Source organism: Flammeovirga sp. SubArs3 (assembly GCF_947387565.1).
GTDB classification, from domain to species: domain Bacteria; phylum Bacteroidota; class Bacteroidia; order Cytophagales; family Flammeovirgaceae; genus Flammeovirga; species Flammeovirga agarivorans.
The window spans coordinates 230687-346029 of sequence record NZ_CANDOA010000005.1; the positions used below are offsets into that span (position 1 = coordinate 230687).

The following is a 115343-nucleotide window of genomic DNA, read 5'->3' on the forward strand; positions in this document are numbered from 1 at the left end:
GTAATCGCTTTGTAATGGTTCTACCCGAGCGGTGGTTATGCGTTCCGATTGTAGTAGGCATAGCACCTGTAAATATACCAGACCTTGCAGGAGAACATACAGGAGACATAGAAAAACAATTAGTGAAAGTAACACCATTTCGGGCTAAAAAATCTATGTTTGGTGTTTCAACGGTAGAATCTCCATAGACGGGCATCCAAGGATCGATATCTTCACCAAACAACCATAATATGTTGACTTTTTTACTGCGATGAGCAGTTTTCTGAGTGGAATAACAAGTACTAAACACTAACGGAACCGCTAACAAAAGTAGTACGGATCTTAATGGAAATAATATTCTATTACATTTCATCGACTTCACTTTAAATAGATTAAAAAATTATCAAATACAAAGTCGATATTCTTGAGATAATGCAGGTATTTATCCGTTATTTCAATGTGTTTCTTGGTAAACATCTCTGTTTCTATGGGTGTGGAAAATACAATCTGTTAGATAAACACTTTGTTATGATCCACAAAGCAAAATGTCCGTTTTTATACTAATAATGTAAGTATTTGGATCAGTTGGGTTTGCCAAAATTATGATCTAACGCTAAGGGACAGATGATTTACGGAGAGCAACACTGCCTATAGGATTAATCTTGATATTTGATGGATGGTTGACGAAAAAGATATTTTTTAAAACTGTATGAAATGAAGAAAATTAAGCAAAATACTATCCTCCTATTATTACTATTAGTGATGCAAACTTTAGCATTCGCTGGTGATAAAACATCCTTTAATAAGGGATGGAAATTTATTAAAGAAGGCGAAATATTAAATCACTCTTTAGTTAGTCAGACAAATTTTAATGATGCTGATTGGGAATCGGTAAATTTACCACATACCACTAATTTAGAACCTTTAGTTGTCAATAATCAGTGGCAGGGAATTTCTTGGTATAGAAAATCGTTTTCGATCAAAAAAGAAGAGGAGCAAAAACAAATCTTCTTGGAGTTTGAAGGGGCAATGAACATTGCTGAAATATGGGTAAATGGAAAATTTGTCAAGAAACATTTAGGAGGCTACCTACCTATAGTAGCTGATATTTCTTCTTTTGTAGAGGCAGGGAAACAAAATATTATTGTCATCAGATTAGACAATACGGATAGCGATGTAACAGGTCCTAAACCGTTAAGGATTCTAGATTTCAATACATACGGTGGTTTATATAGAAATGTATGGATGATCGTTAAAGATCCAGTACATATCACATTGCCCTTATTAGAGGAAGAGGTAGCTGGTGGTGGAGTGTTTATTCGTTATCCAGAAGTGAGTAAGTCTTCTGCTACTATTTCTATTCAGACAGATATTAAAAATACGTACAAGAAAGAAGTGTCAATTTCTTTAGTTCAAGAATTGAAATGGAAGGGGAAAACCATTAAAAAGTTAAAGTCAAAAAAGGAGATACTTTCTGCAGGTAAAAAGAGATTGATGCATCAATCGATGGTCATTAAAAACCCTAAATTGTGGAATACATACTCTCCCAACTTATATCAGCTAGAAACTAAAATACTAATCAATGGAAAAGTGACTGATCATGAAGTCACAACCATTGGTATCAAATCTGTTGAATTTAAAGGTAAAGAGTTATATATCAATGGAGAGAAAAGATATGTAAAAGGTGTGAATAGACATCAGGAATATCCTTTTGTAGGATATGCTCTTTCTGACCAAGCAGAAATCAGAGATGCTGTTTTGATCAAGAATGCGGGTTTTGATGTCATTCGTCTTTCTCATTATCCACATTCTCCAGCATTTATGAATGCTTGTGACTCTCTAGGTTTACTTACTATCGATGCTATTTTAGGATGGCAATATTATCAACCTACTGAAGCGTTTAGGAATCAAATCTTCCAGACGGCAAGAGATCTAATAAGAAGAGATAGAAACCACGCTAATGTATTACTTTGGGAAGTTTCATTGAATGAAACCAAAATGCCTTTGGAGTTTAGAGAGAAACTAAGCAAAATAGTAGAAGAAGAATATCCGAAGGTGAAGGCGTATTCTGCTGGATGGATGGACGAAGGTTATGATGTGTATTTTCAAGCAAGACAGCATAGGATTCTTCACCCTGAAACAGAAGGTAAATGGAAAGGTCCTTATTTTGTTTCAGAATATGGTGATTGGGAATATTATTCAAAAAATGCTGGACTAAATCAGCATAAACTAGATAAACAAACACGTTACGAGACTTCAAGTAGGCAATCAAGAGCCTATGGTGAAAAGCGACTATTACAACAAGCATATAATGTGCAAGAAGCATTGAATGATAACCTTAATACTTCAGCATTTGGAGATGGTTATTGGGTGATGTTTGACTACAATAGAGGATACCACTCAGATTTAGAGTTTTCAGGATTATCGGATATTTTCCGTATTCCAAAGTTTGCTTATTATTTCTATCAATCACAAAGGGAGTATAGAGAAGATAAAGATGCAGTTGTAAAGATCGCTTCTTACTGGAATGAAAACTCACCATTAGATGTAAAAGTATATTCTAATTGTGATCAAGTAGTTCTGTCCTTAAATGGTGAAGAAATTGCCATACAAACTGCAGATAAAAATAAAAATTCATCTAAGCTTTCTTACGCTCCATTTACCTTTAAGGTCAATAATTTTGTAGCAGGTGAGTTAAAAGCAGAAGGATATAAGGATGGAAAGCTGATTAAGATTGATCGAGTAAAAACAGCCAAAAAGGCATCACAATTAAGAATTAAGTTGGCAGAAAATACAGTAGCTGTTGGTAATAATGACCTTATCTTCGCTTATATAGAAGTAGTAGATGAAGAAGGAACAATAGTACATGATTTTGCAGATACGATAGATGTACGTCTTGCAGGTGATGTCGCTTTAATGAATGTCGGAGAGGTACAAGTGGAAGCAGGTATTGCGACTGCATTGTTGAAAGTAAACTCTTTAGATCAAGGTTTATCGATTCAGGCATTGTCTAAGAAGACACAATTAAAAGGATCTTTTCAGTATAAAGAAAACGAATAAAAGAAAGTACAATGAAACGAATATTGGTATTATTTATACTCATCTTTACGGTGATTATTACTAGTAAAGGAGAGGAAGTGATCAAGATCCAACCCGATGGAACAAATGATATGACAAGGGCGGTGAAACAAGCGATAGCCTCTGCCAAATCAAAAGAAATTAAGTTGATCTTTGAGCAAGCAGACTATTACTTTAAACCTGATTTTGCCACTGAGAAGTATTGTAGTGTAACAAACCATAAAAACGGTTCGAAACGTATCGCTTTTGCTTTTGATGGATTTAATAAAGTATCAATCGAAGGTAATGGAGCTAATTTAATATTCCATGGCAAGATGATGCCTTTTCAATTTGAAAGTTGTGAAAATGTAACTGTGAATCACTTGTCGATAGATTGGGATACTCCATTTACAATTCAAGGTACAGTCTTAAAGGTTAATGAGAAAGAGCATTGGATGGATATTAAAATGGATACGGATGGCTTTTCATTTTCAGTGAACAAAGGTGTGATTAAGTTCCCAAATATCCATCATCAGGAATATTCTAGCCTTGGTAATACACTTACGTTTGATTCTCTGACTAAGGCGGTAAGTCATGGTGCTTGGGATGCTAATTTTAGAGCAGAAAAAGTACAACGCTTAAAAGGAAATACTTATCGTTTCTATGGTAGAATGAAACATTATCCCAAAGTAGGAAACAAGATTAATTTTAAAGGCCCACATGGCGATAATCGTTATGCACCGGCATTTCATATGATCCGTTCAAAAAACTTAAAGTACGACCAAGTGGTTGTTCATCATGCCTTAGGTATGGGTTTCTTAGCGGAAAGAAGTGAAAATGTTTCAATCAGTAATGGTGGGGTGTATGTACGAAAAGGGTCTAATCGATTAATATCATCTACAGCAGATGCGACTCACTTCTGTAATGTAAAAGGAAAAGTGATCGTAGAAAACTGTAGATTCGAAAACATGCTTGACGATGGAACCAATGTTCATGGAACCTATGTGGAAATTAGTGAGATATTAGATCCTAAGACGGTGATTGTTCAACTAAAACATTTCCAGCAATTAGGTTTTGACTTTGCTCAAAAGGGTGATGAGTTATGGTGGGTACATCAACCAAGCCCTGATAGAAGAGTTGAGACTGTCTTTGTAACCGGATCAGAAGTGATTAATGAAGAATATATCCAATTGTCTTTCGCTAAAGAACTACCAAAAGACTTATCAGTAGGTGATCTGTTTGAGAATAAGACTTGGAATCCAGAATTTGTGATGAGAGGTTGCACTCTACAAAACCATCGAGCAAGAAACATTGTGCTGAAATCACCAAAGAAGACGGTGATTGAAAATAACTTCTTTTCTTCAAGTATGTCAGCTATCTTCTTTAGAGGGGAATCCTACTTTTGGTATGAATCGGGACAAGTAGAAGATGTACTTATTCAGAATAATACTTTCTACAACTGTGCATCGAGTGGCAATGAACATGCGGTACTATATATTACGCCAAGACTTGGTAAATCATACGATAAGTCAGCTACCTACGATAAAAATATTCGATTTATCAATAATAAAATCAATACGTTTGATGATCGTATCGTTTGGGCTTACAATGTAGATGGTTTAGAGATAGAGGGGAATGAAATTACCAAAAATGATTTATTAGCACCTGTACATCCTGATCGACCTATTTTTGATTTTAATTATTGTAAAAACATAGTAGTGAAAAACAATAATTACCATGGTCCGAAAGATCAAAATATCAAAACAGATAAGGCGTCATCAAAAGAAATATCAATAAAGAAAAATAAAAATATTCATCTTGGTAAACTTGATGTGGTGGAGTAAAATAGGCCTTTAGACTACTTATATAAGAGATATAACTAATAGAAACATTATTCTTACCTAAAGTAACAGACAAAATTTCATTTCAATTTACCTTACCAACATGAAATCATCAGAGGGCTGAGAGTTCAGTTCTCTGATGTTCTTTTTTGTATAGCTAGCTTACAATTAACAACACCTTTAATGGTGTAATTATTAAATGAAAAAAAGGGTAAACAACATCACATAAATAGAGCCCTTTCATTGAAATGAATTGAATATGAATTACAATTATCAAAACTTACAAAATACTTGTTATAAGCAGGTATTCTTGATAGGCATGGCACTACTATGCCTAAATTTCTCCGCTATTGCTCAAAAGACAATTGGTAAACATACAGCCACTGTCGGAACAAAAAATCTTACATTTTTCACAGACAATATCACTGTGAATGCTACTAAGGTTTTCAAAAACGGAATTGCTACAACAAATGATGTAAATAGTGAAATCCAAAGAATCTCAAACCTCGGAGGTGGAGTGGTAAAGTTTCTAACGGGAACGTATACGCTTGGACAAATCAACTTGAAATCAAACATCCGAATTGAGGTGGGAAATAATGTTACTTTTATTATCGATCGCAGTGGTAATAATAATACCTTATTTAACCTTGGTAGAGATGCCAATAACCTTCAGGGAGTAATTTCTAATGTAGAGATTATTGGTGCAGCAGAAAGCTCATCCACATGGTTTGAAATAGATCTGAGTAATTTTGATCCTTTAGAAACAGCTACTCCTTTTAAGGTCGCTTATGTAAAGAATTTTGCGATTTCGAGGTTTATTATTAAAGATAATTATACCCTTAATCCTTCTGTATTTTTAGTAGCAGACAGCAAGTTTTTAGGGAGAGATGAAACGGGAAGATTAAATTACGATTTAAGTACTTTCAATAGAATTCCGATTCAGGGTGTAGTTAAAAATGCGAAGGCAACAGGAATTGGTACTGGCTATGCATTAGTACAACCTTTTAGTGGTAAACGCTTGTATTTTGAGAACTTGGAAGGTGAACAAGGCATCACTGTAAGGTTAGAACCTGGTAGTGGTAAATCCAATGATGATCTGAATTTAACCTCAAGTCAAAAGATGGGATCTATTGATGATGTATACATCAAGAACGTATCGAATAAACTAGGTTTTGCAGCATTATTTATCAAACCTCATGCGAAGATCTGTAATAATATTTATGCTACAGATCTGTATGCAGAAAACAGTTTATCTACGTTATACATTGCATCTGCAAGTTTATTACCTCAGTCAAGAAGAGGGAAATTTACGAATACTAAGTTTGAGAATATCTCTTTCAAACAAACTATCGTTAATAGGGTGTCTAATGGAACGAATAATCTTGTCGCTTCAAATTATCCAGCAGACTCAGGATTAGAAGGGTTAAGATTTATGACGGAGTTGCATAGACAAAAACTAGTGACGGTACGAAACAGTAGATCACCAAAGCCTGGAGTATATTCATTGATAGTGAGAGATGCAGGTGGGGAGCGTTATAAAACTCATCCTATTGCCCCAATTATGTATACAGCTAGGTTCTCTAAAAATACCATTGGGAATATTACAGGAAGATACAATGTGAGTATCCCTAATGAAAATGATATTGAAGTTTTAGGAGGAGTTTTCTCCGGAGATAAGGTAGTGTATAGAAGTGAAGCAAGAGTGATTACCACTGCGGCTGAAGATACAGATTACATTTTCGAATAACCCTAAAAACTTATAATCATGAAAAAAACATTAATATTTATCGCTTTACAATTGCAGGTGATTTTCGCTTTTGCTCAGACACCATTAAACTTTGATACAGAGATATTGTCTTCTGGTAATTACATCGTTGGTGTTCCTTACGAAGTTTCTTCTGTAGGTGCTACAAATCAAATTAAAATTAACTGTAAGGCAACTGGAACGGAAGCAAAATTCGGAGTTTATGCTGATGACGAAGGAGCTCCGGGAGAGCTGATATTTCATTCTAATACGATCACACTCACAGAAGATGAAGTGATGGTATCTCTAGAAAATACAGTATTAGAGCCAGGAGAATATTGGATCATGGTAAATTTCAAGTCCAATGGTTACCATGTAAAAGCCAATGTATCTGATCCTTTGTCCAAGGTGTATTATACCCAACAAAGGTTTAGTGAAAGTTTCCCTGAATCAGCGGCAGAATTTGATCTTTATTATGGGCATCAGTTCCCGTTTTCAATAGAGGTAATAGAGAAGCCGAAATCATTTGAGATGGAAGTGTATCCTAACCCAACAGTAGACGATGTTCATATTCAAGCCAACCAGAAAGAATATATGGTACATGTTTACGACAGTCAGGCTAAGAAAGTACTTTCTCAGTTTTGTCAAAATTACAAAACGGAGTTAGAGTTAAAGGCCTTACAGAAAGGAACATATTATATAGTGATTGAAGGAGAGGAGACGTTTAGAATATTGAAAAATTAAGAAAACATCAATCCCTTTTTTCTCTAGATAAATTGTACATAGTATTTATTGATAGATAAAAAACATGAAACGACAAACAATTTACTTCTTATTTCTACTCATAATGAGTACTTCATCATTTGCTCAAAATCTGGTGAATGAAATACAACAGGAAAAGAGAACCTTACTTGCTTTGATAAAGAAGGCAGAGAAAAAAGGGATTGATGTAACTAAAGAAAAAAGCACGATCCGTACAGCTGAAATCTGTGAGCGATTTGCGAATTGGGATGAAAAGAACATTAAAAAAAATGAACAACTTTTTAAGCGTTTAAAGACGTACAAACAAAATCCCTTAAAGGTAGCAGAAGAACTACCCAACTTTGAAAGAGAAGAGATTGTTTTGATGTTACAAGACGCTCAGCAAACTCTAGAACTTGCTTTGAAGGGAAAAGTTGTAAAGCAACCTATCGAAAAAATTGATTGGTCGAAAGTGAAACTTGAGGGGAGTGATGCACTGTACAATGGTAAGCCGGTATTTCTAGCAGATTATACATGGAAACCAAAAGTAGACTTCCTTACAGAATACCATGGAAATCTAGATGGAATATTCGTAACAACAAAGTATCTCTTAGACGAACAAGGAACATTAAAACCAAATTTCAAAAAGGAAATTATAGAAAAGCCATCGGGTAGAGTGGGTACTGTATTTTTAAATCACTTGAATCCACCCAAATGGTTTACAGAAAAATATCCAGAAGCCTCTGTAGGAAGCAGAAGGTATTTTGATTATGATATTGACCATCCTGCAACAAGGGCATTACAACAATCTCTATTGAAAAGTATTGTACCTACTTTTAAAGATAAAAAGTATAGTTCTCTAGGTTATATGTTAGTGAATGAGCCTCATTGGCATACTAAAGAAAAATCTTGGGATACAGGTGAAGTTTCATCCTATACTTTTGCCAAGTTTAGAAAGTACTTGGAAGAAAAACATAAGAGCATCACACAACTAAATGTCATTTGGAATACCTCATTTGAAAGCTTTGACAGTGTGAAAATTCAAGTGCCAATGTCTGGAGATTTACGAGGATCTGCTGTTTGGTACGATTGGATGCGATTTAACCAACTCAGAGGAACAGAATGGTTTCAGTTTTTATCAGACGAAATTCATAAATATGACCCTAAGGCAAATACGCATATTAAAGTAATGCCTCATCTGTTTTCGGAGAACGCAAGAGATCATGGAATAGACTTAGAAGCTTTAACAGAAGTCACAACAGTGATTGGTAACGATGCAGGAGCTGTATATTCTGACATGTGGGGGAAAAAGGAGCCTGAGTGGTCATCAAAATATTACTTTGATTGGAAACAGCTTTGTATTGGCTATGATTTTATGAAGTCTGTTAGTCCAGACAAATTAGTATTTAACTCAGAAGGTCATTTTATTTCAACGATACGTTTCAGAGACTTGAAAATGAAACCAGAATATGCTAGAGCCACCTATTGGTTAGCCACTATGTTAGGACTGGATGTGATGCAAACATGGTTTTGGCCTAGAGATGTAGATGGTTCTTTACGAAAAGAGTCTAAAGGATATGCAGCATCTTTAACGCAAATGCCAAGAGTTATCAATGAAATCACATTAACTTATTTGGATATGAATGCCAATGCAGAAGCTTTGACAAAAATTCAGAAGTTAAGAAAACCGGTACGTATTTTTCATTCAGAGACTTCTGCAATCAATAAACCAACTCATATGGAAGATGTTTATCATACATATGAACAGTTTCTTTTTGAAGGTATAGCAGTAGGTTTTGCGACAAAAAATATTCTAAATAAACAGCCACATCATTTGTGGGATGTTGTAGTTATTGAAAATACACCTTTTGTCACTAAAGAGGAAAGAAACGCTCTTCAAGAGTATCTTGATCAAGGAGGGACAATTGTAATGGACAATAAGAGTATCCTTAAAAATGAATATGGCGAAAGTATAGATGTACTGACTCAAAGTAAGGGACAATTGATAAAGTTCAACACAGCAGAGAATATTCAGAAAAAAGTACTTAGCATAGTAAAGAAAGATGATCTACAGATTCATGAAACAAATATGTTGAGTCATAAAGGGTGCATCTGGAGATATTTCGAAAATGAAGAAAAACATAAGATTGTATCTATTGTCAATGTGGGTAAGTCGGAGGCTAAACTTGATGTTCTATTAAATGGGATAGACCAAAGTGTGGAGATTACAGATGTGATTACAGGGAACAAAATTGAGAATGGATTTACCTTGAAACCACTTGATGTGTATTTATTAAAAGTGGGAACTATTCAGAAGAAAGGTTTGTAAAAAAATATATTATTGGAACTATAATAGATGTGTGTTTCTACTTCAAGAGCGCCTTACACAATGTAAGGCGTTCTTTCTAAAAAGATCAATCACCTCAGTAATATTAAAATTTCACATAACACTTTAAACCATACTTTTCTGTTATTTCTCGCAAATACCTAACGGTTATAATAAGTATTTGTGTAGATACAAGAAATCGAAATAAATAACGGGTGTACATTGTTTTTGTTAATGTCCTTTTGAAATATTTCTTTGGATCCATAATACGTTACTTTGCGTAAGGAATCGCCCTTTTTAGTTGATTAAAAGCTGTTTTTAACCAATACTTGTAGTGTTCGAACATTTACTGATGAAAATTATTACACTAATTTTTTATTGAAATGAAACATCTAAAAATACTATCAACGATTATTCTATTCTTAAGCACTTATTTCAACATCATTGCTCAGACTACCATTCAAGAAACAGCAGATGTCTTCTTCCCTGAGAAAGTTGTAATAGCTTTAAATCATCCATACTTTAATTACGCAGTAAATGATGCGTACTTAAAAGGTATGAAATATGAGACTACTTTTGGTGAAGAATCATTTAATGGTAAATACAGAACATCAGTTCCTCATGTATCTTTAATGACCAACCCAATGGAGAATAAAGATGCTTATGAATTTGAAATGCGTTCAGCAAAATTAATGGGAATCGATGCATTCAAATTTGAATTTAGACCTCTTGGAAGTGATTTCTATATCAGACAGTTTAAAAAGATCTTTGCTGCCTATGTAAAAGTAGCAGAAGAGAGAGAAATAGATTTTAAGTTTACTATCGCGGTGGAGATGAACAGGAATAAAAGTATACCTGTGACCCACATGATGATGAAAGTAGAAAAGAACCTGAACGAACTATTTGAAACCACAAACTTTTCTAAAAAGTGGTTGAGAACTGGAAATGGTAAGGTCATCGTCTTTACTAAATTCACTCAGAAAGTCATCGATGAAGGATTAGTAAAACTATACTCGAAGCAATTTGTGAAGGACCCTTCTCTCATGGAAAAAGTAGCGGATGTCTATTCATCATTGAGAAATAAATTAAAAGACGATGTGGCCTTTGTTTATCAAGCAGATGTTGTTGGGAACAACTACTTTGTAAATCAAGTATTAGATCATTTTCCTGCAGTGTATACAGCGAGAGGTATTCAGACATACGAAAAGGGTATCGATAACTTAAAAAGAATTTGTAAGAACAGAAAACGGCCATTTGTACAGAGTGTATTCTCAGATGGTCAAGGTGTGCAATTGTATAGCAAGGTCAATAACAAGAAAGTAGATGAAGGTTCTAAATATGCACAAACTGTACAGAATAGGGACTTATATATAAAAGGGAACAATTACAAGATGACGGGCACATTAAGAAAACTCTTAGAAAAAGGAGTGAATCGTGATGCAGATGCTTTTTGTGTATCTTCTTGGAATTTCTATGATGCGGGTTCTCATTTTGCTCCCGAGATTCACCATGGATACGGACCTGGTTTATTGTTGAATTACTACAAAAACCAATGGAAAAATGGAGTGACTACTACACAAGATGAAATGGTGATGGTTTCTTTTAAAAACTATATGACCGGTGGTTTAAATAAGAATACAGGTATTACAGTAAAAGTGAATAGTAGATTTTATAAACTACCGGAAATGGATAGTGTAGAAATTGTTACGGTTCTAAATGAACAAGGTGAGGTTTATTGTAATAACGAATTTGTAGGCACTGCTCCCAAAGGAGTGTATGCATTCTATGTACCTAAAGAAAAAGGTGATATACACGTTAGAGTAAAAAGAGGAAAAGAATCGGTGATTAATTATTTGGTCCCTAAGAATATTCAAGCAGCTGAAGAAAATATAGACTTCTTAACCTATACTTTTTCTAATCTAGATAGAAAGTATGCGTCTTATTCTCAAGAGATCATCTTAAACAATGAGATAGAACAAATGAGAAAAAGGTTCTTGATTTCAAGACAAGATCAGATCGATTGGAAAATGGCTGCAACAGAAAGGTTTATTACAAACTTGGAGGCAATTCAGAAATATGGACATGACTCAGAGAAGTATTTGAGTATTCAAGATAAAAATTATAAAAAGTACAAGCTTCAAATCAAAAGTATCTTAGAGGATCTCCATTACGAGATTTGGTGTGAACTAGAGGAAAGTGCACAGAACAACAAAGGTATGCTTACGCTAGATGATGATGTTGATGATGTACTAAAAGGATATAACATTTTACCCGGAACACAGAATCTAAAATAAACGTAGAAATATAGCTTAAAAATAGAAAAGTAATTATTTAAAGAGTACGACCTTGTTGTGCTCTTTTTTTTATACATAGAGAAACATATAGTTTTTGGATAACAACTTGTTTTTTCTGTTCACCTAGGATATTTGAGACATAGATTATTAATGATGTGAACGAATAAATGAAATGAATGTATTATTAAAAACAATAGCAATTTTCACCTTATGCCTCACTTCATCTTTAGTGATGGCACAAAAGGTAAGCTTTAATAAGGACTGGTTGTTTACACTAAATGATTCTGTTGAATATACTCTGAGTACCTACTCAACTGAGCATTGGAGAAAAGTGAACTTACCACATGACTTTTCTATCGAACAAGATTTTGAGAAAGATAATGAAGGATGTACTGCCTTTTCATCGGGTGGTATTGGTTGGTATAGTAAGCGTTTTAAATCACCTGCCTTAATAAATCAGAAATGCTTTATTGTATTTGATGGAGTATACAACAATGCTGAGTTTTGGTTGAATGGGATAAAGTTGGGAAGCCATCCTTATGGTTATGCACCTATCTATTTTGATCTCTCCAATTATTTAAACCGAGATGATGCCGAGAATATACTTATGGTAAAAGTAGATCATAGCCGTTATGCAGATTCTAGATGGTATACAGGTGGCGGAATCTATAGAAATGTAGATATAGTTGTTACTGAAAATGTATATATACCAGTTTGGGGGACTTTTGTGACTACACCAAACATTAAGAACACTACTACAGAGGTCGCCATTCAAATCGATTTGATAAACGACAGTGGTTTGTCCCAGTCGAGAAAGATTCAGGTTGATATCTTAGATGCTAATAATAAAGTAGTTGGAAATTCAGTTCAGGAAGTACCTATTCAAAATTCGAAAAAGAAGGTCATCAAGACTAAAATAGTGATGGATAAGCCTCACTTTTGGGATCTTAATGATCCATATCTGTATTCTGCCAAAATCACTCTTATTGAGAATGGTAAAAAAGTACAAGAAAACGTAACTAGGTTTGGAGTGAGAGATATTCATTTTGATAAGGATAAAGGCTTTTTCTTAAATGGTAGAAATGTCAAAATCAAAGGTGTTTGTTTACATCATGATGCTGGAGCAGTAGGAGCAGCCGTTCCAAAAGATGTTTGGAGACGAAGGCTTACATTATTGAAAGAAGCAGGCTGTAATGCGATTAGAAGTGCACATAATCCAGCATCAGACGAGTTTTTAGACCTATGTGATGAGTTAGGCTTTCTTGTACAAAACGAGTTCTATGATGAATGGGATCTACCAAAAGACAAAAGGTATAATATGCATGATAAAGAAGTAGATTTCATTACTAGAGGACATGCAGAACATTTTCAGCATTGGGCGGAAATAGATCTAAAAAATACAATGCTTTCAAGTCGAAATCATCCAAGTATTTTTCAATGGAGTATAGGCAATGAAATCGAGTGGACCTATCCGGGTAATCGTGGAGCGACGGGAATCTTCAAAGAAACCAATAAGGATGATAAGATGGATTGGACACTATGGAGAACAGAAGTTCCACCTCATACACCTGAAGAAGTTCGTAAATTTTGGAAAAACTATCCGGAACAGACTTTTAATATTGGTGCCACTGCAAAGAAATTAGCCGAATGGACCAGAGAAATGGATAGTACTAGATATATCACAGCCAATTGTATTTTACCTACATCAAGTTTTGAAACAGGATATACAGACGTTTTAGATGTTGTCGGATTTAGTTATAAACCTCACAAATACGATTATTTTAAGGAAACGTACCCTAATCAAATCATGATGGGGACAGAAAATGTTCCGAGGTGGTACGAATGGAAAGCAGTGTTGGAAAGAGACTTTATTGCAGGAGTCTTTCTATGGACTGGTATAGATTATTTGGGTGAGCGCAGAGCCAAAGAATGGCCGTTGAAAGCAACACCTCATGGTTTATTAGACACTGCAGGATTTCCTAGAGGCTCATTTTATATGTTTAAATCTTTATGGAGAGATGATATCCCTGTGATGAGTATTTACACTCAATCTGCTAAGCACTCTATATACAAAGAAGGGAGTAATGGTAAGGTTGTAGAGAAGAAAAAAGGATATTGGGAATTGGCTCCAAGAGAATGGCAAGATGTAAATCCTTATTGGAATTATAAAAATGGAGAGGAGACCATAGTAGAAGTATATTCTAATTGTGAAGAAGTAGAGTTGTTTCAAAATGGGAAATCTTTAGGAAAACAATATCTTAAAGATCAAGAAGATTATATCTACAAGTGGGCTGTAACTTATAAGAAAGGTAAATTAGAAGCTAGAGGAACTAAAAATGGTGTACCTTCTAAAGTATCATTGGAAACTACAGGTGAGGTGACGGCAATAAGGATTTCAAAAGACCGATCTACAATGGTGGCAAACAACGCTGATGTTACTCATTTTATCGCTCAATTAGTGGATAAAAAGGGAAGAGCTGTAAAAAAATCAGAAGAAGAAATTACCTTTGAAATACAAGGTGATCATGCTTTCCTCGGAACGGACGGGGGAGATACAAGAAAAATAACGAATTATAAAAAACATACAGCAACGACAGTCAATGGGCAGTGTCTCATGATGATTCAATCAACAGATAAGCCTACAAAACTAATAGTAACGGCTTATGTCAACGGTAAGAAGTTAGAATCTAACGAGGTCATTGTTGATATCAATAAAAAGGGGACGATAACACAATAAAATAATGAAATTAACAGACATATTAAAAGGGATTATACTATCGGGTGTTTTACTTATATCTATTCAAGCACAGGCTCAGAATCATCCATTATCAGACCTTGAAAATAAGGACAATTGGATTTTTAATGAGACTTTAAGTGATGAATTTAATGGGAAAAAACTAGATAAAGACAAATGGTGGATTTTAGGAGAGAATGGTGATTACCGCTCAAAATGGAAAGGCAGGGCACCAGGACAATTTGTGGCAGAAAATGTGAAAATCCGTAAAGGAAACCTCGTGCTTCAATCTAAGTGGGACCCCAAATTCAAGTTTATTGAAGAAAAAAATAATGGGGTCTATTATGGGGGAACAAAAGAGGCATTTGATGGAAGCCACCCAATTACGCAAGCTTGTATTATGAGTGAATCTTTTTTCCAATACGGTTACATGGAAATAAGATGTAAAATCGCTGATGCTCCTGTTACATCTGCCTTTTGGACGACAGGATATAAATCAGAAATTGATATGATTGAGAACTTTGGAAAGTTGCCTATTGGAAATCCAAAGAAGAAAAATACAGATCTTGAAAAAAAATATAGGACCAACATCATTAACTGGGAGGCCAAGAGAGATCCAGATTTTGAAACGTATAAAGCAGAAGATGTTATGTCAGAACGTTTAGCTGAAGACTATCATGTTTATGGTTTCGAATGGGACAAAGATTATGTAAAGACATTCTTTGATGGTCAATTGATAAGACATGTGACAAGAGAAGAATTGGAAAAAGAAAACCAATGGAAACATCAATTTCCGCAGGAATTGTGGATCAACTCAGAAGTATTTTCATGGTATGGACTTCCTACAGTTAAAGACCTTGAGAAGCCTGCAGAGTTTTTGGTAGACTATGTACGTATATGGCAAAAAGAAATCACTGGTCCTGAGTTTGATGCACTTGGTTTTGAAGGTCCTTTCTATTTTCAAGGAAGAAGTGTAAATTGGTGGTGTAAAGCGAAAGAACCCTGGAGAATATCTGACGAAAAATCTTCTGATGGTACCTTTGCCTTAAGATTTAAAATGGATAAGAAGATAAAAAATAAGTCTTCTATATTTTCTCCTTTTGGATCATTAAATTTACCTAAGGGTGATAACGAATTAAATTTCAAAATTTGGATTGACAAAGAGACGGATGTGGACCAACTGACTTTTGTTCTACAGAGTCCGTACAAACCGATCAAAGTTAATCTAAGTGACGTAAAGAAAAATAAATGGGTCGAAGTTTCAGTTCCTTTTAAAAGAAAAGAGGGGTCGAACTTGGCATTAAAAAATGGTGATAGGATACAATTATTTATAACCGAATATGACTTAAAGAGTAACACAGCATTGTTCTATATCGATGAGATATCTTTCAAGAATATCACAAAAGAAACGAAATAAAGAGCATGTTAGTCGTTGAAAGTCAAGGAATATACTTGTACAATCATTCCTTTTACTTAAAACAACATCGACAAGGACAACCTTAAGTAAATTGAATCATCAATTTTTTTGTCTTAAGAAGCGTAGAGAAATGAAACAGATTATTAATCGCATATGGACTGTACTACTTGCCTTTGTGTGTGTGGCATCAAGTGTATCAGCAGTCGAAAAAGGGAAATCACCACGGCCTAATATTCTATTGATTGTAATGGATGACTTAGGGTATGCTGATGTTGGATTTATGCCCAATGCAGCTAAAGATATATATACACCTAACATTGATAAATTAGCTGAAGGAGGAACGATTTTTACTTCAGCATATGTAACGCATCCGTATTGTGGTCCTAGTAGAACGGGATTAATGACAGGTAGAATGCCTCATGTTTTTGGAGCTCAATTTAACTTGGCTGCATTTTCTGGTTATGGTGTCGCAAGTGGAGAGTTATTTATGTCGGATGTTTTACAATCGGCAGGGTACCATACTGGTATTGTAGGGAAATGGCATTTAGGAGAAGAAGGTGAATTCCATCCAAATGAAAGAGGCTTTGATTATTTCTATGGTTTCCTTGGTGGAGGTCATGAATATCATTCTAGAACTTGGTTACCTGCAAAAACATACAATCCAGAAGGATATCAACCGGGAGCATATGGGATGGATTACAATCGTCCTATGATGAAAAATAAGACGTATTTAGAAACTGGAAAGGATAAGTATGTAACAGATGTACTTACGGATGCCACTTTGGAATTTATCGACGAATCTTCTGAAAAGGAAGAACCTTTTTTCTTATACTTATCGTACAATGCACCGCATACACCGCTTCAAGCTAAGCAATCTGATATTGCTGAGATTCAGCAGAAGTTAGGAAAAGATGCTGCACAGAAAGGAAGTAAAAGACTTACTTATACTGCCATGATGTACAATGTGGATTATAATATCCAACGCATTGTAGAGAAACTGGAAGAAAAGGGTGAGCTTGAGAACACAATGATTGTTTTTATTAGTGATAATGGAGGAAAAACACCTGCAGGAGCTAATAATCAACCTTTAAAAGGAAGAAAAGGAGATGCATACGAAGGGGGCTTTAGAGTACCAATGTTTGTTTACTATCCAAATAGCAAAATGAAAAAAGGAGATGTAAATACGCATAATTTTTCAGCTTTAGACTTCTTCCCAACATTTGCAGCAGTAGCGGGAGCAGATATACCAAAGGATAAAATATTGGATGGTAAAAACGTTTGGAAGAGTATTGAAAACAATACTGATCCACGTAAAGATGAGAGTGTGTATGTGTTAAGACACTACTTTAGAATACCTCGTAATGGGAATGTCAACCCATCAAACATCCAAAAATTTAATGATTTGAATAAGGTTGGAGTGGTAAGAAATAATTTCAAGCTTTATTCAAATGGTGATGGAGAATGGAAGCTGTTTGATTTATCAACTGATATTGGTGAAACTAAAAATATTGCTGCTAAACACCCTGAATTAGTGAAGGACATGAAGGCAACAGTTAATGAGTGGACCTATACTTGGGAAGATAAAAGACCAGAATTTTTTGATGCACCTCACTACAATTTCGAAGCGAATTGGAATAAGTTCAATATGCCAAACTTCGAAAAAACATTTGGGGAAATGCACCTCGATAAAAAAAGCAAATAAGACTACTTTTTGAGCATGATGAGTAGAGGCAATAGTTTCAGTTGCCTCTACTTAGACTACTACTTTTATCACACCTACTATTACGTATTAAATACTAAGAAATGAAAAGGATTATATTACTAAGCTTACTATCAATCTCTCTTTTTCGCGTCTATGCACAAGTAAATCCCTTATCTGATCCCGATAATGATGGAGGTTGGATCCTCAATAAATGGGCAAGTGATGAGTTTAATGGAACATCACTCAACAAAGATAAATGGTGGATTCTAGGAGAAAATAATGATTATAGAGCCAAGTGGAAAGGCAGAGCACCAGGACAATTTGCAGGGCATAATGTAAGAGTTGAAAATGGAGAATTGATTCTTACTTCTCAATGGGAGCCAGATTTTGATTATGCAGTGGAAACGAATAACGGTTGTTATTATGGCGGTACCACTTCAGGCCCCGATGGAAGTAAACCTATTACACAAGCAAGTGTGATGAGCGAAACGTTCTTTCGTTATGGTTATATGGAAATTAGATGTAAAGCAGCAGATGGTCCTGTTACCTCAGCTTTCTGGACGACAGGTTACCATGGAGAAATAGATATGACTGAAAATTACGGTCGTCGTCCGATTGGAAACCCTGAGAATCAACCCGATGAATTAGAACGTAAATTCCGCACCAATTTAATCAGTTGGGACCCCGATAGAGCAGAAGACCATGCTAATTGGAAAGTGGAAGACGATATGGAAGTACGTATGGCCGAAGACTATTACGTATTTGGTTTTGAGTGGGATAAAGAATATATGAAAACTTATTTCAATGGTAAACTAATTCGATCTGTAACAAAGGAAGAGTTAGTAAAAAATGACCAATGGAGATACGATTATCCTCATGAAATCTGGTTGTCATCCGAGGTGTTTTATTGGTATGGTTTACCAAGTGAAGCAGATTTTGCAGAGCCAGTTGAGTATAAAGTGGATTATATCAGAGTTTGGCAAAAAGAGGAAACACAATCTTTTTTTAACGCAAAAGGATTTGAAGGTCCGTTTTACTTTCAAGGAAGAAGTGTTCAATGGTGGAATTCGGCCAATCATCCTTGGAGAATTAGAAATGAAAAAGCTGCAGAAGGTGAATTTAGTTTAAAGTTTGAGAAAGAAGGAAATTTCTCTGGGAACTATTCTATCTTCTCACCATTTGGATCAATCAACTTACCTGCGGGTGATAATGAAGTGAGTCTAAAGGTTTGGTTAGATAAAGATACAGAGGTAGATAACCTACAGATAACACTGTTCAATCCTAGGGTAACTATACGTCTAAATACTAAAGATATTGCCAAAGAAGAATGGGTGACTGTCACTCAAAGTTTTTCTAGAGAGGAAGCTTCGAATCAAAGTCTAACAGACGGAGACAGAATACAATTAATGCTAAGAGAAAGAGATATTCAAAGTGAAAAAGTACTTTTATATGTCGATGATATTCAGTTTAAAAATGATTTAGATTCAGGACCACCAGAGTATACAACTCCTGATGATGAATATCCTGATGAAAACCCTGGCGATGGAGATAAAGATGAAACGCCAAAGGAGGAAGAAGAGGAGGATGAAACGACAGATCCAGATGATTCGGATAAAGATGCCGAAGTAACAGATCCAACATCAATTGATTTTGACCAAATAGAGTTTACTGTTTACCCTAACCCGACCATGGATATATTAAATATTCAGGGTGATGGCATGGGAATAATAGAAATATGGTCTCCACAGGGTACTTTATTAAGGCGATGGAATAAAACGGAATTCTTGAGCAAAGTATCATTAAATGGTTTTATCAATGGAATGTATTTCGTTGTAGTAAAAGCTCAAGGAAAAGTATTCCGATATAAAATCATGAAACAATAAGAAACCGAAAGTTTCAACTTATGTATAATAGAGGCTGTTTTTTACCATAAAAGCAGCCTCTAATCATAATAAACAATTAGTGCGAAATGAAAATCATTAGAAAATTTATCCTCTTACAACTTATTATGGTTGTGCCTTTAGTGCTGTTTGCGCAAATAGAAAAAAGGTCAGATGTTGGTTACCAGGGACCCAGTACGAATGAAATACAATCGTTGCCAATCGTTGCCACTTTACATCCTTCTGGTCACGCAAATACTGATATAAAGAACTTTCAAGATGCAATTAATACTGCGGCTCGAAAAAAAGGGGGAAGAATTATTGTCGAGAAAGGAAATTACCAATTAAAGGATATTCAACTAAAATCAAACGTACATTTTGAGTGTAAAAAAGGTGTTGTTTTTATGCCGAGACTGGATTTGGAGAACAATACGAAAGTACAATTGATCTTTGCTATCGGCCGTTTTGCCAATGAAAATATTGAAAATGTCACTTTTATTGGAGAAGGGGATGTTTCACAAAGGCCTCGATTTTATTACGACCGTACTATTGCAAAAAAATGCAGAGCTTTTACTGTCGGAAAAGTCACCAACTTATATATTCAGAACTTCTCTGTAACTGATGATCAAACTGTTTTTTCTGCTATTTCCTTGAATATGAGAAAAAAAGGAACATCCAAAAATGATCGTCCCAAAAATGTAACCATCAAAGACTTATCTATTTATGATGCTTCTTACGGTTATGGTTTGGTACAAGGAAATACGGGTGAAAATATTTGGTTGAAAAACCTACAATCTATTGGTGGAGTAACGGCGCGTATAGAAACACATACAGGAAGAGAACACAATGTGGGAGTGGATAATGTAGTCATTGAAGATGTTGTTTGTACTCAAGGAAAAGCGGCAGTATCCATGCAGCCACATGTTGTAGAAAATGGGGTTGTTACTGTAAATCGAGCAAAGGCGATCCGTTGTGAATGGGGAGTGATGATCAAAGATGGTTTTATTTCTAAGAAATTAGATAAGAGTAAACATTGGGAGTTAGGTTCCTTTGCTAAAGGATCATCCATCAAAAATGTAGAAATGATTCATGGAGAAGCTACGACTATATCGAGACAATCAAAAGTGTATATCCCTGATGCTTTAATGAAATTTTACCAAGAAGATAGTTCACCGGATAAGGAGACAGGTATTGGTTGTAAGTTAGGACCATCTATAGCGGCCATTCTAAATTTAGCATCTGATGAGGTAGACATCGATAAAAAATCAATATCCCATACGGGTAAACAAGCGGAAGATAGATTGTTAATTGTAACAGAGGAAGTTAAAAGAGTTCGTTCAAATGAATGATTTTCCGTTTTTTAGGAGAAAAAGAAAGGCTGTGTATTTGTCTAAAATATAGAGGAATACACAGCCTTTTATTTATGCTTTTTCTTCTAAGCTTTTACTATACTTACTTGGTGATACACCATAGTATTCTTTAAACATTCTACTAAAGTGAGTTCTGTTTTTAAATCCTGTTCTTACGCAAACTTCTGCGACCGGTAAGTTTTCTTGAACTAAGAATTCTGCCGCCTTTTTAAGTCGGTAGACTTTTAATAACTCATAAGGAGTATAGTTTGTAATTGCTTTTACCTTTTGGAAGAAGGTCGTACGGTTTAAGTATAAACCTTTAGCAAATACGTTCATATCAATGTCTTCATTTTCAAGATTTTCCTCAATAAGTTCGTAGAACTTCTCAATAAATACAGCGTCGTCTTTATTTGTATTTTTCTTTTCAACTTCTACAGGAAAATCTATTTGGAAGCGTTCTCTTAATTGCTTTCTATTTTTCAATAGCATCTGAGATGAAGCAATCAAGTGTTTCATATCAAAAGGTTTTGAAATATAGAAGTCGGCTCCCACTTCTAGTCCTTTTACCTGATCATCGATGGACGATCTAGAGGTAAGAAGAATGATCGGAATATGACTTGTTCTAATATCTGTCTTTAATTTCTGACATAATTCTAGGCCATTTACTTCAGGCATAAGAATATCACTAATGATCAAATCAGGCCATTCGTTTTCTAAAGTATTTAGACATTCCTTACCATTTTCAAAGCAAGTAACGTTGAAATATTCTGATAGTACATCACTTACAAAAGTCCTGAGTTCTTCATTGTCTTCAACATAAAAAACATTAAGTTCTTTAAGACTTTCATCCATCAAATAACTTGGAAGTTCTAAAGTGGTAGGCAGGATCTTTTGCTTTTCATCGTCTGTCTCGTTGCTTAAGATATCCTGCATTCTATTTTCATTCAGTATTTCTTTCGCATTCACTTTTACTGGAAGCGTTACAGAGAAGGTTGTGCCTTCGCCAACTTCACTTTCAATCGATATTTTACCGAAGTGCATCTCTACTAATCGCTTAGAGAAGGCAAGTCCAATACCTGAACCAATAGAATAGGTATTTGAATTTTCAGATTGATAAAAACGATCAAAAACGTAAGGCAAGTTTTCCTTTTCAATCCCAATGCCTGTATCGATTACTTTAAAGAAAAGTGATTGCTCATCGTAACCATATTGAATCTTAACAGTATCTCCTTTCTTGGTAAATTTGAAGGCATTATTGAGAAGGTTATTTAAAACAATCTCAATTTTATAACGGTCAGCAGTGATAAATAACTGATTGGCATCTCCTTCAATTTCAAGATGTTTCTCTTGCTTCTGTGCTAAAGAATCAAAGTCTTTTTTCATGTCCATGACCAAACCTGTAAAATCGAAGTTTTCTGATTTCAGTTTTAGTATGGACTGTTCAGCTTTATGGAAATCTTGTACTTGATTGACCAATTGAAGCATCTTATTCGATTGTCTATGAATAAGATCCAGATGTACAAATGCATCTTTGTTAGAAGAGAACATATTTAATAGCATCTGAATTGGACCAGTAATTAGAGTGATTGGTGTTCTAAACTCATGAGAGATATTCATAAAGATTCTCTCTTTGGTTTTGTTTAATTCATCTACCCTCATACGTTCAACATGCTCTAACTCCAATTCATGTTTTAAGTGCGTATGATTCAGCATAAATCGAATGACGATAAATACAATGGCACACAGTAAAACAACGTATAGGAAGTAAGCAAATGGCGTTTTCCAGAATGGTGGTCTCACCACAATATTCAATGATATTGGTGCAGTCCAATTATTTTTTGAGTTAGAAGCTTTGGCCTCTAATGTATATTTTCCAGGAGCAATACCATTGAACGAGATATTCTTGAATTCAGAGGTTGTTTCAATCCATTCATCATCTTGAGGCAGTAATCTATATTTAATCTTATAACTGCTCGGATAGTTAGAGTAGTGCAGTAGTAATAATTCTATAGAGAAAATGTTCTCATCATAACGAAGCGTAATTTTCTTTTTCTGATCTAAAGGTTTGTCTAAAATTACCCTGTTATTGATGGTGTCGTTTACATTGATGGTAGTATTTAGTAAAACTAAGTCACCAAAGCTAAATGGAGGTAAAGGCTTTTCGATATCAGTCTTCGCTGGATCAAAGAAACAAATACCATTACCTGCTGCAAAAACAATTTTATGGTCGTTTTGCTTAAAACCTACGTTTTCAAAAGCATAAGCATGAATTCCATCTTCTACTGTAAACTGTTTAAATGTTTTAGTTTCAAGATCAAAAAGATTTAATCCCTTATCAGTAGTGATCCATAATTTATTCTTCTCATCATAGACGATTTTCTTAACGATATTATTATCAAGTCCATCTTTTTCAGAGTAACAAGAATACTTTAATTTATCTTTCGAATCATCTTCGATAATACAAAGTCCCTTTCCTTCGAGTCCAACACATACAGAACCATTAGGAAGTAATACAATATTAGATACATGGTTTGAAGGTAAGGATGAAGATTTATCGTTTTCATTTTTGTACTGATCGACCTGCATATCATTAATACATACACCGTCAGCATTATGAAATTTCAGCAAACCACTTAAAGTTGTACCCACCCAAACCGAATTGTTTAAAGAATCAATCATGATGGTTCTAAACTGGCTTGCATTGGCAATTTGTGTATTAGGATTTTCAGAAAGTTTCTCTCCAGTGGTAACGTTACCTTTCTCATCTAATTTTAATCGAAATAGACCATTGTTGGTAGCTACCCAATAATAACCGAATTTATCTACTTCAATTTGGTAGAATTTCGAGTAAGTCATTTCAGAAATCTCATTTGACTTAACTGTTATCCAATTCTTCTTATCGTTTGGTTTTTGATAATACCATTGTCCTCGTTCTCTCGTAAATCTCATCCATTTTCCTCCTTTATTGTCTTTAATAACAGAAGTCCATTTAACAGGGAGGGGACTATTTTTAAATTCTTCTGGTAGGGGAGCAAGTTTTTCGGTTTTAGTATTGTAATAAACTAAACCTCTTAAGTAAGAACTTAAAAGGATATGTTCATCGTCCCAAACACAACCCTCTAGAATTTTATTATTAAAGTGTCTTCCTCGAAGTTCTACTGTATTTAAATCAGCATATTTAAAAGGAGATGCATTTTTATCAAAGGTGAAAAGGCCATCACTTAGAGAGGCAATCCAAATTTCATTATTTTCTTTTTCAGAAATAATATCACTTACCCTACCTATTTCTAGGTAACGGTAACATTTGTTTCTTCTGTATTTTTCTTTTTCAGTGAAACTATTTGGGTTTTTAAATAAAGCGATGCCTTTAGAAAGCATTCCTGCCCAAAGTTGGTCTTTATCATCAATTGCCAATGCTCTAAAACGAGCATTAGGGAAGAACTTTTTCACATAGTGGAATTGATAGGAGCCGTTATGTTGTTTTGCTTTGATAAAGCTTATGCCATTATACTCTGCTATATAAATATTATTGGAAGCATCTTTCGCAATACCTTTACAAGAGGAAATGTTTTCTTCTAGAATATATTCATGATGATCACTTTCGCTATTGTAGGCAATCAGTCCCTTGGCAGTGGAAATTAGGATAGTATTATCACCCATTGGAAGGGCATCATAAACATATTGAAACACTTTATCCTTAATCTCAATACTGTGTACTCTTTCCAATTGGTAAGTATCCTTATTATAGAAAAGCAAACCTTCATATTCGGTAACGCAAACAATATGATTTTTAAATGGGATAATCTTAGCAATGATACAAGGCTGATCGGATTTGCTTACAATATTTTCAGTAGGAATAATCTGAATTTTCTGTTCATCATAGATAAAAACATTCAATCCATTTTCAGTACCCACCCAGATATTGTTCTTCTCATCTTGGTATAAAGACCTGATTTTATTGTCACTTAATATTTTTTCGTAGTCACTATTTCTAAAATTCTTAAAATCGTAACCATTATAGCGATCGAGACCATTGTATGTTCCAAGCCAAATCAAACCTTTGTGGTCTTCAATTAAAGCAGTAACACCATAATGTGAAACTCCATCATTGATACCATAATTTGTTAGGCCTTCGTTAGAAATATTTTTTGGTTGTGCAGATACATCAACAAAGAAAAATATTAGAACAATAAAGGACAGTAAATAGTAAAATTTTCTCATCTGTAATATTGTAGTCTTGGTTGGACTAAAAAATTGAGTTGGTAGATAGTAATTTGTATTCTGAAAAAATCCCCCTCAATAAAAAAGATTTGAATTACCATAAATGTAAAAAATACATTAAATTTACACAAAAGTTTAGAGGTTTATTTCAGCACTTCTATTCATTATTTTTTAATCTACCTTTTATTCAATTTTCAAACCGTCAACAATTAATATATGAATACATAATTACACCTTCATTATTTTCTATACTTAACGATATCTTTCATCTGATTTAGTTCAAAAAATATTCCTTTTCAAAATCTTAATAATTGTAAATAAATGGATGTTTTTCCTATATTTGAAATCTCTTTCTTTAGATAGAAAACAGAAATTTCAATTTTTTGAACTAAAATATACTAACGATTATATCCCATGTGTATGGAAAATTGCTGTCAGTTAACTAATTCAATTTGTGTCACTTACGTGTTAGTTTTACGCGAAAAAACATTTTATTGATTTAAAGTAACCTTCAAAAATTTATCTCTATCTACATTTAGATTATCAATTGAAACAAACTCTTGCCTCTTGTTAAGGAATAACTAAGCAGATTTAAGGAGTTTGGAGTAGATAACAGATTAGAAATAAACAAATATGATCGGCATGGTGAAATGGCCAACTCGTTATTTTATTAAAAACAACAAGATTCACCAACTAAGATCGATGCATTTATTACACTAATCAAGATGAAATGAAATAGAATAGAATCGAGGGGTTCTTTTATAATGAGAACATTAATTTTTTAGTCCCTTTGATTAGAACGATTTTTATTAATTGAGATGTAACATGAAAGCTTACTTATCTAACTTATTCTCCTTCAGGTATATCATCTGGATGGCAATACTCTCAATACTTATTTTTTCTAATGATGCTACCGCTCAAGAAAGAATCATTGAAGGTAAAGTGTTAGGAGCAGAAGATAACCTTCCATTACCTGGAGTTAACATTTTAGTACAAGGAACAAAACAGGGAACAGTATCGGATTTTGACGGTAAATTCTCAATGTTAGTGACTAATGGGGATGTTTTAGTATTCTCTTTTATCGGAATGCAAACTAAAACATTCACTGTAAACTCAGAATCATCATTGACAATTACATTAGATAGTGATGTAGAATTACTAGATGAAGTAGTAAAAATTGGTTATGGTGAACAAAAGAAAAAAGAGATCTCTGGTGCTGTAGCACATGTAAAATCAGAATCTTTAGAAAATTTCGTTACCTCTGATATAGGAGATGCGTTGCAAGGTCAAGTTGCCGGTGTGAGTGTCACATCAGCATCAGGTTCACCAGGTGAAGCATCTGTTATTCAGATTAGAGGTGTCAGTACAGTGTCTAATGTAGAAGGGGCGAACCAGCCGTTATACGTTGTTGACGGAATTCCTCAAAATGAAGATCCCCGATTAGCACCTAACGAAATTGCATCTATTGATATCTTAAAGGATTTAGCATCTTGTGCGGTCTATGGTACAAGAGGTGCAAACGGTGTAATCTTAATTACAACGAAGACAGGTAACAAAGGAAAATTAAAAGTATCATTAGATGGTAATTATGGTGTTAGGAAGATAACATCAAATACGCCTGTGATGAACTCACAAGAACAAGCCTATTTTGATATCCTTGAGCAAAGAGCTTTAAATCCAGGTATTTCTGATGATGAAATCAATATGTTTATCCAAAGAAACAAAAACAACTTCTTGAATGATAACAACTTAGATGAGCTTGTTTTTGTGGATTATGCACCAACACAACAATATAACTTAAACTTAACAGGTGGTTCAAGTTCTGGTTTTACTTACAACCTTACAGGAGGGTACTACAACCAAGAAGGTAGTGTGATTAACTCTGGATTTGAAAGATTAAACTTTAGAGGTGGATCTAGCTTTAAATCGAAAAAATGGACGATTAACTCTTCTATTGCGATTTCAACAGAAGAAAGACAAAGACCTTCAGGAAACTTGTTAACACAAACAATTAGATATAAGCCGTATATGGCTCCTGTAGACCCAGATAAAGATGTTTATGCGGGTGCATCAGATCAGGAAGCTGTACAAGCTAACTTCCTTTACCAGTCGTTGTACTTCCAAGATTTTGAAGACAGAGACCGTTTCTCAGGAAATATCAGTATTCAATATGACTTTACAGATTGGTTGTCATTTACAACGAATGCTGGTGGTAACGTTATGAATAGATACCGTTCTCGTTTCAACCCTTATTTCAAGATTGTAAATGAGAATACAGGAAAAGAATTTTCTGACCCTAACAATTCGTACTACTCAGAACAAAACGAAAGAAGTTCGGCATTTAGCTGGGATGGTAGATTCTACTTCAAAAAGAAATGGGGAGAGCATAACTTCTCTGCATTATTAGGTGGATCATTAGAAGAGTACAACGGACAAGGACATACTGTATTGCGTAGAGGTATTGTTGATAACAATAAGCCAGGGTTTGGTTCTGCTACTTTAGAAACTTCAGTGATTCCAGGGTTTAACTATGTCTATAAGATCATTGGTACAATTGGTAGATTACAATACGATTACAAAGGTAAGTACTTGGTATCAGTAAGTGGTAACTACAATGGTAACTCGAAGTTCTCGGAAAATAATAAGTTCAAATTCTTCCCATCTGCATCTGTAGCATGGAACATCTCTGAAGAAGCTTTCTTTGAAGGAGCAAAAGAGACTATGAACATCTTCAAAATTAGAGCATCACATGGTAATGTAGGTGGTCAAAGCTTTAGACCATACTCAGATCTTCCTACAATTCGTAGAGGTTATGATTATGAGTTTAACGGTAAGGTGTACTCTGGTGCGGCGCAAGCAGCATTTGCAAACCCAGATGTACAATGGGAAACATCTATCCAAAATAACATTGGTGTAGATATGGCATTCTGGGGTAACCGTCTAACATTTAATGCAGATGTGTACCATACAACGAAACAGGATATGTTATTCCCAATTGAAGTGCCTTCATCAGCAGGTACAGCAACGGGTGGCAACAACGATAAGCTAGTAACATTGAATGTGGGTAACATGATCAACAAAGGTTATGAAATTGCCCTTGGTTACAAAGGTAGAGTGAAGAAACTGAGCTGGAATATTACAGGTACTTTCTCAAGTAACCAGAATGAGATTACAAATATGAACTCAGAAGATTTCGTTTACACTGCCGATCAAGGTTTGATCTGGGGAGCTGTAAACCAGTCTAGAGCTACAGTATTTGCGAAAGGTTATGAAGCAGGTGCATTTTTCTTATACAAAACAGAAGGTATTATCAATACTGAAGAAAAGTTAGCACAATACAACAAAGTAAATCCTTCAGCGAAAATGGGTGACTTAATGATCCAAGATACAAATGGTGATGGTCAAATTACAGAAGCTGATAAAATCTATGCAGGTAGTGGTCTTCCACAATATGAGACAGGTTTCATCTTAAACTTAAGATGGAAGAACTGGGATTTCATGATGAACTGGTATGCTGCTTTAGGTCATGAGATTATGAATGGTAGTAAGTTAATGGCTTACTCAGAGGGTAGACACCAAGATCAAATTCATACATGGTCTCCAGATAATCCATATTCAGAAATTCCTGCTTACCGAGGTGATTTGAAACAAGGTACTACAAACTTTAGAGGAGATACGGATCTTTGGTTAGAAGATGGTTCTTACTTAAGACTGAAAAACGTGACTTTAGGATATACTTTACCAAAGAGTGTATTGAAGAAGGCAAAAATCGATACTTTCAGAATTTATGTAAGAGCACAAAATCCATTAACCTTCACAAACTATACAGGTTATGATCCAGAAATTGGTGGTAATGGAGTTTCTTCAAGAGGTTTAGATAAAGGTAATTATCCAATTACAGCTTATTATTCAACAGGTTTCCGCATCAACTTCTAAACAACTAACGAATATGAATTTAGTATCAAAAAACATCTTTAGATGTATAATAATATTGGTTGGTATTTCTGCCCTAACATCTTGTACTAAAGATTATTTGACAGAAATCAACCCGAACGAAACAACGATTAAAGATTTCTACCAAAACTTAGATGATTCTGAAGCGGGGTTAACTGCTGTATATGCTTCGATGATGAATCACTACATGTGGAATTTTGGAGAAGAAGCTTGTCGTTCAGATTTAGGTTACCCTGGTATGGATAGACCCACTCCTACAAGTAGGTTGTTGGCTTACTATCAACATACATACACTGAAACAAGTGATGAAATCAATAAGAAGTGGGCGGCATTATACAATGGTATTTTTAAAGCCAACCAAGTGATCCATGGTTTACAATTTGAATCGATGGAAGAGTACAAAGAAGAAGAGCTTTGGGGTTTACAAATGGCTCAAGCTCGTTTCTTCAGAGGTTTATTCCACTTCTATGCACACCAAGCATTCAATAATGGTGAAGTAATTATTAGAGATTCTTGGGTAGATGCTAACAATATGTATAAAGCAGTTTCTCCAGCAGATTCAGTACTGAATTTTGTGAGAGAAGATTTAAGATATGCTTATGAACACCTTCCTGCCAACTACAATAACACAGCAATTACAGATGTAAGTGGTAGTGCGAGAGTGACGAAAGGATCTGCAGCGATGATTTTAGCAAATTCTTACCTTTTCGATTTTGTAGACGGAGCGAATTATGATTCAGCAGCTTACTATTATAATGATGTAATTTATAATTCAGAATATGGTTATGCTCTTGAAACGGATATGAGTAAAATTTTCACTACTGCAGGAGCTTTCAATTCTGAATCGATTCTAGAAATTGCATATTCTAATGATGTTCGTCCAGATTTAAATAACTGGGATGAGGTAAATGGTCAGAACAGATGGGCTGCGGTATTCTCACCTCAAAGTTATGGTGGTAACAGACAATCAATTCCTGTAGGTTGGGTGGCATATGCTTATAAAACAGAGCAGGTAGATCCATCAGATGCTAGAAATACAGTAGAAGTAGAAGGATCTTCATTTGCCAGAAATATTTCAATGAGAGCATCAGCTATGATGGCCTTGGCAGAAGATGATTTAACTCCTTATTACCAAATTGGTTCAGTATCTGAAGCGGACCCATTTAGAGCAGGTGGAGCAAGATCTCCAGAATTTGGCTACTACAAACAGTTCAGTAACTATGATATTTTAGACAGCGAAAGAAGTTTACCAATGGGTAACCAACGTTCTGCTAAAAATGTAGTAATCAATAGATTGTCTGAAGCTTATTTAAACCTTGCTGAGTGTAAAATTCAAATGGGACAACTGAACCAAGCAATCAATTTAATTAATGAAGTGAGATCTCGTTGGGGCTTAGTATTATTAGGTTCATCAACAGATGGAAGTAAAACTTTTGATGGGTTAACATACAATGCGACGAATTTAATGGATCACATTATGTATGTAGAAAAACCACTTGAGCTTTCTGTAGAAGGTCATCAGATCAGATGGATTGATTTGAGAAGATGGGGTATTATCAAAGAAAATTTCCAAAGAATTTCTAGCCAGAATTATTGGGTAGTTCACTTCAAAGATGCAAGAACTTATTCTCAGAAGACGCTTTGGAATTCTAGTATTATCCCTGGTGGAGATACGCATCCTACTCCGGAAAAGGAATTTACAGCTCGTCCAAACTACAAGATTGTAGATGGTGAGTCAGCCTTGATGAACTACATTCCATCATTGCATGATTTCTATCCGATACCAACTTCTGAGTTGTCGACGAATCCAGGTGTAAAAGGCTAAAACGAAGATAATCATGAAAAATACATATAAAATATTCTCATTAATTTTCTTGAGCATCTTGGGTTTTACCTCATGCCAGGAAAAAGACGAAATGCCTGATGAGGCTAAAGTAAGAGCGATCTCTTGGGCGATTAGTGAAGAACATAAAGATACATTAGAGATTTCCATTGATGATTATATCTCATTTATGGATGCATCTCAAGGAGTATTATTTCACGAATGGACAATTGAAGAATCATCAAATTATTTAACAGGTGATTTTAGTAAAACTGAATTGGATTTTACTCCATTTATTGATGAAAGTAAAGGATTGAAATCTGAAGATGCAACAGTGCATGTATTGTTCCCAGAAGCAGGTGTTCATAAAGTGAGATTATATAACACTTATGATAGACAAGTGACTCACAATGGTTTAGAAAGACAGTTAGAGGCTCAGCCTTTGGCTTCTCAACCGGGTATTTGGGTGATTGATACTACATTTAATATTGAAGTATACGATCATGTACAACCATCATTTTATGTCTTGAAAAACCATACAGATACCGTATTATTTGTATCAGCAGAAGACTTAATCGATGGTGCAGATGACTCAGAGTGGGCTACAGTTCCATTGATTGCAGGTGAAGATACACTTACATTTGTAGATACGACGACAGTAGGTAAACCAACAGATACAGAGTGGACATTAAGCTACTTAGATACGGTTAACAAAAGCAGAGTATTTGATATCATTCCGTTGAAAACAGGTCAAGGTAGAGCAGGCTCTTTGAAATCGATCAGACAAGGTGCTTCTCAAGCTTTATCTCAAACGGTACAGAAAATTATACCTTTAAAGTTAGACATTTCAGCACCAGTTTTAGTACCGCAATATGAAATCTATCATGGAGAAACTTTGGTGTTTGCTTTCAACGAGGGTGATGAAATTCCTGAAAATACAGATGAGTGGACTTCAGTAACTATCAAGTTAAATGAGACACTTACTTTTGTAGATAATACAGAAAAAGGTTTAGGAAATGGAAGAGTTTGGACGCTAAATAATGCGGATCAAGAAACTTATACTGATGAAACATCTTATGCTCAGTACCCAAATGTTTCTACACCTTTTGAGGCAGGAACTTTTAAAGTTACTCGTACAGGTGTAACAGGTATTCCAGATGCTGAGGAAGAAGTAAAGATCCCTGTAATGATTCAGGTCAACGAAGCTTTATTAAAAACTTCATCGCTAGTGCAAGATGCTGCGAAAGTAATTTCGTTTGAAACATCAACATCAGTAGCAAACATTGGAGCAGATGCAGCAAGTCACTTCACTGTACATATCACAAACCCTAATGGTTATGATGCTTCATCAACAATCTCTAATGTAGCGATTGATCCAAGCAACGATAGAATGATTCAGTTAACAGTAGGTGAGACCACTTACAATTCTGATGAAATTACAATTGCTTACTCAGGTAATGGAGGAATTACTTCTGCTACAGGTAATGTCTTGGAAGGTTTCGATGAAGAAAGTGTTGTGATTTATAATACGGCAACAAATGAGTTCGAAAACCCAGATATGATTAGTGTAGAATTGGGATTAACTAACCTTGGTAATGCACATGCTGAAGGTTGGTACCAAGATGGAGGTTCAGATACGGACAAGAAGAAATGGGCAAGAACTACAGACCTAGCATCAGACGGAGATGCAAGTATGTCATACGTAAGTGATGACCGTACATTGCAAGCGTCAACGTTATTCTCTATCCATAATATCCATGCGGGTAAAACATGGGACAATGGTATGAAGAATGCTCCAGGTGATTATATGTTAACTTTCGACATCTATATCCCAGAAGGTGTAGATTTTACAAGCGGTTTAATTACAGGTTTCCAAGATACTTCTCTACCTGATAATGATAAGAGTTCGTATACTCCAGATCTATCGTCAGTAGAAAAAGGTCAGTGGGTAACCATCAAACAAATTGTAAGCTTTGATCTACAGGCAAACCGTAGACAATTAGTATTACAAGTAATTAACCCGGTTCCTTCAACGGGAGCGTTAGAATTCTACTTAGATAACTTTAGTTGTGTAGCTATCGAAGCTAGACCATAGAAAACAAGAAGGGGGTATCTTCTGCCCCCTTTTGTTTCACTCAAAACTTAGAAAGATCATGAAAGTTTATAATAAATTAATTGCATTTTTTGCTGTTGCTGCATTTTGGGGTTGCCAGGATATTGAACCTGAAAAAGGTAGCGAAATTGCACCTACTGAAGTCATTCAAATAAGTAGTCAAACGGCTTTTTCACCAGCACTGCAAACAGAATATATTAATATTTATACGGAGAAATCATTCAAGATTCGTTATGTAAATATCACTTCACCAGTAAAACATGAATTCAATGAGTTTTCATATACTGTAGGAGGTGATGCAGTAGGTGACCAGTCAACAGTTTCATATTCAATTGCAGACTTTGAAGACCCTATCTATCAGGTTAATGAAGATATGGATAGTATTGTTATGCAGAATGTAGATTTAATGACTTACAACATTCAATTAGCAGTGACAGAAACGGAAGACGGAAATCAAAATTTAGGTACGATGGATGTAGTGGCCTCTGCAGACACAGTGATTGTATATCCATTTGAAAGGTACCTAGAAGATGCTGAAGGAAATATTGTTGGTATAGAATACGGCACTCCAGATACTGTAGCTAATGAAACTCCAGTTGAATTTACTTTCAATGAGAGTGTAGCAGGAACAGTTGAGGAAGTTCTGAACTAACATAAAAGACCATAATTATAATTAATTCTTTGAGGGATTCGGTATATTATATCGAATCCCTTTTTTGTATTGCAAATAAAATAGTATTGAAATGAAAAGGTTGTTAAAGAATGAATCCATAATTTGAATTTCATCCCTTAACAACCTTTTTAGTGAAATTAGACAATAGGTGACTAACTGATTACTGACTTTTCGTAAGCTCTAACTTCAAAGAGTTTGGCTATAGAACTACCATATGTTTCATTGATATTTACTCGGAGAGATGTAGTTTTAATTGTATCAAAATTAAACTTTATACGTCTTGTCTTATTGTCGGTAATAGTGCCTATAGTAACCCATTTACCGTTAATTCTTGCTTCAAGATTTAAGTCTTTAAGAAGTTCAGGTGGGACAGTATCTGTAAAGATCTTTCTGTTATTGTAATTATTCCTCATCATAATATTCATCTGTACATTAGTGTCACACTTTAGAACAATAGAAGATAATGCCACAGGCTTTTCCCATTCCATTTGTACAGAAGCAGGAAGCTGATCAGTAGACCAATGATGTAGAACTCCTTTAAAATCTCTTGACCATCCATCATTTAATAGATTAACGTCGCCGGATTGTGTTGAGGAAGCCGACCATTGTATTACTTCTTTGGCCAAATCATCTTTATCCATAGCAGGATGATCTGGAATAAAGGCATCATTCAACATTAGCTTTTCCTGAAGCTCAACCATATGTTTCTGATAAATACCTCTAGGGTTTTTCTTATGCTGAACACACATGGCAGCGGCTGTTCCCGTAGCTTGTCCCATTAAAGCACAAGTTGCCATTACTCTAGTCGAAGACAATGCAATATGAGTCTGACTAATATTACGTCCACTAAATAGAAGATTATCAATATTTCTTGAATATAAACTTCTAAAAGGGATCTGGTAAACCTTCTTAAAATGATAATGGAAATAGCTAGGAGGCTCATCCAAGTTTTCAATACCACCTGGGTTGTGCTCGTCCAGCGACCATCCTCCATAGGCTACAGCATCATCAAAATGTTGATGATCAACAAGGTCTCTTTCAGATAAAATATGATCTCCCATAAATCTTCGGGATTCTCTTCTTCCTGGAACAGAGCCGATCCATTCTAAAGCATAATTTTCAGTTCCTTCAAAATCCCCTGAGTTTTTTATATAGTCCCAAACACCATGTACATACCCCATCAGTTTGTGATGTATTTCATCTTGTTCGGCGATAATATCATGCTTAGATCCTACTTCTACCCACCAATAGCCCTCATTAAAAGAACGTACTTTTCTGCGAGGGTTAGATTTTTTCAGGTCAAATGGGATGGCGAAAGAAGGAGGAGTATAGGCTGTTGGTTTTCCCATGTCTTTCCCTGCTATCAATAAACTTGCACCCATTTGCCACCCATCAGCTTCTTCTGGAGCATACTTCTCATTGAACTCACTTCCAGCTTCTCGTCCTGTTCTATATTCTGCACCAGCACTTGCTGCTAGTAACCCATCTCCTGAACAATCGATAAACTGTTGAGCAGAAATATGATATTCTGTTTCTGTACTATTTTGCCAACAAATGGCTTTTTTGATACTACTACCCGTCATTTCAACATTGACTGCTTGGGTATTAAGTAATAGTTCGAGGTGGGGTTCTCTGACCACAAAATCATACAATACATGATCCCATACAGAAAAAGATTCTTGAGGATTATTAAATCTATTATGAAGTAAAATTTCTTCAATAATTCCTGTTTCTCTTTCTGGTATCCAATCTGGTTTTAAGTGATTCACACCATTGACCAAGACTCGAATTTCACTAGAGGCATTACCTCCTAATACAGATCGATCTTGAACAAGTAAGGTTTCAACGCCTTCTCTAGCAGAAGCGACTGCAGCACATATTCCTGCGAGTCCTCCTCCCACAACGACTACACTGTAGTTAACTTCTTTAAAACGTTCAGGCTTGCCTTGCTTACCATCGCTAAGTTGTTTCCAATTGTCTCTGGAACCATCATTAATAATATTATCCTTTGATTTTTTATCCTTGGCACTGATAGAATTTGAGGATAATAATAATCCAGAGGCGATAGATCCCTTCACCCCAGATTTTAAGAAATTTCTTCTTTTCATTTCAGTTACTTAATTAGAGTTTAAGATTAGTTGATGGAAAAAATCACAGATGAAGAACACCTGTGATTTCGAAAAAAAATTATTACTACTTGGAATATTTTATTGTTAGTTATTGTGTTAAAACAGCTTGATTTCCTTTCCAACCCAATTCCATTTGTGCCATGAGTTTGGCCACTAATTCTGGAGATGTTGAAGCAATATTTTTAGTTTCATGAGGATCATTTTTATGATCATATAATTCGATAAACAACGGATCTTCATTAGGTGCTTTTCTATTTTTCCATACCACCAATCTAAAGTCCTTGTTTCTCATTGCATATCCCATGATGTCATTTTCGAATAATTCTCGATCCCATTTCTCCTTCATTTGTTCTCTGATATTGTCTTCTACTTCTTCAATCAGAGGACCGAAATATGTTTCTCTCATACCTTTTGATAACGGGTTTGCAGCCCATTCTCTTAATGCCGGAGTAGGGTACTGGCTAAATACTGCAGATTTCCATGTTTGATTAGGCGCTTCTAACAGAGGAGCAAAAGATTGTCCTTCAAGATGCGAAGGTTTCTCAATACCTGCTAAATCACAAAGAGTAGGGAACATATCAACCAATTCTACTAAAGCATTAGATTGTACACCTCTGCTTTGTTTGGCCTGATCAGGTGTCCATACGATCAAAGGAACTCTAGTCGCAATTTCATAGTTCGTTGCCTTACCCCAGATACCCATCTCACCTAAATGATATCCATGGTCAGACCATACCATAATGATCGTGTTTTCCAGAAGTCCTTCTTTCTTCAAAGCATGAATTACTTTTCCGATTTGGGCATCAACATAACTAGAAGTTGCTAAATACGAATGGATAAGATCAGTAGCCAAGCGACCATCAATTTTTCCTTTGTTTGGAATATTTGCTCTAGTTCTTAATTCAAAAGAAGCATGTAACCCCATTGCTGCTCCGTTTTCAGGAGCTGAACTTTGAGTACTTAATTGTATCTCTTCTCTGTCATATAGATCCCAGTATTTTTTTGGTGCAATAAAGTTTAAGTGAGGGGATATAAACCCTAAACCCATGAAGAACGGTTTATCTGGGTTTTCAGTAACCATTGCTTTAATATTTGCAATAGCTAGGTCTGCGTTCATCCCATCGATATATGTATTATCCGGTACATCTGCACATTCAAAAGCAGGTCCCATACCCAAACCATATTTTGCTTCTTTACCATATTTTTCGATCATGGCAGCTTTATTCTTCTTAAAAGTTTCTTGATTTTCTTTTAAGACATATCCACCTATCAAGTTTTTACCAAACTTGTAACCTAACAGTTTCTTATTTGGTTGTTTTGACCAAGACTTCTCTTGATCCTTGTACTTACCATGATATACCTTACCACAGTTCATGGTTTCATAACCATTGGCTCTAAAGTGTTGAGGTAAAGTGATAATATCAGGATTTTCATCTCTAAAGTAAGTGTAGTTTTCAATCACATTAATTGTTTCAGGTCTTGCGCCTGTCATTAAACTTGCTCTTGAAGGACTACAAATAGCTTGTTGACAATAAGCATTATTAAACTGTAAACCCTGACTCGATAGTTCGTCTAAGTGAGGGGTAATAGCTATAGAAGAATCATAACAGCCAAGTTCTGGTCTTAGATCATCTATAGAGATAAACAACACATTTGGTTTTCTTTCTACTTCATTTTTCTTACTGATGGAAGAGCATGCCGAAAAAATGATAAGTAATAGTAAAAATTGGAAACTTTTTCTCATGTTATACTAGTAATAAAATTTTCATTTCATTTAGAAGTGCTATTGACGTACTCTTATTTTAAGAGATTAGCCCATAGCGTTGTGTTGTTGAATAAGCGAACATTACAAAAGTTTATTTGTGCTATAAAGATAATGAGATGTGTTGGTCTATGTTTTTTTGTCTATCAATGAGATGTTGTTTTACGTTAATACCTCAATTTTCTAATCAAAATAAGACATTTTAATTAAAAATGAGCCCTAACATTTTGCACTAAAATTTATCTTATTTCAAATGGAATTAGACTGAAATCATGTTGTTATAAGTATTTACGGAAAACAACATAGCTATCTCGGTAAATCTATTCTCCTTGTAATAGTTCCATTCCTATGTATTAAAGGCAGTTTTTTACGTCTTCGCTATGTTGCTATAGATACCGATTTTTTGAAAATGTTGCTTTGTGTACAAATTGAAACATTTAATTAATTCAAAACAACTCACTCTGTTTAAAGACCTAATAGATTTGTAACTGTTGATAGCGAACAAAGATTAATTCCATTTACTCGATGTCTTGATTATGCTTCATAAGAAATATTCAACGACAGATTATTTTTTACATGACTACATCGGTATTTCAAGAAGTAAAGCGAATTCTAGGCATCATTTAAAAGTATAATTGAAATGAAGAAATTATTAGCAGTGGCATGTGCAGCAGTGATGTCACATTGGGCAGTAGCTCAAGAGAAAGGTATATTAGGACAGGAGGATTCTCCAAATGTTGCTTTAAAGAGTATTAATATTGGAGACTGTAAATGGACAGAAGGTTTCTGGGCAGATAAGTTTGATGTGGCAGAACACTCTATGGTTCCATATATGGGAGAGGTATTAACAGGTGATGTTGGACATGCTTTAAATAACTTCAAGATTGCTGCAGGCATGAAAGAAGGAGAGCATAAAGGAATGCGCTGGCATGATGGTGATTTCTATAAATGGATGGAAGCAGCCATGTATGTATATGCTCAAAATGGAGATGAAAAAATCAAAGAAGAGATTGACGGGTATATTGATATCATCAGTAAGGCTCAAGAGGAAGATGGGTATCTACAGACTTTTATTCAGTTAACAGATAATGTTGATCGATATGAAAACCGTAAGTACCATGAGATGTATAACTCAGGTCACTTATTAACATCTGCATGTATTCATTACAGAATTACTGGTGAAAGAAAGTTCTTAGATATTGCGATTAAACATGCTGATCTGCTTTATACTATTTTTAGTCCAAGTACAAAACAGTATGGCCGCTTTGGTTTTAACCAAACTCAAATCATGGGATTGGTTGAGCTTTACAGAACAACGAAGGATAAACGTTATTTAGATTTAGCTGAAATCTTTATCAACAATAGAGGGAAATACAAAGTAGAAGATCATCCAACTACAGTAGGTTATCCTATTGGTGATATGGTACAGGAGAGAACTCCTTTAAGAGAATCTTCAGAAGCAGTAGGACATGCTGTATTAGCTTTATACTATTATGCAGGTGCAGCAGATGTTGCAGCAGAAACAGGAGAACAAGCGTTAGTAGATGCTTTGGATCGTCTTTGGGAGAATGTTACAGAACAAAAAATGTATGTAACAGGAGCTGTTGGGCAGGCACACTACGGAGCTTCATCACATAGAGATAAAATTGAGGAAGGGTTTATCGGTGAGTACATGATGCCCAACATGACGGCCTACAATGAAACTTGTGCGAACGTTTGTAATTCCATGTTCTCTTATAGAATGTTAGGCTTACATGGAGAATCAAAATACGCTGATGTAATGGAATTAGTGTTATATAATTCGGCCCTATCAGGTATTTCTATTGAAGGGAAAAATTACTTCTACTCGAATCCATTAAGAATGGTCAACGGTTCAAGAGATTATAAACTTCATAATACAGAAACTCCACATAGATTACCATATTTAGAGTGTTTCTGTTGTCCTCCAAACTTAGTGAGAACGATTGCTAAATCTTCTGCTTGGGCATATAGCTTATCAAAAAATGGTATTGCAGTAAACCTTTACGGAGGAAACCGTTTAGATACAAAATTAGAAGATGGGTCTACACTAATCCTGAATCAAGTAACAAATTACCCTTGGGAAGGCTCTGTAAATATTACAGTTGAAAAATGTAAGAAAGATGCTTTTGATATGATGTTACGTATTCCTGAATGGGCAGTAGGTACAACAGTTAAAGTGAACGGAGAAGCTGTGAAAACTAAGGTGGAGAATGGTAAGTTTACGACGATCAATAGAAAATGGAGAAAAGGTGATATCATCTGTATTGATATGCCAATGGAGACGAAATTGGTAGAAGGTCACCCTAGAATTGAAGAAGCAAGAAACCAAGTAGCAGTGAAGAGAGGTCCAGTAGTGTATTGTATGGAAACACCTGACCTTCCTGAAGATGCTCAAATATTAGATGTATATATCCAAGGAAATGCACCATTGGTAGCATCTTATAATAAAGATTTATTAGGAGGCATTACTACTGTAGAAACAACATTATTGATTAGAACAAATCAATCAGAAAGTAAGATGTATAATACTGTAGACAAGCCAGAATTTAAACAGTATAAAACGAAATTAGTCCCTTACTATTCATGGAGTAATAGAGGTGACGCTGAAATGACGGTATTTATGCCGGTTGTGTGGAGCGACTTATAGAAGTGGACATCTAAAAAGCTGTCACTGGTTTCAATGTAATTTTATATTGATCATTTAGTGACAGTTTTTTTATACCCTTTGGCTTCACAATGACAATTATTTTTTGATTGAAATGAGTAATGAACAATGAAAAAACTTCACTATTTTCCAATAAGTTTTCTTCTTCTGTTATCACAGTTGGTATGGGCTCAGACCAATGACTGGGAAAACGAAATGATGTTTGAAGAAAACAAACTATCCTCTAGAGTACCTACTTATTCTTATGCATCAACATCGTTGGCATTGGAAGATGATCGATCAAAAAGTAGAGTGCTATTTTTAAATGGACAATGGAAATTTAACTTTGTCGAAAAAGAAGAAGATAGACCCTTAGACTTTTTTAAAACTAACTATAAAGCTAAAGACTGGGCAGACATTAAAGTGCCATCTAATTGGGAATTAGAAGGGTATGGTCAGCCTATTTATACCAATATCGTCTATCCTTTTACACCTAATATTGTTGAATTGGCGAAAAAATCGATCAAGCAATCAACATATTTGGGACCACAGCCACCAAAGCCTCCTTACATTTATAGAGACAATCCGGTAGGTAGTTATATTAAAGAGTTTACGGTTCCAGAAGATTGGAAAGAGCAGTCTGTAGTACTTCATTTTGGAGGGGTATCTTCAGCTTTTTATGTATGGGTAAACGGTAAAAAAGTAGGATATAGTCAGGGTAGCCGTTTGGCTGCAGAGTTTGATATTACAGAGTACTTACAATCAGGAAAAAATAAGCTTGCTGTACAAGTATTTAGATGGTCAGACGGTAGTTATTTGGAAGATCAAGATATGTGGCGTTTGTCAGGTATTCATAGAGAAGTGATGTTATTGGCACAACCTAAGGTTTCACTTAATGACTTTCATGTACGAACAAAGTTTGATGCTCAATTGCAAGATGCAACTCTTTCTATCCGCCCAAGAGTTTGGGTGAAATCTACAGATACAGAGTTAAAAAAATGGACGATTTCTGCACAGCTATATGATGAAAATAAAAATCCAGTATTAGAAGATGAGTTATCGTTATCTGTCGATGAAATTTATAATGAAAGATGGCCACAAAGGGACGTCAATAAGTTTGGGATGATGGAAACAAAGATCCGTTTACCCAAAAAATGGTCGGCTGAGCACCCCAATCTTTACCAATTGGTCTTTGAAGTAACCAACCCAAATGGTGAGATAGTAGAGGCTAGAACACAAAAGATAGGGTTTAGACAGATCGAATTCGGGAAAAACAATGAGTTGTTGATTAACGGTGAGGAAGTAAAAATTATGGGTGTAAACCGTCATGATCATCACCCCACTAGAGGCAAGGCATTAACAAGAGAAGATATCAAGAAAGATGTAGAGCTGGTGAAACAGTTCAATTTTAATGCGATAAGAACATCACACTATCCTAACGATCCGTATTTCTATCAGCTTTGTAATGAGTATGGAATTTATGTAATGGATGAAGCCAATGTAGAAGCACATGCACTAGGTTCATATATTCCTCAAAACCCACGTTGGCCTGCAGCAATTATAAGTAGAGTGATTCGTATGGTGGAGAGAGATAAAAATCATCCTTGCGTAATCTCTTGGTCATTGGGTAATGAAGCAGGAACAGGTCCAGCGTTTGCAGCTGCCTCAGCATGGGTGAAAGACTATGATCCTACAAGGTTTATACATTATGAAGGCGCCCAAGGAGATCCAACGCATCCAAATTACCAAGAAGATAAAAAGGCTATCAAAGCGATTAATAGAGCTCCATTTATGGCAAATCCAAGGGACCCATCATATGTGGATGTGATCAGTAGAATGTATGCGAGAATAGATCAAATTGAAAATTTAGCGACTTCTCCTTATATCAATAGACCGATGATTTTATGTGAATATGTACATGGAATGGGTAATTCGTTAGGTACAATTGGAGACTATTGGGATGCGATCAGATCTCATAAAAACCTTATAGGTGGTTTTATCTGGGATATGGTGGATCAAGGCTTAGTAAAAACAAATGAGAAGGGAGAGCAATTTTATGCTTACGGTGGTGACTTTGGTGATTTGCCAAATGATACTAATTTCTGTATCAATGGTGTTTTCTCTCCAGATAAAAAGCCTAATCCACATGCATGGGAGGTGAAATATGTATTCCAGCCGGTAGTTTTTGAAAAGGTAAAAGGGAAAGAAACTGCTGTTCATATTATCAACCGTTTCGACTTTACTAACTTAAATCAGTACAATTTAAATTGGGAATTACAGGAAGAAGGAATAACGGTTAAATCAGGAACATTTGGGAATATTGATTTGGCTCCCAAACAATCACTTCAGCTAGAGGTGCCCGTTAGGGAAAATCAATTAAAACCCAATAAAGAATATTGGTTGAGATTAACATTGAACGAAAAACAAGATCGTTTGTGGTGTAAGAAAGGATATGAAGTAGCCTATGAACATCTACAAATTCAATCAGTAAATAAAAAAGAATACGTTTCTTCTTCTAAGTCATCGATTCAACTAGATAAAAGTTCGGAGCAATTCCTTTTTGAAGGTAAAGGTTTTGCCATTCGATTTGATAAAACAACGGGTGCTTTGGTTTCTTATGTAAAAGATGGAGAGGAGCTAATGGCTTCACCCATGAAGCCAAACTTCTGGAGGCCACTTACAGATAATGATAGAAGATTCAGAAAATTCCAATATAAAATGAAAGTTTGGAAGGAAGCTTCTGAAAAACTTATTACTGATAAAGTGGAGGTAACGAAAACATCTGAAGAACAGTATAAGTTGAAGGTCGCTCAACATTATGGAGATAAAATTAATGTAACAACACTATATACAATTTACAGTGATGGAACAGTGGGCGTAGCATTGAACTTAGATGCTGATAAGTCACTGCCTGAATTACCAAAATTTGGAATGACGATGGCGGTTTCTGAAAAATTAACTCAATCTAGCTATTATGGAAATGGTCCTTGGGAAAGTTATGCAGATAGAAAAAGAGCAGTAAAAGTAGGCCGCTATGAACAACCTACAGACAGCCTTTTTTACAACTATGTAATGCCTCAAGAAAATGGTAACCATACCGATGTGAGATGGGTGAAATTAACTTCCAAAAATTCGAAGAAAGGCCTAGAATTTACAGGAGACTTTAATTTTTCAATATGGCCTTATACCACTGAAAATATTGACAATGCAAAACATCCTTTTGACCTAAAGAAACAAAACTTTTACACTTTGAACATAGATTTGTTTCAGGCCGGTGTAGGTGGAATGCAAGCGAAACCCCTTCCATATCAGCAACATCCGTCAGGTAAATATACTTTAGAGTTTATGTTTGGAGGTGTAAGTAAACACCATAGAATTAGCCAATAGTTTTTTCAACTGAAGTAAATAGAGATGAAAATTAAATTATCTATAGCGTTTATTTTAACTAGTTTTTTCTGTTTTGCTCAGCAAAAACAACCGAACATAGTGCTCTTGTTTGCAGACGATGCGGGCTATTCTGATTTTGGGTTTCAAGGTAGTGAGAGCTACCAAACTCCAAACCTGGATAAGCTGGCTAAGAAGGGAATGATCTTCGACCAGATGTATGTCACTGCTTCTGTCTGTGGCCCATCAAGAGCGGGTTTACTTACCGGTAGGTACCAACAGAGATTTGGATTTATCGAGAACAATGTTCCCGGGATTATGGACGATAATAGTAAGTTTCTCGGTGATGAAATGGGAGTGCCTACAGAAGAAAAAATGATTGGGGAATACCTACAGGAAAAAGGTTATACTACAGCAATTTTTGGTAAATGGCATTTAGGTGAAGCAGATAAATTTCATCCTACAAAAAATGGATTTGATGAGTTTGTAGGCTTCAGAGGAGGAGCAAGAAGCTTTTTTCCATATTCAGATAAACAAAAAGAAAACCCACATGCAAAAGGTGTTGGGAAAGGTAGATGGTTGGAAAGAGGTTTTGAAAATTTCCAAGAGCATAAAGGCTATTTAACCAACGTTCTCGCAGATGAAACTTGCAACTTCATAGAACGCCACAAGTCTCAACCATTTTTCGCAATGGTATCTTTCAACGCGGTTCACCTTCCCTTACAAATTGATCCACAGGACAAAGATGCATTTCCAGAATTAGAAGGAGTTAGAAGAAAGAATGCTCAAATGACATTGTCTTTGGATAGAGCTTGTGGTCAGATCTACGACAAGCTGGTCGAGTTAGGTTTAGAAGAGAATACAATTATTGTCTTTGCCAATGATAACGGTGGACCATCTGATAAGAATATGTCTTGTAACTATCCTTTCGCAGGAGTAAAAGGTACGCAGTTAGAAGGCGGAATTCGAGTGCCTGGCTTTATTGTTTGGCCAAATCATATCAAAGAAAAATCACGATACGACCAACCAGTAATGACTTTTGATCTGATGCCTACATTCTATGTAGCAGCAGGTGGAGATGTCTCTGATATCGAAAAAACAGACGGAGTGGATTTAATTCCTTTCCTAAAGAATCAAAACAAAAACAATCCCCATGAAAACCTTTTCTGGAAATGGGAAACAAGAGGTGTGGTTAGAAATGGTGATTGGAAATTAATGCGTTTTCCTGATCGCCCTGCCATGTTGTTTAATCTCAAAAAAGATCCGGGGGAACAAAATGATTTAGCAGCAAAGCATCCCGAAAAAGTACAAAAAATGTTCAAAGAGCTTTTTGCATGGGAAATGGAATTGAGAAGACCCATGTTTATGCTTAGAACAGCAGAAGAACAATGGTCTGCCAATCGTTTCGATCAGTTTAGAAAGCCTCCAACAAAGGATTATTTAAAATAGAAAACAAACGTTCTCAAAATTATAGATGAAATGGATATACTAGCAATATTATTGATTTTATGTGCCAGCTTTTTTCAAGGCACTTTTGGATTAGGAATGAAACATATCGCCCCATTAAAATGGGAAAATTGGTGGATAGTTCATGCAACGATTGCAATGGTTCTATTCCCTGTGATATGGTCTATTATAGCTGTACCAGATACATTTGGAATTATCATGGAAGCGGATTCTTCTGTGATTTTTATGGCTATGCTCTTTGGTTTCCTTTGGGGTATTGGAGGTATTTTATTTGGTGTGAGTGTTGAATACACAGGCGTCAGTATTACCTATGGTATTGTAATGGGATTGGCAGCATCTGTGGGTTCGTTAATCCCTTTAGCTCAGATGGAAACATTGCCTGAAAATGCCAATATAGTATTAGGTGGTGTAGGTTTATTGTTAATTGGAGTAGCAATTACTGCTGTAGCAGGTGTGAAAAGAGATCAAGATACTTCAACAGACATCGAGGAAGAATTTGAGGAAGATGGAGACGTACTGGTTGCACCATCAAAAACAGAGGCGACAGCTAAGAAGTCGATCAAGACAGGAGTAGCTATTGCTGTAGCATGTGGTGTACTGTCAGCTTTATTAAATGTTGGTTTTTCTAATGCTTCACCTATTGTTGATTTAGCAGTAATAAAATACAATACCAATCCAACAGATGCAAGTTTAGTAGCATGGGTGGTAGTTCTTTTTGGTGCATACATTATGAATGCAGGCTATGCTTTATTCAAAATGGCACAAAACAATTCATGGACTGATTTCAAGGTAGAAGGAAGTAATAAAGCTTATTTATGGTCTGCTTTAGCAGGTATTTTCTGGTTTGCAGCATTAGGGGTATACGGACAAGGTGCTGCTCTTATGGGAGAACTTGGTGCAGTTGTCGGTTGGCCAATGATGTTAGGTATATCACTGATTGTAAGTAACGTTTGGGGATACCGTTCAGGAGAGTGGAAAGGTGCTTCTGGACCTTTCAAAATATTGTTAGGTGGCTTGGTAGTCTTGATTGCTGCTACTTGTTTATTAGGGTACTCAAACATATAAAAACGACTATTATGAAGATTAAAAATATAGTTCCTTATGTGTTGTCACAAGATTTGGAACAACCCTTTTACTTTTCTCAATGGGATTATAAATCGAGAAAAATCTGTCTTGTAAAAATCATTCTTGAAGATGGTACTTATGGTTGGGGAGAAGGATATGGCCCTGCTGATATGATTGAGACAGGAATCAATTTCTTAAAACCATTTGTCATCGGACAAAATGTGCTAGAAAATGAAAAGATCTGGCAGATGATGTATTTAAGAACTTTAGATTTTGGACGTAGCGGTATTTTCAATGCTGCCATTAGTGCAATTGATGTAGCCCTATGGGATTGTAAAGGTAAAGTTTTAAATCAGCCCGTTTCTGTATTGTTAGGAGGGGTAAAAAATGAAGTCATTCACCCTTATGCTACAGGTTTCTATTTCACAGATTCTCCAACATTAGATGAGGATTTAAGAGCAGAAGCCAAGTACTATAGAGAACAAGGTTTTAAGGCTGCAAAGATGAAAGTAGGCTTAGGGATAGAAAAAGATGTTTACTACGTCAATTTATTAAAAGAAGCCCTAGGTGAGGATGTAAAACTGATGATTGATTCTAACCATGCTTACAATTACAGAGAAGCATTGGAGCTTTGCAAACGTATTGAACATCTGAATATCGGATGGTTTGAAGAACCAGTACATCCTGAAGATTTTAAAGGATATGCAAAACTGAGAGAGAATACCAACATACCTATTGCAGGTGGGGAATGTGAATATTTGAAGTTTGGTTTTCAGCGCCTTTTTGAAAATGATTCTGTCGACATTGCCCAGCCAGATATTTGTGCTACAGGTGGCCTAACAGAAGCCAAGCGTATAGCAACATTAGCAGCTGCACATCATAAGGATATAGTACCACATTCTTGGGGTACATGGATTGCCATTAGTGCAGCCATTCACTTTGTATCTAATCTGGATCAGAACCCAGGTAGAATGTTTAGAAACGCGCCAATGATTGAATTGGATCGTACAGAAAATCCATTACGAGACGATGTAGTAACACATCAAATTAAAGTCGAAAATGGTGAAATTAAGGTCCCTCAGTTACCGGGCCTAGGTATTGATGTAAACCAAAATTATTTAGAGAAATATGCAATCAACTATAGAAAAGAAACAGCTGAAGTTTGGTCATAAAAGACTTTACATTAATGGTGAACTGATCGAAGGGAAGACTGGCGAGGTAGCTGATGCTATTTCTCCTATAAATAATCAAGCAGTTGCCACTTTATCACAAGCGACTTTAGAAGATACAGAATATGCCTTAGAGTCTGCTCAAGCAGGTTTTAAAGTATGGTCTAAACTTCCCGTTGAGGAAAGAGTAGCTTGGATGATAAAATTACGTCAGCAACTATTAGACAATGCAGATAGATTAAGAACCGCTGTTTGCCATGAAATGGGAAAAACATGGGCGGCTTCTGAAGAAGATATTACAAGTATCACCGATGCATTAGCGTTTTATGCAAAGGCTATACAGGAAAAACAAAACTTCGAAATTGAAGATAGACAAGGTACACATACTCACCGTATGATTTACCAACCATTGGGAGTAGTCACGGCTTTCTTAGCTTGGAATTTTCCATTATTGAATCTTGGTTTCAAGTTAGGACCAGCGTTAGCAGCGGGATGTTCGATCATTATCAAGGCGTCTGAATCATCGTCTATTTCAGCTTCAATCATTGCTGAATTAGCTCATGAGATCAACTTCCCTAAAGGAGTAATCACAGTATTGCATGGTAACCGTAAAAATGTGGGCATTCCGTTATGTGAAAGTACGATTCCACAACTGATCACCATGATTGGTTCTACTTTTACAGCTCAGAAGCTAATTGAACAATCGGTAAAAACATCGATAAAAAGATATTCTATGGAATGTGGTGGAAATGCACCATTTATTCTTTTTAAAGATGGAAATATGCAAGATGCATTAGATATCACACAAGCCATAAAGTTTGGAGGTAATGCAGGGCAAGTTTGTGTAGCACCTAACCGTTTCTTTATTCAGAGTGATGTTTATGAGGATTTTAAGGATCAGTTGGTAAAAAGAGCACTTCAAACGAAAGTAGGATATTATGTAGAGGAAGAAGTGGACATGGGACCTGTAGCAAATAAAGCACAGTTAAAATCGGTGCAACAATTTGTAGAGAACTGTGTCAGAGACGGTGGTGAGATTCTTACTGGAGGCAAGACATTGGATAAAGAAGGTTGTTATTATGCTCCTACTGTAATTGAATTAAAAGACAGAAATGCAGAGATCCTTCAACATGAAGTGTTTGGTCCTGTATGTGTGATCATGAAATTCGATACAAAAGAAGAGGTAATGGAATTGGCTAATGATTCTACAGCAGGTTTGGCATCGTATATTTTTACTGAAAACGAAGAGCTGTTAGAAGAGTTTGCTATCAACCTAGAATTTGGAGAGGTACAACAAAATGGGGTGAAGTATGATATCAATTTACCTCACTTAGGAGTAAAAAATAGTGGTATTAGTATGGATTGTTCAGAATATGCACTGGACGATTATCTAATATTAAAACGTATTTCGAAAAAGATATAAAGTTATGATAAGTTTACCAAAGCAGTTTATCAGTTGTGATTGGGGAACATCTAATTTTAGACTCCGATTAATTGATACGAATACGCTTGATGTGGTCAAAGAACACAAGACAAGCAAAGGTGTAAAAGCCTTATATCAAGAATACGAATCGAACGCAAATACAAGTCAGTACAAGTACTTTTCTGATTACCTGACAGATCAATTGAATGAAATTGATGAGGCAGGAAACAGTAAAGTGGTAGTGGCTTCTGGAATGGCTTCTTCATCCATAGGATTACAGGAACTAGGCTATGCTCAAATGCCCATTGACGCTTATGGGAGCAATTTATTTAGCAAGTTACTGACCTTAAAAAAAGACCTTTCTTTATTATTAGTATCAGGCGTAAAAACCAATACAGATGTAATGAGAGGTGAAGAAGTACAGGCAGTAGGTTTAGCAGATTTTCTTCCAATAACAAAAGAAGGAGTATTACTTCTGCCGGGTACACATAGTAAGCATATACAATATAAAAATGGTATTTACCATGGCTTGCAAACCTTTATGACAGGTGAGCTATTCGATCTAATTGCTAAGGAGAGTATTCTGAATATTTCGATGATAAAGGCCCCTTTTTCTGAAGAATATAAACCTGCTTTTGTAGAAGGAGTAAAGAAAGGAATGGAGGGGAATCTATCCAGTTCATTGTTCTCGATTAGAGCCAAGGACTTGATGCATAACAATTATTTTATGAGGAATAAAAACATCAAACCTGAGACGGTAAAGATCGAAAACTATTATTTCTTAAGTGGTTTGATGATCGGTGAAGAACTGACCTATCTGAAAAACTCAACGCAACACATTAGTGTAGCTGCTAATGGGGTATTAGGTGAACTGTATCGTATTGCTTTAGCTGAAGTGATGAACCGAGATATCAACTACCTAGAAGAAGATGTTTTAGAAAAGGCATTATTAATTGGTCAACGAAAAGTATTAAATACCTATGTATAGCACTTCATTTTCTCAAGAAAAGTTTCAACAAGCTCCAGTGGTAGGTATCCTAAGAGGTATCGATAAAGAGACATTGGATAGAATTATTCCGGTCTATATTAAGGCGGGTTTTTCTACCATAGAAATAACTATGAATACTGATGAAGCCACTTCGCTCATCAGCTATCTTTCACAAAGCTACCCAGATTTAAATGTTGGAGCAGGAACAGTCTGTTCGTTAGAAGATTTGGATAATGCCTTAAAAAGTGGTGCTCAATTTATTGTTACTCCGATTATTGATGAGGCGATTATCAAGAAATGTAAGAAACAAAAAATCCCAGTTTTTCCGGGTGCATTAACTCCATCAGAGATTTATAGAGCTTGGGAAGCGGGAGCCACTGCAGTAAAAGTCTTTCCATGTTCTCAATTTGGTATTCAATATATCAAAGATGTGATGGCACCATTGGATCAGATAAAGTTGCTTCCAACGGGAGGGGTAACAAAAGATAATATTACCAATTTCTTTAAAGTTGGAGTTGAAGGTGTTGGAATGGGAAGTTCATTATTTCCTAAAAAGTTGATGAACGAAGGACAAGAGGAAGCATTGGCTCTTCATCTAAAAGAAATCAAAACGGCTTACGAAGCGGCTTTTCAGTTGGCATAAATGTGTGATGTCAACAAAGAATGCCTAAAAAATTAATACTATGAAGCAGGTTATTTTAAAATGCTGTATTGTTTTATTTTCTCTCTCAATCTATTCATGTAGCCTAAAGAAAGTAGATAACAAAACAGATATCAAAAAGCCAAATATCTTATTTATCTCATTTGATGATTTAAGACCAGAAATGGGTACTTATGGTTCAGATGTAGCGATTACACCCAATATTGATAAGCTCGCTAAAAGAGGCTTACAATTTAATCAGGCGTATTGTCAGCAAGCCATTTGTAGTCCTTCAAGAGCAAGTTTAATGACTGGTGCTCGTCCTGAATCCATCAATGTAATTGAGAATTATACTTATTTCAGAGATGAAAATCCTGATATAATAACACTACCTCAACATTTTAAAGAAAATGGATATGAGACGGTGAACTGTGGAAAAGTATACCATGGTAAATTCTCTGATATGGAAAAGTCTTGGTCAATGCAACCAGATTACAAAGCATTACCTTATAAAGTAAATGCTTTAGTAGAGAAGTTTGTCGACCCTGATAATATCAGAACTTTCAAAGAAAATAAAGCGAAAATGGTGGCCAAGTATGGTAACCAACACGGCTTAGGAATGGGGCCAGCATTCGAATGTGTTGATGTACCAGATAATGCCTACATCGATGGTGTAAATACTGATATGGCTATCCATATTATGAAAGAACACAAGGCCTCAAAATCTGACAAACCTTTGTTTTTGGGTGTCGGCTATATTGCGGCACATCTGGATTTCTTAGCCCCAAAAAAATATTGGGACATGTATGATAGAGACGACATTAAGTTGGCCAATCAATACAAAGGACCTGTAAATGGAGCACCTATGGGGTTACATGCTTCTTTTGAGTTAAGAGTTCGTTCCAATATTCCTAAATATGGAAAAATTCCTGATTCATTAGCACTGGATCTAAAACATGGTTATTTGGCCACTGCTAGTTATATCGATGCACAAGTAGGGAAACTTCTTGCGGCTTTGGAGGAAGAGGATTTACTCGAAAACACTATCGTAATGCTTTGGTCAGATCATGGTTTTCATTTAGGAGAAATGGGAGTATGGTGTAAGGCCACCAATTATGATATTGCAACGAGAGTACCACTTATCGTTTGGACTCCCGATCAATCAGAGAAAAGTAGAGGTGTAAAATCAGATGCTCTTGTAGAGTTGGTAGATATGTATCCTACTTTATGTGATCTAGCTGGTTTAGAAAAACCAAAACATTTAGAGGGACAGTCATTTGCTCCTTTGTTAGATAATCCAGACTTAGATTGGAAATCAGCAGTATTTTCATCTTTCCCAACCCCTGCACTTAGAGAATGGGCGGCCAATCCTCTTTCCAAAGGAATGAGAGAAACGTATTTTGGTCCACTGATCCAAGATGTGGAAGCCAATATCAAAGAAGTAATGAAAGACAAGTGGAACCGTAAGTTATTTGAAAATGACTTGATGGGCTACGCTATGAAAACTCAACGTTACAAATTGGTATTATGGAAAGACCGCAAAAATAAAGATAAAGCACCGTTGTTTATAGAACTTTATGATCACCAAAAAGATCCTAAAGAGACTGTAAATGTAGCGGATCAAAATCCAGAATTGGTAAAAGAACTTATTCAACAATTTAATAAAGGGTGGAAGGGAAACCTTGCACCGATAAAAGCGGATAATTCATTAATATAATAGAGCATGTGTGACTTAAGCATCTGTGTATAAGAACTCTTCATTATATCACGGATGCTTATTTATAGTAAAGGGGCTATCTTTTTTAGATAGGTCCTTTTCATAGTTTTTAATAATCATTGCTAATTAAATAAATCATGAAAAAACAACTAGTACTGATCAGTTTATTACTATCATTCTTTTATTCTTCTGCACAGGAACTTGAGAAGATAAAAGATTACAAAGGATGGAAATGGGAAGACATTTACATTCTGAGCAACGAATTTATAAGTGTTGCAGTCGTTCCTGAAGCTGGTGGCCGTGTTTTAGAATACAGTCTTGATCAAACCAATTCACTTTGGGTAAATCCTAAAGAATTTGGTAACAAATACTCGTCTTCCGATGAAGTAAAAAGCAATCAATGGAGAAATTTTGGAGGCTACCGTTTAGTACCTACTCCTGTAGAGAATTGTGCCTTGGGAGCTGATGGTAAAAGATCAAAAAGATGGCCCCCTCCAGTAGTAATTGGTGATGCACCTTATACGGTAACGAAAATAGAAGAGAAGAAGGGGCAAGCTGAGATTGATATTCAATCGGGAGTACAACATTTACCTGTACCCAAATGGATTCCGAAAGAGAAAAGGTTTAGTGTACCAAAAGTACCAGAAGAGTCTATGCAATACTCAAGGTCTTTATCTATTGATCAGAATTCTAGTAAGGTATACTATCTCCATACGTTGAAAAATGTAGGGAAAACTACAATTGAGAGAGGAATTATGTTGAGTAGTCAACACCAATCTTGGTCAGATGTAAAAAAACAAGACGGTGAAAACTTTGTGGCTTACATTCCTTTTAGTCCAGAATTGCAATTACCTGATGGCAAGCAGTATCATATTAATGTAACACCAGAATCGCATTGGAGATTTGTTAACAGAAGAAGATTTCCACTAGATAAAAATAATCCGGAACATGTGGAGAAATTCTATAATATCGGAACCAATTGGACAGGTGAAGTGGCTCCAGGGATTTTTGAAATATATTTCGACTATAATATGATGGGTGGGTTTCATATCATTTCTTCTTCATCTTGGGTATGTTATGCTAACAAATTAGAGAACAAAGTTTTCGCCAAGTATTTTGAAAAATATGATCCTAAATTAAAATACGATCATGATGTAAATATTGCGATCTATAATAGTGGTTTAGAAACGGGTTACCTTGAGACAGAGGTTAAAACACCTATTTACACATTAAAGGGAGGAGAAGAATTTACCTTTAAAGAAACGCATGCAGCAGCTCAAGTATTAAGTTTACCAGTTTTATCTTTAAACGAAACGGGGGTAGTGACCAATAAGCTTACATACGATAGTAAAGAGCATAAAGTGACCGCACAATATGGCACCTTTATTCAAGGAGAGTTACTCTTACAATGTTTTAATGACAAAAATAAATTGATTGAAGATATTCAACTTCATCAAGTGTCTCCTTTAAAAGGAATTGATTTGAATACTGTTGTACCTGAGCGTACATCTTTTGTCAAAATTATCGTAGTTGATAAAGACAAAAAAGAGCATGTATTGGATCAATTAGTATTTAACGAATTATAGCTTCAGAAAAAGGATTGGTCTGATTTTCCTAAAGATTAGACCAATCCTCCAAATTATTTGCTTAACGAACTTCCATCTTTGCTTTAGATCAAATTCAAAAACAATGTATTTTAATTCTAAGGCTATGAGATCTATTGCTCTTTTTATTCTACTTATGATGGGTATTAACATTGCAGATGCCCAAAATAAAGAAGCAAACGTTAACGTTAAGATATCAACCATTATCAATGCACCCGCAGATAAAGTGTGGGAAGTTTTAGGCCAACAGTTTGACGATATAGCTGATTGGACCACAGTAGTCAAGTCTTCAAAAGCAATAGAAAAAACCCCTACAAATATTATTGCAGACCCTTCAGCACCCATTCCAGCAAGAGAAACTACTTCAGAGAATAAAGGTAAAACGATCACTTTAGTAGAAGTAATCACGGAATATTCTGATGAGAATAGATCATTGAAATTTTATGGAGATGGTCTTCCAAGCTTTATCGAATTTGCTTCAGATAAACAGTCAGTAATTGAGAAAGGACCTCACCAAAGTGTAGTAGTATTTGAAGTAGAAGTGAGCTTGAAAAGTGTCTTTTCCATCTTTAAAGGAAAAGTCGAAAAAAGATTTGAAGAGAACTTTAAACGAGTTCAAAATGATTTGAAAATTTATGTCGAACGAGAGTTAGTAACCAAATAAGGGGTAATAAGTCTAAGGCTCAGCATTTTTTGCTGAGCTTTTTTATTGATCCAAAGAGACAATCTAATGATTGAAACAGACATCCCTTCTTTTTCACTTTTACATATTTGTTTGAATAACAAAGAAGTAATGAAATGAAAAGAAGAGATTTTTTTAAGAAGACAACATTAGCAACTGTAGCGACTGGAGTTGGGGTATCCTCTGCTAGTGCAAAAGACAAAAATGGGAATATAAAAGAGCAGGCAAAACGAGTTAAAGACAACTGGTACCAGGTCGGTGAAGGTAAAAAAGGGGTGCCTTCAAGACATAAAAAAGTATCTTATGAGGTCGTTGTTGTTGGTGCTGGTATTGCAGGAATCTGTGCGGCTGTCGCAGCAGCAAGAACAGGAGCAAAGACCGTTTTGATAAACGATAGACCTGTACTTGGAGGTAATGCTTCCTCCGAAATAAGGGTAACGGTGAATGGGGTTATGCACCTAAAGAACAAACATAAAATAGAAAGGGAAACAGGTATTGTAGAAGAGCTTCTCATCGAAAATTGGCATTATAATCCACAAGAATCTTACCCTGTTTGGGATCATGTGGTGTATGACTTTGTGACAAGGGAAAAGAATCTAGATGTAATGCTTAATACGCAGGCATTAGATACCAGTACTAAAAACAATAAAATCTCAGATATCCTATGTTGGCAGTCAACCACTGAAACCTACTATACAATAGAAGGTAAGATGTTTTGTGACTGTTCGGGTGATGGTTTAATGGCAGCTCAATCAGGTGCAGAATACCGCACCGGAAGAGAAGGAAAATCTGAATTCAACGAATCATTTGCTCCGGATAAAGCTGATGGATGGCAAATGGGGGCTTCCGTGATGATGATTACAAAAGATATGGGCCGTCCTGTAAAATATTTCCCTCCTAAGTTTATGATTCCTTACGAAGCTGATAAGATGAATAAGAGAAGAATCAAACATTTTAAAGAAGGCTATTGGTGGGTAGAACTAGGAAGTGATTATGATATCATCGCAGACTATGAAGAAAATCGTCATAAACTATTGGGCTATATGCATGGTGTTTGGGACCATGTGAAAAATTCAGGCGAATATCCCGGGTCTGAAAACATAGTATTAGATTGGGTGGGTTCATTCCCAGGTAGAAGAGAGTCAAGACGCTTCATGGGAGACCATATTTTATCTCAAACTGAAATGCAGAACAATAAACAGTTTGAAGATGCAGTGGCTTACGGTGGTTGGTCTTTTGACGAACATTGCCCCGGTGGTATAGAAAACCCGAGTGAACCTCCATCGTATTTTCATGCAAGGTTCGATGAAGTATATCAAGTTCCTTTCCGCTCATTGTATTCAAAAAATATTGAAAATTTAATGTTTGCAGGGCGAAATGTTTCTGTAACGCATGTAGCACTTTCTTCTACAAGGATACAAGCAACTTGTGGTCTAATGGGACAAGCCATTGGTACAGCTGCTAAATTATGCATCGATAATAAATGGTCACCAAGAGATTTGGCAAATAAGAATATAGCATCACTTCAGGAACAACTTCTAAGAGACGATGTTTATATTCCAAAAAGGCCAGCAAATGATAAAAATAACTTAGCGAAAAAAGCATCTAGCATTATTGCCTCTTCTACAAGGTCGGGTGATAGTCAATTATTAGTAAATGGTATTTCGAGAGATGTAGGCGATGTGGTGCACCATTGGGAATCTGAAGGAAAAAATGCTGAAGTATTATTTGAATGGGAGAAGAGTGTTTCAATTTCTCAACTTGAATTAAAAGGAGATACCAACTTGAGAAGAAATATGATGATGCATAAAAACCCTGATAAAAATGCAAAACAGGTTACTGCAGTTCCTCCAGAATTATTAAAGGACTTTACAGTGGAAGTAAGAGTAAATGGGCAATGGAAAGAAGTCGCAAAAGTGGAGGACAATTTAACTCGTTTGGTGAAGTTATCGTTCGATGCTACAAACACTACTGGAGTAAAATTGAAACTAAAGGATACTTGGGGTGCGGACAATATCCGATTGTATGAAGTGCGTTTATATTCTTAACTTTAGCTAAAGCTATCCAACAAATATGATGATACCGAAATTATTACTTGTACTATCTTTTGTGATGTATTGTTTATTCCCTGTAAATCATGATAGTGGAAAGGTGCAATCATTTCAAAAAATGTTATCCCATCCTGGATTAAAGGATGAAGGACAACAATTGCTAAGTTTTGAGATTGACAAGGAAACTTTTCGGGTATCATCAAAAGTAGCTTCAGTGATGTGCTATACCAATCAGTGTAAAATAATATCAGTTACTTTGGTTTGGGATAGATATGGTAATTTCCTTAAGGTAGATATTCCCAAAGGGCAGTCTCTAGAAAAACATGTAGATGGCCAAACCTTAGCATTTACAGTCAAAGACTATAAGAGGCTGTCTAGAATTTTAAAGAACGATATATCAAAACTTGGAGAATTGACCTATAATGACCTTCAAGTTGATGAAGAAGATCTCGATGGGTATTCTGGAGCTACAAGAGCTTTTATAGGTGAGAAAGATGTCGTTAAAGGAGCAACTTTAACCTGTTTTACATTGTGGCATTGGGCAAATCATCCAGAGATTAAAGAAGAAATTAGAAGTCAGAATCGAAAGTTATTGACAGAAACTTCATCCAAAGAACTTTTAGCATCGGGGGAAAAGGACGCTCAGTTATTTGTACTAGAATCCTTGAAGTTAAGTGGAGAATGTATCGATGTATACTGGAATGACTACATTCAAAAAGCCAATGAATTGACGAACCATGAGATGCTTTTGTTGCTCCAACTTACTAATGACTCACAAAGACAGGAATTACTTCAAAGGCTAACAAATGTGACATTGAGAACTACGGTTTTAAATTACATTTTCAGTGAAGATGATTACAATGAAAATTGGTTAGAAGGAATACACTTCAACAGTTATCTAGAAGCAAGTAAACTCACAGATTACCTTTCAAGAAATAATATTGATACACCGAATACTACCTCATTTTTGGTTCCTAAACTAAATGCTGAAAATGTTCTTATAAGTAGAAGTATCTATTGGTATCTTAAGTCAGTTTCTCATTCTAAACAAGATCAAAAAGTGCTAAAAAAATACGAGAAGAAGCATAAGAAGAACTTGTGATCCTTCTTCTTTTTAACCTTAAAAAAGTTCTATTGGTACATATCAGTAGAACTTTTTTTATTCAATAAGAGGCAATTGAGTAGATATTTTCATCATTTTGTCTGTCTGTGTGAGGATGAATACATAAATACACAAAGTGTACACCTAGGCACAGGAAAGGTTTCTATTTCGACCAATTTTGATTCAACCAAATGAAAAATGCGAACTATACTTTTTCGTATGAAATGAATTTTAAACGCAAAACATCAACGAAATGAAACAATTCAGGCTATCACTTTTTATCCTATCCTGCTTATTCTTTTTTGTGGGTTGTACAAAAGAAGATCAAGAACAAGTAGAAGATCTTATACCAGAACTATCTCCTGTATATGAAGTGTATCAAGGAGAAGAAAAAATAATGACAGTTACACTGGAGGATATTCTAAACCCAACAGAACAAGAGGATTGGGAAGTGATCCAACTGGTGTATGGTGATACATTAACCTTTAAAGATGTTACGACTGAAGGTGACCCAACAGGTAGATCTTGGGCACTAAATGGTAATGGAGATGGAGTAACATCTACTGAAAATGAAGTTTCCGTTATCTATAATGTAGAAGGAGAATATGCAGCCGGTGAGGTGACTTTTATTAGAGAAGGAAGTGATTATCCTGATGCATCAATCCAAACAGAAATTCCATTAAAAGTAAGTGTTGTAGTGCCTGAATTATTACCGGCATTTAAGGTAATGTTGGGTGAAACAGTGGTTTATGAACTAAAAGAAGGAGAGACTATTCCAGAAAACAAAGAGGAATGGGCAACTGTTGAATTCGAACAAGGAGGAGAATTATCATTCATCAATACAACGAATGGAGATCTTTATACTTCAACATATTGGTTAATGGAAGGATCCGAAGAAGACTCTACAAAAGGAAACGAAGCTATGATTCAATTTAATACAGCTGGAGAATATGCTGATCATCAGATTGTCATAGAAAGAAAAGAAGGCATGTATCCTGATTTAACGGTGAATGTGGTAGTTCCTGTAGTGGTAAAAGTGACTGAACCTGTTGAAGAAGGACCTGCACCATTAACTGCTGGAGTGAAAGTATACCTTTCAACGGATCTAGAAAACGCTATCTATACTATTGATGCTGGAAATGAAGGGAGTAGTGAAAAAATTACTATTGAAAATGGAACGTCATTAGTATTTATGGCTGAAGTAGAAGAAGGTGTTGAGTTACTTTGGGCAATAAATAACGGTAGTGAGCAAACATCTTCAGCATCTTCTTTTGAAGTAGCTTTTGAAGAAGACAACGCACCACTAACACCACACACATTAACACTGTCAAAAGAAGGACATGATACTGAAGAAATTGAAATACCTTTAACAATTGAAGTATTTACAACGGAAGATTTACAAGTAGCTTTCACAGTATATAAAAATGAAGACATGACTAATGCTGTACATTCATTAGCTTTGGAAGAGGAAGAGGTAGCGAATGTATTAGAGTTGGAAGAAGGCGATAAGTTAACTTTTGTGGACAAATCAGCCGGAGAAGCAACAAGCAGAACTTGGACAATTAATAATGGTGTGGAAAATGTAACATCTCAAGAAGCAACGTTCGAAGTGGAATATTCAGTCGCTGGCTCAGATTTTGGAATTGCTTTGATGTTAGAAAGAAAGGATCATGAAAAGTATGAAGATGCAACATTAGATTTTACTTCTTTGGCAAAGGTCAATGTGGCTGAGGTTCAAAATGAAGCAACTGAAAAACAAGGTAAAATTATGGATAATGGGTCGGGAGTGATTTACTTCGAAACAACTCATGAGATTGCGGCCTTTACTTCTTCAGAGGTGATCAATGATTTTACAATCTCTATTGAAAACATCGAAGCAAATTATTCAAATGCATCAGCAACAATTTCAGAGGTGAAAGTAGCTGATGATAATAACAAAATGATAGAAATCTATCTAGTCGAAAACTTCTATAACTCAGATGATATTATGGTCGCTTATTCTGGTAATAAGATTCAATCGGTATTGGATGTACCACTATCTACTTTTGATGCAGAAAAAGTAATGATGAAAGGAGTGATGTCTTATCTAGACGAAGAAATGTCGGATTTTGAATTAATCAAATCTGATGAAGAACCATTGTCTCCACTAGGTTGGTTTATTAGCTTGAAAAACCCTAAAGAGGGTGAGTCTATTGAGAGAGTAACGACAAATTCATCTAAAGGAAATGCGAGTATGCACTTTAAGTTTGACTTAAGTAGTTCGAGCAATAGAGCACACAAATTCAGTACTTCAAAAAATGTTTTCAACTTCTCTGTTGAAGAAGGTGAGTACGAAATTTCTATTGATATTTTTGTTCCTCAGGCAACTAGTGCTTTGGATATTATCCGTACAAACATCTCAACAAATGATGATGCCGTAGACCAGGATGTATATGTCAATGTTCCATGGGACCTAAGTGAATATCCTCAAATGAAATATGGCGAATGGGTAACGTTACGTCAAAGAATTACCATGAAGAAAATTATTTATGGTGCCATCAATATAAATTTCAAAGAAGGCGATATGAAATTAGATGGTCTTCATGATTTCTACATGGATAACATTCAGATTAGAAAAGTAGAAGCTAGACAATAGTTTATTTATATAGTTTACAATAATTGAAACCTCGTCACTATGTAGTGATGGGGTTTTATTTTTTTATAAGCATTGATCTAGAATAAGATCATTCAACTATTTTTGTGATGGGAAGTTTTTCTATACAGTAGCATCAAAAAGAAGTGTTTTCTATCAAAATAGACCTAGAGACACACTATTTAGATGCAAGTATACATCGCATAAGACCATATAGACGATTTTTGTAAAGTGAAATAAACTGAAATGGCAATGAAAAAATTCAAATTACTTTTACTTCTAATCGTAGGAGCAATGTCAACTGCATTTGCTCAAGATAGACCCAACATTGTACTCTTGTTTGTAGACGATTATGGGTGGTCAGACATTGGTTACAGAAATGAATCCTTCTTAACTCCAAATTTAGATCAATTTAAAAATGAGAGTTTAGAGTTTACGAGAGCCTATATACCGACGCCAACTTGTAGTCCAAGTAGAGCTTCTATGTTAACGGGTAAAGAAGCCGCTCGTATTCAAATGCCTCGTCATATTGGTCATGAAATGCCTGATGGTAGCAATACAAAAGAATTTGGTTTATGGTCTACAGATCCCGCACAGCGAGGGTCAAGAAACTGGCTTCCGTTGGAAGAGGTGACTTACGCTGAAAAATTAAAAGAATTGGGGTATTACAACGCATTTTTAGGGAAGTGGCATTTGGGACATGAACCTTATCACCCAATTCATCAAGGGTTCGATGAACAAATTGGAGTGAGTAACTTTGGTCACCCAAAGAGCTATTATGCACCATTTTTCAAAGACAAGAATGCATATCAAGAATTTAATGATCAAAAGGATGTGTATTTAACCGAGGTGATGACAGACACAGCCGTTCATTTTCTTGAGAATTACGATAAGCCACAACCTTTTATGATGACTTTATGGTATTATACTGTTCACGGTCCTCATATTGGTAAAAAAGAATTGGTACAGAAATATGTAGACCAAGGAATGTCGCAAAAGTATGCTGAATACCATGCCATGGTAGAAAGTATGGACCAATCAGTAGGTACTATTTTAAAAACGCTTAAACGTTTAAAAATGGACGAGAATACTGTAGTGATTGTGACTTCAGACCAAGGTAGTTTCTTTGAAAATACACCTTTAGCTGGTGGTAAAAGATACAATACTTTAGGAGAAGGAGGAGCTAGAGTACCTATGTTGATCAAACATCCAACTTTAACTAAAGGAGGTAGTGAGTGTGCTACACCCATCCAAACAATTGATATCTTCCCGACAGTAATAGAGATCGCTTCTGGTAAGACTTATAAAGATGATAACATTCAGGGCAAGAGTTTAATGCCTGCTCTGAAGGGTAAGAAAATGAAGAAGAGAAATCTTTATTTCATGAGATCTTACGAAGATCAATATGCTGCAATAATGCAAGACAACTGGAAATTGGTGAAATACCATTCAGGAAAATTCGAACTGTTTAATGTAGTGGATGACATTTCTGAAAAGAAAAATATGATTGATGTGGAAATCAAAAGAGCATCAAAGATGAAACAAGAATTATTGAATTGGGAAAATGAAGTATATGCTGGGTGGAAAGAGGTAACACCACAAAATAGCCATTACTTCAAAATCAATAAGAAGAAAGCAAATCGTAAAGACATTAAATAATTTCAGACAACAATCTTATACAGTATTAGTTACTTTTGTTATTGAGGTGATAGGTTTTTCTATCACCTCTTTTTTGTTGATTTCAAACGTAAAAAGGGGAAAATCACAGATTTAGAAACTGTCTCATTGCGTGTTTCAATCCTCATGAAATTGCTTGTTAATATTCAGAAATACAGCTGTTTAACTTTGTAGGTACACATTATATACACACAGGTGCATGTTTTCGTGTGGAGAGTTCGACTTTTGGGTATCATTTAAAAATGAAATTCAAATGAAATATTTACTTATTTTCGGGTTACTTTTTTCGACCCTACAATTATCAGCACAGCAGAGACTAAACTTTAATAAAGACTGGAAGTTTAAACTAGACGATCATAGCGGAGCTGAAAAGTTAAACTATAATGATAAAGATTGGAGAGACTTAAACTTACCTCACGATTGGAGTATTGAAGGAGAGTACGATAAAGACCATCCTATGGGAGGACAGTGTGGCTATCTTCCTGCGGGTATAGGTTGGTATAGAAAAACAATCAATGTACCAGAAGAATGGAAAGGTAAAGCGGTTCGCATTGCTTTTGATGGTGTTTTTATGAACAGTACAGTATGGGCTAATGGTAGGAAATTAGGAAATAGGCCTTATGGTTGGATTTCATTTGAATATGATATTACAGAAGAGGTAGATCAATCAAATACGATCACATTTGCTGTACGCGTCGATAATAATGCTCAGCCTTCAGCAAGATGGTATACAGGGTCGGGTATTTATGCGAACACTTGGATCGACATTAAGGAAAAAGTAAATATTCCTACTGATGGAATTTTTATTAGAACGGAGAAAAATGTCGTTAAAATAGAAACTGAGGTGAAGAACGAAGGCCGAAAAAAGGCAAAAGGTTCTTTAACCACAGAAATTGTTGATCAGAATGGAAAAGTAGTTGCAACTACTACACAAAAATTTGCTCTTGAATCAGAAAATCAAAAGCTTTTAGAACAACAGCTAATCATTGAGAATCCTCAATTATGGTCTACGTCTACACCGAACTTATATAAGTTAGTATCTAGAATCGATGCGAAGAATATTCATGAGACCTATACTACCCGATTTGGTGTTAGAGATGTAGAATGGAAACCAGAAACAGGAGTTTGGATTAATGGTGAAAATGTAAAACTTCAAGGAGTTTGTAATCATCAAGATGCCGGAGCGTTGGGAGCTGCAGTTCCAGATAAAATTCTCCGTTTTCGTTTAGAACAACTCAAAAAAATGGGTGTAAATGCTATACGAACGGCACATAATCCTCAAACTCCACAATTCTATGATATGTGTGATGAAATGGGACTAATCGTAATGGATGAAATATATGATGGATGGCATAAAAAAGCACTAAATGATTATGGAGCACATTTCTTTGACAAATGGTGGGATAGAGATCTTACGGATTGGATTAAAAGAGATAGAAACCATCCTTCAATAATTATCTACTCGGTGGGTAATGAAACGAGAGGAGATGAAGCGGCAAAGGCTTTAGTAGAAAGATGTCATGAATTAGATAACACTAGACCAGTTACTTCAGGACACTCAGGATCTGATTATATGGATGTATTTGGTGTAAATGGACATAGTGAAAGGAAGGGATTTTTTGACCACTTAAAGAAAGATCGAGTATTTATTGGTACTGAAAATACACATACTTTCCAAGTACGTGGATTCTATAGAACAAAAACATGGTATAGAGACGGTTACCCAAGTGTGCGTCATCAACCTTATGAATATCCAGATTTAACAGACGAAGAAGTTTTTACTTTTGACTGGACAACTTCTGCGAATAAAGCCAACTATAAGCAGCTATTTAATTCAAGTTATGACAATGCCATGGTACGTCTGACTTCTCGACAAAATATTGAGCAATTACGCGATATGCCTAATTATGCAGGTTCTTTCCGTTGGACTGGTTATGACTATATTGGTGAAGCAACATTTGTACATGGAGGCTGGCCTTTCAAATCTTTTATGGGAGGAGCAATTGATATGGCCAATTTTGAAAAAGACTTGTATTACCTCTATCAATCACAATGGACAGAAGAACCAATGGTTCATATTCTTCCTCATTGGACACATCCATTATTGGAAAAAGGGACTGAGATTCCTGTTTGGGTATATTCAAATTGTGATGAAGTGGAGTTATTCTTTAATGGTCAATCATTAGGTAAACAAAAACCAGGATTATCATGGGATAAAATGCAATGCCAATGGATGGTAGGGTATCAAGGAGGTACTTTGAAAGCAGTAGGATACAAAAACAATAAAATCGTTTCTGAAGAAACAATTGCAACGGCAGATCAGCCATCAAAAATTAAACTATCTATTGATGGTAAACCATTAAATAATTCAAAAGAGGATATCGTTCAGTTAAGAATTACAACTACAGATGACAAAGGGGAATTTTATCCATATGGAGAAAACAGAAACTTCTTTAAAGTTCTTGGTGCTGGGCAAGTAAAAGCATTGGACAATGGTAGCCCTGTAGATGTAGAAAAACATTATTTAGCTACTGATAGAATTGGGTTTTATGGATTGACAAGAGCTTACATAGAATCTTTAGATGAGACAGGTGACGTAAATGTTATAGTTGGTGCTATACTTGGTGAAAAGAGATTATGGACATCTAAAAAAGTGAGTATTGATGTCCAAAAGATGACCTTAAGAGGAGCTCCGGTTGATGGTGATTTTACCATTTATTATACCCTTGATGGACAAGAACCAACAACGGCATCTACAAAATATACAACAGCTTTTGACATAGAACTGGGAACCACAGTGAAGGCATTAGTGCTATTCAATAATACAGAGGTACTTCGAATGTATGAAAGATTTGCAGAGGATGAAGGTTTCGAAATGAACCCTGTTGTAACGGCCTCAAACCTTGGAGGAGACCAAGCAGAAGATGCCGCCTTTGATCAAGTAACAATCTCTGCAGAAGGAGCTAATTTTAACGGTGATGGCTATATCGATTTCGGAAAAAATCAAGGGGGCTATATCGAATGGTACCAAGAGAACGACGGAAGCGAAGGCGTTTATACCTTAAAAATTAGGTACTCGGCTTCTAAAAAAGACATGCAAGAACACAAAGTATTATTGACAATAAATGGAGAGAGTCAAGAATTAATACTTCATGCTGTAGACAAATATAGAAGTGATTGGAACGAATATGAAGTGAATGTAACGTTGCAATCAGGAGCAAACACCATTCGTCTTACAACCCTTCATGCCAACGGTTTATGTGTGGACGAACTTAAGGCCATTTAATTTTTAAACTTATTACGTTGAATTGAGTCACTTTTCGTTGCTCAATTCAATGAAATCCAATAAATTTTCGTGAAATGAAAAAACTTATCGTAACATTAGGTGCTTTTTTGGTAAGCGCTAGTATGACTTATGCTCAAAAAGAGAGCGATTTTTACAAAGACAAAATCAAGCAAGTGTCTAAAACTGTTGACCTAGTGAAAGACTATAAGGTAAACAACAAAGACAATCAAGATGATAGTGACAAACTTCAGAAAGCGATTGATGACATGACCTCTTTAAAAAATGGAGGACGTATCAACATCGGTGCTGGAACATATTATTTTGGTAGTATTGAGGTAAAATCAAATGTACATATTGTGATTTCAAAAGATGCCTTGATCTATCCTGTAGCCCCGGAAAAGAAAAACAAAAACTACGGCATTTTTGATTTCGGAACGAATGGTAATTATGTAGAAAACCTTAGTGTAAGAGGGGATAAAGGCCAATATACTGTAGATGTTAGTAAAGCAGAAAATAAGAGAGTAAGGGTATTTAGTATGAACAATGCCCATAACTTTTTAATTGCTGATATGAACTGTATTGATGACAACTCAAGGTTCTCGTCTATTACTATGGGCTATGCAAAATACAATGGTAAATATGTGATGTCTGACAATGGTGTGGTTAAAAATTGTAGAATTGAAAAAGCACACTATGGTTATGGGTTAGTACAATCACAAGCCTTAAAAAATGTATTTTTCAAAGACCTTTGGGGAGATGGTGGAGTAACGCTTCGTTTAGAAACTGGCTTAAAGAAAATGAACAATGCCCAAACTGGCGGTAATCATGACATTTATGCGAAGAATATTTATTGCCAAAATGGAAATGCCAGTGTGATGATCTCTCCACATGCTATTAAAAATGGACATGTAGAAGTAGACGGAGTCGAAGCCGTAAACACTGGATTTGCAGTAAGAATTGACAAAGGGTATGCGAGCAAAGACCAGAAAAAGTTAAACCTTAAGCCAGGTTATTATGCCAATACTTCAATCGTTAAAAACGTAAAGGCCACTTATGGCGATAATGCACAAGTAAAGCCTAAGCACTTTAAATACATTACTTGTGATGCAAAACCATTAATCCATTCAAAACCTCACCCAGATGGTGAGAGTTATCCAGCACCTTCTGTTGCAGCTATTCTTTACAGGGCAGATGGAAATGCAGATAATGCCAATGGTTATTACAAAGTAGAAATTTCTAATGTAGAAGCCATCGGTTTCCCTTACCAAAAGAAAGCAGTCATCAATGAAAGTGATGAAGTAGTTAACTGCGAACAGTAATCAGAATTAGATAAATATAGAAGAATCACCTCTTGTAAAAAGGGGGTGATTTTTCATCACATCCAAGCATTTGTGGTAGGCAATCAAGCACTAAAAAAAGTGTCGGAATGATTGCCCTTGGAAGCATATGCACTATAAACAATTACTTACCTTAAATTTTAAATGAAATGAAACGAATTTTACTTACAACATGTGTAGTCTTATTCTCATGGGCGACACTTTCTGCACAAAACGAAAGCGACTTCTATACTGAAAAACTCAACACTGTAGATCGAACAGTAGACCTTGTAGTGGATTACAACGTAGACAACACAGACACCGGAGATGATAGTGAAAAACTACAACAAGCTATCGATGATTTAACGGCACTAGAAAATGGAGGAAGAATTAATATTCCTGGTGGAGAATATTTCTTAAAGGACATTCAGATAAAGTCTAATATCCACATTGTCATCCACAAGAATGCAACGATATACCCAACTGATCCAGGTAACGATAAAAACTTCGGAATTTTTAATATCGGGAAGGATGGAGAATATACCGAGAATGTGAGTATACGTGGTAAAAGTGGTAAATATACCATTGATGTTAGTACTTCGAGAAATACCAATGTAAGGGTATTCTCATTATTTAATACTCAGAATTTTTTACTGTCTGATGCAAGTGTGATAGATGACAATACTAAATTTTCTGCAATCATGATGGGCTATTCAGAATACAATGGTGAGTATGTGATGTCTGAAAACGGTGTGGTAAGGAATTGTAGAATTGAAAAAGCACACTATGGCTATGGGCTAGTGCAATCTCAAGCGTTAAGACATGTATTCTTTAAAGATATTTGGGGTGATGGTGGTGTAACTTTACGTCTCGAAACGGGCTTAAATAAAATGAATGAGTTACAAATTGGTGGTAACCATGACATATACGCTAACAATGTGTACTGTGAAAATGGAAATGCCAGTGTGATGATTTCTCCACATGCGATTAAAAATGGACATGTTGAGATCGATGGAGTAGAAGCTGTAAATACAGGATTTGCTGTACGAATTGATAAAGGGTATGTCACCAAAGAGCAAGATTCTTTAGGAATTACACCGGGTTATTATGCAAACACATGTATCGTAAAGAATGTAAAAGGAACTTATGGTACTACTGCTCAAGTGAAATCAAAACATTTTGGTTACTTACCTTGTCAAGAGAGAGAGCTAATTGGTACAGAATACAATAAAGATGGTGAAAGTTACCCCGCACCAGCAGTTGCTGCAGTATTGTATCGTGGAGGTAATGGTAATAATGCTGAGGGGTATTATACCGTAGATATTTCGGCAGTAGAAGCCATTGATTTCAAATATCAGGAAGCGATTATTGTTGAGGAAAGTTGGATTGATGACTGTTCTCAAGTACCTGTTGATCCAACTAATCCTCCCGTTGATGGTGAGCCAACATCAAAAGAAGATCTATTGAATTTAGGTTATCAAGTTTATCCAAACCCAAGTGATGGAGTTTTCAATGTGAAAGGAACCACCATTAATGATGCTTCTACTATTGTGATTTATAATTTACAAGGGCAAGAAGTAACACCTGTTTTACTCAGAAGATTCCAACGTATTAAAGTGGATATCACAGCTTATCCTTCTGGATTATATATGGTTAATGTAGATGGAAATAGTTTTAGGGTATTGAAAAATTAAATCCATTGATCGAATAAAAAAGGCCATACATTATATTTTATAGTGTATGGCCTTTTTTGTTAAACAACCATCTATGATTAATAATGACTATTCTGAATTAACATATCACCAAAGGCAGTTCCTAGTTTTTTCTGGCCTTGTGTATTGTAATGTACATTGTCACCTCTCTTCGGGAAATCATCCCAATCTTTATTCATAGATGTATTTATCATAAAAATATTTTGATCATTCTTCGCAATATGTGCCATTTGCTGACGAACAACCTCAGTGCCATCAGGAAATTTTGTTCTTGGAGGACAATTGATCTGTCCAAAAATAAAAGGCATTTTTTCATGATTAAATGTCTGTCGATAACTCTTTATCAATAATTGAAAATTCTCTCCATAAGCGGTGGCTGTGGTCTCCAATCGAGAGTCTTTTTCTCCTTGCATCCAACACATTCCCATAAGCACAGGTATTTTTCCATCAGACTTAATTCTTTCCAACGTTTTATTGATTGTTTCTACATGTCTAGAATACAATTTCATTTGTTGTCGTTTATCGTCAATTTCTCCAATCTTTGCTTTTTCATAAGACCATTCTGGATTCCAAGCACCATAAAGTGAAGTGCCTCCTTTTGCTTCTTTGATAAAAAAGAACTTACGATCTGGATATTTCTCATGGAGTAAGATACCTGCAAATAGCTCAGGCCCAAAGTTAGTTTGTCGTTTATCTGCTCTTATATAAGAAAGTGGAACAGGTTGTTTCTCACCATTAATGATGGAAATATATTTTGAAGCTTCTTCGACTTTTTGTTTGTCTTCTTGACTTAAACTTTGGTATTGGCCTCTCCCTGCCATATTGGATTGTCCAGCAAATAAAACGATATAGATCTTATCATCCTGACCAAAAGAGAGAAAGTGTAAAGCAAATAGGGCTGTAAATAATAGAAATCGCATTATTTCATTGTTAAAAAAGGGTATCAAAAAATACCACTTAGTATGAATGGTTTTAATAGATCATTGAGTAATGATCCATAACATCACAACGAAGCATATATTTTATGATACCCCAGAGTAATCATCAAATTATTTAGAATCTTGTTTCTCTTTAAATAGAGGGAACATTTCGGAGTTAGTTCTAGCAGTCTTCATAATGCCTGCAATTTCTTTTACTACTTCAGGATTCTCTTTACTTACATCAGTAGATTCTTCTGGATCATTGACAATATTGTAAAGTTCTATAGATGAATTTCCATTATTCACTTTGTATCTAACGCCTTTCCAATCGCCTAATCGTACAGCTTGACGACCGCCTTTAAGGTTTAATTCCCAATAAAGGTAAGGGTGCTGTTCTTGTTCTCCTTTGCCAATCATTGTGGGATAAAATGAGATGCCGTCCACATCGAAACGATCTCCTTTTCCTACAATATCTGCGAAAGTGGGTAAGATATCCCAGAATGCAGAAACATGGTCAGTAGTTGATCCGGCTTTAATTTTACCAGGCCACTTTATAATAAATGGTGTACGTACTCCACCTTCATATAAATCTCTTTTGATCCCTCTTAGATTTCCACCACTATTAAAGAAAGTAGGGTCGGCTCCACCGGCTTTATGTGGCCCATTATCACTGGCAAACATAATTATTGTCTCATCAGCAATTCCTAATTCTTCTACTTTAGCAACGATTTGCCCTACATAATTATCTAATCGGTTGATCATTGAAGCAAAAGCAGCATGAGGAATTTCTTGTGAACAATACATGTGTTTCTGAATATTTGGACCATAGTCAGACGTATATTTATTGTCTACTGTATACGCTGTTTCTGGATATTTACCTTTGTATTTAGCTAAAATTGAATCTTCAGGAGAGATTAATTCTGCATGAGGTAGAATAAAAGGAACATATGCGAAAAATGTATTGTCTTTATTATTCTCGATAAAGTCTAAGGTTGCTTCTTGAATAACATCGGGTGCGTAAGTTACCGTATTCGTCCAATCATTACCTTCTAAGAACACTTTTTGGTCATTATGCCAGATATATTCAGGGTAATATCTATGAGCAGCCGCTTGACAGACATAACCAAAGAACTCATCGAATCCTTGTTTATTAGGGTCACCTTCATGATTTACAAAACCAAGTCCCCATTTACCAAAGGCACCAGTAACATATCCTTCTTCTTTTAATAGTTCGGCAATCGTAAACGAAGCCGCAGGTAATGAAACTTGGCCTTCCCCTTCAATTTCTTTGTTACCACGAATAGGAGTATGTCCTGTATGTTGTCCTGTCATTAAAGATGATCGGGAAGGAGCACAAACTGCAGAACCGCAATAGTGTTGTGTAAACTTTAAACCAGACTCTGCTAATGCATCAATGTTGGGAGTAGTAAATTTTGTTTGACCATAACTACTTAAATCTCCATATCCTAAATCATCTGCAAGGATATATATGATGTTTGGTTTCTTTTCTTGTTGTGCTGTTGATTTACTTTTAGATGAAGAGGCACACCCTACACCAAGTATCAACAGTACAAATGAATACAAGTAATTTCTTATGTTCTTCATTTCTCTACTTAATTGAATATTGAACGTTACTTTTAAATAATCCGTGTGAAAGAATTTACCTCTGTTTGAAAGAGGTAATGTAAATAAAAAACACCTAGAGTTAAAAGCTGTATGTTATGGTTAGCTAAATGTATGCGATAGTTCATCTGAATTTGAAGGTACAATTTTTTTCGATTTTATGATCAAAAATCAACGTTTCAGCCTCTATTTGAATCGAAAATTTCACAGAGAAATAAAAAGATAGAAGAGTGTGTCTTACCATAAAGTTAATTACTGATGAATACAAAAATTGATAGGTAAGTTGTTGTAAATGAATTGTCTGTACGCAGAGATACAACTTAAAAATACGGAGAGACAAACGAGTGAAAATCACTTCTGATATTGCTTTTACGAACGATTATGAGCTATATATGTTTAATTTTTTATAAGTATGAAATACTATCTACATCAAATAATAATATCTAGTATCTTTAGATACTTGAGTACCGTTTTCTGTTTATTATTACTTACACTACCTGCTTGTCACACTACTAAAAATAGTGTAAGTCAACAGGCTGAAAAAAGGCCTAATATAATACTGTTCGTCTCAGATGATCATGGAAAAGATGCATTGGGGTGTTATGGGAATCCAGTGGTTCAAACTCCCAACTTAGATCAATTAGCCAGTGAAGGGACTATTTTTAATAATGCTTATTGTACCAGTGCTAGTTGTGCAGCGAGTAGATCGGTGATGCTTACAGGAAAATTTGGGCATGCCACAGGATCTTATGGACATACGCATGATTATCATCACTTTAGTACATATGATACCGTTAGTTCTTTACCGCTAATCATGGAAGAGCATGGGTATTATACTGCTCGAATAGGCAAATATCATTTAGCACCAGAGAAGGTATTTCATTTTCAAAATGTGATTAAAGCCAATCAGAGAAATACTGTTGAGATGGCGAATAAATGTAAAGAAGTATTTGAAAAAGAAGCTCCATTTTTCTTGTACTTCTGTACAGGAGACCCACACAGAGGGCAACCAACTGGACCGAATTGGGATGATCCAAATAGTTTTGGGAATAGAAAGAAAGGGTATAAAGGCGTAAAAGAAATTACCTACTCACCAGAAGAAGTTTTAGTACCAAGCTTTATTTCAGACACACAAGAAGCGAGAGAAGAATTAGCACAATACTATCAGAGTGTATCGAGAGTAGATACTGGTTTTGGTTTACTAATGGAACACTTAAAAGCTTCGGGTAAAATGGAGAATACGATTGTAATTTATATTTCTGACAATGGAATTGCATTCCCTGGAGCAAAGACGACCTTGTATGAGCCAGGAATGAACTTACCTTGTATTATTAAGAACCCTTTACTTGATCACCAAGAGAAGGAAAATAATAGCTTTATCTCTTGGGTCGATCTGACGCCAACGATCTTAGACTGGGCAAATATCAACTTTGATCCTAAAGAATTTCATGGAACTTCATTTACAGGAGTAGTAGATGGAACGGAAAAGGAAGATAGAGATGAAATCTATGCTTCTCATACATTCCATGAGATTACTATGTATTACCCAATGAGAGTGGTAAGACATGAAAATTACAAATTGATTCTAAATATTGCTTCGGGCTTAGAATATCCTTTTGCATCAGACCTTTGGGTCTCTTCCACTTGGCAAGAAAGATACCGTTCGGGAGCGAAATATTATGGTAAAAGAACGGTCGAAGATTATCTGCATCATGCAGAGTTTGAATTATACGATTTAGAAAAAGATCCTGATGAAGTAAACAATCTAGTCGATAGTAAAGAGCATCAAGGAGTATTAGTGAAAATGAAGAAGAAGTTAAAAGACTTCCAGCAAGACACTCAAGATCCTTGGAAAATATTTTGGGAGAAAGATTACAGTTTGCAAGGAACTGGATTGGACTTATAAAGAGAAATGATTTCGTGATGTGTGACTACTAACAAAGAATGTTCTTATTTAAATTCAATATAATAAGACATGTAATTAAAAAACCTTATTTTTACATGCGTACTAACAGAATAAGAACATTCTTCTTTAAATTTTTTGAGATACTATTAACCGACTTTGTTGATGAAAAGAATTATTACGAAAATAGTATTACTACTTGTTGGATTTTTTCTGCCCCTTATAAGTAGTGCACAAGACGAATATTTTGAAAGAGGAATATTAAATGCCTATTCAATGCCTCAAGGATTGTCTCACTATGGTGTTACTTCACTATTAGAGGATCAAAACGGGTTACTTTGGGTAGGTACATTTGATGGATTAAATAGCTATGATGGTTTTGAGTTTAAGACCTTCAGAAATATCAAGAACTTGAATAGTAACCGTATACGTTCTCTATTTCAAGATGAATACAACAATATTTGGATTGGTACAGACCATGGTGTGAGTATCTATAATTATACTACACAAAAGTTTGAAAGTATCTACCTTTCTCAAACGAAGAAAGGAGTTAAAATAGGGCCAATTGTTAGGCAGATCTCAAAGTATAAAGGATATATCTTGTGTACCACAGAAGAAGAAGGATTGCTCTTTTTTGATCCAAAAACGTATAAGTTAAAAAACAATATTACCCTAAGTGAAAGCACAATTGCTTACAAAACTGAGCCATTAGACAAGCATAACCTATTAGTCGCTACTTCTAAGGGTTTGTATATTGTTAATTACCCAAATAGAACAAAAACAAGAGTCAATGGAGCTAACATTGATAAATACATCGATTTAGTGAAATATAATGAACATCGGTACTACAGTATAGCCAACAATGGTATCGTTATCCTAGATCATAATAAGGGGGAGATAACATTGAATCATATTTTGAACCGTCAGAAGTTTCAAACGATTCATGTCGACTCTTCTAAAAATATATGGTTAGGGCATAAAGAACTAGGTCTATATAAAACAAACAAGGAAGAGTTAGATCAAAAAACAAAAAAAGATATTCTGGAGAAAGAGGCGTACCCTATCTATAGAGTTAGTACGATGTCTTCTAATGATAAAGGAGACTTTTGGGTAGGATCATTTAGAAAAGGTTTATACCATTTACCTACAAAAAAATATAACTTCAAATACTCCAATCTTAAGACAAATAATCAATCTGGCGAATGGTCTAATCACGTATTAAACCTTCAAAAATGGACTGATACCAATGTTCTAATCAACGTTCATTTTAGAGGAATCCTAAACTTTAATACAGAAACGAATAGTATAGAACCATTACCTCCACACATCAAAAACTTAGCAGGAAAAGCAAATACTTTACTTTTGATGGATGATAAAGGAGGACAGTTTGTAAAGCTACAAGGAAAAACATCTAGAAACTTCTATTACAGTAAAGCCTTAAATAAGTGGGTTCCTCTGATAAGTAAACTAGACCCTTCATTTGCAAATGCTAAAATGAGAGGTGTAACACTAGATAAGTTTGGTTATCATTGGGTGGCTTGTAGTGAAGGATTATACCGTTTGCGTCTTACAAAATATGGTAAAATCGAGGATATACAATTTATGGATCAGCATCAAGGTTTCTCTTCTAAAAGTATAAAAGAAGTGAGATGCATCTATGAAGATCCCAAATACAATTATATCTGGATAGGAACAAAAAGAGATGGGTTAATTCGAATCAATAACAACCCGAAGCGAACGTTGAAAAATATGAGGAAATCTCAATTTGTTCATGACCCCGATAACAAATATTCTATTTCCAGTAATTATGTGGCTTGTATCCAAAGATTAGACAATGATGAGTTATGGATTGGTACAGAAGAAGGCGGTATTTGTTTAGTAGAGAACTCTCAGTTGGCTTGTGTTTTTAAATCTTTTATGGAAAAGGATGGACTGGATAATAATATTGTAAAAAGTATTCTACCTGATAAAGAAAACAGACTTTGGATTACGACAAATAAAGGTTTAAATGCTTTTGATCTCACTTCTAGAAAGTTTAGAAATTACACCATTAGTGATGGAGTGCCCATTTCTCCATTCGAGCCATCAGCAACAATTTTGAAAAATGATGAATTGATTTTTGCCGGTGGTAATGGATTACTTTACTTTGATCCATCACAAATTCAGGAAGAAGATCAAATGCCGAATCTATTATTGGGTGACTTTAAATTATTCAATAAGAAAGTGAATGTTTTAGACACTCTAGATGACCATGTGATCTTACCAAAGGCATTAAATGAAACTGAAAAAATTGACTTAAATTATGATCAAAATATCTTCTCATTAGAGGTGATTTCATTGCACTATTCCGATAAAAAGGGAAACTTAATTCGTTATAGAATGTTGCCTCAAGAAAAAGAATGGGTGACAACACCATCTGAAATAAAAGTAGCTAGTTTTAATGGGTTGCCTCCTGGAAAATATACTTTTGAAGCTGCCGTTTCGAATTCTAAAAAAGCATGGTCTCCATCAAAAACTATTGAGATTACTATTCATCCTCCTATATGGAAAACGACGGTTGCTTATATCTTATATTTTGTCTTGTTTGTAACGATTTTGTTTGTAGTTATCCGTTTTATCTTAAAGATGAATAAGATTGAACATGATTTACAAATAGAGCAAATGGACAAAGAAAGGATTGATGAGTTGAATAAAACTAGAACAAGAATGTTCATGAATATCGCTCATGAATTTAGAACACCATTAACGCTAATTTCGGGACCACTACAAGTACTTATCAAGATTTTTGAATCGAATAATGATGCTTATAAGCACTTGAGCCTAATTGAAAGCCAATCTAAAAAGATGTTCCAATTGGTCAATCAAGTACAGGATTTCCAAAAAGCAGAGCAAAGTCTACTTAAATTAAAGATGACTTCTTTTGAATTCACTTCTTTAATTTCTGAAGTGAAAAAAGGATTTGATCAACTGGCAGAACATACAGAGAGAAAATTTGTAGTCAACGGAGATGCGAATCAGTTATTTGTGGTAGCAGATCGACAAAAATTAGAAATTGTTCTCAACAACTTACTGAATAATGCCTTTAAGTTTACAAAATCAGGAGATACGATAACATTGAATTATGGAGTCGAAAACGATAAATTAGTATTCTCTGTAAGTGATACGGGTGTTGGGATTAAAGCAAAGGATTTACCATATGTTTTTGAGAGGTATTATCAATCAGAAGATGTAAATACCGCTACAGTAGGTTCTGGTATTGGATTGGCTTTTTCTAAGAGAATCGTTGAGTTACATTACGGTACAATCGGTGTAGAAAGTAAGGTGAAAGAAGGAACTCAGTTTAATGTTGTCCTTCCTGTTGAAATTAGTTTGGAAGACACTTTTAATGAAGAGCGTCTTCAGGAAATTTTAAACATGGAGTCTGATGATGAGAAACAAAGAATCTTACCAAAAGGCATCGAACTTCCAGAGAGTTTAAAAGATGACTCATTAAAGGAATTAAATGTGTATTACGTTGAAGATAACGATGACTTAAGAGATTTTGTTCATTCGTCTTTATCGGAATATTTTAATGTGAAATCTTTTGTGAACGGTAGACAGTGTAAGGAGGCCGTAGAAAATGAATGGCCTGACTTAATTATTAGTGATATTCTGATGCCGGAATTAAATGGTTTAGAGCTTTGTAAAGGGATCAAAGCAGATATTCGTACAAGTCATATTCCTGTCATTCTACTTACTTCTAGGTCATCTGTAGATGATCAAGTATCTGGTTTTGAAAGTGGTGCGGACGCTTATATCAGTAAGCCATTCGATTTGAAACAACTGATTGCGACAGCACAAATGCTATTAAAAAATAGACGTCAGTTAAGAGAGAGGTTTAGAATCGATTTCCCTGTAGAAGTAGAGAAAAAGAATAATAATAAGAGCGAAAGAGTCTTTATGGAAAAACTCTATGCGTTGATGGAAAAACATCTTGATGATGAAGAATTAGATATCAATATCTTTATTAAGGAGTTGCATTTAAATCGTACGCACTTCTATCAGAAAGTAAAAACAATTACGAACCATACTCCTTATGAGTTATTGAAACTTTATCGTCTTAAAAAAGCAGCTGAAATGTTGGTCAATGAAAAGCTGACGGTTTCTGAAGTTTATCTCCGCACAGGATTTAAAAGTAGAACACATTTTAGTAGAATGTTTAAAGAACATTACGGTATAACACCGGGTAAATATGGAAAAGAACAGGCTGTTGAAGTAGAAGAAACAGCTTAATATATTTAGGCTACATCAAAATTTTGGTGTAGCCTTTTTTGTTTAAATACTATTGTAAATCAGTGTTTTGTATGCAATGACACACTAGATTTACTACTGCATACTATTGTTTCTTACCAATCATACACTTTTGTTCTGTGAAAGAATTATTACCGATCTAACAACTATTACCTTCTAACTATGGAATAAGGGAAAAATGGATCAGGTGCAATTAATGAGACTACTAAAACAAAGAATTTAAAAAAGACAATGAAGAAATTAATATTTATCTTTTCTCTCTTGGTTTCTTTTTCTGGTTTTTGTGATAAACCAGGTGAGGTGATCCAAGTAAAGAAAACTGCTGCAATAACAGAAGATGCCACTCCTTATGTATTAAAAAAGATACTAGAAAATAAAGAGGCAAAAGGAATTAAATTTGAGAAAGGAACCTATCATTTCTATCCAGATAAAGGCTTAACGAAATTTGTATATATCTCAAACCATAAAGATGTTTTTGTTAACCTTGCTTTCCCAATTGATGGATTTAAAGATTTTACCATTGACGGACAAGGGTCTACTTTTATCTTTCATGGTAAAATGATTCCTTTTTTAGTCGATAATAGCGAAAACGTTTCTATTAAAAATGTAACAATAGATTGGGCAATGGCTTTTCATAGTGAAGGGGAAATTATCGCACACAATACAGAAGAACATTCTTTTGATGTTCGCTTTGGAGACGAATACCCTTATGAAATCCGAAATGGAGACATTTACTTTATCAAAGAATATTACGAGCATGACTTAGGGCAAACGATTATTTACGATAAACAAAGAAGAGCAATTGCTTATAACGACAAGAAATTCAGCCCGATTGCGACTTCTCAAAAATCGACTGTTCAACACGGTATTGACCAAGTTAAATACAAGTATAAAGTAGATAAAAGTGACCTTACTCTTCGAAAAGTAGGTACAGAAAGTCGTCTCAACTTGAAACAGGTGGCTCCAGGTGTGGTCAGGTTCTACAATCATAAAAAGCAACTACCACCAATTGGTACTATTCTTTCTACTAAGGGGCAACAAGGAGAAAATAGAGTCGCTCCAGGTATAAGAGTCAACAACACCAATAATTTTCATTTAACGGACGTTACTATTCACCATGCAGGTGGTATGGGACTGTTAGTAGAAAACTCTGAAGATATTTACATTGACAGATTAAAAATCACTCCATCGGGTGATAGAATGGTGTCAACAACGGCTGATGCTACGCACTTTGTGGGATGTAGAGGTTTTATCAAGATGACTAATTCTCTATTAGAAAATCAGTTGGATGATTGTGTGAATATCCATGGTGCTTACCAAGAAGTAGTAGAGCAACTGGGAGAGAAGAAGTTAGGTATTAGAATGGGACACCACCAACAAGAAGGCTATGTGATTGGTAAAAAAGGAGATACTATTGGGTTTGTAAAAATTGAAGACTCATTTACCCCTTTTGATAAGTTGACTATTGAGTCTATTGAGATGGTCAACCAGCGTTACCAAGTGATCACATTTAAAGAGAAAATTCCTAAAGAAGTCGTACAGGGCGATTATATCGAAAATATCTCAGCTTATCCTGAAGTACTTCTAGAAAACAATAAATTCCAAGGGAATAGAGCTAGAGGCGTTTTGTTATCTACTCCTAAAAAAGCAATTGTAAGAAACAATTATTTCCACTCTGAGATGGAGGCGATTTTCTTACCAGTTGAAAGCTCAAAATGGTATGAATCAGGGGCTACATCAAATTTATTGATTGAAGGGAATACATTTGATAACTGTAATTTTGGAGGAACAAGCAGAGGAATTATCCGTCTTGTTACTGATGAGGATAATGAAAGTATTGCATTTAATGACATAACAATTCGAAAGAATATTTTTAAAATGTTCGATAACCTAGTACTTGAAGCAAGCAATACTGATGGACTAAACTTTGAAGAAAATACCATTCTTTCAAGTGATAGGTTCCCTCAATTATATCCTGAAAACCCTGCCTTTATTTTACGTTCATCAAAAAATGTGATGTTTAAAAATAATGATTTCCAAGGAAAGGCGACAAAGATGATGGAGAGTGATAAGAGTACTATTAATGTTGATTTTCAATAAGTAATTATCTGAAGATGAAAAAAGGAATAGTACAGCTATTGGGTATACTTCTTTGTATATCCAGTAGCCTTTGCGCCCAAGAACGTCCCAATATTTTATTGGTGATGGCAGAGGATATCAGTAATGATTTAGCTTGTTACGGAATGTCCGAGGTGAAAACACCAACGTTTGATCAACTGGCGAAAGAAGGAATCAGATACACCAATTGTATAGGCACAAACTCTATTTGTTCACCAAGTAGATCTGCTTTAATGTTGGGTACACATCAGAATATTACCAACACCCACAACCATAGAAGTAATAGAAAGGTCGTATTGCCTAATGAGTATACGCCGATTACAAAATTGCTTGCTGATGCCGGATATAAAACGATCGTTGGTAGTAAGTTAGTAATGAAAAAAGGAGAGAAGATCGATTGTAATTTTATGCATCAATCGACTGGAGAGTATAATGGTTCTACTGATTTTGGATTATTTAATGAAAAGTCAGCCGTATTAAAAAATGATGGAAAACCTTTTTTTGCTCAAGTTCAATTGAAGGTGACACATCGAGGAAATTGGTGGAATTCTATTAGAGAAAAATCCCAACATCCAGTGGACCCTAGCAAGGTAACCCTTCCACCATTTATTGCCGACACTCCAGCTACAAGATTGGATTGGGCGACTTATTTGGACCAAATAGAATATGCTGACCATGAAATGAAAATGTTGATGGACCAACTAGAGGAAAATGGGGTGGCGCAGAATACAGTGATCATTTTTATGGGAGATAATGGAAGAGCGAATATTAGAGGTAAAGGATATGTATATGATTCAGGTTTAAGAATTCCTCTTATTATTCATTACCCTAAGGCATTGAAGAAAGATAAAGTAGATGATCAATTATGTTCATTCACAGATATATCTGCGACTATTCTTGAACTTGCTCAAGTAGATGTACCAACATATTTTTCTGGAACGTCTCTCTTCGATAAACAGGAAAGAGACTATGTATATTCTGCCAGAGACATTTGGGATGAGGTCAAAGATCGATCTAGAGCGATAACGACAAAACGCTTTAAATATATAAAAAACTATATGCCAGAAGTACCTTATGATGCACATCAAGGGTATTTAGAGTACAATCGCCCTGCAGTACATGTAATGAGAAAATTATATTCTGAAGGCCAACTTACTTCGGCTCAAGCATATTTTTTCTCCCCAAAAAAGGAAGCAGAGGAATTGTATGATTTAAAAAATGATCCTGATGAATTAGTTAACCTGATCCATGACCCAAAATATAAAAAAGAGTTAGAAAAACTTAGAAGGTATATGAACCAATGGCAATTAGAGCATATCGATAGAGGTTTTGAAGATGTTGCACCTGAAGGTTTTAGAGGTGTTGCTTTTGTGAAGTATTTAAAAGGGTATCATCCAGAATTATGGTCACAGCTTGAAGAAGGAAAGTTATTAGACCTTACAAAAGAGCAGTCAGATTTTAGCAAGAATCACTACAAGAAAAAAACGAAATAATGAAATCATATTTCTTAATATTATTGGTATCCATCTTCTTTTTCGGATGCAGTTCCTCTAAACCTGAAAAAGAAAATACAACTAGTGCCAAACCCAATATCTTACTTATTTATTTGGATGATCTAGGCTATGGAGATATGGGGGCCTATGGGGCATCCAAAAGATTAAAAACACCCAATATGGATTTTTTAGCTCATAATGGGGTACAGTTTACTAATGGATATGCTACCTCAGCGACTTGTACACCAAGTAGATATGGGTTATTAACGGGCACTTACCCTTGGAAGAATGCGAATGCAAAGATCTTACCTGGTACTGCACCGTTGATCATAGGTACGGAACAACTTACTTTACCGAAAATGTTAAAGACTGAAGGGTATGCTACAGGCATTGTAGGAAAGTGGCATTTGGGCTTAGGTAATGGGTATGTAGATTGGAATAAGACAATCTCACCAGGCCCAAATGAGGTGGGCTTTGATGAAAGTTATATCATGGCTGCAACGCAAGATAGAGTTCCTACAGTTTATATAGAAAACAATAAGGTAGTGGGATTGAATCCTCAAGATCCAATTCAGGTAAACTATGAGAAAAACTTTGAAGGAGAACCAACAGCTATATCAAATCCCGAAATGGTATACATGAAATGGCATCATGGGCATAACAATAGTATTGTTAACGGTATTCCAAGAATTGGTTTTATGAAAGGAGGAGAAGCAGCAAAATGGGATGACTATGAAATGGCCGATCACTTCTTAATCAAAGCGAAAGAATATATTGAACAGCATAAGGATCAACCTTTCTTTTTATATTATGCACTTCAACAACCTCATGTACCAAGAACTCCCCACCCAAGGTTTAAGGGAAAATCAGGGATGGGACCAAGAGGCGATGCAATTATAGAAGCAGATTGGTGTATTGGTGAACTAATAACAACACTTGAGAAACAAGGCCTATTAGAAAATACATTAGTCATCCTTTCGAGTGACAATGGCCCTGTACTGAATGATGGATATTATGATGAAGCAGAGGAACAATTAGGCGATCATCAGCCAGCAGGTGTATTAAGAGGAGGAAAATATAGTTTATTTGAGGGAGGAACGCGCGTTCCCTTCCTAACGTATTGGAAAGGAAAAATTAAACCGACAAAGTCTGATGCTTTAGTTTGTCAGATGGATTTGCTTTCATCAATTTCAGCGTTAGTGGGTAGTAATTTAAAAACAGATGATAGTGAAAACTTACTATCTGCTTTTTTAGGTAAGAGCAAAATAGGTAGAGAAGAACTAATTTTAGAAGCAACATCAAGAACAGCATTTAGAAAGAATGATTGGTTATTGATTCCTCCTTATGAAGGTCCCATTGCTTTAAAGAAAGTAAAAATTGAAATCGGTAATAGCGATCAAATACAATTGTACAATTTGAAAGAAGATCCTTCTCAACAAAATAACTTAGCAAAGATTCACCCTGATAAGGTAGCACAAATGATGCAAGCGTTTAAGGCTGTCAGAGGTGATTTCAAGAAGGATGTAAAAGTTTATAAATTAAGATAAAACTATCAGTAGACCAATATTTAATAATTACCTCACCCGGCATCGGGTGGGGTATTTTTTTTTATTCTCATCAACCCAAGATAGCCCTGGGTTAATGAGAAACATACTAGATATGAATCAGAATCTAACCAAGAAGTTTTCCAGAGCACCACGGACTACCAACTTTCAGATAACTTAGGAAATGTTCGAGCCACGGTAAATTGGGGTCTAGCCAATGTTCTAACGCCTTTTATAGTCACTAATAATTATAGCGATTACTATCCTTTTGGTTTAAAAATGGATATTGGCACTAAACTAGCAAGTAGAAAGTATCGCTAAGGCTATCAAGGTGAATTTGCCGAAGACGAAACGGCTGATAATGGTTTCAATAGTTTTGAAGCTAGGATGTATGATCCTGTAATTGGTAGATGGTTGAGTGTGGATTCTCATAGACAATTTGCTAGTGTTTATTTAGGTATGGGGAATAACCCAATTAATTGGTGTAGATCCAGATGGCAGAGATTGGTTTAGAAATCCTTCTACGGGTAAGTATGAGTGGTTTAACTTCTCATCAGGTACTTTTGAAGATAATTCTGGTGATAAGTGGATTCACAAATCATCAGACCCAAATTGGGATCCTAGTGTACTTAATGTATTAGAAGTGCTCAAAGTGATGCAGCGCCTATAGCTTTTGGTTTAGTAGGATTTGCAGGGGGAACTGTAGCTTTATCCTATTTGGGAGGAGTGAATATGAGTAATACTTTCAGGAATATGTATAACTTCGCTAATAACTATACAAGGTGGAAAGGTGTTGTTGCCGGAGGAAAAGAGGCTATTGGCCAATTAGTATCTTCTGGAGATCCTAATTTGGATTTATATGATATAGGGGCTGAAGTAGTTGGTGGTTATACAAAAAAAGGGTGGCAAGGATTTTTACTTGGAGCTTCTGGATGGGCATTAGATTATAAGGTGTCTGATGCGAAGAATTTTGAACTTCTTCCATCTTTTGGTGAACCACTTGATATTACAGTTGATACTTTTCTCGGTGTACATGAACAAGGTATAACTACTTTAACAGGACACTTTTTGGAAAAAAGTGTAGTTAATTCTAAATATGTTTCAAAATTAATGCTACACTTTCATGATATTCTTATGAATTCTGGATATAAATATTTGGGTGAAAAAATGAAGGATAAAGGTTGGTAATCAAAATTTAAGATTCAAATGAGAAAAATAAAAAAACGAACAATTTTATTTAATGCATTTATCATTTTTATAGGTGGTGTAATGGCTTATATTTTTGCGTTACATTTGTTTGGAGAAAAAAAATATACGATTGGATATATGGAAGAAAGTGATTTGAATAAGTCAAAACGTTCACTAATATATTTTGTTAATGAAGAACGATACCGAATATCATGTTCATATATGAAATCAAAACATATCATAGAAGGCAAGGCCTATTTTTTTGTGAAGTATGCTATATTTGATCCTAAAGTAGGAGCAATAGGAACGGGTTCAAAAAATAGCACAATAGTTAGATTATATCAAAAGCCACCGTCAGACGGATGGACTAAGGAAGAATACTTAAAAATAAAGCATAAGTATGAATAGTATAAATGTGCTTTTATCATTTTCTCTTATATAGTGTTAATATAACGTTCAACTTACCACACTAAAATAGAAATAATGATTAATGCATTATAAACAGCAAACAACAATGAAACTCCATCTAACGTCTATACTACTTATTGCAACAAATTAAGTATAGATCCATCTTAGTTGGTAGTAATTTAAAAACAGATGACAGTGAAAACTTACTATCTGCTTTTTTAGGTAAGAGCAAAGTAGGTAGAGAAGAACTAATTTTGGAAGCCACATCAAGAACGGCCTTTAGAAAGAATGATTGGTTATTGATTCCTCCTTATGAAGGCCCCGTTGCTTTAAAGAAAGTAAAAATAGAAATCGGTAATAGCGATCAAATACAATTGTACAATTTGAAAGAAGATCCTTCTCAACAAAATAACTTAGCAAAGATTCACCCTGATAAGGTAGCACAAATGATGCAAGCGTTTAAGGCTGTCAGAGGTGATTTCAAGAAGGATGTAAAAGTTTATAAATTAAGATAAAACTATCAGTAGACCAATATTTAAAAAAATACCTCACCTGGCATCGGGTGGGGTATTTTTTATTCTCATCAACCCAAGTTAGCCCTGGGTTAATGAGAAACATACTTTTTACAAGATGTATTTACTGAACATCGCCACAATTATTACAGGTAAAATCAATCCTGAATAAGTATATATTATTAATTTCTTAAGGTATCGTTTTTTTGGAGCATCGTTGTCCTCAACGGCTTTATGATAATTGATATATACAATGTATCCGGAAATTATGATGCACAAAGCACATAATATATTGGACAATATCTGATTGTCGAAAATCGCAGAAGCAAATAGGTAGGCTATCGCATTACAAATCACAAAATATACCAATAGGTTTAGTCTTTTATCGATCATGGTTAATGTAAGTTTAATAGTTTTTAAGGTTATACATCTTAGACTACCACCTACTACATTTGTCATCACTTCATATGTATTACGTAAGATTGAGGATGTTTTTTGAAAATAAAAAAGGTTTTATCATTCAATAAAACCTTTTTATATAAGATAGTCACAACAAAATATTGAATGCTATACATAAATTTCCATATGCATATTTCTACAAATTATTATAGTTTCTAGCCGAATCTTATATTCATAATAATAACCTGAAAGCAAAGCTATCCAACAAAGGGAATTGAAGAGGAAAATATTTAATTTATAATAGAGGTAGATTTGACAAGTACCTTTAAATGAGTGGTATAAGTCGATGTTTTATGGTGGTAATATTAGATTGTTATTTTTTTACGATCACATAAATAAAAAAGTCTCCATTATAAATAGAGACTTTTTCTAGGCTTTAGTTAACTTCTTATTCTATTACATTTTTTGTCGATTTACTTTCTTAATTCTTATACCACAAAACTAAACCAGATCATTTATTTAATGCGGGAATAATTAGTCAATGATGGGGTGAATTTTGCTCAATGGTTACCTTTAGACTTTTTTTGAGACAAAAGTTCTTGCAGTATTATTCCCAATAGTTTAAGTGATCTGTAAAAAAAAGAAATTTATTATTCATAAAACCAATACAAAGAGTATCAGCAATGTCCTACAAGGTCAAATAAAAAGATCCTACTCAAAAGGTATTTCTACTTTTTAGAATAGGATCATATCCACACATCATCAATAAATCTATACGTCACACAACAAAAACATTATTCTTGTTAGAAACAGATCAAACGTCTGATCTCTTCATATTCATCCACTAATTTTTTAGAACCAATAATAATAGGTGTTCGTTGATGTATGTCTTTTGGTTTTATATCCATAATTCTAGCTGAACCGTTTGTCGCTTTACCTTTTGCCTGTTCTGTCAAAAAGGCCAAGGCATGGCACTCATACATTAGACGTAACTTACCTTCTTTATATTTATCGGTAGACGGATACATATAAACACCGCCTTTCAGAAGGTTTCTGTGAAAATCACATACTAATGACCCTACATATCTTGTCCCCATTTTACGAGACTTCAATTCATAAAGATAAGTTTTAAAGTCTCTAGAAAACTCTCCTTGATCTCTCTCATTGATACTGTAATATTCACCATTTTCAGGCTGTATAATGTTAGGGTGGGAAAGAAAGTATTCCCCTAATGAGGATTCATATGTAAAGCCATTTACTCCATATCCAGTGGTATAAACAAGCATGGTAGAAGGGCCATATAAAATATATCCGGCCGCAACTTGTTGATCGCCTTTTTGAAGAAAATCTTCTTTTTTATAAGGTTTTCCTTGTGGGCTAACTCTTTTATAAATGGAGAAAATGGTACCAACAGATACATTCACATCAACATTCGATGAGCCATCCAAAGGATCAATAGCCACAACATATTTTGCATTATGATTTCCTGTATCTATTATTTCATCACTTTCTTCGGAAAGAATCGCACATACCTGTCCACCATTAATTAATGCTCTTTTAAAACGCACTTCTGCAATGATATCCAACATTCTCTGAGGCTCTCCTTGTATATTTTCTTCTTCAGTCATTCCTTCAATACCACTTAAGCCGGCTCTATTAATCTCACGGCTAATAATTTTTGAAGCAATAACGATATCTCTTAATAGCTGAGATAATTCACCTGTGGCATGAGGAAATTCACTTTGTCTTTGAGCAATAAAACGGTCTACCGCAATGCCAATATGTGAAGTAAAAGTTTCAATATTAGCATTGGACTTTTCAGTAGTAGTAATACTTTCCATAGTAATGTAATTATTATTTTTGAGTGAATACGGTTAGAGATTTTGCTCCATGAGCATCTTTAAATGAGATTACTCAATGTCAGCGGTTATTTTTAGAAGAGCTAGAGATAAATACTCTATAAACTTTTAGTTCTGTTTTATTATGACAAATCAAAAGTAAGTGATCACTGCATAGTAAGTATCCTTTAGTTTCCTGTTTACCTTACATGAAACCATAGGACATTAACTTAAAAATAAATACTAGTATCGTTAGATTGAATAGTGTTAATGGGGTAAAGGGTTTACCTTCTTTTTATAAAAAAAATTAGAATAGCTAATGACTAAATGTATTGTGTCAACCCGATTCATTTCTTCATTTTTTGAGAACAATTAGCGTATAAATCCTTTTATCAAGGGGGGTAATTCGGTTTTACTAGACTCATTTATAAGAACTAAGGTAGTTTATTGGTGGATACTAAATATTATTGTTTAGAAACTTCAACACCACATTTTTTGACATGAAGTATGAATATATAGGAATGGTTACTTGTATGCTATGAAAGTATACCACCTATATCGTTGTAGATAATTGTTAAACAAATTTCTTCACGTTTGAGATGAAAACAAAACAACTACTTTTCTTCAAGCTAATATTTTTCATTATTTATTTTTTACCACTAGACAAAGCTTTTGGTACTTACAACTATGATAATAATTCGATTCACCCCTCAGCAACGTCTTCTGTTGTTAGAGATATTTACTCTAGGAATGGCACTTATACTTTGGAAGCAACAGATGCTTTTTCATTAAACTCTAATGGAGTAGGAAGTTATACTAATGCACAAAGTGGAGATGTATTGCATATCCTTAAAGATTCTTATTATACAATCACTCAAGACAATCATCTTTTTTCTAAAGTAATTATAGAAGAAGGAGGAACGTTAAGAGTTGGAAAAACTACCGGGCATAATTTTACCATAATTGAAGGAACAGGAATTTTATTTCTTAGTGGTGATAGTGATCAAATAATAAATCTTCCACAAGGTGATGGTAAGCTGACTGAAGAGGGGTTTTATCAATATAACACCTTAACAGGAAAAGGAGGAACTGTAGTTTTTGAAGGAGATCATGATATACTAGTTGATGCTACAGTAAATGAATTGAGTAATGTTATCGTCAATATTGGAGAAACAAATACTTTATTCCTACAAAGTATTACTCTAAATGGAAATTTGATGATCAATAAAGGAATTGTTAGTTTTGGTTCCTTTAATGATTCTGACCAATGGAATTTAGGAGCAGCTCAAAACCTTACAATATTTCAGGACTTTAGTGTATCATCAGCGGCTCAGTTTATTCAGAACCCGAATGATAACTCTTTTAATCACTCTATTGAATCATATGGAAATGTAACAGTCGATGGTAATGTGACGTTACCCAATGTCAATCTAAAAGCATTGAATCAAGAAATAGATCAGAACGAGAAAGCTAGTCAATTATTTCTATTTAATGAGTATACTACATTTCGTTATTTAAATATCAACAAGCCAATTACCTCTACTTTAAAACTTGAAGCAAGTAGTAATGGAATGCTGACGTTAAATACTGATGGGTATGCCTTAGACTTACAATCTGGTACTTTAGAGATTGGTAAAGGGATTTCTTATGATTTATCAGGGGCAAATTATACAATACCCACAGGGAGTGAGGTGATTGTGTCAAATGGAGGAGAATTAATTAAGTCAGGAGTAAATGCTTTTTACCTAGAAGGTAAACTTAGCGTACAAGGTGGACTGGTAGACATTCAGACAGCTGTTCCGAGTGGAATTACATTAAGAGAAAAAGGAATACTGGAAGTAAATAATGGCACCTTAAAAGCCGTAGCCATTCGGCCTACTATTGCTTCAGCAATCTCTTTGCATAGAGGCTCATTTGTGCAGAACGGAGGCACAGTAATATTGGGTAAAAATGCCCAAGGTATACAGAGTTTCCATACCTTAAATTTACCGTTTGCAGACAATTCATTCGAAGTTCATAATGGTGGTATTCTTAATGTGTATGCTCAATCTGGGTGGGGAATTCATATTGGTTCAGACCCAGAAAATGTAAAAGTAGATGGTGGGGAAATTAATATCTATGTGGCAGAAACGCCGAATGACTTCGATCCTAATGTTGCTACTCCAGATTATCCAACGTTTATTGTCAATTCAAGTTCTCCGTTATATGATGTTGCTTCATATTACCAAAAAAGTGATTCAGATAGCTATACAAATTATGGAAGAGTAAAATTAGATACTGCTTCATTTTTTAATGGAGACAAGACGATTATATCTTCAGAGGCGAACCATTTAGAAATAAAAGGATCTCTATCTTTAAATACTTACTTCGATGGTAATAACAAAGACTTATTTATCTATAAAGATCTTAACCTTAATATTTTAGATGCCATTGTATATACTGGGACATTAAGGTCAACCAATGAATCAAAATACTTTAAGTCTACTGTCAATTGGTTAAATTTTGTAGGGAATGAAAACTCAATTTTAAATATTAATTATGAAGTTGAGGAAGATATAAAGGCTGATCTAACGAATATATCCTTTGGAAATTTCAGAATAAATAAAGATTCTCGTGATGTAAAAGTGACTTTACAAGCAGACCCTAGTTTTTCTATATCAGTTAATACTGAAGCTAATTTTGCGAATACGCCGGTAGATAAAGAAGGACATGGATTCATCCCGAAAGATAAAAATGGAAACCCTGTTAATGGAACGGATGGCTCAGGTTATGATAAAGGAGAGCGATTTGAAGATTACTCCAACCTCGTAGATTTTGAAGGAGATTTTGAACTTTTAGAAGGTACTTTCGACCATAGAAATTATTCAGTAAGAATGTTTAGAGAAGGTGCACAAGTTAAAAATTATGGTGTTTTTGGCCTCTACTCAGGTCAATCTTCATTAGAGGATACAGAAGGAACATTTGGGGTGCAGGCACTCTTAAAATTTAGGGAGGGAGACATCACTTTGGAAACGAGTCAGAACTCAGAATTTGGGAACGTAAGAATCTTTTTAGAAGATCATACTTTATCATTAACCAGTGATGTTAAAATAAATAGGATACAGTATGTATCAGGTACTGTAGACCTATCAAATCATCAGCTGACTATTGACAGAATGAGGTTTGATCGTTCTTTGAATAGCTATTGTAAAGACCTTAATGATCCAGATTATGATCCTGCTTGTATCGCTGAAAAAGTCCCAACTTTTGGTATTTCTAAATTAGTAAAAGGTAGTGAAAGCTGGAAAACGATCAACTACCATAATTTCTTTGTGACTGATGGGAAACCTTCCAGTGGTGGTTTAAAAATTAAAGTAGATAATTTTGATCGACTCCATAAGATGTTGACAAGGATCTATACTGATGAGAAATCATATCACTTCACGAATAATTCAGATTATATTGCTCAAGCGATTACTACATCAAATAGTCGAGAGTTATGGCGTTCTTTATTATTTCCTGTAGGAATAAAAGACAATGGAAATCTCTATTACACTCCAGCTTTATTGCATCTAGAAAATGGCCCTGTGGAGATTACGAATACAGGGTATGTTTCTGTACGACCTGCTTTGGGTATTCTTCCAACAGCTGGTAGTGATCCATCCAATGAGTTGTTAAATATCTATTGGAATGTAGAAAAGCATGACTTTACAAATAATACTGCACTACCAAAAGTCAATTGGTTCTTTAGTATTTCAAATGATTTTGCTTCTGGGAACAATCCATTTACACAATCTGGAAACAACTTAACCAAAACGGATCTTGAAGATAGAGTACCAGGAAAAGTATTGAACGGTGATGACTATATCAGACAAATCAACAATGATGTTATAAGTGCCTATCAAAGAAAAGGGTTTGTTGCTCCAACTTATAATAGTGATAACCATATCGTCTCAGGACATATTCAGCAAAATGTACTTTTGCAATCAGAATATGATAACGGAAGTGCGTTTAATCCATCATCAAAAGATGAAGACAAGGTGTATGCAGGTAAATTAGTCTTCGAGTTTGAAAAAGATTATGATGCTACGAGTGGACGATTTTACTTAGAAAATGCAAATTATACTGTAGGTCCTGAATCTGCTTTTAATGGATATCCGGGGATATATGTTTATCAGAATAAACTATCTGAAAGTGGTGGGAAATATAGTTATCATTATAATGATGGAGAAGGGAGTAATACATGGGACAATATTTTAAATTGGTATGTATTAGAAGAGTCATCACAGACTTTATCACAAGCTTATACTATCCCAAGTTTAAACGACGTAGCTATCTTGGGAACAGAAGAAAAGTACACTATTGTTAGTGGTGCAATGACAGAAACGGTTCCAAGTACGACAAAAAGTTTCACCACAAGCTATGAAGGCGTTGATATCGAATTAGCACAATTGATTTTCAATCATTCTACTTTAAGAAGAAGTGCCTTGAAAATTAAAGGAGCGGATCTAAAAATCGGAAAAGTGGTTGGCTCTGGAGAAATTGAACTGGACTTTGGAGCAGATAAAGTAGATACTTTCTATCGCCCACAATTAATAGGAGATTTTGGAGACTGGGCAGCCAACGAAAAAAGTATTCTTAAAATTACTCTGCCTAAAGAATTAAAAGATGATGATGATCCTAGTTTAGGGTACAATAGAGCAGATATTGGTACGCAACGCTTGACAGAAGTTGAATTGTATGATTTGCCAAAACTTCCATATGTTGAGATCCACTCTGGTGCAGGATATTTTACCGAGGATTTACGAGCATATCAACTTGATATTTATTCTAACGCCACTGTACTTGTAAGAGCAGATTATGAAAATGGAGATATTACCGCTGATAATAATATTCGTTTAAATAATAATGGTGCACTGATTTTCCAAAAGGAAGGAAACTTTGATAGAACAGTAAAAACTGGTGGAATTATCAGTACACTGACAACGTATAACAACGGTAATAACGAGAGAAACTACAATCATATTTATGTTGAACAGGGAGAAATAAGTACTGGAACACCTCGTCAACATCAGTTATATGTTTCTGGGAATATTGCATTAGCAGATATTGTAAATTTTGATTTATATGGAGCAGGGAATGATCTCTGGACACCTTACATTATAGGAAACAATCTGCAGGTAGATTTTGAATATGATTCTGAAAATATTCCTCAAGTGATAGCTGATTCCGCTAATGTATCGAAGGTGAGTTTATATTTTGATGGAGAGACCGACGGAAAACTAACACATGCTGATAATGAATATAGGATTCTTCCTGAATTCTATGATATCGTGATGAATAAGTCGAAATCCACCAAGTTTACTGTTGAAAGAGGGTTTAATTTAGCAAAACATAGTCAGGGTAATAAAGCAGATAAACCACTTCAATTAGTTAGTGGGGAGCTAAAATTTGATCTTAAATTATTGACAGATCAAGCTGTTTTGGGAAATCCAACGGATCAAAACCTAAATATTGATGTCAACACAGGCGGAGAAGAATTTTATATAGCCTCAGATGCAAAATTGACTCTTGGTAATGCATCTACAATTTCAGTTTCCTCTACAGAAGAAATGGGTGGTGGTATTTTATTAGACGGAACATTGGAAGTTATTGAAGGTGGAGTGGCAAGGGTATACAATGGAAGTCAAACTAGTAATAATTATATTAGTTATGGTAGTTCTGGATCTGCAAGAATTAATATTTTGGAAGGAGCTGAGTTGATAGTAGGTTCACAATTACGACGACAATTGTCAAGTGAGAGAGGTACGATTACCCTTTATCAAGAAGGTGGGAAAATTGAAATTGGTGGACAAGATATTTCTGATGAATTAAGCGGTAGAGCTATTTTAGAGATAGTCGATGAAGGAGCTATTCAACTTAACTATGATGTAACAACCTTAGATGGAAATTTGAATTACTTCAAACTAAAAGGTTCAGAATCATATGATTCAAATCAAGTAAGTTTATTGTTTACTCCGAATTCTCCATCTTTAAGTTATTTCTTTAAAGACAATACGATAACGACTCCGTCTAGATTTATTATTGAAGGAGTTTCGGGGAAAGATTTTATGATCAATTCTTCTCTTCCTTTAGGAAATACAGATATTATCAATGGGCATGTGGGGGTCATCACTAATGACCTTTCTTTCTATGGTAATTTGATGATCGATGAAAATGTAATCTTTAATCAGCATGAAATGAATATTTCTTTTTATGGGAATATTTATAATAGTGGTACTTACAATGGCAATAGTAAAACAGCCAATTTTATTGGAGGAAAGCCACAATACTTAGGTGATTACAATGCTGTAAATTCAGGGAAAAAAGGGAGTTATAACTTTGGTCATGTTCACCTAAACGGATCAAATACAGAGTTAGTAGTTCAATATGGAAAACAACAGAATAATGCAGATGGGGTAACTGTTGTAGGGAACTTAGTAATAGAAGGAGAGGCGGATATAGTATTGGATATTCCTCTAAGCTTGGAAAGAAACCTATTAATTCATGAAGGATCTTCAATAGAGGGAACCTCTGCAATTGCTTTTGAAGGTACAGAATTACAGGAACTTTATTCCGACAATGGAGTGATAGAAAACTTGATCATCAATAATGAACATGATGTACATATTCAAGACCCGAACAATGAAACATTGTTTTTAAAGTTGTCTATAAATGGTGATTTAACGTTGGCTAAAGGGAATTTAGTGATTGATGAAAACTCACTTTATCTCGGAGAACAGGCCAACATTTTAGGAAGTGGCAACGGAAATAATAAAAGTGAATTTAATGCTTCAAGAATGTTGGTATTATCTGATAGAAATAGAGATGGTGGAGTGATCAAATTTATTGAAGCTGGTGATACGAATAACTTTTGTCTCCCAGTTGGTGTGTTAGGTAAATATACACCCATTGCCATCGACTTATCTTCCAATGTTATTGATGAAACGATAGGTATTGAGATAAAGTTATTAAATGAGAAACCTGTAAAAGCGTATAGATCATTGGTTTACAATAATTCAGAATGGGTGAATAATCCGGTGTCTTTTGAAAATTCGGATATCCTAAACTATGCTTGGTACATGGATATTGTAAAGATGGATGGTACGAAATTCAATTATGATCAATTACCGACTTTAGATTTTGATGTCACTTTCTATTATGATGTGAATGACGTTGAGAATGATGAATCTAAATATTTACCTGCCATTAGTATTGGTAGTGGTTTTAAGAACTTCACAACTGATGAGGTGAATACTACAGACCACTCGGCTAAGATTCTAATTAATAATGCCATAATAGAGTACTTTGATAACATCAATGGTGTCAATGAGTTTAGTGCATTAATCGCTGTAGGTGATCCTGACCATATTGTTTCTACGGTACCTATTTATCGATCAAAAAATGTAGCAGTATCTCCAACGGAAGAAAATTGGGATGATGCTTCAATTTGGGAAGTGAATTTAATTGGCGGTCACAATAGCGATGAAGAGGGTAATAATGCCTGGTTAAACACTACATCTTATCCTGATGGTGGACCTATTGTTATTATCCAAAGAGGAACAAAAGTAAAGTTAGACTTTGAAACGGTCATTGCCGAGTTAATTATTGAGGGGAACAACGATAATTACCCTGCCGGTGAATTTATTGTGGAAAGTAACACTGATAAATCTGACGTAAATAACTCAATAGTAGGTAATATTTCTGGTCAGGGAATTCTTGTGATGAGAACAGATAATATTCTTGATGATAATTGGACAGAATTCTTAACTATCAATAATGGCAGTTTAGTACTAGAGAAAAATGATTTTCAAGATAATTATTTCTTTCATGGTGGATTATTTAATGAATCAGATATTACCGATATGCCAAATAATAAGTTGATTGCTATTTCCGCAATTAACGCAACTACATCCGGTATTTATTCTTTACAAACTAAAGCTGCTGATGTAGAGGCAAAACAATCCTACCCAGTATATCATTTAAAAAACAATATAATGATAGGAGAAGGGGGTGTTACCGTTAATGAATATTCAGCGTTAGTAGTAGGCGATGATGGAGTCAATATTACTATGGAGACATCCACACTGAACTTAAAATCAAATTCAACACTAGCGTTAGCTGGAGGCTCTAAAATAGTGGTGAATGGAACTTTCAATGTCGAAAGTGGTGCTAGGATATATTCTTATTCCAACAGTTCTGGAGTAGAACGAATTCTTGAGTTCAAAGAGGATATTAATATCGTTTCTGGAGTAGATTTGTCCGAAGATGTATTCACATTTGCATTAACGGGTAATGGTCAACAACAAATGATCAATGCGAATATTACAGGTAGTAATAGCTTAAGAAAGCTAGTAATTGATAATAACTATAATGAAAAGCTAAACAACCAAGCAGCAGTACACCTTTTACAAGAGATAAATGTCAATGATTTAGAATTGATTGATGGTATTTTAGATGTAAAAAATGGATTATTAAACCATATCGGAGATATCGCTATGGAGCCTGATGATGTGATGAATACAATGGAATCTTATATTGTTGGACTCGCAAAATTTAGGGTGCCAAGTGATCATAAAGAAAATACCTTTTTTCCGGTAGGTACCATTCAAGAATTTCACCCTATTGGTATTGGCAGACATGAAGTAAGACCGGGTGCAGGTGATGATAATTTTAGTAAGAACTTTCCCGGAAGTTATATCACTTGGGAAGTAGGTTTTACATCGGGAGCAGCCGATTTGTTGATTCCGGATAATAGTATCAATGATGTATACGAAGGATATTGGGAATTAAACCCTATCAACCTTTCAGCTTCGGAGAAATTTACCACTACCGTCAATTTTATTTATACAGGGAAATTAGACAGGAAAGGGGCTTCAGTAGAAGATTTAAGAATCTTGCATCAAGATATTGACAACATCAATGATATAAATAGTAACTGGAACTTCATAACTGGCGATTTAGATACGGAGCCTGAAGATATTACCACTTCAGGTTCCAATAACATTGTTCAATCTCAGCCAATTACATTTAATCATTCTTCTAACTCTAGTGTTCGATGGAGTTCGAGTACAAGGACAATGACAGAAATATCTACACCATCTAATGAAGATAATGTAATAACTGTAGCATCATTAGGAGAAGATTTACCAATTGAGCTATCTCACTTTACTGCCTCGGTAAAAGAAGGAAAAGTGTATTTAGCTTGGCAAACACTTACAGAAATTAATAATAAAGGATTTGCCATTTATAGAACCAAGGATGGGAAAAATTATGAGAAGGTTGGATTTGTGGAAGGCTATGGCAATTCAAATGTAAAACTAGACTATAGTTTTGTGGATGAAGCTCCATACAGTGGTATTTCTTACTACCGATTAATTCAAAGTGATTTTGACGGAAGGTCTGAAAGTTTTGGTCCAGTTGAAGTGACGATAGGTAATAACGATCCTCGCGAGATTACAGAAAATGCAGTGGTTATCTATCCCAATCCTTCGAATGGTGAAGATGTAAATATGGAGTTATATCAAATGGAAGGAATCATCGAAATAAACCTAATAAATAATGAAGGCAAAATATTATCCACAGAAAGAATAAATACAGATTATTCAAGAAAGATGCTGATTAAAACATCTTCATTGAAGTCGGGCATCTACTTTATAAAAGTAGTCAATGGCTTTGATAGAATCGTGAAGAAGTTGATCGTTCAATAAACGTGATGCTTCGATGACGATTAAATATCACTCAAAAAAGGAGTACGATGAAAGTATTCCTTTTTTGTCCATAAATAATAAGTGAATTACATAAATACTTATTATTTTTAGGAGAGAGTATGTAATGAAAATATAACTATCCATTGAAATGAAATCTACCCTAGTTATGTTTTTTGTCTTATAGTAAATGTTTAGAACCAAGAAGAGAAAAATAGGCTTTTTATTAAAATCGCTTGTTTTCTTGAATGCATTCTAAATAGTAAATGAGTTTATGTATTGTTATGAAGTATATATATCAAGTAATTTTTTTAGTACTTTATTTACTAACACCTATTAATAGTCTTGGAGTTGAAAACTTTGAAATCCAAAAGTTGACAGTTTCCCAAGGATTAGCCCATTCTGATGTTAGAGGAATCTGTCAGGATGACTATGGTTTTTTATGGATTGCGACTCTAAAAGGGTTGAGTATGTTTAATGGTAAAGAGGTCACCAATTTTCAATACAACCAATTCAATAAAAGTGATTTTCCCACCAATAGGATTATTGCTATGAAGAAAGGGAAAGGTCCTTACTTATACCTACTACTAGAAAATCATGGTATCTCAATCTTCAATACAGACGATTACACCATAAAAAATTTCCATCTTTTAAATGACAAGGACAATGTGAATCTATTGGATTTAAGAACAATGTCATTGCTCTACATGGATGGCTATGGTGATAAACTATTTTTAGCTTCTAGAAAAGGATTTGTCTATCAAGTGAACCTTGATGCTAATGGTAAGCCTGTACAAATCGAGAAGTTGAAAATCATTAATGACTTGACAAAAAAAGATTATAGAATTCGAAGTATTCTAGCAGATGATGATGGTAATTTATGGGTTTGTTCAAGAAATGGTCTTTACTTAAGACAGAAAGGAGATGACATTAAGAAGGTGAATTTCAAGAATAAAAATATCATCGATCTAAAAAAGATCTTCAAAATAAATAAGGATAACTATTTAATTGGTACAAACCAATCGGCCTATAAGTTTAACCTGAAGACAGGAAATGTTAAGAGGATACTTGCCAACAAAAAAATCAACGAAGTAACCGGTTTCTTAAAAAGAGAAAACAATGAACTTTGGATTGGTACAAATAATGGCATCTGGATTAAACCAGAACATGGTAAACCAAGACATCTGATCCCTGATGAATCGTCTATGGTGAATAGAATCTCGGTATTATACAAGGATAACTCGAACTCTCTTTGGATCGGCTGTAATGCTATTGGAGTAAGATATATCAACACCAAAAGCCAAGTAGTTGATAATATCCCTTTAAAAACCGGACAGGAAGATGGTATAAAGAAAGGGTTTATCACAAGCATTAGTAAGATTGATAATTATTTATTGATCGGAAGTATGGATACTGATTTATACTTCTATGACTTGAATAAAAAAGAGTTTACTACTTCTAGGGTTTTTAATAATAGTAATTTTGTAACAAAAATTTTAGTCACAAAAGACCGTAGAATTTGGATTGGTACAAGAAATAATGGCCTAAAGGTATCGAAGAAACCATTTACTTCCATTGCAGATTTAGAATGGATAAATGCGAGAAATGAAATAAAAAATGCAGAGAAAGTAAGAGGTAAGATATCGTATATACAAGATCTATTCGAAGATAAGTACAACAATCTTTGGGTAAGCAGTCATGATCTACCTTTATTTAGATACAACATCTCAGAGAAAACAGTTCAGTTGTACGAAGGGTACGATAATAATGAAATTCAGGTATCCAATCTTTACTATGAACCCAAAAAAGATCTGATTTGGTTAAGTACAATGAACTACGGTTTATTTAGATTAACAGTAGAAAATGATAAAATTAAGTCTACTAGACATTATAAAAGTAATCTAAATGATGCAACAACTATATCATCAAATTATACCTGGTCGGTAGTAAGAGACTTTAATGATAAGATATGGGTAGGAACCATTGGTGGGGGGTTGAACCTTTTAAAAGATGAGGAAAAAGGGATATTCGAAAAGTTAAATGCGACGAATTCGGATAGTGATATTGAATGTTTATTAGTGGATACTATTCAGAAAAAGATCTGGTATGCAGGAGGTACAATTGCTAGTTACGATCCCCAAACGAAAGAAAATATTATCTACTCTAGAGTGGATGGTGTAAAGAATGAAAATGGTTTTAAAGTAGGAGCAGATTACCTTGCAGAGGATGGTATTATGTATTTCGGTGGTGTCGAAAACCTCTCATTTATTGATCCAAATAAATTAATACACAATAATTTTAATCCGACGATAAACCTTACAAGCCTGAGTGTTAATGAATCGCCTGTACATATTGGTCAAGAAGTAGATGGTAGAGTTATTTTGGAGAAAGGACTGCATATTACCGATAAGTTTGTTTTGGGTCCTGATCAGAAAAACTTTAATATCAGTTTTATTGCTATTTATCCTTCAGCGGTGAATCAGGTAGAGTATCAGTATAAACTTGAAGGTTATGATAGTCATTGGATTCGAGTAAATAAAGGGGAAAATAAGGTCTATTTCTCCAACTTACCTTCTGGAGAATATACTTTTAATGTACGAACTAGAATCAGTAACGGCGAATGGTCTATACCTGCAACTGTAAAAATAAAAATTGAAAAGCCTTTCTGGAAGCAATGGTATTTTATCCTCACTTTGATCATTGTGGTTATGGTCATCCTTGTGATCATCAACATTAATTATCTAAGACAACAGAAACTAGCTCATAAATTGGAAATCACTGAGTTAGAAAGAGAAAAAGATCAAGAATTAATTGATCAGAAACTGAAATTCTATACTAATATCAGTCATGAATTAAGAACACCTTTAACTTTAATGAAGGGACCTCTAGAGGATTTAGTTTCTAATCATTCTATCAAATCATCTTTAAGAGAAAAAGTGCTATTGGCTTATAATCAAACAAATAAACTATTGGATTTGGTGAATCAACTCCTTGATTTTAGAAAGATTGAGAATGAAAAAATTCAGCTAAACCTTCAGAATGGTAACTTCTATGACTTTATCCATGAGATATTTACCACCTTTAATTATAAAGCCAAATCGAAGCAAATAGATTACAAGTTTACATCGAAAAAAGGGGACTATATCATGGCCTTTGATAAAAGTAAGATGGAAACTGTGTTTATGAACCTACTTTCGAATGCTTTTAAATTTACTGAGGAAGGCGGCGCGATAAAGCTTAAATTAAATACGTTTGAGAAAGACAACCAACCTACATTATCTATTACAGTAGAAGATAATGGTTTAGGAATTGACGAAAAATCGATCAGTAAAATATTTGATAGATTTTATCAGACAGGAAATGCAAATTCTATCAGAATCTCAGGTTCTGGCATCGGATTATCTATCGCAAAAGAAATTATCGAGGTGCATGAAGGATCACTATCTGTAACAAGTAAAGAAGCTGTAGGAACTACATTTGTGATCGAATTGCCAATGAAAACAGTCGAAAATAATACGTCTGAAGTCCTTCCTGAAAACTATTTTATTGAAGATGTAAATCTAAAACAGGATGAAGAAGAAAATCAGAAAATAGAAGGAGCTAAGATTTTGATAGTTGAAGACAACACTGATATTCGAAACTTTATCATCAATTTATTTGAAGGGTCTTGTGAAGTGTTGGATGCAGAAAACGGGCAGGAAGCTCTAAATATCATAAAGAAAGACAAAGAAATAGATCTTATTATTAGTGATATCATGATGCCTGTTATGGATGGACTGGATTTCTGTAAGCATGTTAAGAAAGATCCCGATACATGGCATATTCCAATATTCTTATTAACGGCAAGAACGTCTACTTCTCATGAATTAGAAGGCCTTGAGTATGGTGCAGATATGTACATTACCAAGCCATTTAGTCCTGCGATTCTTAAAAAAACAGTATACAATACATTAAAGCATAGAAAAAGGTTATCGACGATGTACAATGATGTTATCAAGTTGCAAAAACCGATTTCGTTGTATGAGGAAGAAAAAGAAGGAGAGTTCTTGAAAGAGATGGTAACAATTGTAGAAAAGTATCTGAGTTCACCAGATTTTAAAGTACATACCATTGTTACAGAAATGGGAATGTCACAATCTGTGTTATATAAGAAACTTAAGGAAGTGACAGGTAAATCTATCATCGAGTTTGTGAAAGACATACGTATGAGAAAAGCTGGAGAACTACTTCTGAAAGGCGATAAAAAAGTATTTGAGATAGCTGATGAAGTAGGTATTGGAGACATTAAATATTTTAGAAAATGTTTCAAAGAACATTACGGTATGTCATCGACTGAATACATGAAAAAAATGAAAAGTTTCTCTGAAGAAACACAAGAATAAAGGGAAAAACACCTTGTGGAATATAATACTACAAGGTGTTTTTGTAAATGGTTATTTCATTTTTAAGAGGGGGCATTTTAGTTAATACTCCATTTGCGAGAATCCTCACCCCAAAATTCATTAGGTGTAAATTATACTTGTATAAAGAAATTTTAGAGCACTTATTTTTTTATATAATGAAAGAATTATTATTAATAAACATACTGGTATTCATCTCCATTATGTCAGGGTATGCTCAGAATAAAGCTGACAAACCTAATATCTTATGGATTACCTTTGAGGATACATCTCCTCATATGATATATGATAATCCGGCCGCAAAAACTCCTGTAATGGATAAGATGGCTGAAACAGGTATCCGATTTAATTCTGCTTTTTCAACAGCAACAATTTGCTCGGCATCTAGGTCTGCAATTATAACAGGTCTACATGCGACTTCTATTGGTACAGGTAATCACCGTTCAAAAGTCAACTTACCTAGTCAAGTGAAAGGCTTTCCTTACTACTTAAGAAAGGAAGGGTATTATACGACGAATAACAAGAAGAAAGACTACAATGTGATGAAGACTCCAGCTTTCACAAAAGAAGCATGGGACGAATCAAGTGGAAATGCTCATTGGAGAAATCGTCCAACTAAAAAAACACCTTTCTTTAGTGTATTTAATATCATGTATTCTCATGCGAGCCGTAAGTTTGTAAATCCTGAGAAAAAATACATTGAGGAGGTATATAATAATCTTCCAGAAGAATTTAGAACAACACCGGAAGAAGTGGTGCTGCCAGAGTATATAAAAGATACGCCTAAAATGCGTAAACATTTTGCGAGAATTTATAATTGTATCAACTATACAGATTATACGATTGGAAAAATATTAGATGAATTAAAGAAAGACAAGCTAGAAGATAATACGATAGTATTTATCTATTCTGACCATGGAGAAGCGATGCCTCGAGGGAAAGGAAATGGCTTGAATACAGGACATAGAGTGCCTCTTTATGTATATGTTCCTAAGAAATACCAAGGACTTACTCCATTTAAGTCGGGAAAAGCAACGGATCAAGTAATGAGTTTTGAAGATTTAGGTCCTACTGTATTATCGTTAGCTGGTGTAGAAATTCCATCACATATGGAAGGAGGAAACTTCTTATCTTCTTCTTTTAAGAAAGAAATGTTCTATGGTGCAAAGGACGGAACAGATGATGCTAGAGATATCACAAGAGAAGTTTCAGACGGGCGTTTTATCTATTCTAGAATTTACAATCCAATTTTACCAGAGCTACAATACAAGCATTACACAGGGCATTCAAAGATCTATGTTACTATGAGAGATGATCTTTGGAAAAATCGATTAAAAGGATTTCAAAAGTCAATTTTCACAGAGGAAAGAGCTTACGAAACACTTTATGATTTAAAGAATGATCCTTGGGAAATGAATAACCTTGCTGATGATCCTGAATATAAGGAGCAATTAGAAAAAATGAGAGCATTCTGCCAAGAGCAAATTTTAGCGACTAGAGATCTTCAATTTATGCCTTCAGGGGAGATGCTTAGGTTAGATAAAGAATCAGGATTAACACCATTTGAATATAAAGGGGATGAGGAAATCTATCCATTAAGTAAGATTCTTCCTATTGCAGAGTTAAGTGGAAAAGGAAAAGAAGTCATCGAGCAACAAGTGACAGCATTGAATGACAAAGAAGAATTGGTACGTTATTGGGCTTTATTTGGTTTGAAAAATCAAAAAGAAGATGCTGAACCATATCTTGATAAAATTATTAAGATCATGGAAAATGACAAAGCAGCTTTCAATAGAATTGAGGCGGCTACTATTGTACATGCTCTGAAAAGAGACGATGCTTCTAAAGCAGTTCTGAACAAATATGCATTGAGTACAGACATGTTTCATCAATGGTATGCGTTAAGAAATATCCAAGATTACTTACCAAATCAACTTGATTTTGTAGATACTTACAATACAGCATTGAGTAAGCTCAAACCTAACAAGAGTTTACCTGAAGATCTGAAGAATGTGAGGTTTGATGTATTTGATACTTGTAAAGGAGCATTATATATGATCAAACAAAAGCAGAAGTATAATTTATTACCTGCTCAAGCAAATTAAGATAAGATTATTCTACCCTTATTGATATAGGGGTAGAACTTAAAAATATAAGTATGAAAGTTATATTATTACTAACGGCACTATTTAGTGTTACGTGGGCTCACTCGATGTCTTTGAATGATTCAACAACTGTAGCAGTTTTCGATGAAGAAGAGCCGAATAGTAGTTATGTCAAATCAAAGATCAATATAATTACTAAAAACCCTATTGCACTTCATCAAGGATTTGCAGGGTTCAATATGCGTATTGGAGATACACCTTGGACATATAATAATCCGGTGTTTAGAAAGGGTGTCCAACAAGCCAACCCAGGTTTTTTACGATACTTTTCAGGAACAAGAAACGATTATCTTGATTTCAATACAGGATTATATATTGAAGAGCATCATGAACAAATTAAAAGTGCCAATAAAGAAGATGGTGACGATGGGTGGAAGGAAAAGGTTCCCAATGATATAAAATGGGTGAATGGGAAAATTCCAAATAGATTGTCTGATATGTATGATCTGTGTGGATCTGTGGGGTCAAGGCTAATCATTACGCTTAACCCTTTTGTACAATCTCCGGAAGAAGTAAAGACTTTTATTAAGTTTATTAAAGACAATAATATCCTTGTTGAGGCTTACCAATTGGCTAATGAACCGCAATTATATAGAAAACCGAAGGGAAAATATTTCTTCAAGAATGGCGAAGACTTTGCCTATAAAGTAGATGAAATTATAAAAGCGGTAAGAGAAATTGATCCCGACGCTAGAATAGCTCATAACTATGCCTTTGATAATATATCCTCAGGAAAATGGGCTGAAGGGATTAAGAAGTATCATAAAGAGAATGGAAGAAACTGGGATTATGTATCTATGCACTCTTATCTATTCTTTGGCACAGGTAATAAGGATTATGACAAAGAATTAGAAAGAATCAGAACAAGAATTAGGAAATTTACAAGTGATGATTTCTTTGATGGCAGATTTACAAAAACATCGTGGGAAGATTCTAAACTGATCATTACGGAATTTAGTTTATGGAACAAGACAGTGCGATATACTCATGCGTACGGTAACTTGTTCAATCCGGAGTACTTAATGAGAATGTCTGTTCAGCCGAGAGCTTACATGATTGGTAATCACTATATGGGTGAGGCTATAAGAGCAAAAAATAAGTACAAAAATAAAATATTTGAAGCGTATAATAACCACGAACATTTTGATCCAAGTAATCTGCCTAACAGTTACACTGCTCGCGAGGAAAAAGTTGCATTAGGACATATCTATGGAGTATTGAATAACAGTGATCAAAGCTATATCACAAAGATTTCGGGTTCTGCTAAAGTTTCCGCTCAAGAAGAAGAGGTGGATGCATTGTACGCAGTAGGTTATAGAGGAAATGAAAGGGTCGATTACCTAATGGTTGTCAATACTTCTGATAAGGGTCATAAGGTTCAAGTAAAATTAGATGGTACACTAATCAATAAAAAGTTAGCGATCAAATATTCATATGGAGAAACTCCTCAGGGCGAAATATTACATGGAGAGGAAAATGCTATTAGTAGCGAAAAAGTGACAATTCGCCCTTATAGCGTAACCATTATTTCTTGGCCGAAAGATCAATTACCAACTCCAAAACCAACAAGAATATATTCTATTCGCCATGAGAAGAATGCTGCCACTTTAAAATGGTGGAAAAGAAATACCGCAGATGAATATATCATTAAGTACGGCACCTCAAAAAATAACCTTAATCAAACTGTTAAGGTGAAAGGAGTAGCAACAAAGACAATCAATGGGTTAGATCATAGCAAAGAGTATTTCTTTTCTGTTGTAGCTAAAAACCAATCAGGAAGTAGTGAGTCTTCTAATATTGTCAATACCAAAGTGAATAAGCCGGATGCTCCAAAATTAGTGCGTTCTTACAAATACGATGGAAAAGTGATTGTACATTGGGAGTCGGTTCCTTTTGCCAATGGTTATAAGGTACAGTATAAGACTGAAAACGGTGACTTTTCTGAAGAAGTAGAAGCTAAAAACATTACAGGCTATGTTATTGAAAAACTAAAAAATAACATTGAATATGAAATAAGTGTAACTGCTTATAATGGAAATGGCAATAGTCAATCATCTAATGTGTTTAATGTGACTCCCTCTGAGAATATTCCATGGACACCTTATTGGTTGAGAGTTTCAAATGAAAAAGGTGAGGGAGTAAAATTAAAATGGCAACCTTCTGATAATAATAGAGGAGGGAAGTACTCGGTATATTACTGTCCATCTCCTTGGGATGAGTCTTCTTATGAGTTAGTTGCAGAAGGCCTAACATCACCTGAATTTATAGATACAAAGGAAAGATCGGGCAATAGATGGTATTACAGAGTAAAATCAGTTACAGAAGATGGAGCAAGTAATTTCTATTCTAACATTGCCACATTTACGACGAAAAAGAAAAATACAAAGTAATAATACTATGTGTTCTGTTTTCATTCTATTCGAAAATAGAAAGACATTTCAATTAAGATGTGTGATTTAAATTATAGTCCTCCTTTTTTAGGAGGACTACTTTTTACCACCCCATCTTAATAGTTGAACAAACGAAATAAGAAAATGAAAAGAGTAATATTTTATATAGGTGTAGTTTACTTATTATTGAATACCGGATGTACAAAAACAATTACTTCCTGTACTCAACAAAATAAAGAATTATTAAAACCTAATATCATTTTTGTATATTTTGATGATCTCGGTTTTGGAGATATTGGTGTAAATGGTGCCGACAAAAACTTAAAAACACCTCACCTTGATGCTTTGGCTTTAGGTGGGATTAACTTTAAAAATGGGTATGCTACTTCAGCCACTTGTACACCATCAAGGTATGCAGCATTTACAGGACAATACCCATGGAGAAAAAATGCACAGATTCTTCCAGGATCTGCACCAATGCTTATTGATACTACTCAAGTTACATTACCTAAGATGCTTCAATCGGCAGGATACACTACAGGTATTATTGGGAAATGGCACTTGGGGCTTGGAACAAATGATAAAGATTGGAACAAGTCAATTTATCCTGGACCTAATGAGGTCGGATTTGACTTATCTTATATTTTAGCAGCGACTCAAGATAGGGTGCCAACCGTATATATTGAAGACGGTAATGTAGTAAATTTAGATCCGAATGATCCAATTGAAATTAACTACAAAGAAAATTTCGATGGACAGCCTACAGGTAAGAGTCACCCTGAACTTACTTCTATGAAATGGCATCATGGACATAATGCTTCAATCATAAATGGTATTCCAAGAATTGGTTATATGAAAGGTGGTAAAAGTGCCACCTGGAGTGATATAGATATGGCTGACCATTTCTTAGCTAAAGTAAAAAGCTTTATTGTTGAAAATGCTAATGGAGAGAAACCCTTCTTCTTAACTTATACTATGCAGCAACCTCATGTTCCTAGAACTCCACACCCTAGATTTATAGGGAAATCTGGTATGGGACCAAGAGGAGATGTAATTATTGAAGCGGATTGGTGTATTGGTGAATTAATGAAAACGATTCGCCAACAAGGTATCGAAGAGAACACACTAATTATTCTATCTTCAGACAATGGACCAGTACTTAATGACGGGTATTATGATGAAGCGGTTGAATTATTGGGGGAGCATGATCCAAACGGTGGACTAAGAGGTGGAAAGTATTCATTATTTGATGCAGGGGCACATGTTCCTTTTATCACTTATTGGAAAGGTAAAATACAGCCAAGCACATCAGATGCATTAGTGTGTCAGGTAGATTTATTTGCCTCACTTGCAGATCTTGTTGGTAGTCATCAGAAAGCTCAAGATTCAGAAAATGTGATGGATGCTTTCCTAGGGAAATCTTCAGAAGGAAGAGAATCTTTAATATTAGAGGCAAGTACCAAAACTTCATATCGAAAAGGTGATTATGTATTGATACCAGCTTATAAAGGAAAGAAGGTGAATAAGAAGGTGAATATTGAGTTAGGGAATTCTCCAGAAATGGCTCTTTATAATTTAAAGCTAGATCCCTCTCAGACAAAAAATATTGCAGAGGATAATCCGGAGCTAGTGAAAACACTATACAATGAGTATTTGATCAAAAGAGGAATTCAACCAAAGAATATGAAATAACTCTTTTAGTTAGAATACTACAAAAAATAAGGTCATTATAACAACATGGTTATAGTGACCTTAATTTTTTGGTTAAAAAAAAGACCTAATCAATGATAAGGTCCTTTACTTTACAATATTTTTATGAAATGAAATGAAAATATCTGCTACTTTCATAATTTTTTTACCTAATACAAACTTAGCCAATAGAAGGTAGATATAAGAAACAATTTAGTTTCCATAAAGGGACTAATTGTTCTTTCTTTTTGAAAGACTTAATTAATGTATTTCAAAAGGTCGATTATAAGATAATAGATACTTTATATAAACATAATAACCTATTAATAATCAATCAGTTTATGAGAATAAATAAAACTCTATACTATTGTAAATTACTGATAATAAATAATTTAAAATTGAAAATGAATTTATCCCCTCTTTTCAACTAAATATTTTCCATTTCAAGATCAACCGATGTCATATTTACACTTATTAAGCTAAATACGTATTTACTAACTGTACATTAAATAAATAGTAGAAATGAAAAGAATTTTACTCTTTTTACTTACAATCTTACTTCTGATTGTAAATAAAAAAACAGAGGCAAATGATGGTGCCTTAAAAAAAATAACGAATCAATTCAATCTTTTTTATAGTAATGAATTTCAAAATTGTTTTGTCGTAGAGGAAAGCTTTGACACCTCAAATTTACCTACAAATTGGGTAGAGTATTCTTCTTCTGCTCAGGTCTATACAAACAATGGCTTCTTAGTATTGGACCGAAAAGAAATTGGAGGAAACACGGTTACTCCAAAAGTATCCTATACCATCGAAGAATTACTCGAAGATAAGTATTCTATTGAATTCAGTTTTTCCTGCTCAAAAAATTACTTCGTAAACAGAGTAGATTTTTTAACAGATGAAGGGAAGTATCTCTTTTCCCTTAAAATCGGAAACCTTTCTGAATACAATATCATTTATGATATAGATCTTAGTGGTGAAAGGCCTACTACTTTCCCATTTGAAAATAAACTTTTGGCTTCAAATATTGAAAAAGAAACACTTTATCAGGTAACTCTAGAGTTGGATGCAAATAACACACTTGGAATTTATATCAATGACCAATTAGTCAAAAGTAATATAGCATTACCTCTAATTGATTTAAAAACATTGAAGCAAGTGAATTTTGAGTTTAATTCTGCTTATCAGAATAATGGTCTATTCAGAATAGGAGATTTTAGTATTGAAAATAAAACAGAGTATTCGTTACTCAATACATCGATCGCAGAAGCAGAGAGTTTTCTTGCTTCTGTAACTATTGGAGAAAACCCGGGCCAGTATTACCAAACTGAAACCTCAAATTTTCAAAAGGTAATTGATGAATGTAAGCTATTGGTATCGAATTGTGTTTTACAAGTTGAGGTAGACAACCAACTAAAGACATTAAATACGGCGAAAGCGGTTTTTGAGAAGAGTGTAATTCCTGATTTTGGGTTGCCAATATCAAAAGATCGAGAATGTATACTTATTCAGGAAGACTTTGAAATAACAGAACTCACATCTGAATGGACCAATGACTCTAAAAATAAAGAGCAACTCTATGTTAGTAATGGACAATTAGTTTTCGATAGAATGGAAATTGATGGAGCCATTAAATCACCCAGAACTACATATTCTTTGGAGAAGTCATTGGAAGATAATTATCGTATAGATTTTACAGTTGGAGCTAATCTTAGTGAAATTAATACGAGAATAGACTTTTTATCTTTGAATAATAAGTACCTAGTCAGCTTGAAAGTAGGTAATCAATCGAACATTACTTTTGATCATACCAATGATGGAACAAAGCCAACGATTTTCCCTTCATCGAATAAATTATTACCTACGGCTTTTACCAATGATAGAGAGTATCAAATCACTTTGGTTCAAAAAAGCAATCATCAATTAGATATTTATATTGATGGCCAATTAAGAAAAGAGAATATTGTTTTAGCTGATGACATTAGTTTGGATAAGATTTACTTCGATTTTAACTACTCAGTTGGAATAGGTGTTTTTACTGTAAATGATTTATCAATAGTAGATTATATTCAACAAGAGGAGTTTGAAAAAAGGATAATTGTTGCTCAAGCTTTATTAAATCAAACTTCGATTGGAACCAAGCAAGGTCAAATCGTTGCCACAGATTTTACTAAGTTAGAAACAGAAGTCAATAAGTCTCTTGAGTTGATAGATACTCAATGCCCTTCACAACAGGAAATAGCTTTACAGTATCAGAATTTAGAAATTGTAATTTCAGCTTTTGAAGCCAATATTATTGATGATTCTGGTGTTTATGAATGTAACAATCTATATCATGAAACATTCAGTAATGTAGCTGTACCTCATGAGCACCTTAGTGTGAATTCTGCAGATCATGTCTATGTAGAAAATGGTCATTTGGTAATGGAAAGAAAAAAAGTAAACAACAGTTACTTAACTCCCGAAGTAACTCAGACGGTTCCTACTATTAATGACGGTGAGTCGTATAAAGTTGAATTTTCTTTTTACTCATCAAAGAATTCTGTAGGGAATAAAATTGATTTTATAACCTCCTCAGGTTTTCATCTTATAAGTTTAGTTTTGGGAAATGTTGCTGAGAAAAATATTTTTTATGCTATCTCAGAAGATGGAAATGAAGTGACAAACTTCCCATCAGATCAGCAACTATTGGATGAGCTCTATGAGAAAAATACTAACTATAAAATTGAATTGTTTTTTTACAATAATAACACTGTAGACATCACTATTAATAATTCCATAAGAGCAGAACGGATTGCATTGTCTCCTCAAAATAATGAGCCGCTTCATCAGGTGAAATATTCCTTTTTTAATGCATACAGCAATACCGGTTTTTTCTATTTTGATGATTTAAAAGTAGCTACAATCACAAATTATAGTAAGTTACAGAAAGAGATATTCAACGGATACTTATTATTAGAAAAAGTATCCATTGGTAATAATTATGGAGAATATCCCGAACAGTCTGCGAATGCTCTTAGGTCCTCTCTTGATGCTTCTAATGAATTATTAAGAACATGTATTTCTAGTTTGGATATAGATGCGGAAGTTGAAAAAACAAAAGTTGCCTACTCCTCATTCTTAAATTCAATACAACTTTATACTCCTGGACCAAATTGTCGGGTATTGGAAGAGTATGACTTTGTTGATTCTACTTTGCCTTCAAACTGGGTGGATACCAATCCAAATGATTGTATTTATATCCAGGATGAACAATTGGTTATGGAAAGAAAAGCGTCTTCTGATGGAAGTGTTAAAACGCCAAAACTGACCTACACTATTGAAGAACAATTGGGCGATGATTATAGTATCATGTTTGAGTTCAATGCCTCAAAAAATACAATGATCAATCGATTAGACTTTTTATCTAATACAGGTGAGTATCTATTAAGTCTTAAAATTGGTGATAAGAGTAATATCACGTATGCCATTAGTGAAAATGGTAATCGACCGACAACTTTTTCAAATGATTCGAAGTTATTAGAGACTAATTTCACAAAGGAAACGAAGTATGGAGTACTTCTTAATTTGAAGCAAGGTAATCTGCTAGATATAAGTATTAATGGTTATAAAAAGTTTGAAAATATACCTCTTTTTACTTCCTATAAAGACTTAGAAAATATAAAGTTTGATTTTAATTCTGCATATGAAAATACGGGACTTTTTAATCTAGATTACTTCTATGTATTGAATGGGAATAAACCAAGTATTATAACTGATATAAAAAGCAATATTAATACTACAGAGCAGTTTATTTCAACAATAGTTGTTGGAGATGAAATAGGTTCATACCCAAAATATGAGGTGGATTATATACAGAATCAACTGTTATTTATGAAATCAACTTTATATCAATGTGACGCTTCTATTAGTGAGTTAGATAGTATAAATAATCATCTATTAGTCAACAAAGAACAACTTTTACAAAGTAAGATATATAAAAATACAGAGGTGAAACTATCTATTGATGCAGAAGATATTTTGGCTCATAAAAATCCTTTGTGGTTTGGGGGAAATAATATCTTTAGTGATGCAGGTCAAGGGATATGGGACGTAGAAAATAATGAAGCCAACCAAGATGTTATTGAGAGAGCAAAATTTACGGGTGCTTCCCTTTATCGTTTTCCAGGAGGAACCATGGCCAACCTTTACCATTGGAAAAATGCAATTGGTCCAGTCGAAGATAGGAAACCCAATTTATATGCTCATAATGATGCACGACCTGCAGGGAATGAGTTTGGCCCAGATGAGTTTGGTAAGCTTTTACAAACAACCTTTATTGATAAAGGAGTGATGGTTATTGCTTTCCAATACGAAACACCAGAAGATGTTGCAGACTATGTTGAATATATGAATGCTGAAGTAGGGGAAAACCCAAATGGTGGAATAGATTGGGCGGCAGTTAGAGCACAAAATGGCAGTTTTGAACCCTATAATATCAAATACTGGGAAATAGGAAACGAAGTATACGGTAATTGGGAATTGAGTGTCTTTAATTATCCCTACGACGGAGATGAAATTAGAGGTGGTGATCGTATTCTTGGAGGAAAGGCAAAACACTATGTAAGAGGAGGAAGCAAAGCATTCACCAATCAATTGGCTTGTGCTGATACTTCTTGGGTAGCTGATCAGTGTACAACGACAGGAATGGCTTCACAAAAGCTATATGTAAAATTTGCACCGGTTAAATTATCTGAAACCTTCCGTTTAAGCATTAACGACATCACTTGGAGTAGAGTAGATAATTTTGATAATTCGACTGCGTCTGATCTTCATTATACGGTAGACAGTAAAACTGGTGAAATAGTATTTGGTGATGGAATACAAGGAGCAATACCTCCAGTAGGCTATAACGTAGTTTTAGATTATACCTCAGGAGACCATGCTACTTTTTCAGATTATTATGATGCGATAAAGTCAGTTGACCCTTCTGTAACTGTGATTAGCTGTTTTGAAAAAGAAGACTTCTATAAACTAATGGCAGAGGATAATAAACCTTATGATGGGGTAGCTTATCACTATTATCCAAATAATCATGCTAAAGACCTACCGGATAGTGTACAGCACAAACGTAGTATTTGGGAAGGCCTAAATTGGAAAAATAAAATAGCAGCTCACAAGAAGTACCTTACCAAATATAATAATCCTACCATCATTCCAGAAAATGTTAAGTTTCATATGACAGAATATGGAGCAAGGAAAACTTATCTTGGTATACCTTTAATTTCAACCTTATTTTATGATGTAGTGAATACCTATTCGGATGATTTAGGGTTATCTTTGATTCACTCTTACTTTAAAAATGACAACACTCCAATGGTAGATCCTAGGGGAGAATATGCTAGTGCTAAAGCGATGGCTTACCACCTATTTACTCATTTACATCAAGATACTTTTGTAAAAGTGAATTATACGGGCAATAGCTACGAGTATAATGGGTTTACTATTAATAAGACGTATCCCACTGCAAGTATCAATCAAGATTCTACTGTCTTCTCTTTACTCTTGCCAAATACCACAGATGACGAGCAGTTAAATATACAAGTAGATATTACCAATTACCCTTTTTATGATAAGGATAGTGTGGTGTTGAAAAAATGGGTGGTTAAAACGGATGATGTATTATCAAGCAATTCGATTGCAGAACCAGATAATATTCTTCTTGAAAAGGTAGAGAATTTATCTATTGAAGCAGATAGTTCGATTACTTTTGAAGTTGCTCCTGCAACTACTGTTGTATATCAATGGATGGTAAAAGAAATTGATTACGATACTCTGATCACTGTCAAAGATATTGTGATCGACCAAGATACTGTAGTAGGAGATTTTATTATTGAAGATCAATTTAACGTCACAGTATCAAATAATGCTACCCTTGAAATTGTGGGTGATTTAACTGTTGATGGAAACTTAACCATTGAGTCAGGAGCTTCATTAATAACTTACCAAGGTAATCGAAAAGGGCCGGTTAATATTGAAAGAAAACTTCCTGTTAAAAATAGTGAGTATACTTTATTTGGTTACCCTATAAAAAGTAATCAACGTATTCAATTTGACTCATTAGGTGAATATGTCTATCAATATAATGAAAGTGGTCATTGGGAATCTGTTTTGTCCAAGAGTTCTATCTTAGGACAAGGATATGCTATTTCTGGCAACGATAGTATTACTTTGAGGGGAATACCGAATGATGGTAAAATAGTGGTAGATGTCTCTAATACCAATGATGGATGGAACCTGTTAGCCAACCCATATCCTTCGGCAATTTCAGTAGATGCTTTTCTAAAACATAATGTGAATTTAGTACAAGCGGTGTATTTGTTAGATGATACTTCTAGCAATGGTAAGATAGAGACTTCTGACTTTATCATTGTCAATGGAGTTGGGGTTTTGGCTCAAAATTCAAATGATAACAGTACAAATTACAATCGTCATTTAGGAACTACTCAAGGATTTTTTGTGAAACTCTTTGATACTTCATCTGCTGATATGGTAGAGTTTAAAGAGGAAATGAGAGTTGCTGGCCATAATTCTGAGCAAAGCTCTTTTAGAGAAAAGCAAAAGCCTTTTACTTCCTTTACACTCGAATTGAGTACTGTAACACAATCCAATAGAACAATGATTGGACTTACAGATGATGCTTCCTTTGGTATAGATCGTCAATTTGATGCAGAAAGTTTCGGAGAAAAAGATTTTAAGATCACTACTTTGATAGAAGAGAAGGAATATTCTATTCAAGGTATTCCAAGACATTTTGAAAGTACAGTGTTAAAGCTTTCTATTCAATCAGATCAAGAAGGGAAACATACCATCTCACTTCAACATCTTGATATGCACTCGGATATATATCAGTGGATATTGATAGATCAGAAATTGAAATTAGAATATCCGCTAACATCCGAAAATGCGTACACTTTTGATCATGACTTTAAAGACAGTCAAAATCGATTTATACTTAGGATGGAAAATTCATTCGCTGATTTAAATGAGTTAGAGACCATAAAATTAACATCAAGTGGTATTATTGGGTTAAATCCATCTTCTGCCTACTCTATTAAAATCTATGATGTATTAGGGAATCTATTATACTTTTCTGAATTGAAAAATGTAATCAAAGCCCCTTACAATTTCAGAAAAAACAAGCTTTATATTATCAATATTAATGATCATCAATTTAAAACGATCTTCCATTAAATAGACATAATAGCTTAACAATAAGGTTTGTACTTCTACAAACCTTATTGTTTTCTAGTAGCAAATCACCGATTACAATACATTACAGTAAGATGTACACTTATAGATGATTTTACCCCCTTTTAAAAACTAAAAAAGAGCCTCTTTTTCATTGTTGAACCTTGATATTTGATGTGTAAATGGAATTAAATGTTCTTTTTACATTTTAGTTTTTTGTACGAACTATCATTTTTTTATGAAACAGATATTATTACTTTTTTGCTCATTAATACTGGCTTACACAAGCTTTGCTCAGAGCCCAGTGACCATTACTTACTCCTTCGATAATCGTTTTGATGGACAAACTACAGGACTTTCTTCTTCCAATATTATCTACCCACAAAGGGCTATTATTGGTGGTACAAAATTGAATAAAATTGGTACTGTTAAAGACGATACTGATAGGGTAGTTGCTCAAACAGAAATCGATAATAACAATGCAACGAATTATAAGACGACCTTTTTCAGGTTTGATATTCATACTGCAAGTGGTGTAAAATTCAAAATCAATAAAATAAGCGTTATCCAAAAATCTGAAATAGCTGGAGACCCAAATGCTATTGACGAAGAAGGGAATGGTGATACCTATAGATTTAGAATAGGAACGGCTTTGAATGGAGCAACACCAGATAATACAGATAGTAACCAATCTTCTGATAATATCTTGTTTTCTGATCAATACACAGAAACAGAGTATATTCCAGGAGAAGGATTTAATTATGCTCAGAATAAGGAATCGATCTCAGTGTATTTAACAGGTAGAGGGGAAAGAGTAGGAGGAAACCCAATTCCTGAGGAAGATGGGGGTGGCGTCTATGAAGATGACAAATTTAATTGGTTTGTAGATCAAGTAGTGATCGAAGGCGAATATGTTCAAGGTTTAAACTTGCCCAACTTTAAAGTGGAGTATGCCTTTAATCAAAACAACGGTGACAATACAGACCAAATGAAAGCTGTTTCTTCCAATCCTAATAAAATCAATGGAACGGAAGCTTACAGACAAAAAGGTTCATCTCAAAATAAAAAAGAAAATACGTTTACTTTAGTTTTGGCAGATAATGATAATAACTTAGGCTATAGCCCAACAAACCGCACAGGGCTTGCTTATTCTTTAGTGGCAAGTGATGGTTATAAGGCTATGA

Annotated in this window: 56 protein-coding genes (2 of these 56 running past the window's edge); 48 read left to right on the forward strand and 8 right to left on the reverse strand. The window is 34.8% G+C overall.

Annotation, left to right across the window (positions count from 1 at the left end; all coding sequences use genetic code 11):
- A protein-coding gene (locus QL232_RS15910; protein ID WP_281614844.1) for a sulfatase crosses the window boundary here: on the reverse strand, positions 1-352 show its 5' end (the start). The gene continues 1094 nt to the left of window position 1, outside the view; the window shows 352 of its 1446 coding nt (coding positions 1-352); its start codon is at positions 350-352; its stop codon lies beyond the left edge, outside the window.
- Between the two features lie 341 nt (positions 353-693).
- On the opposite strand from QL232_RS15910, the gene QL232_RS15915 reads away from it, so the two are divergent.
- The 11 genes from QL232_RS15915 to QL232_RS15965 all read left to right on the forward strand — a co-directional run bounded on the left by QL232_RS15915 (position 694) and on the right by QL232_RS15965 (position 21064).
- A complete protein-coding gene (locus QL232_RS15915) occupies positions 694-3039 on the forward strand; it encodes a sugar-binding domain-containing protein (protein WP_281614845.1) in 2346 nt (781 codons plus the stop codon).
- 11 nt (positions 3040-3050) lie between these two features.
- Positions 3051-4880, forward strand: a complete 1830-nt coding sequence (locus tag QL232_RS15920) for a right-handed parallel beta-helix repeat-containing protein (protein WP_281614846.1) — start codon at positions 3051-3053, stop codon at positions 4878-4880.
- A 256-nt stretch (positions 4881-5136) separates the two neighbouring features.
- On the forward strand, positions 5137-6624 hold the full coding sequence (locus tag QL232_RS15925; protein ID WP_281614847.1) for a hypothetical protein: 1488 nt from the start codon (positions 5137-5139) through the stop codon (positions 6622-6624).
- An 18-nt stretch (positions 6625-6642) separates the two neighbouring features.
- On the forward strand, positions 6643-7365 hold the full coding sequence (locus tag QL232_RS15930) for a T9SS type A sorting domain-containing protein (RefSeq protein WP_281614848.1): 723 nt from the start codon (positions 6643-6645) through the stop codon (positions 7363-7365).
- A gap of 64 nt (positions 7366-7429) precedes the next feature.
- Positions 7430-9691, forward strand: a complete 2262-nt coding sequence (locus tag QL232_RS15935; RefSeq protein ID WP_281614849.1) for a beta-galactosidase — start codon at positions 7430-7432, stop codon at positions 9689-9691.
- A gap of 380 nt (positions 9692-10071) precedes the next feature.
- Positions 10072-11982: a hypothetical protein gene (locus tag QL232_RS15940; protein WP_281614850.1), complete on the forward strand. Its 1911-nt coding sequence runs from the start codon at positions 10072-10074 to the stop codon at positions 11980-11982.
- A 172-nt stretch (positions 11983-12154) separates the two neighbouring features.
- Complete coding sequence (locus QL232_RS15945; RefSeq protein ID WP_281614851.1) at positions 12155-14719, forward strand: glycoside hydrolase family 2 TIM barrel-domain containing protein; 2565 nt, start codon at positions 12155-12157, stop codon at positions 14717-14719.
- A 4-nt stretch (positions 14720-14723) separates the two neighbouring features.
- Positions 14724-16133 (forward strand): family 16 glycosylhydrolase, encoded by a 1410-nt coding sequence (locus QL232_RS15950; RefSeq protein ID WP_281614852.1) that lies wholly within the window; start codon positions 14724-14726, stop codon positions 16131-16133.
- A gap of 130 nt (positions 16134-16263) precedes the next feature.
- Complete coding sequence (locus tag QL232_RS15955) at positions 16264-17835, forward strand: sulfatase-like hydrolase/transferase (RefSeq protein ID WP_281614853.1); 1572 nt, start codon at positions 16264-16266, stop codon at positions 17833-17835.
- A 101-nt stretch (positions 17836-17936) separates the two neighbouring features.
- The gene (locus QL232_RS15960) at positions 17937-19718 is read left to right on the forward strand and encodes a family 16 glycosylhydrolase (RefSeq protein WP_281614854.1); all 1782 of its coding nucleotides are present in this window, start codon (positions 17937-17939) and stop codon (positions 19716-19718) included.
- Positions 19719-19804: 86 nt separating this feature from the next.
- Positions 19805-21064, forward strand: a complete 1260-nt coding sequence (locus QL232_RS15965) for a hypothetical protein (RefSeq protein ID WP_281614855.1) — start codon at positions 19805-19807, stop codon at positions 21062-21064.
- A 72-nt stretch (positions 21065-21136) separates the two neighbouring features.
- Here QL232_RS15965 and QL232_RS15970 read toward each other — a convergent pair whose 3' ends face one another.
- Positions 21137-25288, reverse strand: coding sequence for a hybrid sensor histidine kinase/response regulator transcription factor (locus QL232_RS15970; protein WP_281614856.1), 4152 nt, complete (start codon positions 25286-25288; stop codon positions 21137-21139).
- Between the two features lie 825 nt (positions 25289-26113).
- Between QL232_RS15970 and QL232_RS15975 the strand changes: the two genes are divergently transcribed.
- From QL232_RS15975 to QL232_RS15990, 4 genes are read left to right on the forward strand one after another with little or no spacing between them, the layout of a single operon-like run.
- Positions 26114-29224, forward strand: coding sequence for a TonB-dependent receptor (locus tag QL232_RS15975; RefSeq protein ID WP_281614857.1), 3111 nt, complete (start codon positions 26114-26116; stop codon positions 29222-29224).
- Positions 29225-29237: 13 nt separating this feature from the next.
- The gene (locus tag QL232_RS15980; RefSeq protein WP_281614858.1) at positions 29238-31067 is read left to right on the forward strand and encodes a RagB/SusD family nutrient uptake outer membrane protein; all 1830 of its coding nucleotides are present in this window, start codon (positions 29238-29240) and stop codon (positions 31065-31067) included.
- 13 nt (positions 31068-31080) lie between these two features.
- Positions 31081-33159 (forward strand): hypothetical protein, encoded by a 2079-nt coding sequence (locus QL232_RS15985; protein WP_281614859.1) that lies wholly within the window; start codon positions 31081-31083, stop codon positions 33157-33159.
- Between the two features lie 58 nt (positions 33160-33217).
- Complete coding sequence (locus QL232_RS15990; protein WP_281614860.1) at positions 33218-33829, forward strand: hypothetical protein; 612 nt, start codon at positions 33218-33220, stop codon at positions 33827-33829.
- Between the two features lie 173 nt (positions 33830-34002).
- Here the strand turns inward: QL232_RS15990 and QL232_RS15995 are convergent, their stop codons facing one another.
- Both QL232_RS15995 and QL232_RS16000 read right to left on the reverse strand, forming a co-directional pair.
- Positions 34003-35958, reverse strand: coding sequence for an FAD-dependent oxidoreductase (locus QL232_RS15995; protein ID WP_281614861.1), 1956 nt, complete (start codon positions 35956-35958; stop codon positions 34003-34005).
- 109 nt (positions 35959-36067) lie between these two features.
- Positions 36068-37723, reverse strand: a complete 1656-nt coding sequence (locus QL232_RS16000; RefSeq protein WP_281614862.1) for a sulfatase — start codon at positions 37721-37723, stop codon at positions 36068-36070.
- Between the two features lie 658 nt (positions 37724-38381).
- On the opposite strand from QL232_RS16000, the gene QL232_RS16005 reads away from it, so the two are divergent.
- The 18 genes from QL232_RS16005 to QL232_RS16090 all read left to right on the forward strand — a co-directional run bounded on the left by QL232_RS16005 (position 38382) and on the right by QL232_RS16090 (position 68303).
- Positions 38382-40409, forward strand: a complete 2028-nt coding sequence (locus QL232_RS16005; RefSeq protein ID WP_281614863.1) for a beta-L-arabinofuranosidase domain-containing protein — start codon at positions 38382-38384, stop codon at positions 40407-40409.
- 126 nt (positions 40410-40535) lie between these two features.
- Positions 40536-43793, forward strand: coding sequence for a glycoside hydrolase family 2 TIM barrel-domain containing protein (locus QL232_RS16010; RefSeq protein WP_281614864.1), 3258 nt, complete (start codon positions 40536-40538; stop codon positions 43791-43793).
- A 24-nt stretch (positions 43794-43817) separates the two neighbouring features.
- The gene (locus tag QL232_RS16015) at positions 43818-45239 is read left to right on the forward strand and encodes a sulfatase (protein ID WP_281614865.1); all 1422 of its coding nucleotides are present in this window, start codon (positions 43818-43820) and stop codon (positions 45237-45239) included.
- 30 nt (positions 45240-45269) lie between these two features.
- Positions 45270-46322, forward strand: coding sequence for an L-rhamnose/proton symporter RhaT (locus QL232_RS16020; protein WP_281614866.1), 1053 nt, complete (start codon positions 45270-45272; stop codon positions 46320-46322).
- Positions 46323-46333: 11 nt separating this feature from the next.
- Complete coding sequence (locus QL232_RS16025; RefSeq protein WP_168884135.1) at positions 46334-47494, forward strand: mandelate racemase/muconate lactonizing enzyme family protein; 1161 nt, start codon at positions 46334-46336, stop codon at positions 47492-47494.
- On the forward strand, positions 47451-48914 hold the full coding sequence (locus tag QL232_RS16030) for an aldehyde dehydrogenase family protein (RefSeq protein ID WP_281614867.1): 1464 nt from the start codon (positions 47451-47453) through the stop codon (positions 48912-48914). The genes QL232_RS16025 and QL232_RS16030 overlap by 44 nt, the downstream gene beginning before the upstream one ends.
- Positions 48915-48918: 4 nt before the next feature.
- Positions 48919-49902 carry a 2-dehydro-3-deoxygalactonokinase gene (locus QL232_RS16035; RefSeq protein ID WP_281614868.1) on the forward strand — a complete coding sequence of 328 codons (984 nt, stop codon included), beginning with the start codon at positions 48919-48921 and terminating at the stop codon, positions 49900-49902.
- Positions 49895-50545, forward strand: a complete 651-nt coding sequence (locus QL232_RS16040; RefSeq protein ID WP_281614869.1) for a bifunctional 4-hydroxy-2-oxoglutarate aldolase/2-dehydro-3-deoxy-phosphogluconate aldolase — start codon at positions 49895-49897, stop codon at positions 50543-50545. The genes QL232_RS16035 and QL232_RS16040 overlap by 8 nt, the downstream gene beginning before the upstream one ends.
- Positions 50546-50585: 40 nt before the next feature.
- Entirely contained in the window at positions 50586-52259 is a 1674-nt protein-coding gene (locus QL232_RS16045) for a sulfatase (protein ID WP_281614870.1), read from the forward strand.
- Between the two features lie 137 nt (positions 52260-52396).
- Positions 52397-53845 (forward strand): hypothetical protein, encoded by a 1449-nt coding sequence (locus QL232_RS16050; RefSeq protein WP_281614871.1) that lies wholly within the window; start codon positions 52397-52399, stop codon positions 53843-53845.
- A 124-nt stretch (positions 53846-53969) separates the two neighbouring features.
- Positions 53970-54527, forward strand: a complete 558-nt coding sequence (locus QL232_RS16055) for an SRPBCC family protein (protein WP_281614872.1) — start codon at positions 53970-53972, stop codon at positions 54525-54527.
- Positions 54528-54661: 134 nt separating this feature from the next.
- Positions 54662-56593 carry an FAD-dependent oxidoreductase gene (locus QL232_RS16060; protein ID WP_281614873.1) on the forward strand — a complete coding sequence of 644 codons (1932 nt, stop codon included), beginning with the start codon at positions 54662-54664 and terminating at the stop codon, positions 56591-56593.
- 25 nt (positions 56594-56618) lie between these two features.
- The gene (locus tag QL232_RS16065) at positions 56619-57698 is read left to right on the forward strand and encodes a hypothetical protein (RefSeq protein WP_281614874.1); all 1080 of its coding nucleotides are present in this window, start codon (positions 56619-56621) and stop codon (positions 57696-57698) included.
- Positions 57699-57951: 253 nt separating this feature from the next.
- Positions 57952-60333, forward strand: coding sequence for a hypothetical protein (locus QL232_RS16070; RefSeq protein ID WP_281614875.1), 2382 nt, complete (start codon positions 57952-57954; stop codon positions 60331-60333).
- Between the two features lie 249 nt (positions 60334-60582).
- Positions 60583-61989 (forward strand): sulfatase, encoded by a 1407-nt coding sequence (locus QL232_RS16075; RefSeq protein ID WP_281614876.1) that lies wholly within the window; start codon positions 60583-60585, stop codon positions 61987-61989.
- A 271-nt stretch (positions 61990-62260) separates the two neighbouring features.
- A complete protein-coding gene (locus QL232_RS16080) occupies positions 62261-65293 on the forward strand; it encodes a glycoside hydrolase family 2 TIM barrel-domain containing protein (protein WP_281614877.1) in 3033 nt (1010 codons plus the stop codon).
- Between the two features lie 74 nt (positions 65294-65367).
- Positions 65368-66612: a hypothetical protein gene (locus QL232_RS16085; protein WP_281614878.1), complete on the forward strand. Its 1245-nt coding sequence runs from the start codon at positions 65368-65370 to the stop codon at positions 66610-66612.
- 167 nt (positions 66613-66779) lie between these two features.
- Positions 66780-68303 (forward strand): T9SS type A sorting domain-containing protein, encoded by a 1524-nt coding sequence (locus QL232_RS16090; RefSeq protein ID WP_281614879.1) that lies wholly within the window; start codon positions 66780-66782, stop codon positions 68301-68303.
- A 77-nt stretch (positions 68304-68380) separates the two neighbouring features.
- On the opposite strand, the gene QL232_RS16095 is transcribed toward QL232_RS16090, so the two are convergent.
- Both QL232_RS16095 and QL232_RS16100 read right to left on the reverse strand, forming a co-directional pair.
- On the reverse strand, positions 68381-69241 hold the full coding sequence (locus QL232_RS16095; protein ID WP_281614880.1) for a sialate O-acetylesterase: 861 nt from the start codon (positions 69239-69241) through the stop codon (positions 68381-68383).
- Positions 69242-69370: 129 nt separating this feature from the next.
- The gene (locus QL232_RS16100) at positions 69371-70846 is read right to left on the reverse strand and encodes an arylsulfatase (protein WP_281614881.1); all 1476 of its coding nucleotides are present in this window, start codon (positions 70844-70846) and stop codon (positions 69371-69373) included.
- Between the two features lie 430 nt (positions 70847-71276).
- Here QL232_RS16100 and QL232_RS16105 point away from each other — a divergent pair, with 430 nt between their 5' ends.
- From QL232_RS16105 to QL232_RS16140, 8 genes are all read left to right on the forward strand, one after another.
- Entirely contained in the window at positions 71277-72770 is a 1494-nt protein-coding gene (locus tag QL232_RS16105; protein ID WP_281614882.1) for a sulfatase, read from the forward strand.
- Positions 72771-72932: 162 nt separating this feature from the next.
- Entirely contained in the window at positions 72933-77039 is a 4107-nt protein-coding gene (locus tag QL232_RS16110; protein ID WP_281614883.1) for a hybrid sensor histidine kinase/response regulator transcription factor, read from the forward strand.
- Between the two features lie 249 nt (positions 77040-77288).
- Complete coding sequence (locus QL232_RS16115) at positions 77289-79157, forward strand: right-handed parallel beta-helix repeat-containing protein (protein WP_281614884.1); 1869 nt, start codon at positions 77289-77291, stop codon at positions 79155-79157.
- Positions 79158-79171: 14 nt separating this feature from the next.
- Positions 79172-80668, forward strand: coding sequence for a sulfatase-like hydrolase/transferase (locus QL232_RS16120; protein WP_281614885.1), 1497 nt, complete (start codon positions 79172-79174; stop codon positions 80666-80668).
- Positions 80668-82215: an arylsulfatase gene (locus QL232_RS16125; RefSeq protein WP_281614886.1), complete on the forward strand. Its 1548-nt coding sequence runs from the start codon at positions 80668-80670 to the stop codon at positions 82213-82215. Before QL232_RS16120 ends, QL232_RS16125 begins: the two co-directional genes overlap by 1 nt.
- A 729-nt stretch (positions 82216-82944) precedes the next feature.
- A complete protein-coding gene (locus tag QL232_RS16130) occupies positions 82945-83400 on the forward strand; it encodes a hypothetical protein (RefSeq protein ID WP_281614887.1) in 456 nt (151 codons plus the stop codon).
- Positions 83401-83418: 18 nt separating this feature from the next.
- Positions 83419-83808, forward strand: coding sequence for a hypothetical protein (locus QL232_RS16135; RefSeq protein ID WP_281614888.1), 390 nt, complete (start codon positions 83419-83421; stop codon positions 83806-83808).
- Positions 83809-83945: 137 nt separating this feature from the next.
- Entirely contained in the window at positions 83946-84323 is a 378-nt protein-coding gene (locus QL232_RS16140; protein WP_281614889.1) for a hypothetical protein, read from the forward strand.
- Positions 84324-84431: 108 nt separating this feature from the next.
- Here the strand turns inward: QL232_RS16140 and QL232_RS16145 are convergent, their stop codons facing one another.
- Together QL232_RS16145 and fbp are read right to left on the reverse strand one after the other, a co-directional pair.
- Complete coding sequence (locus QL232_RS16145; protein WP_281614890.1) at positions 84432-84713, reverse strand: hypothetical protein; 282 nt, start codon at positions 84711-84713, stop codon at positions 84432-84434.
- 809 nt (positions 84714-85522) lie between these two features.
- Entirely contained in the window at positions 85523-86560 is a 1038-nt protein-coding gene (gene fbp, locus QL232_RS16150) for a class 1 fructose-bisphosphatase (RefSeq protein ID WP_281614891.1), read from the reverse strand.
- 596 nt (positions 86561-87156) lie between these two features.
- On the opposite strand from fbp, the gene QL232_RS16155 reads away from it, so the two are divergent.
- The 7 genes from QL232_RS16155 to QL232_RS16185 form a co-directional block, all read left to right on the forward strand.
- The gene (locus tag QL232_RS16155) at positions 87157-96285 is read left to right on the forward strand and encodes a T9SS type A sorting domain-containing protein (protein ID WP_281614892.1); all 9129 of its coding nucleotides are present in this window, start codon (positions 87157-87159) and stop codon (positions 96283-96285) included.
- A 281-nt stretch (positions 96286-96566) separates the two neighbouring features.
- Complete coding sequence (locus QL232_RS16160; protein ID WP_281614893.1) at positions 96567-100664, forward strand: ATP-binding protein; 4098 nt, start codon at positions 96567-96569, stop codon at positions 100662-100664.
- Positions 100665-100840: 176 nt separating this feature from the next.
- Positions 100841-102787, forward strand: a complete 1947-nt coding sequence (locus tag QL232_RS16165; RefSeq protein WP_281614894.1) for a sulfatase — start codon at positions 100841-100843, stop codon at positions 102785-102787.
- Positions 102788-102840: 53 nt separating this feature from the next.
- On the forward strand, positions 102841-105237 hold the full coding sequence (locus tag QL232_RS16170; protein ID WP_281614895.1) for a fibronectin type III domain-containing protein: 2397 nt from the start codon (positions 102841-102843) through the stop codon (positions 105235-105237).
- A 144-nt stretch (positions 105238-105381) separates the two neighbouring features.
- Positions 105382-106929: an arylsulfatase gene (locus QL232_RS16175; protein ID WP_281614896.1), complete on the forward strand. Its 1548-nt coding sequence runs from the start codon at positions 105382-105384 to the stop codon at positions 106927-106929.
- Between the two features lie 519 nt (positions 106930-107448).
- Positions 107449-114162 carry a hypothetical protein gene (locus QL232_RS16180; protein WP_281614897.1) on the forward strand — a complete coding sequence of 2238 codons (6714 nt, stop codon included), beginning with the start codon at positions 107449-107451 and terminating at the stop codon, positions 114160-114162.
- 235 nt (positions 114163-114397) lie between these two features.
- Positions 114398-115343 carry the beginning of an Ig-like domain-containing protein gene (locus tag QL232_RS16185; RefSeq protein ID WP_281614898.1) on the forward strand. Its footprint extends 2204 nt past the window's final position, so 946 of the gene's 3150 nt are visible here — the first part of the coding sequence; it begins with the start codon at positions 114398-114400; its stop codon lies off the right edge, out of view.

What these genes read in the sequence shown, in the direction of transcription:
- QL232_RS15915 (WP_281614845.1), top strand. Translation starts at nt 694, where the DNA reads ATGAAGAAAATTAAGCAAAATACTATCCTCCTATTATTACTATTAGTG.
- QL232_RS15920 (WP_281614846.1), top strand. Translation starts at nt 3,051, where the DNA reads ATGAAACGAATATTGGTATTATTTATACTCATCTTTACGGTGATTATT.
- QL232_RS15925 (WP_281614847.1), top strand. Translation starts at nt 5,137, where the DNA reads ATGAATTACAATTATCAAAACTTACAAAATACTTGTTATAAGCAGGTA.
- QL232_RS15930 (WP_281614848.1), top strand. Translation starts at nt 6,643, where the DNA reads ATGAAAAAAACATTAATATTTATCGCTTTACAATTGCAGGTGATTTTC.
- QL232_RS15935 (WP_281614849.1), top strand. Translation starts at nt 7,430, where the DNA reads ATGAAACGACAAACAATTTACTTCTTATTTCTACTCATAATGAGTACT.
- QL232_RS15940 (WP_281614850.1), top strand. Translation starts at nt 10,072, where the DNA reads ATGAAACATCTAAAAATACTATCAACGATTATTCTATTCTTAAGCACT.
- QL232_RS15945 (WP_281614851.1), top strand. Translation starts at nt 12,155, where the DNA reads ATGAATGTATTATTAAAAACAATAGCAATTTTCACCTTATGCCTCACT.
- QL232_RS15950 (WP_281614852.1), top strand. Translation starts at nt 14,724, where the DNA reads ATGAAATTAACAGACATATTAAAAGGGATTATACTATCGGGTGTTTTA.
- QL232_RS15955 (WP_281614853.1), top strand. Translation starts at nt 16,264, where the DNA reads ATGAAACAGATTATTAATCGCATATGGACTGTACTACTTGCCTTTGTG.
- QL232_RS15960 (WP_281614854.1), top strand. Translation starts at nt 17,937, where the DNA reads ATGAAAAGGATTATATTACTAAGCTTACTATCAATCTCTCTTTTTCGC.
- QL232_RS15965 (WP_281614855.1), top strand. Translation starts at nt 19,805, where the DNA reads ATGAAAATCATTAGAAAATTTATCCTCTTACAACTTATTATGGTTGTG.
- QL232_RS15970 (WP_281614856.1), bottom strand. Translation starts at nt 25,288, where the DNA reads ATGAGAAAATTTTACTATTTACTGTCCTTTATTGTTCTAATATTTTTC.
- QL232_RS15975 (WP_281614857.1), top strand. Translation starts at nt 26,114, where the DNA reads ATGAAAGCTTACTTATCTAACTTATTCTCCTTCAGGTATATCATCTGG.
- QL232_RS15980 (WP_281614858.1), top strand. Translation starts at nt 29,238, where the DNA reads ATGAATTTAGTATCAAAAAACATCTTTAGATGTATAATAATATTGGTT.
- QL232_RS15985 (WP_281614859.1), top strand. Translation starts at nt 31,081, where the DNA reads ATGAAAAATACATATAAAATATTCTCATTAATTTTCTTGAGCATCTTG.
- QL232_RS15990 (WP_281614860.1), top strand. Translation starts at nt 33,218, where the DNA reads ATGAAAGTTTATAATAAATTAATTGCATTTTTTGCTGTTGCTGCATTT.
- QL232_RS15995 (WP_281614861.1), bottom strand. Translation starts at nt 35,958, where the DNA reads ATGAAAAGAAGAAATTTCTTAAAATCTGGGGTGAAGGGATCTATCGCC.
- QL232_RS16000 (WP_281614862.1), bottom strand. Translation starts at nt 37,723, where the DNA reads ATGAGAAAAAGTTTCCAATTTTTACTATTACTTATCATTTTTTCGGCA.
- QL232_RS16005 (WP_281614863.1), top strand. Translation starts at nt 38,382, where the DNA reads ATGAAGAAATTATTAGCAGTGGCATGTGCAGCAGTGATGTCACATTGG.
- QL232_RS16010 (WP_281614864.1), top strand. Translation starts at nt 40,536, where the DNA reads ATGAAAAAACTTCACTATTTTCCAATAAGTTTTCTTCTTCTGTTATCA.
- QL232_RS16015 (WP_281614865.1), top strand. Translation starts at nt 43,818, where the DNA reads ATGAAAATTAAATTATCTATAGCGTTTATTTTAACTAGTTTTTTCTGT.
- QL232_RS16020 (WP_281614866.1), top strand. Translation starts at nt 45,270, where the DNA reads ATGGATATACTAGCAATATTATTGATTTTATGTGCCAGCTTTTTTCAA.
- QL232_RS16025 (WP_168884135.1), top strand. Translation starts at nt 46,334, where the DNA reads ATGAAGATTAAAAATATAGTTCCTTATGTGTTGTCACAAGATTTGGAA.
- QL232_RS16030 (WP_281614867.1), top strand. Translation starts at nt 47,451, where the DNA reads ATGCAATCAACTATAGAAAAGAAACAGCTGAAGTTTGGTCATAAAAGA.
- QL232_RS16035 (WP_281614868.1), top strand. Translation starts at nt 48,919, where the DNA reads ATGATAAGTTTACCAAAGCAGTTTATCAGTTGTGATTGGGGAACATCT.
- QL232_RS16040 (WP_281614869.1), top strand. Translation starts at nt 49,895, where the DNA reads ATGTATAGCACTTCATTTTCTCAAGAAAAGTTTCAACAAGCTCCAGTG.
- QL232_RS16045 (WP_281614870.1), top strand. Translation starts at nt 50,586, where the DNA reads ATGAAGCAGGTTATTTTAAAATGCTGTATTGTTTTATTTTCTCTCTCA.
- QL232_RS16050 (WP_281614871.1), top strand. Translation starts at nt 52,397, where the DNA reads ATGAAAAAACAACTAGTACTGATCAGTTTATTACTATCATTCTTTTAT.
- QL232_RS16055 (WP_281614872.1), top strand. Translation starts at nt 53,970, where the DNA reads ATGAGATCTATTGCTCTTTTTATTCTACTTATGATGGGTATTAACATT.
- QL232_RS16060 (WP_281614873.1), top strand. Translation starts at nt 54,662, where the DNA reads ATGAAAAGAAGAGATTTTTTTAAGAAGACAACATTAGCAACTGTAGCG.
- QL232_RS16065 (WP_281614874.1), top strand. Translation starts at nt 56,619, where the DNA reads ATGATGATACCGAAATTATTACTTGTACTATCTTTTGTGATGTATTGT.
- QL232_RS16070 (WP_281614875.1), top strand. Translation starts at nt 57,952, where the DNA reads ATGAAACAATTCAGGCTATCACTTTTTATCCTATCCTGCTTATTCTTT.
- QL232_RS16075 (WP_281614876.1), top strand. Translation starts at nt 60,583, where the DNA reads ATGAAAAAATTCAAATTACTTTTACTTCTAATCGTAGGAGCAATGTCA.
- QL232_RS16080 (WP_281614877.1), top strand. Translation starts at nt 62,261, where the DNA reads ATGAAATATTTACTTATTTTCGGGTTACTTTTTTCGACCCTACAATTA.
- QL232_RS16085 (WP_281614878.1), top strand. Translation starts at nt 65,368, where the DNA reads ATGAAAAAACTTATCGTAACATTAGGTGCTTTTTTGGTAAGCGCTAGT.
- QL232_RS16090 (WP_281614879.1), top strand. Translation starts at nt 66,780, where the DNA reads ATGAAACGAATTTTACTTACAACATGTGTAGTCTTATTCTCATGGGCG.
- QL232_RS16095 (WP_281614880.1), bottom strand. Translation starts at nt 69,241, where the DNA reads ATGCGATTTCTATTATTTACAGCCCTATTTGCTTTACACTTTCTCTCT.
- QL232_RS16100 (WP_281614881.1), bottom strand. Translation starts at nt 70,846, where the DNA reads ATGAAGAACATAAGAAATTACTTGTATTCATTTGTACTGTTGATACTT.
- QL232_RS16105 (WP_281614882.1), top strand. Translation starts at nt 71,277, where the DNA reads ATGAAATACTATCTACATCAAATAATAATATCTAGTATCTTTAGATAC.
- QL232_RS16110 (WP_281614883.1), top strand. Translation starts at nt 72,933, where the DNA reads ATGAAAAGAATTATTACGAAAATAGTATTACTACTTGTTGGATTTTTT.
- QL232_RS16115 (WP_281614884.1), top strand. Translation starts at nt 77,289, where the DNA reads ATGAAGAAATTAATATTTATCTTTTCTCTCTTGGTTTCTTTTTCTGGT.
- QL232_RS16120 (WP_281614885.1), top strand. Translation starts at nt 79,172, where the DNA reads ATGAAAAAAGGAATAGTACAGCTATTGGGTATACTTCTTTGTATATCC.
- QL232_RS16125 (WP_281614886.1), top strand. Translation starts at nt 80,668, where the DNA reads ATGAAATCATATTTCTTAATATTATTGGTATCCATCTTCTTTTTCGGA.
- QL232_RS16130 (WP_281614887.1), top strand. Translation starts at nt 82,945, where the DNA reads ATGAGTAATACTTTCAGGAATATGTATAACTTCGCTAATAACTATACA.
- QL232_RS16135 (WP_281614888.1), top strand. Translation starts at nt 83,419, where the DNA reads ATGAGAAAAATAAAAAAACGAACAATTTTATTTAATGCATTTATCATT.
- QL232_RS16145 (WP_281614890.1), bottom strand. Translation starts at nt 84,713, where the DNA reads ATGATCGATAAAAGACTAAACCTATTGGTATATTTTGTGATTTGTAAT.
- fbp (WP_281614891.1), bottom strand. Translation starts at nt 86,560, where the DNA reads ATGGAAAGTATTACTACTACTGAAAAGTCCAATGCTAATATTGAAACT.
- QL232_RS16155 (WP_281614892.1), top strand. Translation starts at nt 87,157, where the DNA reads ATGAAAACAAAACAACTACTTTTCTTCAAGCTAATATTTTTCATTATT.
- QL232_RS16160 (WP_281614893.1), top strand. Translation starts at nt 96,567, where the DNA reads ATGAAGTATATATATCAAGTAATTTTTTTAGTACTTTATTTACTAACA.
- QL232_RS16165 (WP_281614894.1), top strand. Translation starts at nt 100,841, where the DNA reads ATGAAAGAATTATTATTAATAAACATACTGGTATTCATCTCCATTATG.
- QL232_RS16170 (WP_281614895.1), top strand. Translation starts at nt 102,841, where the DNA reads ATGAAAGTTATATTATTACTAACGGCACTATTTAGTGTTACGTGGGCT.
- QL232_RS16175 (WP_281614896.1), top strand. Translation starts at nt 105,382, where the DNA reads ATGAAAAGAGTAATATTTTATATAGGTGTAGTTTACTTATTATTGAAT.
- QL232_RS16180 (WP_281614897.1), top strand. Translation starts at nt 107,449, where the DNA reads ATGAAAAGAATTTTACTCTTTTTACTTACAATCTTACTTCTGATTGTA.